At 69.7% G+C, this 85,112-nt stretch carries 70 protein-coding genes and 1 pseudogene (1 of these 71 only partly in view); 40 read left to right on the top strand and 31 right to left on the bottom strand.

Annotated elements, in window-relative coordinates; all coding sequences use genetic code 11:
- Positions 1–580 precede the first annotated feature (580 nt).
- Positions 581–1,150: an RICIN domain-containing protein gene (locus tag ABH926_RS31135; RefSeq protein ID WP_370369454.1), complete on the top strand. Its 570-nt coding sequence runs from the start codon at positions 581–583 to the stop codon at positions 1,148–1,150.
- Positions 1,151–1,300: 150 nt separating this feature from the next.
- Here ABH926_RS31135 and ABH926_RS31130 read toward each other — a convergent pair whose 3' ends face one another.
- Positions 1,301–1,900: a DUF6343 family protein gene (locus tag ABH926_RS31130; protein WP_370369453.1), complete on the bottom strand. Its 600-nt coding sequence runs from the start codon at positions 1,898–1,900 to the stop codon at positions 1,301–1,303.
- Between the two features lie 622 nt (positions 1,901–2,522).
- Here ABH926_RS31130 and ABH926_RS31125 point away from each other — a divergent pair.
- The 6 genes from ABH926_RS31125 to ABH926_RS31100 all read left to right on the top strand — a co-directional run bounded on the left by ABH926_RS31125 (position 2,523) and on the right by ABH926_RS31100 (position 7,480).
- A complete protein-coding gene (locus ABH926_RS31125) occupies positions 2,523–2,750 on the top strand; it encodes a hypothetical protein (RefSeq protein ID WP_370369452.1) in 228 nt (75 codons plus the stop codon).
- Between the two features lie 115 nt (positions 2,751–2,865).
- Positions 2,866–4,266, top strand: coding sequence for a ferric reductase-like transmembrane domain-containing protein (locus tag ABH926_RS31120; RefSeq protein WP_370369451.1), 1,401 nt, complete (start codon positions 2,866–2,868; stop codon positions 4,264–4,266).
- Between the two features lie 14 nt (positions 4,267–4,280).
- The gene (locus ABH926_RS31115; RefSeq protein WP_370369450.1) at positions 4,281–4,787 is read left to right on the top strand and encodes an FMN-binding protein; all 507 of its coding nucleotides are present in this window, start codon (positions 4,281–4,283) and stop codon (positions 4,785–4,787) included.
- Positions 4,788–4,792: 5 nt separating this feature from the next.
- On the top strand, positions 4,793–5,626 hold the full coding sequence (locus ABH926_RS31110) for an FAD:protein FMN transferase (RefSeq protein WP_370369449.1): 834 nt from the start codon (positions 4,793–4,795) through the stop codon (positions 5,624–5,626).
- 4 nt (positions 5,627–5,630) lie between these two features.
- The gene (locus tag ABH926_RS31105; RefSeq protein ID WP_370369448.1) at positions 5,631–6,290 is read left to right on the top strand and encodes a response regulator transcription factor; all 660 of its coding nucleotides are present in this window, start codon (positions 5,631–5,633) and stop codon (positions 6,288–6,290) included.
- Positions 6,291–6,334: 44 nt separating this feature from the next.
- A complete protein-coding gene (locus ABH926_RS31100; RefSeq protein WP_370369447.1) occupies positions 6,335–7,480 on the top strand; it encodes a sensor histidine kinase in 1,146 nt (381 codons plus the stop codon).
- A 392-nt stretch (positions 7,481–7,872) separates the two neighbouring features.
- Here ABH926_RS31100 and ABH926_RS31095 read toward each other — a convergent pair whose 3' ends face one another.
- The 11 genes from ABH926_RS31095 to ABH926_RS31045 all read right to left on the bottom strand — a co-directional run bounded on the left by ABH926_RS31095 (position 7,873) and on the right by ABH926_RS31045 (position 22,267).
- Positions 7,873–8,895 carry a LacI family DNA-binding transcriptional regulator gene (locus tag ABH926_RS31095; RefSeq protein ID WP_370369446.1) on the bottom strand — a complete coding sequence of 341 codons (1,023 nt, stop codon included), beginning with the start codon at positions 8,893–8,895 and terminating at the stop codon, positions 7,873–7,875.
- Positions 8,896–8,952: 57 nt separating this feature from the next.
- The gene (locus ABH926_RS31090; RefSeq protein ID WP_370369444.1) at positions 8,953–11,049 is read right to left on the bottom strand and encodes a glycoside hydrolase family 2 protein; all 2,097 of its coding nucleotides are present in this window, start codon (positions 11,047–11,049) and stop codon (positions 8,953–8,955) included.
- A 72-nt stretch (positions 11,050–11,121) separates the two neighbouring features.
- On the bottom strand, positions 11,122–12,021 hold the full coding sequence (locus tag ABH926_RS31085; RefSeq protein ID WP_370369443.1) for a carbohydrate ABC transporter permease: 900 nt from the start codon (positions 12,019–12,021) through the stop codon (positions 11,122–11,124).
- On the bottom strand, positions 12,018–13,106 hold the full coding sequence (locus tag ABH926_RS31080) for a carbohydrate ABC transporter permease (protein ID WP_370369442.1): 1,089 nt from the start codon (positions 13,104–13,106) through the stop codon (positions 12,018–12,020). The genes ABH926_RS31085 and ABH926_RS31080 overlap by 4 nt, the downstream gene beginning before the upstream one ends.
- A 29-nt stretch (positions 13,107–13,135) precedes the next feature.
- Positions 13,136–14,548: an ABC transporter substrate-binding protein gene (locus tag ABH926_RS31075; RefSeq protein WP_370369441.1), complete on the bottom strand. Its 1,413-nt coding sequence runs from the start codon at positions 14,546–14,548 to the stop codon at positions 13,136–13,138.
- 254 nt (positions 14,549–14,802) lie between these two features.
- Positions 14,803–16,779 (bottom strand): ricin-type beta-trefoil lectin domain protein, encoded by a 1,977-nt coding sequence (locus ABH926_RS31070; RefSeq protein ID WP_370369458.1) that lies wholly within the window; start codon positions 16,777–16,779, stop codon positions 14,803–14,805.
- Between the two features lie 414 nt (positions 16,780–17,193).
- Positions 17,194–17,649: a hypothetical protein gene (locus tag ABH926_RS31065; RefSeq protein ID WP_370369439.1), complete on the bottom strand. Its 456-nt coding sequence runs from the start codon at positions 17,647–17,649 to the stop codon at positions 17,194–17,196.
- Between the two features lie 281 nt (positions 17,650–17,930).
- A complete protein-coding gene (locus ABH926_RS31060; protein ID WP_370369438.1) occupies positions 17,931–19,946 on the bottom strand; it encodes a discoidin domain-containing protein in 2,016 nt (671 codons plus the stop codon).
- Positions 19,947–20,151: 205 nt separating this feature from the next.
- Entirely contained in the window at positions 20,152–21,378 is a 1,227-nt protein-coding gene (locus tag ABH926_RS31055) for a hypothetical protein (RefSeq protein ID WP_370369437.1), read from the bottom strand.
- Positions 21,375–21,773, bottom strand: a complete 399-nt coding sequence (locus ABH926_RS31050) for a hypothetical protein (protein WP_370369436.1) — start codon at positions 21,771–21,773, stop codon at positions 21,375–21,377. The genes ABH926_RS31055 and ABH926_RS31050 overlap by 4 nt, the downstream gene beginning before the upstream one ends.
- A complete protein-coding gene (locus ABH926_RS31045) occupies positions 21,773–22,267 on the bottom strand; it encodes a SigE family RNA polymerase sigma factor (protein ID WP_370369435.1) in 495 nt (164 codons plus the stop codon). Before ABH926_RS31045 ends, ABH926_RS31050 begins: the two co-directional genes overlap by 1 nt.
- A 290-nt stretch (positions 22,268–22,557) precedes the next feature.
- Here ABH926_RS31045 and ABH926_RS31040 point away from each other — a divergent pair, with 290 nt between their 5' ends.
- Positions 22,558–23,358 carry a ferritin-like domain-containing protein gene (locus ABH926_RS31040; RefSeq protein WP_370369434.1) on the top strand — a complete coding sequence of 267 codons (801 nt, stop codon included), beginning with the start codon at positions 22,558–22,560 and terminating at the stop codon, positions 23,356–23,358.
- Between the two features lie 32 nt (positions 23,359–23,390).
- Here ABH926_RS31040 and ABH926_RS31035 read toward each other — a convergent pair whose 3' ends face one another.
- Both ABH926_RS31035 and ABH926_RS31030 read right to left on the bottom strand, forming a co-directional pair.
- On the bottom strand, positions 23,391–23,549 hold the full coding sequence (locus ABH926_RS31035; protein ID WP_370369433.1) for a hypothetical protein: 159 nt from the start codon (positions 23,547–23,549) through the stop codon (positions 23,391–23,393).
- Positions 23,550–23,590: 41 nt separating this feature from the next.
- Positions 23,591–24,208: a hypothetical protein gene (locus ABH926_RS31030; protein ID WP_370369432.1), complete on the bottom strand. Its 618-nt coding sequence runs from the start codon at positions 24,206–24,208 to the stop codon at positions 23,591–23,593.
- 155 nt (positions 24,209–24,363) lie between these two features.
- On the opposite strand from ABH926_RS31030, the gene ABH926_RS31025 reads away from it, so the two are divergent.
- The 3 genes from ABH926_RS31025 (at position 24,364) to ABH926_RS31015 (ending at position 26,870) form a co-directional block, all read left to right on the top strand.
- Positions 24,364–25,092 (top strand): thioredoxin family protein, encoded by a 729-nt coding sequence (locus ABH926_RS31025; protein WP_370369431.1) that lies wholly within the window; start codon positions 24,364–24,366, stop codon positions 25,090–25,092.
- Positions 25,089–25,640 (top strand): hypothetical protein, encoded by a 552-nt coding sequence (locus ABH926_RS31020; RefSeq protein WP_370369429.1) that lies wholly within the window; start codon positions 25,089–25,091, stop codon positions 25,638–25,640. Before ABH926_RS31025 ends, ABH926_RS31020 begins: the two co-directional genes overlap by 4 nt.
- A gap of 207 nt (positions 25,641–25,847) precedes the next feature.
- Positions 25,848–26,870, top strand: coding sequence for a zinc-dependent alcohol dehydrogenase family protein (locus ABH926_RS31015; RefSeq protein WP_370369428.1), 1,023 nt, complete (start codon positions 25,848–25,850; stop codon positions 26,868–26,870).
- Positions 26,871–26,897: 27 nt separating this feature from the next.
- On the opposite strand, the gene ABH926_RS31010 is transcribed toward ABH926_RS31015, so the two are convergent.
- Together ABH926_RS31010 and zwf are read right to left on the bottom strand one after the other, a co-directional pair.
- Positions 26,898–27,578 (bottom strand): FhaA domain-containing protein, encoded by a 681-nt coding sequence (locus ABH926_RS31010; protein WP_370369427.1) that lies wholly within the window; start codon positions 27,576–27,578, stop codon positions 26,898–26,900.
- A gap of 71 nt (positions 27,579–27,649) precedes the next feature.
- Positions 27,650–29,023 (bottom strand): glucose-6-phosphate dehydrogenase, encoded by a 1,374-nt coding sequence (zwf, locus tag ABH926_RS31005; protein ID WP_370369425.1) that lies wholly within the window; start codon positions 29,021–29,023, stop codon positions 27,650–27,652.
- A 413-nt stretch (positions 29,024–29,436) separates the two neighbouring features.
- Here zwf and ABH926_RS31000 point away from each other — a divergent pair, with 413 nt between their 5' ends.
- Together ABH926_RS31000 and cydB are read left to right on the top strand one after the other, a co-directional pair.
- Positions 29,437–30,819 carry a cytochrome ubiquinol oxidase subunit I gene (locus ABH926_RS31000; RefSeq protein ID WP_370369424.1) on the top strand — a complete coding sequence of 461 codons (1,383 nt, stop codon included), beginning with the start codon at positions 29,437–29,439 and terminating at the stop codon, positions 30,817–30,819.
- A gap of 27 nt (positions 30,820–30,846) precedes the next feature.
- Positions 30,847–31,863: a cytochrome d ubiquinol oxidase subunit II gene (gene cydB, locus ABH926_RS30995; RefSeq protein ID WP_370369423.1), complete on the top strand. Its 1,017-nt coding sequence runs from the start codon at positions 30,847–30,849 to the stop codon at positions 31,861–31,863.
- 60 nt (positions 31,864–31,923) lie between these two features.
- On the opposite strand, the gene ABH926_RS30990 is transcribed toward cydB, so the two are convergent.
- The 5 genes from ABH926_RS30990 to ABH926_RS30970 form a co-directional block, all read right to left on the bottom strand.
- Entirely contained in the window at positions 31,924–33,762 is a 1,839-nt protein-coding gene (locus ABH926_RS30990) for a glycoside hydrolase family 15 protein (RefSeq protein WP_370369422.1), read from the bottom strand.
- 240 nt (positions 33,763–34,002) lie between these two features.
- A complete protein-coding gene (locus ABH926_RS30985; RefSeq protein WP_370369421.1) occupies positions 34,003–34,389 on the bottom strand; it encodes a hypothetical protein in 387 nt (128 codons plus the stop codon).
- Between the two features lie 188 nt (positions 34,390–34,577).
- Positions 34,578–34,997 carry a DUF1622 domain-containing protein gene (locus ABH926_RS30980; protein ID WP_370369420.1) on the bottom strand — a complete coding sequence of 140 codons (420 nt, stop codon included), beginning with the start codon at positions 34,995–34,997 and terminating at the stop codon, positions 34,578–34,580.
- Positions 34,998–35,046: 49 nt separating this feature from the next.
- Positions 35,047–35,733 (bottom strand): fumarylacetoacetate hydrolase family protein, encoded by a 687-nt coding sequence (locus ABH926_RS30975; protein WP_370369419.1) that lies wholly within the window; start codon positions 35,731–35,733, stop codon positions 35,047–35,049.
- A gap of 167 nt (positions 35,734–35,900) precedes the next feature.
- Positions 35,901–36,206, bottom strand: a complete 306-nt coding sequence (locus ABH926_RS30970; protein ID WP_370369418.1) for a hypothetical protein — start codon at positions 36,204–36,206, stop codon at positions 35,901–35,903.
- Positions 36,207–36,762: 556 nt separating this feature from the next.
- Between ABH926_RS30970 and ABH926_RS30965 the strand changes: the two genes are divergently transcribed.
- The 6 genes from ABH926_RS30965 (at position 36,763) to ABH926_RS30940 (ending at position 45,039) form a co-directional block, all read left to right on the top strand.
- Positions 36,763–38,370 carry a glycosyltransferase family 2 protein gene (locus ABH926_RS30965; RefSeq protein ID WP_370369417.1) on the top strand — a complete coding sequence of 536 codons (1,608 nt, stop codon included), beginning with the start codon at positions 36,763–36,765 and terminating at the stop codon, positions 38,368–38,370.
- A 5-nt stretch (positions 38,371–38,375) separates the two neighbouring features.
- Positions 38,376–39,443 carry a UDP-glucose 4-epimerase GalE gene (gene galE, locus ABH926_RS30960; protein WP_370369416.1) on the top strand — a complete coding sequence of 356 codons (1,068 nt, stop codon included), beginning with the start codon at positions 38,376–38,378 and terminating at the stop codon, positions 39,441–39,443.
- A complete protein-coding gene (locus ABH926_RS30955) occupies positions 39,440–40,894 on the top strand; it encodes a UDP-glucose/GDP-mannose dehydrogenase family protein (RefSeq protein ID WP_370369414.1) in 1,455 nt (484 codons plus the stop codon). The genes galE and ABH926_RS30955 overlap by 4 nt, the downstream gene beginning before the upstream one ends.
- Complete coding sequence (locus ABH926_RS30950) at positions 40,879–41,859, top strand: UDP-glucuronic acid decarboxylase family protein (protein WP_370369413.1); 981 nt, start codon at positions 40,879–40,881, stop codon at positions 41,857–41,859. The genes ABH926_RS30955 and ABH926_RS30950 overlap by 16 nt, the downstream gene beginning before the upstream one ends.
- A 5-nt stretch (positions 41,860–41,864) precedes the next feature.
- Positions 41,865–43,544, top strand: coding sequence for a right-handed parallel beta-helix repeat-containing protein (locus tag ABH926_RS30945; RefSeq protein WP_370369412.1), 1,680 nt, complete (start codon positions 41,865–41,867; stop codon positions 43,542–43,544).
- Between the two features lie 73 nt (positions 43,545–43,617).
- Positions 43,618–45,039 carry a DUF2252 domain-containing protein gene (locus ABH926_RS30940; protein WP_370369411.1) on the top strand — a complete coding sequence of 474 codons (1,422 nt, stop codon included), beginning with the start codon at positions 43,618–43,620 and terminating at the stop codon, positions 45,037–45,039.
- A gap of 39 nt (positions 45,040–45,078) precedes the next feature.
- On the opposite strand, the gene ABH926_RS30935 is transcribed toward ABH926_RS30940, so the two are convergent.
- Positions 45,079–46,014, bottom strand: a complete 936-nt coding sequence (locus tag ABH926_RS30935; RefSeq protein WP_370369410.1) for an alpha/beta hydrolase — start codon at positions 46,012–46,014, stop codon at positions 45,079–45,081.
- A gap of 183 nt (positions 46,015–46,197) precedes the next feature.
- Here ABH926_RS30935 and ABH926_RS30930 point away from each other — a divergent pair, with 183 nt between their 5' ends.
- Entirely contained in the window at positions 46,198–46,569 is a 372-nt protein-coding gene (locus ABH926_RS30930) for a DUF2255 family protein (protein ID WP_370369409.1), read from the top strand.
- Between the two features lie 360 nt (positions 46,570–46,929).
- On the opposite strand, the gene ABH926_RS30925 is transcribed toward ABH926_RS30930, so the two are convergent.
- The gene (locus ABH926_RS30925; protein ID WP_370369408.1) at positions 46,930–47,487 is read right to left on the bottom strand and encodes a hypothetical protein; all 558 of its coding nucleotides are present in this window, start codon (positions 47,485–47,487) and stop codon (positions 46,930–46,932) included.
- A 334-nt stretch (positions 47,488–47,821) separates the two neighbouring features.
- Between ABH926_RS30925 and ABH926_RS30920 the strand changes: the two genes are divergently transcribed.
- The 10 genes from ABH926_RS30920 (at position 47,822) to ABH926_RS30875 (ending at position 60,756) form a co-directional block, all read left to right on the top strand.
- A complete protein-coding gene (locus tag ABH926_RS30920; RefSeq protein WP_370369407.1) occupies positions 47,822–48,268 on the top strand; it encodes a hypothetical protein in 447 nt (148 codons plus the stop codon).
- A 402-nt stretch (positions 48,269–48,670) separates the two neighbouring features.
- Positions 48,671–50,293 carry an ABC transporter substrate-binding protein gene (locus tag ABH926_RS30915; RefSeq protein WP_370369406.1) on the top strand — a complete coding sequence of 541 codons (1,623 nt, stop codon included), beginning with the start codon at positions 48,671–48,673 and terminating at the stop codon, positions 50,291–50,293.
- Positions 50,293–51,459, top strand: coding sequence for an ABC transporter permease (locus ABH926_RS30910; RefSeq protein ID WP_370369405.1), 1,167 nt, complete (start codon positions 50,293–50,295; stop codon positions 51,457–51,459). Before ABH926_RS30915 ends, ABH926_RS30910 begins: the two co-directional genes overlap by 1 nt.
- The gene (locus tag ABH926_RS30905) at positions 51,459–53,516 is read left to right on the top strand and encodes a dipeptide/oligopeptide/nickel ABC transporter permease/ATP-binding protein (protein ID WP_370369404.1); all 2,058 of its coding nucleotides are present in this window, start codon (positions 51,459–51,461) and stop codon (positions 53,514–53,516) included. The genes ABH926_RS30910 and ABH926_RS30905 overlap by 1 nt, the downstream gene beginning before the upstream one ends.
- Positions 53,513–54,262, top strand: a complete 750-nt coding sequence (locus tag ABH926_RS30900) for an ABC transporter ATP-binding protein (RefSeq protein ID WP_370369403.1) — start codon at positions 53,513–53,515, stop codon at positions 54,260–54,262. Before ABH926_RS30905 ends, ABH926_RS30900 begins: the two co-directional genes overlap by 4 nt.
- A complete protein-coding gene (locus tag ABH926_RS30895) occupies positions 54,259–56,196 on the top strand; it encodes a prolyl oligopeptidase family serine peptidase (RefSeq protein WP_370369402.1) in 1,938 nt (645 codons plus the stop codon). The genes ABH926_RS30900 and ABH926_RS30895 overlap by 4 nt, the downstream gene beginning before the upstream one ends.
- 44 nt (positions 56,197–56,240) lie before the next feature.
- Entirely contained in the window at positions 56,241–57,659 is a 1,419-nt protein-coding gene (locus tag ABH926_RS30890; RefSeq protein WP_370369401.1) for a serine hydrolase domain-containing protein, read from the top strand.
- Between the two features lie 57 nt (positions 57,660–57,716).
- The gene (locus ABH926_RS30885; protein WP_370369400.1) at positions 57,717–58,688 is read left to right on the top strand and encodes a GNAT family N-acetyltransferase; all 972 of its coding nucleotides are present in this window, start codon (positions 57,717–57,719) and stop codon (positions 58,686–58,688) included.
- The gene (gene menC / locus ABH926_RS30880) at positions 58,685–59,815 is read left to right on the top strand and encodes an o-succinylbenzoate synthase (RefSeq protein ID WP_370369399.1); all 1,131 of its coding nucleotides are present in this window, start codon (positions 58,685–58,687) and stop codon (positions 59,813–59,815) included. Before ABH926_RS30885 ends, menC begins: the two co-directional genes overlap by 4 nt.
- Positions 59,812–60,756, top strand: a complete 945-nt coding sequence (locus tag ABH926_RS30875; RefSeq protein ID WP_370369398.1) for a serine hydrolase — start codon at positions 59,812–59,814, stop codon at positions 60,754–60,756. Before menC ends, ABH926_RS30875 begins: the two co-directional genes overlap by 4 nt.
- 63 nt (positions 60,757–60,819) lie before the next feature.
- Here the strand turns inward: ABH926_RS30875 and ABH926_RS30870 are convergent, their stop codons facing one another.
- The 4 genes from ABH926_RS30870 to ABH926_RS30855 all read right to left on the bottom strand — a co-directional run bounded on the left by ABH926_RS30870 (position 60,820) and on the right by ABH926_RS30855 (position 65,522).
- The gene (locus tag ABH926_RS30870; protein ID WP_370369397.1) at positions 60,820–63,114 is read right to left on the bottom strand and encodes an MMPL family transporter; all 2,295 of its coding nucleotides are present in this window, start codon (positions 63,112–63,114) and stop codon (positions 60,820–60,822) included.
- A gap of 121 nt (positions 63,115–63,235) precedes the next feature.
- Complete coding sequence (locus ABH926_RS30865) at positions 63,236–63,454, bottom strand: hypothetical protein (protein ID WP_370369396.1); 219 nt, start codon at positions 63,452–63,454, stop codon at positions 63,236–63,238.
- 188 nt (positions 63,455–63,642) lie between these two features.
- A complete protein-coding gene (locus tag ABH926_RS30860) occupies positions 63,643–64,326 on the bottom strand; it encodes a response regulator (RefSeq protein ID WP_370369394.1) in 684 nt (227 codons plus the stop codon).
- On the bottom strand, positions 64,323–65,522 hold the full coding sequence (locus tag ABH926_RS30855) for a sensor histidine kinase (protein ID WP_370369393.1): 1,200 nt from the start codon (positions 65,520–65,522) through the stop codon (positions 64,323–64,325). The genes ABH926_RS30860 and ABH926_RS30855 overlap by 4 nt, the downstream gene beginning before the upstream one ends.
- A gap of 142 nt (positions 65,523–65,664) precedes the next feature.
- On the opposite strand from ABH926_RS30855, the gene ABH926_RS30850 reads away from it, so the two are divergent.
- The 9 genes from ABH926_RS30850 to speB all read left to right on the top strand — a co-directional run bounded on the left by ABH926_RS30850 (position 65,665) and on the right by speB (position 77,469).
- Positions 65,665–66,411: an ABC transporter ATP-binding protein gene (locus ABH926_RS30850; RefSeq protein ID WP_370369392.1), complete on the top strand. Its 747-nt coding sequence runs from the start codon at positions 65,665–65,667 to the stop codon at positions 66,409–66,411.
- 82 nt (positions 66,412–66,493) lie between these two features.
- On the top strand, positions 66,494–68,905 hold the full coding sequence (locus ABH926_RS30845) for an ABC transporter permease (protein WP_370369391.1): 2,412 nt from the start codon (positions 66,494–66,496) through the stop codon (positions 68,903–68,905).
- Positions 68,906–69,148: 243 nt separating this feature from the next.
- Positions 69,149–69,760: a PadR family transcriptional regulator gene (locus ABH926_RS30840; RefSeq protein ID WP_370366727.1), complete on the top strand. Its 612-nt coding sequence runs from the start codon at positions 69,149–69,151 to the stop codon at positions 69,758–69,760.
- Positions 69,757–70,491 (top strand): ABC transporter ATP-binding protein, encoded by a 735-nt coding sequence (locus ABH926_RS30835; protein ID WP_370369390.1) that lies wholly within the window; start codon positions 69,757–69,759, stop codon positions 70,489–70,491. Before ABH926_RS30840 ends, ABH926_RS30835 begins: the two co-directional genes overlap by 4 nt.
- The gene (locus ABH926_RS30830; RefSeq protein WP_370369389.1) at positions 70,488–73,262 is read left to right on the top strand and encodes an FtsX-like permease family protein; all 2,775 of its coding nucleotides are present in this window, start codon (positions 70,488–70,490) and stop codon (positions 73,260–73,262) included. Before ABH926_RS30835 ends, ABH926_RS30830 begins: the two co-directional genes overlap by 4 nt.
- 79 nt (positions 73,263–73,341) lie before the next feature.
- Positions 73,342–74,013, top strand: a complete 672-nt coding sequence (gene cseB / locus ABH926_RS30825) for a two-component system response regulator CseB (protein ID WP_370369388.1) — start codon at positions 73,342–73,344, stop codon at positions 74,011–74,013.
- Entirely contained in the window at positions 74,010–75,230 is a 1,221-nt protein-coding gene (locus ABH926_RS30820; protein ID WP_370369387.1) for an ATP-binding protein, read from the top strand. Before cseB ends, ABH926_RS30820 begins: the two co-directional genes overlap by 4 nt.
- 69 nt (positions 75,231–75,299) lie before the next feature.
- Entirely contained in the window at positions 75,300–76,370 is a 1,071-nt protein-coding gene (locus ABH926_RS30815) for a D-alanyl-D-alanine carboxypeptidase family protein (protein ID WP_370369386.1), read from the top strand.
- Positions 76,371–76,497: 127 nt separating this feature from the next.
- The gene (speB, locus tag ABH926_RS30810; protein ID WP_370369385.1) at positions 76,498–77,469 is read left to right on the top strand and encodes an agmatinase; all 972 of its coding nucleotides are present in this window, start codon (positions 76,498–76,500) and stop codon (positions 77,467–77,469) included.
- Between the two features lie 45 nt (positions 77,470–77,514).
- Here speB and ABH926_RS30805 read toward each other — a convergent pair.
- The 3 genes and pseudogenes from ABH926_RS30805 to ABH926_RS30795 form a co-directional block, all read right to left on the bottom strand.
- Positions 77,515–78,009: pseudogene (locus ABH926_RS30805) on the bottom strand (LysR substrate-binding domain-containing protein); the annotation flags it as partial.
- Positions 77,948–78,340 carry a LysR family transcriptional regulator gene (locus ABH926_RS30800; RefSeq protein ID WP_370369384.1) on the bottom strand — a complete coding sequence of 131 codons (393 nt, stop codon included), beginning with the start codon at positions 78,338–78,340 and terminating at the stop codon, positions 77,948–77,950. The gene ABH926_RS30800 and the pseudogene ABH926_RS30805, both read right to left, overlap by 62 nt.
- Positions 78,341–78,427: 87 nt before the next feature.
- Positions 78,428–80,095 carry an APC family permease gene (locus tag ABH926_RS30795; RefSeq protein WP_370369383.1) on the bottom strand — a complete coding sequence of 556 codons (1,668 nt, stop codon included), beginning with the start codon at positions 80,093–80,095 and terminating at the stop codon, positions 78,428–78,430.
- Between the two features lie 762 nt (positions 80,096–80,857).
- Here ABH926_RS30795 and ABH926_RS30790 point away from each other — a divergent pair.
- Positions 80,858–81,670, top strand: a complete 813-nt coding sequence (locus ABH926_RS30790) for a DUF1266 domain-containing protein (RefSeq protein WP_370369382.1) — start codon at positions 80,858–80,860, stop codon at positions 81,668–81,670.
- 501 nt (positions 81,671–82,171) lie between these two features.
- Here the strand turns inward: ABH926_RS30790 and ABH926_RS30785 are convergent.
- Positions 82,172–85,112 carry the 3' portion of an NEW3 domain-containing protein gene (locus tag ABH926_RS30785; RefSeq protein WP_370369381.1) on the bottom strand. 152 nt of this gene lie beyond the right edge of the window, so the window shows 2,941 of its 3,093 coding nt (coding positions 153–3,093); its start codon lies off the right edge, out of view; it ends in the stop codon at positions 82,172–82,174.

Here is an 85,112-nt window from a genome sequence, read left to right as displayed (position 1 = left end):
AGTGCGAGCCGCCGGGTGGGCGGCGAGGGCAGGATCGGTGCCCCGGAGTGGGTGGTCCGGGAACGGGTGAAGACGGCCGTCGCCGCGAGAGTCTTCTAAAATCAGTACCCGGATGTCAATGCTCTGGCGGTAAACAAGCAGTAAGCGCGTATTACCGGCGGGTCAAGTACGGGTACGACCGTTGTTGTCGCCTTTGCTGCGCCGCTGATCGCCGCAGGACTGCAGGGTGCTGCATATCGACCATTACCGATAACTACGGATCTCGCCGTAGTAGGTTCGAGTGGCAGATGTAGCCCATTCGGGGCATCCACTATCGGGCGTCACTGTGGGATTCCCGACAGGGTCTTCAGCTGCGATCGTCGCGGGCTGATAGCTCCGCCCTTATGTGCGTCCGGTGATTTCTTTACTATTTCTGAAGGATTCGAGCGTCAGGTTGCCCCCGGCGGCCCGGACCGGTCGTGGAAAACCAGAGTATTGACATAGGGTCCGCGGCGACTAATGTCCAACCCCGTCGACCGGTGTCGGACGGGCACCGGCACGTCCGGGCGGCTTCGGTCTCCCGCGAACCAGGGGGACAGACATGCATCGGCGATCACTGGTGGCGGTCCTTGCCGCCATCGGAGCCCTGTTCGGGTCCGGGATGCCCGCGGCGTCGGCGGCCCCGATCGGCATCGGTGCCGGAGCCGCTCGGCCGGCCGCGGCGTTCTCCAGCACCATCCACTCCGCCGCCACCGGAACGTGCGTCGACGTCCCCGGCGGGACCACGGACGTCAACGCCAACGTCGTCGGCGTGGCCTGCTCTGGCGCCGCGGAGCAGGGCTTCAGCTTCCAGCCGGTCGCCGGTCAGCCCGCCGGCACCTACAACGTGGTCAACGCGGCCAGCGGGCTGTGCCTGGCCCAGTTCCGCTTCGGCATTCGCCAGAGCGACTGCCTGCACACCATCCCCGAGAGCACCGGGCAAATGTGGACGCTGCTGACCGTGGACGCCGCGGCCCACGAGTACGTTTTCGAGCCGACCAACCAGGTCGGCGACACGCCGTACCGCTGCATGGGCGCCACCTCCACCGGGCCGGGGACGGCCATCCTCGGCAAGCCGTTCTACACCGCCGGGACTCCCGGCGACGTCTTCACTGTCGTCGGGCTCAGCTGAGCGGAGACGACGGCCCTGCTCCGCAGCCGCAGCGCGACGCGGTGTCCACGAGCCCGGGCGCGAGCGCCATCTGGGCCGTGGGCCGCGGCGGCGCGTCGACCGCCCCGACCCCGCTGGGGCTGCAACACGGCTGACCCGGAAGCCGGGAACTCAGTCGCCCCCCGGGGAGTTGGCCACCACCGCGGCCACCGGCGGGAGGGCCGTCGCGATCAGCGTCATGACAGTCGCGGTGGCGAATGAGTAGAACCTGATGAACGTCCACGCGACGATCATCAGGACCAGGCATGACGACATCATGGCCAGGTAGATGTGGACGCGGGTGTTCTGCGGCAGTGGGGGCCGCCGCCGGATCGGCCCCAGGGGCGTCTCGACCGGCCGGTAGGGCGGGATGTCCTGGCCCGGCTGCCAGTTGGGGCCCTGCCGGATGTGGATGAGGATGACGCCGATGTCCGCCACCACGAGGAGCCCGAACACCGTACAGGCCAGCACGAATCCGGTGGCGTGCTCGGTGGCGAAGAACACCGCTCCGGCGATCGCGTTGGCCAGTCCGATCAGAGCCAGGACCAGGCGCATCCGCAGGGGGCTGCGGGCGTGCATCGGCTCGTCGCCGCTGCGGATGCGGCGGGACTCGAAGCAGGCGTGCCGTGCCACGACGTACACCGGCCGCACTGATCGTGCGCAGACGTCGCTTGCGATGAGCGTCTCGTTGCGGTCGTCCGACCTGGTCCGCAGTCGGCGTCGGGGGCTCATGTCCGGACCTGCGCACTGGTCGGGGGGATCGCGGCGCGGCTTTGGCACGTCGGATTGCCGGTCCCGGTCCGGTGCCTTCGGACACTTCGGGAACAGCGTGGCGAGGGATGCCGCGGTCGTGGCGGTGACGACGGTGAATGGTGCTCGGGGTGATTTCGGGGAGCCCCCGGAAGACGGCCGCGAACGCTCGGGTCCACGTGAGCCGTCAGGGGTGCGGAGTGCATGCCGGACATTGCTCTTCAGGTCCTTGTCAGTCATGACAATCCGACGTGCCTGGCTGCTGACGTCCTGGTGGCTGAGACGTCGGATCGCTCGGAGCGGTTTCGGGCGCTGACATCGCGGGGAGTCCGGGTGCGGAGCCGCGATCGGAACGTGCTGTCGTGCCGTGTCCTTGACAATTCCCGGTGACCAGGATGGCGGGACCGATTGCGCTTCAGTGTGCTGACACAGATGATTCACGTCAATAGTCCGATTGCCGGTTTTCTAGACCGAATAATCAGCTATAGGCGGTAGTACGAGCATGCATAGTTTGCCCGATATTGATGAAGCACGCCGTCGGACGGGTCGGGTCTGCCGCGCGACGCCTACTACTACGTCCTGACCTTCCCAGTGAGGTCGAAGCGTGCTGAGCCGCATCTGGCGGATATACGCGGGCTTCGCCTGGCTGACCAACGCACTCAACCTGGACCGCACCGGCCTCGCCTCGGCGTGGTCGCGCACCGGGCCGGGCTCGATCGCCGACGTCCGCGCATCGCGGCATCCTGCGGGTGGGGCCCTGAGCGTGACCAGCGCTATGGCGGTGCTGCCGGCAAAGCAGGACTCGGCAGTTGTTGCCCGGCCGGACCGATGAGTCGGCCCCGCCGCTGCGCGGGGTGGGCCTGGTCTGTTACCGGTGTGTTATGCCCTGACGGAGACGGTGGTGTGGTGAGATCCCCGCACAGTGACGGGAGCCGTCTGTGTCTACTATGAGCTCCCACTCCGCGCAGCAGTCCCGTCACCGGGCCGGACCGTCCCCGCAGCGGCCTGCCGGCCTGCCGGGCGCGGGCCGCCTGTGGTCACGGGCGTTGCTGCTGGCCATCTGGGCCGGTGTGCCGGCCGTCCTGGCGCTGTGGTGGCAGGACACCATTCCCGGTTCGCTGGGCGGAGGTGGGGACTATGTGACCGCCGCCGGGCGCCTGTCCGGTCTGCTGGCCGCCTACCTGTTGCTGGTCCTGGTCGCGTTGATGGCGCGTATTCCCTGGTTGGAGAACCGGGTCGGCTCGGATGTGGTGTCGCGGTACCACCGGGCCCTGGGCGAGTACACCGTCGCGCTGGCGGTGGCCCACGCGGTGCTGATCATCCTCGGCTACGCCTGGCAGTCCGGCACCGATCCGGTCGCCGAGACGGGCACCGTCCTTCTCCACTATCCGGATGTGCTGTTGTCCGCCTTCGGCCTGGCCCTGCTCGTGCTGGTCGGGGTCGTCTCGGCCCGCGCGGTACGCCGCAAGCTGCCGTACGAGACCTGGTATCACATCCATCTGCTCGTCTACGTCGCGATCGCGCTCGCCTTCGCGCACGAGTTCGCCGTCGGCACGGACTTCTCGGCCTCGGCGCGCAACCGGCTGTTGTGGTCTGGTGCCCACATCGCCGTGGCTTTGGCGGTGGTGGTCTTCCGGGTCTTCGTGCCGCTGCGCCGGTCCCTGCGCCACGAGGTCCGGGTGGCCCGCGTCGAGGTGCAGGGGCCGGGTGTGGTGTCGATCTACTTCACCGGACGTGCTCTGGACGAGTTGGGCGCCCAGGCCGGCCAGTTCCTGCGCTGGCGCTTCCTGGCCCGCGGCCTGTGGTGGCAGTCGCACCCCTATTCGCTGTCCGCCGACCCTGAGCTGGGCCAGTGGCGGATCACTGTGAAGAACCTCGGCGACTCCAGTGCTGCCCTCACTCGGCTGCACCCCGGTACCCGGGTCTGGTTCGAGGGTCCCTACGGCACGTTCACCGAGCGGCGCCGCAGCCGGGCCCGCAAGGTGCTGCTGATCGCCGGAGGAGCCGGTATCACCCCGATCCGCGCGCTCTATGAGAGCCTGCCCGGTGTCGGCGCCGACGTGATCCTGCTTTATCGCGCCTCGCGCCCCGAGGACCTCGTCCTCTACCCCGAGCTGGAGGACATCGCCCGGCGGCGCGGTTTCGGTCTCTACCCGGTGATCGGCCCCCGCACCGGCCCCCGCGGCGACCCGCTGTCCGCCGCCCGCCTGCGGCACAGCGTGCCCGACATCGCGCAGCGGGACGTGTACCTGTGCGGGCCGACCGGGATGGCCGAGGCCGCCGAGGTGCAGCTGCGGCGGTCGGGCGTCCCCCAGCGGCGGATCCACCGCGAAGCGTTCGAGTTCTAGGAGGAAAAGCCGTCATGCGCAAGACCACGATGGCCCTGCTCGGCACCAGCGCCGGACTCGCCCTGCTCATCGGGGTCAAGGCCGAGTCCGCCGGTGCCCCGAAGTCCGCGTTGTCCGCCTCCTCCAAGCTGCCCGGTGCTTCCTCGCAGACGGGCGGCGCCTCCACGAACTCCACCGCCCCCACCGGTGGGGCCCCGTCCGGTGGCACTGGCGGTCAATCGTCCGGCTCACCCAACACCGTCGCGGTCAGCGGGCGTTTCACCGGCAGCGTGGTCGACACCCGCTACGGTCCCATGCAGGTCCAGGCCGTGCTCAGGGCCGGCAAGCTCACGGATGTCACCGTGCTTCAGCAGACCACCGGTGGCCACAGCTCACAGATCGACTCCTACGCCCTGCCCCAGCTCAAGGCCGAGGCGCTCAAGGCGCAGAGCGCCAACATCGACGCGGTGTCGGGCGCCACCTACACCTCCGGCGGCTATGCGCAGTCCCTGCAGGCCGCGCTCGATGCGGCCCACCGGTGACCGCCATGCGGATCGCCACCGAAGCCGTCATGGGTACGGTCGTCTCCCTCACCGCCCCCGATCCCGGCGACGCCGCCGTCTTCCAGGCCGCCGCAGCGGCGGCGTTTGCCCACCTTCACCACGTCGACCGGGTCTTCTCCCCGTTTCGGCCTGACAGCCCGATCAGCCGCATCCGCGACGGCCTGATGCCCGTCGCCGCTGTCGCCGGCCACCCCCACGGCGCGGAGATCCGCGAAGTCCTCGATCTGTGCGAGCGGTTGAAGCGGGCCAGTGGTGGCGCCTTCGACGCCTGGGCGGTCGGCGACCCGCCACGCTTCGACCCGTGCGGCGCCGTGAAAGGCTGGGCCGCCGAACACGCCTGCGCACTGGCCGCCGCGCAGGGCCTGTCCCGGCACATCCTCAACGCGGGCGGCGACGTGCGTCTGCGCGGCGGAAGGGATCCGGCTCCCTGGCGGGTCGGGATCACCGACCCGCACCGTCCGGGCACCCTGCTGACCGTGCTCCACCTGCGAGAAGGCGCCGTGGCGACCTCCGGCGGCGCGGAGCGCGGCGATCACGTCTTCGACCCGCGCACCGCGCGCCCCGCCACGGAACTGGCCCAGGTCACCGTCACCGGACCCGATCTCACCCTCGCCGACGGATATGCCACCGCCGCCCTGGCCGTGGCAGGCGATTCCGGTGGCCGCGCCTCCGTCCAGGCCTGGCTGACCACCCTTGCCGACAGCACCGGCTACCAGGCGCTGACCGTCGACCAGCTCGGTGCCACCTGGTACACCGTCGGCCTGCCCGACCTGCTCACTTCACCTGCCGCCGACCGGCTCGGGTCCGCGAGAGGATGATTCCATGCGGATCCTGATCGCCGAGGACGAACAACGCCTGGCCGCGCGCATCGCCGAGGGGCTGCGGGACCAGGGCATGGCCGTGGACGTCAGCCACGACGGCGACGACGCCCTGTACAAGATCGATGTCAACGCGTCCTACGACGTCCTGGTGCTGGACCGCGACCTGCCCGGTATCCACGGCGACGAGATCTGCCGCCGCCTGTCCGGCCGTGACGACGCCCCCATGATCCTCATGCTCACCGCCCTGTCGGGCCTCGACGACCGCGTCGACGGCCTCAGCCTGGGCGCCGACGACTACCTCGGCAAACCTTTCTCCTTCCCCGAACTCATCTTGCGCATCAGGGCCCTGGCCCGTCGTGGCCGCTCGCACACCGCTGTGCTCAGCCATGGCGACCTGACCATGGACACCCTGCGCCGCACCGTCCACCGCGCCGGCCGCCCGATCCCCTTGACCGCTAAGGAGTTCGCGCTCCTGCAGGTGCTTCTCACCGCGGACGGAGCCGTTCTCAGCCAGGAGCAACTCCTGGAGCGCGCTTGGGACGAAAACGCCGACCCGTTCACCAACACCGTCCGGGTCACCGTCAACCGGCTGCGCCGCAAACTCGGGGCGCCAGAGCTGGTGGAGACCGTCGTCGGCGCCGGCTACCGGATCACCCCATGACACGCCGCCTGCCCAAGTCACCCGGATGGCTGAGGCTGCCGCCGATGACCATCCGCACCCGTCTCACCCTCGCCTACGCCACCCTGTTCACCGTCGGCGGCACCGTCCTGCTGCTCACTCTCACCTTCGCCTTCTACCACGCGATCTTCCGTCCTCTGCCCGCCAACCAGGTCCCCGGCCGTGCGGACCCCGATCACGACCACTTCATCGGCCTCAGCGACCAGATCCGTGACTCCGCCGCCTCGCACCTGCTCCGCGACGCCTTTCTGCTGCTCTTGGTGGTGGTCGCCGTCTCCGCGCTGCTCGGCTGGTGGGTCGCCGGCCGGATGCTGCGCCCCATCGCCGCGATCACCGCCGCGGCCCGCCGCGCCAGCCGGACCACTCTGCACGAACGGCTCAACCTCACCGGTCCGGCCGACGAACTCAAGGAACTGGGGGACACCTTCGACGCGATGCTGGAGCGCCTCGACGCCTCCTTCGCCGCCCAGCGCCGCTTCGTCGCCAACGCCAGCCACGAACTGCGCACCCCCCTGGCCGTCACCAGAGCCGCCACCGAGGTCACCCTCGCGAAAGCCGAACCCACCCAGGAACAGTGGCGCCTCATGGCCAACGACGTCACCCAGGCCACCGACCGCGCCCAGCGCCTGATCGAGGCCCTGCTGGTCCTGGCCCGCTCCGAACAGCGCCTGACCGACGTCGAGGAGGACGACCTCGCCGACATCACCGCCGAGGCCCTCGACCACATCGCCGCACGGGCCCGGGCCCGTGCCCTGGACGTCGTCAGCCGGCTGGAACCCGCGCCCCTGCGCGGCAACCTCGCCCTGCTCGACATCGCGGTCACCAACCTGCTGGAGAACGCCGTCAAATACAACAACGAAGCCGGCCTGCTCCAGGTGAGCACCCGTACCGTCCGCCACCCCGCCGACACCGCCCACCCCGGCACCTGGGCCGAACTGACCGTGGCCAACGACGGCCCCCGCCTGGAACCCGCCACCGTGGAGCGGTTCTTCGAACCCTTCCACCGCGGCGACCGAACCCGCCTGTCCACCGCGATGCCCACCCCCGAAGGCGCCGGCCTGGGCCTGTCCATCGTCGACGCCGTCATCCACGCCCACCAAGGCCACCTCACCGCCACCGCCCGCCCCGAGGGCGGGCTGACCATCACCGTCCTGCTCCCCGGAGCACCCTGACACCGGAGCGCGCAGAGCCCGAGTCCCGATGCCGCGGATGATCAGGGCTCTGTGCGGCCCCTCCTGGGCAGATGGCCCGCTGCGATCACGCCGGAGAACACATGGTGGCCGAGGCCGCCTTGCTCGTCGACGAATCCGCGCTCACCGGCGAATCCGTCGCCGTGGACAAGTCTCCCGCGCACGACGCCGTGCCTCGGCCGGAACCGTGGTGGTGAAAGGCCGAGGGCACGCCATAGTGAGGGCGACGGGCAAAGACAGCTCCATCGGCCGCATCGCCGCGATGCTCGGCGGAACCAAAACTCTGACACCGTCGCAGCGTCGGCTCGCCGATGTCGGCAAGCTGCCGGCCGCCGCGCGACGGCTTGCCGATCACTCGGCCTGCGGTGTCGGTGTCACGGCGTCACCGTGCTCTCCCGAACCATCAGTTCATACGGTGCCCACAGCTCCTCCGGCGCCGTGTCGTCCTGATTGTCGAGTCGGGCGATCAGCCGGTCCACGGCCAGCTCGGCGATCCTCGTCTTGTCCGGCGAGATCGTGGTCAGCGTCGGGGTGTTGTAGCGGCCGGCCTCGATGTCGTCGAAGCCGACCACGGCGATGTCGTCCGGGATCCGTACGCCGTTGGTCAGCAGTGTGCGGATGGCGCCGAGGGCGACCAGGTCGTTGTAACAGAACACGGCGTCCGGCGGGCCCTGCGGGTGCTCGAGCAGGGCCGCCATCGCCTCGGCGCCGCTGGCGCGGTGGAAGCGGCGGGTCGTGACCACCAGGGATTCGTCGACGTCGAGGCCGCGGGCGGCGTGCGCGTCGCGATAGCCGCGGGTCCGGAGCTGCGCCGTTTCGCCGCTCTCCCACGGCTGGTCGCCGATGGCCGCGATGCGCCGCCGGCCCAGGGCCAGCAGGTGCTCCGTCGCGGTGCCCGCCGCCGCGACGTTGTCGATCGCGACGTGGTCGAAGGAGCTCTCCGCGATGCGCTCGCCGAGCAGCACCAGCGGCTGGTTGGCGCCGCGCTGGGCGAGGTCGGCGTGGGTGAGCGCCAACGGGCTCAGGATCACGCCGTCGAACATCGCCGCCGCGTTCGAGTCCTGCATGACCAGCTCGCGTTCCCGGTCCGGCTCGCCGTCGGTCTGGTCGACGACGACCGTGTAGCCGTACGCGCGGGCCTTGGTGATGACCGCGCGCGCCAGCTCCGAGAAGTACGGCACGTCCAGCTCCGGCACGACGAGCGTTATCAACCCGGTGCGGCCGCGCTTGAAGTTGCGGGCCATGAGGTTCGGCCGGTAGCCGAGCTCGGCGACCGCTGCCTCGACCCGCGCGCGCACCTCGTCGGAGACGGGGGCGTAGCCGTTCACCGCGTTCGAGACGGTGCGGATCGAGACACCCGCACGTTCGGCTACGTCGCGGAGGCGGACGCCGGCCATGGATGTCCTCCTACGGAAGTGGGGCTGGTAAGCACGCTGATATCAGGGATCATGGTATTAGCGCGCCGCTGGGTTGCCGTCGATCGCCGTGCGTCCGACCGGTCGCGTCGCGGCGTCCACCGAGGTGTGGCCGACGACCTCTCCGGCACAGACGAGCACCAGGTGCAGGCGTGCGACGTCTACCCCGGAGGGTATCCGCTCGCTGATCCGAAGGGGCTCGCTGAGACGGAACGGCCGCACCTTGGCGCTCCGGCCCGAGCCGACCTCGGACCCGAACCCCTGCGCGGCGGTGTACGGCTGCAACGCCGGACCCCAGACCGGGACGACGGTGACCTCCACCGGCTCCGAACCGTGGTGGGAGATCCGCACGTCGAACTCGACCGCGCCGTCGGCCGCGACGAAGTCGCATCCCGGAGCCAGCGGCGTGACGTCGGGGATGGCCACGGTCACGGCGTTCGTCTCGCTCGGCGGGTTGCCGCCGTCGTCCTTGGCCGTGCGGTCGAAGGCGTAGATCCCGGCCGTCTCGTGTTCGATGTCGTACAGCTCGGTCCACACATAGCCGGAAAGACCATCGTATCGTCGCAGCTCCAGCGTCTGCCAGCGCAGGTTCCAGCCCCGCTCGACACTCGTCAGGCCGCCGCCGAACTCGCTGTTGAGGTTCGGGACCGCCGGGGCGGGCCGGCCGTCGGCCATCAGTACCTTCTCGACCAGGACGCCGGGTCCGATGGGGACGGGGAAGCCGGGCTTGCCGTCGGCGAGCAGTGTGCGCACCTTGGCGGCCCAGCCGTCCGGGTACTCGTCGTAGATGTGCCAGTCGACCAGGTCGGTGGCCACGTGCGACCAGCCGGAGTCGTCCACGGCCGGCCGGCTCGCGTCGAGGTCCTTGAGCATCTCGTAGGCGCGGCGGGTGGCTTCCTGCTTGGCCGGATCCCCGGGCACGTCCCAGTCCAGGCCCCACTCCTCGTTGTACAGGCCCCAGATCACGACGCTCGGGTGGTTGCCGTCACGGCGCACCATCGGCTCGATCTGCGCTTCGAAGCGGGCCACGGCCGCCGGCGTGAAGATCCCGGTGCTGGCCGGCTCGGCCCACACGAGCATGCCGAGGCGGTCGGCGTGGTACAGGAACCGCGGGTCTTCGAGCTTGAGGTGCTTGCGGACCAGGTTGAACCCGGCGGCCCGGGCTGCTTCCAGGTCTGTCACGAACGCCTGGTCGTCCGGCGCGGTGATGCCGGTACGCGGCCAGTAACCCTGGTCCAGGACGCCGCGGACGTAGAGGCGCTCGCCGTTGAGCAGGATCTGGTCACCGTCGGTCTGGACGCTGCGCAGGCCGGTCGCCGCGCCGACCCGGTCCGTTCCGTCGGTGGATTCCAGCGTCACCGTCACCTCGTACAGGTGCGGATCGGCCGGGCTCCACAGGCGCGGCGCGGTGATCGGGAGGCGGAACGAGAGCGGCCGGGTCGGGTCGGTGACCTCGACGGTGACCGGCTGCTCGCCCGCGACCGTGGCGGTGAGGCGTACCGAGCCGGGCGAGTGGGGCGACCCGGCCGAGCCGGTCGCGCCGGTCGCGCCGGTGATCGACACGGTCGCCTCGATCGCGTCGAGCTCCGCACTCGGCCGCAGAGCCACGTCGGCGAGATACGTCGCCGGACGCGCCTCCAACCACACCGACTGCCAGATCCCGCTGCTCGGCGTGAAGGCACACACGTCATACACATCGCGCGGAATGCTGCGCTGCTTGCCGTGGACGATCTCCCGCTTGTCGAGCGGCGCGTGGACCCGGACGACCAGCGTGCCACGGCCCTCCGCGTCGAGCGCGTCGGTGATGTCGAACTCGAACGGCGTGGATCCGCCTTCGTGTTCGCCGACGGGCGTCCCGTTCACCGACACCGTCGCGATGTGGTGCACCGCGCCGAAGTGCAGCACGATCCGCTGCCCGGACCAGTCGTCCGGCGCGGTGATCTCGCGCCGGTACCAACCCCACTCCAGCCAATGCGCCTGCAAGCCGGAGGCCTGCGTCTCCCAGGCGAACGGGACGACGACGTGCTCGCCCCAGCCGTCCGGGTCACGGGAGAAGTCCCAGGTGCCGTTGAGGCTGAGCCAGGCGTGCGACCGGTCGAAGTGCGGCCGGGGGTATTCAGGACGAACGGTGGACAACGGTGCTCCCAGGGATGTGCGTGAAAGGGATGTGCGTGTGCGGAGGTGGTCTTCGAGCGGAGCGGTCGGGGATCAGCCGGTGAGGCTGCCCCGCAGCGCGCCGCCACGGAAGTACCTTTCGAGGAAGAGGAACAGGACGATCAGCGGTACGACTGTGACCAGGCCTCCGGTGATGAGCACCGGGACCAGTTGGGCCTGCGTGCCGGTCTCGGCGGCCTGCGACAGCGAGGACAGGCCGACCGTCAGCGGGTACAGGTCGTTGCGGCTGAAGATGATCAGCGGCAGGAAGTAGTTGTTCCAGATCGCCACGACGCTCAGCAGCAGCACCGTGACCAGGCCCGGCATCGTCAGCGGCAGCGCGATCCGGAAGAAGATCCGCAGCTCGCCGGCCCCGTCGATGCGCGCGGCGGAGATCATGTCCTGCGGCACCGAGGCGTCGATGAACGTGCGCATCAGGTAGATGCCGACCGGCGAGACCATGCTCGGCAGGATCATGCCCCAGATCGAGTTGACCAGCCCGACCTTGGCGTAGACCAGGAACAGCGGCAGCGCCAGCGCCGTGATCGGGACCAGGAGCGTGGACATCACCAGGTAGAACAGCGAGTTCGCGCCGCGGAAGCGGAACCGGGAGAACCCGTAGCCGGCCAGCGCGGACAGCGCGGTGGCGCCGACGGCCCCGGCCACGGCGTAGACCAGCGTGTTCTGCATCCAGTGCAGGTACACGCCGGCGCCGCTGATGTCCTTGCCGAGGTCGGCCAGGTTCTGGAACAGCCGGAAGGGCCGGCTGAACCAGAACCCGGGACCGGAGTAGACGCCGGACTGCGTCTTGGTCGCGTTGATCAGCAGCCAGACCAGCGGCGCGAGGATGAACACGGCGAAGGCCGCGCAGATCAGGGTCAGGACGGTCGTCGTGCCGCGGCGCAGTCCGTACAGCCGGACCGGGACGGCGCCGTCGTCGTGGCGTTGCTTCACCTGAACTCTCCGTTCCCGCGCCGGACCGCGAAGGCGCCGAGCGAGATCAGGCCGATGATCAGCGCGAGCACCACGGCCGCGGCGGCGCCGAGGTTGTATTCGCTGCTGCCGACCGCCGTGTTGTAGACGTACAGCGTCGGGGTGAAGCCGTACGAGACGGCCTGCGGCTGGAAGGACGACAGGATCGAGGGCTCGGTGAACAGCTGGAGCGCGCCGACCATGTTGATGAACACCAGCATCACGATCGTCGGCCGGACCATCGGCAGCTTCATCCGCAGGACGATGGTCCGCAGCGGTGCGCCGTCGATGACCGCCGCCTCGGTGACGTCCCGCGGGATGGCCTTGAGCGAGGCGTACAGGATCGTCATGTTGTAGCCGGTCCACTCCCAGATCACGATCAGGACGATGGTCGGCAGGATCAGCTTCGCCGAGAAGAAGTCGACGTGGCCGAACCCGAGTGAGCGCAGAGCCCGCGAGTACGGGCCGAACCCCGGCAGCAGCAGGAACGACCACATCACGGCCGCGACCACGCCGGGGACGGCGAACGGGATGAAGAAGACGGTCCGGAAGAACTTGCCGAACCGCACCACTCCGGCGTCGAAGACCGCCGCGAAGAAGAACGCGATCGCGATGGTCAGGGGTACCTGCACGACGGCGAACAGCAGGACCCGCCACACGCCGCCCCAGAACTCCGAGGAGCTGAGCACGGTGCGGTAGTTGTCCAGTCCCGAGAAGCGCGTGCCGCCGACCAGCTTGCTGGTGAACAGGCTCTCGTAGACCGCGTAGCCGGTCGGGACGATCATGAACAGGGTCAGGATCGCCAGGTGCGGTGCGACGAACACGGCGCCGGGCCACTGCCGGCTGCGTGCGCGGCGGCGCTTGAGCCCGCGCGCCGCCGGACCGCCGACCGGATTGCCAGCCGGACCGCCGGCCGGATTGCCAGCCGCACCCTCGGCCGAGGGACCATCCGTGCCGTCCCGTCGCGCTGTCCGCTGAGCCGGCGGCGCCTGTCCGTCCGGCACCGCGGGTGCGGGGCCCGCCGGCGGCTGCGTCGCCGCCACCGTGAATCCGCTCTTCTCGCTCACGTCCTCGTACTCTCTTCCTCAGCCGTTCCTCAGCCGTTGGTGACGGTGAAGCCCTGCGCCTTGGCGTAGTCGGTCATCTGCTTCTGGAAGGTCTGGAAGGCCTGCGGAAGCGTCTCGGTGCCCTTGGTCACCCCGGCGAACGTGGAGGTCCACTGGGTCAGCGCGGCGGTCATGATCGGCGGCCACTGGGTCTGGGCCAGGTGCTGCGCGGCGTCGGCGAACACGGCGTTCGGCTTGGAGTCGGCCGAGATCGGCAGCGTCGTGCCCTGGAAGCCCGCGTCGTTCAGCAGCGGCACGTAACCGGGGAACGCGCCGGCGACCGGCCCGCTGAGGATCTTCCAGGCGTCGGCCGAGCCGCCGAACCACTGCGCGAACTCCGCGGCCTGCTTGGCGTGCTTGGAGCCCTTGACCACCGCGAGCGTGGAGCCGCCCCAGTTGCCGGCCACGTTCTGCCCGGCCTGGGTCTGCGGCATCGGTGCCGCGCGCCAGTCGCCGACCGTGTTCTTGATGCTCAGCTGCATGCCGACCGGGCCCCAGGCCGGGCTCAGGCGCGCGGCGTCCGCCCCGGAGTCGAGGTTCGACCACTGCGCCGGCGAGAAGTCGGCGGCCGTGGTGACCTCGTGCTTGTCGATCAGGCCCTGCCAGTAGTTCGCGAAGGCGGTCTGCGCCGCGCCGGTGAAGTCGATGCCCAGGCTCTCGCCGCCGCTGTAGGTGAACGGGAAGGCGCCGTACTGCTGCATCAAGGCGAGCACGTCCTGCGTGCTCTCCGGGTCGAAGTTGGTGATCGCGGCGTTGGCGTCAGCGGCGTGCAGCTTGTCGGCGGCGGCCGAGAACTGGTCCCAGGTGGTCGGGACGCTCACCCCGGCGGCCGAGAACTGCTTGGCGTTGTAGTACAGCGCGAGCGGCCCGAGGTCGACCGGCATCGCGTACAGCGCCGAGCCCTGGCTCACCTGCGACCAGGCCGCCGGCGCGATGTCGGACTTCGAGGAGCTGACGCCGTACTGGGACAGGTCCACGAGGCTGTGGGTGATCTCGAACGAGGGGACCTCGAAGTACTCCAGCTGCGCGACGTCGGGGGCTCCGTTGCCGGCCTTCAGGACGTCGTTGAGCTTCACGTACTCGGCGGTGGTCGCTCCGGCGTTCTGCAGTTTCACGCAGATGTCCGGATGGGTCTTGTTGAACTCCTTGACCACCAGGTCGTAGCCGGCCGACCAGCCCCAGAAGGTCAGCGGGGTGGCGTTGGCCGCGCAGCCGGCGCCGGCCGCCGCGCCGGAGGAGGCGGGCCCGCCAGCCGCTGCCGGGGTCGCGCCGGACCCGGAACTGCTGCACGCCGCCGCCGAGACCGCCACCAGGGCCGCGGCCGTGAGGCCGGCCAGGCGGCGGCCGCCACGGCCGGTGAGCGCGCCGCGGGCCAGTCCGCCGCCACCGTGGGAAGTACGCATCGTCGTTCCTGCTCTCTGTGTCGTCGATCGATCTGTCGAGCTCGGTGGCCCAGCCCGGTGACCAGCGGGGATGCCGCGGTCTGCTGGTTCTGCAACGTTGCAGAGAACCGTAATACGGCGCTCTGCAACGTTGCAAGAGGATGAACATCACGGTTCGGTCCCGCTCGGTGCGGCGGGCCGAACCCGGCCGCGTCGGGGCGGCTTGGGGCGCGGTCGCTGGATTCAGCGACCGCCGGGTGCGGTGGTGCCAGCCGTCAGACGGCGGTCGTCCACTGCTGCGTGGACAGCCCGTTGCAGTCGTAGATCTGCAGCTGGGTCCCATTGGCGGTGTTCGCCTGCGGATCGTCCAGGCAGCGCCCGGACTGCGGGTTCAGCAACGATCCGTTGGCCTGCGGAACCCATTTCTGGCCGCCGCTACCGCTGCAATCGTTGAGTTCGACCTTGGTGAAGTTCGCCGTGCCGTTCGCGATGATGTTCAGGCACTTGCCGAACGCACGGACCGTCCCGTCCGGCTGCATCGCCCACTGCTGCCCCTGGACCCCGTTGCAGTCCCAGAGCTGCACCGCGTTGCCGCTGGTCGGCGTATTGGTGTTCACGTCGACACACTTGTTCGTCGACCCCGGACCGGTGATCGCGGCGGTCGGCGCGCCGGGCATGTTCCACTGCTGCGTGGACAGTCCGTTGCAGTCGTAGATCTGGAGTTGGGTCCCGTTGGCGGTGTTGGCCTGCGGGTCGTCCAGGCAGCGTCCGGACTGCGGGTTCAGCAGTGATCCGTTCGCCTGTTCACGCCACTGCTGGCCGCCGGCGTTGTCGCAGTGGAAGAGCTCGACCTTGGTGAAGTTCGCCGTGCCGTTGCCGTCGATGTCCAGGCAGCTGCCGAAGGCGCGTACGGTGCCGTCGGGTTCGACCGACCACTGCTGGCCGGGCACGCCGCTGCAATCCCAGAGCTGCACGGTGTTCAGGTCTTTGGAGGTGTTGGTGTTCACGTCCATGCACTTGTTCGTGGTGCCGGGGCCCTTGACCGCACCGGTCGGGCCGGGGGCCACGTCGTAGCCGAACGTGACCTCGCACTTGCCGTTGCTCAGGTGCGTGCCGGCCAAGTACAGGACGGTCGAGCCGGAGACCGACGGCAGGATGGGGGAGCTGTAGCCGGCGCAGGCCGTCTCCCCGGTGTCGTAGCCGCCGGTGGGGTTGGTGTTCACCGGCGCTGTCGTCTCGGTCCACGTCCCCGCGCCGAGATTCGTGTTGGCCATCAACACGGTCCCGGACTCGTCCTGCACGGTGATCGCCCCGTCGTTGCCGGAGACGACCCGCTGGCCGGAGACCAGCAGCGTGCCGTTCGGGCCGCCGATCGGCGACCAGGCCAGACCCGGCGTGTGCAGGAAGTGGCGTCCGTCGGAGGTCTGCACGAGGTTGCCCAGGCCCGAGGCGGGGGTCCAGTTCTCGCCGTCCGGTGAGGTCTTGAAGTAGACCGAGCACGCGGAGTCCGGGTCGTAGCCGGCTTTGCAGTCCTCGTACGTCATACCGTACGTACCGTTGGGCAGTTTGACGACCGTGGTCATGCCGGGGCGCTGCACGTTGTCCTGCACGGCGACGTCGTAGACCTCCGAGCCCCAGGTGGCGCCGCCGTCGGTGCTCACGACGTGCGCCAGTACCTGGTTGTAGCCGTTGGCCGAGGGCCGCTCGTCGGAGAAGTAGCAGACCAGATCGCCGTTGCCGGCCACCGCGAACTCCGGCTCCCAGATGCCGTGGCCCTGGGAGTTCGCCGTCCCGGACTCCGAGGCGCAGGAGCTGCGATAGCTCCAGGTGGCGCCGTGGTCGGTGCTGGCGAACACCTCGACGGCCTGCTGCGTGTAGTCGCCGTGGTTCCACGCCGTGCCGGAGGCCAGCAGCGTTCCGGCCGGCAGCGAGCCCTCGGCCCGCGGCAGCTCGAACAGCGTCGGGCCGTCCAGGTCCCAGCCGTGCACGGTGTCGGTGACGGTGCCGATCGGCGAGGCCGACCAGGTGTGGCCGTCGTCGGACGAGCGGTAGATGGGGAAGTTCGCCTTCTGCGACCCGACCCCGGAATGAGCGAAGGTGGCGAGCAGTTCGCCGTTGGCGGAGCCGCTGTCGGCGAGGCGGATCACCCGCGGATAGCTGGCGTCCTCGTTGGGGTTGGCGGACAGGTTCGGCGCGTACAGGACACCGGTGGTCGGCATCGCGGCGGCCGCGGCGGGCGTCTCGGTGACCATCACACCCACTGTCACCGAGCCGAGCAGCAGCAATGCGGCGGCGGCCGCTGTGCCGGCTCGGCCGAGCCGCCGGCGGAAGAATCGGTGTGGTCTGCCACGGATCATGGAATGCTCCTCGATCGCAGGTCTCTGCAACGTTGCAACGGCGAGTCGTCGGACGGTCTTGCAACGTTGCAGAGTGATGTGCGCGGAACGTTAGCGGGAGATGTCCGGCGCCACAAGCCCCGGGGTTTCGCAGCTCTCGGGCCTGGGCCTGGAGGACTTCGCTGTTTCCTCGAGCTCATCCGGTGACGATGCCGGGTGCGCGAACGCGGATCAGTAGGCGAAGCCCAGCTCCGGGCCGATGTACCGGAGCTGGGCTTCGCGGCCTCGAAGGCCCATCGGTAGTCCAGGCACGCTGTGTCGCCTGGTGTGTCAGGCCTTCACGGTGCCATCGTGATCCGCGCCGTCTTCAGACTCGCCGCGTACCGGCTCCGACTCGCGGTCGCGTGTCGTGTCCGTCGTGTCCGTCGTGGACGGCAGGTCTTCGTCGCGCTCACGATCGCGGTCGTCCTCGGCGAGCGGGCTGGGGTCTCCGCCGCCGCGCACACGACGGGTGCGCCGCACGTTCCGGACGCCGTCCCGCCGGGCCTGAGCGCGGAACCGGAGTTCATGGCGCAGTCCGGCGAGCAGCAGGAACAGGCCGAACATGGCGACCGCGCCGACGACCGCTCCCCAGAAGAACAGTTGACCGGACGAACCGTGAAAATCGTGCCCGAAGGCGTGGAAGCCGCCGGGCAGCTGATGGCTCGCGCCGCGGTTGTCGAGTACGGCGACGGCGCCCACGACACCGGCGCCGATCAGGATGATGAGGCCGAGGATAAGCAGCATGCTGACTTCCTTTGTCGGCCGACCCGAAGGGCCGGATACGGACGGGACCTTGGACCGCACATCCGAGGACGAACAGGGTTCGCGAACGACGAAGTGCGGACCGGGTCCCGCGCATACCCGGCAATCCTTGTTCCACGCAATCCAGGCCCAGGCAATCAGCTACTCCGCGGCGCGACGCAGCACTGGGTCGGAGAAAGAGCTGCGGCCGGGGCCCTCGCGGGGCGCCGGCCGCAGCCTGCTAATGCGTCAGATCGCTGGATATCGTTGTTCTACCTGACGGTTCACCAACCCACTGCGACGACCGCGTACTGCGGGTTGTTCACCGAGATGTCCGAGCTCTGGCCCGCGTCGTCATCGTAGGGGAAGCCGTACTGCATCCCGTTGATGGCGTTCTGGTGCCAGAACTGCGCGTAGTAGTTCGCCGGCCCGGCCTGGTAGAAGTTCGCCGGGATCGACTGCTGCGCCGCCGGGAGTTGGGCCACGTGCCGGTTCAGGCCCGCGCACAGCTGCGGGTTTCCGGACAGGGTGCCGCCGCAGCCGAAGATCTGCGGGGTGCTGTCAGCCGTGTCGCCGTTGGCCGCCGCGTACGCCTGGAAGTAGTTCGCGTACGCGCCGCCCGTCTGGAACGCGGCGTCGTTGCCCGGCGACGGGATGCCGTAGGGGGCGTTGTCCGTGGCCAGTTCCTTGAACTCGGTCGGGACCGAGGACTGGAACCGGTTGAACGTCGCCGTGCGGCTCTCCTGGAAGGTGGCGTAGTTCTCGCCGACCTCCTGCTCGTTTCCGCTGTGGTCGTGGACCAGCAGCGCCAGCTTCAGGCCGAACCGGTCGACGCGGGTGGTGTCGACGTTGATGAAGGTGGCCCCCACGGTGAACTCGATGAAGTCGTAGTAGGGGCCGTTCGGCGTGCCGAGGTAGAAGTACATGCGGCCGGCCGAGTTCGCGGGCATGTCGATGTACCGCTGCTGCGCGATGGACTCGGTCTGGCCGTTGAAGCTCCAGTAGACCTGGCTGTCGGGGTACTGGCCGTTGGTCTGGTTCTGGATCATGAACTCCATCACGTGCGTCGCCGGCGGGATGGAGGAGACGTTGCCCCAGAACGCCGCCGGCGGGGCGCCGGTGCCGCCGCCGGCGTTGACCGTCCACCCGAAGGTGGTCGAGCCGGTGGCACCCGTGGTGTCCTTGGCGGTCACGGTCACGCTGGAGGTGGCCGCGGTGGTCGGCGTGCCGGTGATCAGGCCCGAAGAACTGATCGACAGCCCGGCCGGCAGGCCTGTCGCACTGTAGGTCAGCGTCTGGCCGGCCACCGAGTCGGTGGCGCCCATCTGCAGGCTGACGGCCGTGTTGACGACGCTGGTCTGGTTGCCCGGGTTGGTGACGGTGATCATGTCACCGCCGACGGGAGCGGCGGTCAGGACCTCGAACTCCCACAGGGAGTAGCCGTACTGGGTGTTGCGCGCGGTCCCGTACATGCGGACGTAACGGCCGGAGCCGCTGACCGTCAGGTTCTCGGTGCCGCCGGGGCCTGTGGTCGTGGAGTAGATCGACGTCCAGGTCGTGCCGTCGTTCGAGGTCTGGATCTGGTAGGCCTTGCCGGACGCCGTCTCCCACTGGAGCTGGATCCCGCAGATCTGCTGTGCCGAGCCGAGGTCGACCTGGAGCCACTGCGGGTCGCTGAACTGGCTGGACCAGCGGGTTCCGGTGTCGCCGTCGACCGCGTCCGCGGCCGGCGTGCCGGCGTTCTCGACCGACGAGGCGGTGGCCGGGTGGTTCAGGGCCGCGTTGTTGTCGCAGGTGCCGCCGCCGGTGCCGGCGGTGCCGTAGACCTGGAACTCCCAGATGCTGTAGCCGTACTGGGTGTTCCGGGCCGTGCCGTACATGCGGATGTACCGTCCAGACCCTGATATGTTCAGGGTCTCGGTGCCGCCGGGGCCTGTGGTCGTGGAGTAGATCGACGTCCAGGTCGTGCCGTCGTTCGAGGTCTGGATCTGGTACGCCTTCGCAGAGGCGGTCTCCCACTGGATCACGACCTGATTGATCGTCGAGGTCTGACCGAGGTCCACTTCCAGCCACTGCGGGTCGCTGAACTGGCTGGACCAGCGGGTTCCGGTGTTGCCGTCGACCGCGTCCGCGGCCGGCGTGCCGGCGTTCTCGATCGACGAGGCGGTGGCCGGCTTGCCCTGTGAGAGCAGGGTGCCGGCGGCGTGGGCCTTCGGCGCGGTACTGACGAGCATCACGCTTGCCACCAGGGCGATCATCATCACCAGGATGGCGTATGGTCGGCGCTTTGTTCCGGTCATGGAGCTGCCTCTCTCTGCCGGCCTGGGCCGGCACCTCAGGGACGGATCGGGGATCCGCGTGGCGGTGAGTGCGGCTCGGCCGGCAGTGTGCGCCAGGCTGCCGTTGGAGAGCGCTCTCCCATGAGATTCGGTTTACAGAGGGGCAACGGGACAGTCAAGGAAATGTGGTTCCGGAACTCAGAGGCCTCAGAAAGGGCTGGTCCCGTCAGATGGCGTAGGACCAGACTGTCAGCATGTAGGAGCCGTACCAGCACCCGAACAGCGCGGCGCAGGCTATGGCGACGGCTCTGGAGGCGGGCCGGGCGCGGGCCAGCGCGTCGGCCATCGGGATCAGGAAGACCAAGGCCGGTATGAGCAGCCGCGGTTTGGAGTGGTAGTAGTTGCTCTGCCCGAGGGTCAAGATCATGATGACGGCGCCGTAGGCGAGCAGCGGGGGCCAGGTCCGGCGACAGCAGGCCAAGATGGTGACGGCGAGGTGCGCAAGGAGCAGGAGCGCGACGCTCACCTGAACCCAGCCGTCCCCTGTGGTCAAGGACTGCGCCAGATACTTCAGGAATGAACTGCCCCAGTCCCAGCGGGTGCCCCAGGCTTGTTGGATGGTGAACCAGGCGCCGGGCGTGCCGGCCCTGTTGGCGACCCACAGCAGGTAGACAGGCATGCCGAGGCTGCCGATGACGACGCCGGCGGCCGGCCGCCACTCTGCTTTTCGTCGCCGGTACAGATACAGCGACGCGGCGACGGCCAGCGCCACGGTGGCGGCCACGCCCGCAGGACGAGTCAGACCTGTCAGACACGCCAACAGCCCGGCGGTGAGCCATGCACGGCGCTCGGCCGCGAGCAGAGTGCCGGCGGCCAGGGCGAGGAACAGCGACTCGCTGTAGGCCATGAAGAACGCCAGCGACATCGGCTGGGCCATCGCGAGCAGAACGATGCCCATCGTGGCCGTGCGGCGGTTGTACAGACGTGTCAGCAGGCGGTGCACGGCCAGCAGGGCTGTGATCATCGACAGCTGGGACACGACGATCGCGGCGCCTTCCCAGCTCAGATCCGTGACCGTGTGGACGGCGCGGATCAGAAGCGGGAACAAGGGGAAGAAGGCCAGATTGTTGCCCCAGATCTGACCGTCCGCGGTGTAGGTGAATCCGCTGGGATAACCGTGCGCCGCGATCTCCACGTAACGCTGGCCGTCCCAAGCCTGCAGGCGATCGGCGATGCCGGGGCCGCCGGCGGGGATCATGGCGGCCAGCAGTGCGATGTGCAGCACTGCCGCGGCGATGTAGACGAGCAGTACTGGTTGTCCGGCGTGCCAGGCGCGCCGGCTTGGTGTCTCGGTCGGCGGGGTAGCCGGGTTCGCAGGGGTCGCTGAGTTCGCCGAGTTCGCCGGGGTCGACTTGGTCGCGGGTCGCTGGTGGTCGAGAAGCGGCAGCGTCACGGTTGACCGCCGGAGTTCCTGGACGACCCCGTGGACGAGGACGGATCGCCGAGCGAGGGCGAGGAGACGGAGTCGGCGGAGCTGGAAAGGGGATCCGCCGGGAGGCTGGTCCCGGTCGCAGGGGGCGTCGTCGGCACCGGCGCCGGCGCGGTGGTCGACGGGTGCACACCGGGCGAGGGCTCGTCGCGTTGCGGGGAACCTGCTGCCGTGGTGACGGCCAAGACGATCGCGGCGCCCATCCCCGCGCCTCCGATCACCGCCGCGGCCACCCGGCGCCGGCGGCGGGCCTTGCCGCGACCGGTGATCCGCTCGGGTGTGGACGGCGTGGCCTGCGACGCCGCCCGGGATGCCGTGTGCCGCAGGGCCGCGGCGATGCGCTCGTCGTCGGGGGACATCACGGGGTCTCCTCACTGGGGGAGGTCTCGCCGAGGAGCGCGGCGAGAGCGGTCCGGGCCCGGGACAGGTGGGTTTTGACGGTGCCGGAGGCCAGCCCGGTCTCGGCGGCGATCTGGTCGACCGGCAGATCGCAGACGTAGAACAGCGCGGCGCAGATCCGTTGCCGGGCCGGCAGGACCCGCAGTGCCGACGTCAGGTCCACGCCGCCGGGGTCCGGTCCCGGCACCAGCTGCGCGTCGTCACGCCGCAACCAGGCCTGCGCCCCGACCCGCGCCCGCCGCCACCGGCTGACCGCCAGGCGCCAGGCGGTGCGCCGCACCCACGCCTCGGGCGCACCGTCGCGATCCAGGGCACGCCGATGCCCCCAAGCACGCTCGAAGGCCTCTTGGACGACGTCCTGGGCTTCGTGCAGATCACCGGTCATCGTGTACAGCTGGCCGACAAGCCGACGAACCGAGTAGGTGTAGAACTCGGTGAACTCCTCCTCGGTCAATGCCGACTCCTTGCTGATGGGAACACTGTCACTAGTTCTACGCACCGCGGAGCGAACTGGGTTGACAAGAAAATGGCGCGTTCGGGGCAGGGGCCCCGGCGAGGTGGTCTGGACTGCGGCTGGAGGCCAGGTGATCGACTTGCGTGCCCGCGCGACGTGTCCCGCAGGCGCATGCCAGGACCCCCGCGTCAATCGTTCGGGCTAGCGGCGCCGGTGGGGGACTGGCGGGGTGCGGCAGGGCGGCATTGACTTGGGGCAACGTACGGGCGCTATGCGGAAGGCGGTGCAGGATGCTCACGGCCGCGAGTCTGTTCGGTGAGATCCGGGACAACGACCAGTCCTACCGGCTGTTTTGCAGCATCGCCATGCAGGGCGAGAGCCAGGGCGGCTGGGAGAACGGACGCATCGCCCGGCTGGTACCCGATCCGGTCCTGGCGCCGAAGGTGGCCAGGCACGGTGCGGACGAGGACAAGCACGGGCGTATCTTTCGCGGCCTGCTGCGCAAGCGTGGACTCGAGCCGGTCGAGGTGCCGCCCGAAACCGACTACACAATGCTTCTCGAACGGCAGGGCATCGGGCTGGCCCATGAGCGGTTGCGCCGCGATGAGCCGCTGACCGAGCACGATGTGCTGGTCTATCTCGTGCACAGCAGGGTGACCGAGCAGCGCGCGGCCGAGCAGATGCGCCTGCTGCGCAAGATCTTCGGCGATGATCCGGAGATCGGGCGTGCGGTGCGGATGATCTGTTCCGACGAGAACAACCACCTCGCGTATTGCCACGAAGAGCTGCTCCGGCTGTCCGCGCAAGGGCATCGTGGCGAGATCGACGCTCTGCTGCGCACCACCGCGCTCGCGGAGATCCGCGTCTACCGCACGGTGAGCCTCGCGGTGATGAAGCGCATGGGGCGGATCTTGCAGTGGCCTCGTTGGAAACAGGCGGTGCTCGGGCTCGGAGTCAACGCCGTTTACTGCTACGAACGACTGGGCGGCCATCGCCGAATGAGTGTGCTCAAGGCCCCGCCGCCTGCCTTGCGCAACGCGATGGGCCGCACAGGGCCCTCCGAGTCTGCCCTCCACCCCGCTGGTCCGTAGCGCATCTGGGGGATCAGCTCCCGTCTGGGGGATCAGCTCCCTTCGAGCGGGGTGGTCCGGCCGCCGGCCAGAGTACGCAAGGTGACGGTCTGGTCGATGCGCAGCAGCGCGACGGTCAGCCCGGCCATGACGGCCGCCATGATCGCGTGGCCGGTCGCGGTGGTGATGGCGGCGGAGGATTGATTGGACAACAAGCACAGCCACGCCGGCGCGGCCTGGTGCAGGCGCTGCCCTAGGTACCCGAACGCGGCTCCGGCCACAGGGGGATCGCCTGTGCGGCGGCGGCGAGGAGCGTGGAGCCGTCGAGCTCGTGACGCACCTCGGTGATGTCCTGCGCGAGCCAGGACAGGACGATGGTGAGGGGCCCCTCCGGCGGCAGCGGGTGGATCCAGTAGCTCATGTCCCAGGACGTGCCGCCGCCACCGCCGTGGCCGGGCAGCATGATGATCGTTTCGGGGTCGGGCTCGCTGTCGAAGCGGAGACGGCGCGGCTGGCTGGAAGCGGCGCGGCGTCCGTCCGCGAACAGGATGCCCACACGCAGGTTCCGCTCGGGATCATCACTGTCGGCGATGCTGGAGTTGCGGTCATAGTCCCGCCGGCGCCGGTGCCCGAAGGGATCGATCAGGTTCTCCTCGTTCCGAAGCCGGATGTGGATCGAGAACTCGAAGCCGTTCGGGTAGGCCGACAGCCCGCCGATGGAAAGCGCGAGCCGCTCGTCGCGGACGATGATCGCGTTCTCGGCCATCACCACCGGCAGGGTTGCGGCCGGCTTCTTCCACTTCGGGCGCGGTGGCGTCGGCGGCGGCTCGGGGTGGGCTGGAGGGGCGGGGAAGCTCTCGAAGAAGTCCATGGGGCAACTGTGACAGAGCCCTGATGGCTGGGACGGATCAGGCCTCGGCCGACCGACTGATCCGCCAAGCCGAGAGGAAAAAACTGTGATCTGGTCGGCGGTGGCGACTCTCCTAGGTGTCAACGATCCCTTGATAGAGACAGAGGAGCGAACCGGTGCGCAAAGCATCTTCGGCCCTGGCCGTCGGAATACTCGCGGCCGCCCTCGGTGGCTGTGCCTCGTCTGCGAATCCATCGTCGAGTGTGGCAGCCGGTGGGCCTGGTTCTCCCGCAGCCGCCGGGAGTACGGCGTCCTCGAGTGCGGCGTCCTCGAGCGCGGCCGGCACCGGCACCAACCAGACGTCCGCCCAGGCCATGACGCCGGCCTCGTCCGCCCCGGACCCCACCGGCAAGACGTCGCCCACTCCGTCATCCAGCCGCTCCACGTCCGCGCCGAGCAAGCCCAAGGGCTCGTCCAGCCCGTCGGCCACGACGCCGCGGCCGGTGACGTCCGGCACGGTGCCGTCCTCCTTCGGCTACGACCCCGCCGCCGACTCCAAGGCCCAGATCGCGGCGGCGCGCGCCGCGGCCAAGGCTGACGGGCGGGAGGTGCTGCTCGACTTCGGTGCGAGCTGGTGCGGCAACTGCGTCGCGATGGACCAGGCGTTCCACACCTCCGGCGTCCAGAGTGTCCTGGCGTCGTCGTACCATTTGGTGCAAATCGACGTCGACGACAACATGAGCCTGCTGTCGCAGATCGCGCCGAGCAGTTCGGGGTCCTATGGCCTGCCGGTGATCGTCATTCTCAGCCCTTCGGGCGCCACGCGGGTGGACACCGACAGGAGCGGCAACCCGGGTTTCGACACGTCGTCGTTCCTGGCCTTCCTGAAGAAGTGGGCCGGATGAGCCGCGCTCGCGTCTGGCTTTGCGGGACGGTGGCGGCCCTCGTCATCGCGGTCGGCGTCGCCTATCTGGCTTTCGGCGACGGTGGCGGTGGCGGTGACGGCGGCGGCGGTGGCGGTGACAAAGGGCTGGCGCGTCTGGCCCAGTTCTCCGACCAAGGCGTTACCGTCGTCATCGGCCTCAAGGGCCGCACCACGACGCATGCCACGCTCGTGGCCACCCTGACGCCGGACCGGCCGGGCTTCCACCTGTACAGCATCGACCTGCCGGCCGACGGGATCCAGGGGGTCGGCCGGCCCGTCTCGCTGGTCGTGCGGGGTTCCATGTCGGCCGCCGGCCCGCTGGCCGCGCGGACCAAGGCGACCACGCTCCGGTTGACGGGGACGGACCTTTCGTTGCCGGTGTACCCCGACGGCCCGGTGACCGTCGACCTGCCCGTCACCATCGGCGGGCAGGGCGGGGCGACCGCGCTCGTCGGGTATGCCGCGTGCAGTGAGTCCGCGTGCCTGCCACCAGTGAGCGGCCACGCGGTCCAGCTGGACATCAAGTGACCCATTCGGCTAGATCATTCGTGCGATTCGGTGGCGCTCCTGGCGGCGGGCCTTCGTGCTCCCTACCAGGCGAGATGCTCACAATGCCTGCTTCTTCACCAGTTGCGACTCGCTGAGCGGGCGCAATGCCGGTTTCCTGGGTGGTGTGGCCCCCAGCCCGCCCGGCCGTGACCCGCGGCCGGCCTCATCGAGGCGAGGAGAGCGACCATGCGTGGCGTCATGAGGTACGGACCTGGCGACTTCCGGGTGGAGGAGCGGCCCGACCCGAAGATCGAGGCGGCGACGGATGCCGTCATCCGTGTGGTGGCCGCCTGCGTGTGCGGCTCGGATCTGTGGTCCTACCGCGGCACCGATGCGATCGAGGCCCCGTCTCCGATCGGGCACGAGTACGTGGGCGTCGTGGAGCAGGTCGGTGATGCGGTCACCACGGTGAAGCCCGGTGATTTCGTCGTCGGTGGGTTCTCGGTGTCGGACAACACGTGCGAGAACTGCCGGGCGGGCTACCAGACCTCGTGTGTGCAGCGCGAATGGATCAACGATCTGGGCGCTCAGGCCGAGCGGCTGCGGGTGCCTCTGGCCGACGGCACGCTGGTCGCCGCGCCGGGCACGCCGGAGGAGGACCTGATCCCGAGCCTGCTGACCACCTCTGATGTGCTGGCCACCGGCTGGTTCGCCGCGGTGGCCGCCGAGGCGGGGCCGGGTAAGACCGTCGTCGTGGTCGGGGATGGCGCGGTGGGGTTGCTCGGCGTTCTGGCCGCCAAGCAGTTCGGCGCGGAGCGGATCATCGCCATGAGCCGGCATGAGCCGCGGCAAAGACTGGCTCGCGAGTTCGGCGCCACCGACATCGTCACCGAGCGCGGCGACGAGGGCGTGGCCCGCGTCAAGGAGATGACCGGCGGATTCGGCGCGGATTCGGTCATCGAGGCGGTGGGCACTCAGCAGTCGATGCTGCAGGCGATCCGCTCCACCCGGCCCGGGGGCCACATCGGGTACGTCGGCGTCTCCCATGGCGTGACCCTGGACGGCCAGGAGCTGTTCTTCTCCCACGCTCACCTGCACGGCGGTAATGCCCCGGTGCGGCGCTTCCTTCCGGAACTGATCGACCTGGTCTGGCAGCGGCAGATCGATCCGGGCAAGGTCTTCGACCTGGTACTGCCTCTCGACCAGGCCCCCGAGGCATACCAGGCAATGGACCAGCGTCGCGCTGTCAAGGTGCTGCTTAAGCCGTGAGCTCGGCTGACGCGGCGCAGAACCTTCTCAGCCGTTGTGGAACGTCACTCGAACTCCACCGAGAACTATCACGGCCCCGTCATGCAGATCGGCTGTCCGGACGCGCCGGCCGTCCACAAAGGTTCCATTGGTGGAGCTGAGGTCTTCAATGGTCGCGGAGCGGTCGAGGCGGATCGCGGCATGCCGCGAGGAGACTCCCGGGTCGTGCAGCCGGACATCCGCCTCCGGAGCGCGCCCGATGATGGTCATCCGCGCGGACAGCGGGATCCGGGACCCGTTCATCTCCAGCCACGGAGTCGACACCGGCCGGGTAGTACTCGGACCGGGCGGCTGGTTGGCCGGCAGGACAACGCTCCGGATGTGGCAGACGCCGACGGCGAGATCCTCGGCGGCCTCGAGCCGCACCGCGAGCGGGCCGACGAGGACGTAACGCTGCTCGTGCACGTGCGCGCGGACCGCTTCGTTCAGCTGCGCCGCCAGCTCGGCCGCATACGGGGCGAGCCGGGTGAAGTCGGCAGGGGCCATCTGCACCACGTAGTCGTTCGCGGCCACCGCGCGCCCCTGCCCGCGGACCACGACGGTGTCGTCGCACTCCCGCCGCAGCTCAGCGGCGATCTCCGCGGGCACCAGTTCGGCCTTGAAGGCCCGCGCGAAGCCCCCGCTGATCAAGTTGTCCAGTCGTCGTTCGACACGGTCGAGCATTCCCATTGCGTCAGCACCCTCCTGCGTACACACCTTACGCGTGGTGCGGCGCCTTGCCGAGCACTGCTCCCGTTGCCTCAGGCCTGAGGATCGTGCCAGATGATCCCCTCGGGCAGGAGCTGGTCGGCTTCCTTCGGCCCCCAGGTGCCGCGCTCGTAGGTGTGCGGCGAACTCGCCTCGAGGATGGGCTGGACGATCTCCCACGCGGCTTCGACGGCCTCCTGCTGCGTGAACAGCCAGCGCCTGCCTTCCAGCGCCGCTCCGATCAGCCGGTCGTAGGGCCGCATGTCCGAGCCCGGCTGCTGGCTGAAGACCAGATCCTCGCGCTGGGCCTGCCAAGCGGTTCCGGGCTTCTTGCCGGCCAGCGTGAGGGCGACCGCGCTCTCGGGCCAGATGCGGAACCGCAGTGCGTTGGCTGTGGCCGAGGGCGGCAGGTCGAACAGGTCGTGCGGCGGCTTGCGGAAGTGGAAGGTGACGTCCGTCGCGGTCACCGGCATGCACTTGCCCGCGCGGATCATGACCGGCACGTCCTCCCAGCGCCAGGAGTCGACGGCCAACCGTACGGCGATGTACGTCTCCGTGGTTGATCCGGGCGCGACGCCGGCCACATCGTGGTAGCCCTCGTACTGTCCGCGGACGGCGTGGGACGGTGAGGCGGGCTTGATCGCGGTCAGCACCCGCGTCTTGTCCTGCGGCCACGAGCCCGCGCCGGGACCGTCCGGAGGCTCGGCCAGCACGCTGGCCAGGACCTGCAGCATGTGGTTCTGCAGGACGTCGCGGACGGCGCCCGTGTGATCGTAGAACGCGCCGCGGTCCGAAACGTCGAAGGCCTCGGCCATGGTGATCTGGACGCTGTCCACGTATGTGCGGTTGAGCAGCGGCTCGAGTACCGAGTTCGCGAAACGGGTGAACAGCACATTCTCCAGCGGTTCCAGGCCCAGCCAGTGGTCGACGCGGTAGATCGCGTCCTCCGGGAAGACCTGGTGCATCGTGGTGTTGAGTTCGATGGCGCTGGTCAGATCGTTTCCGAACGGCTTCTCCACCATCACCCGGGCATCGCCGGCGCGGCCGGCGGAGGCGATTCCGTGCGCGATGCGTCCGAACAGCGCCGGTGGCACCTCGAGGTAGAACAGGGCGCGGCCGCCCGAGCCCATCGCGTCGGACATCGCGGCGTACGTCGCGTCGTCGTCCAGGTCGCCGTCGACGTAGCGGAGCAGGCCGAGCATCTTCACGGCCGCGGGGCTGCCCGGGTCCATCCCGTTGAGCTTGAGCGAGGCGACGGCGTAGGCACGGAACTGCTGAAGGTCCCAGCCGCTCTTGGCCACTCCGACGATGGGCACGGCGAGCACATCGCGTTCCACCAGGCCGACCAGGGCCGGGAAGGTCTCGAGTTTCGCCAGGTCTCCGGTGGCACCGAAGATCACCAGGGCGTCGACGTCGTCTGCCTGCATCGGTCTCTCCTTGCCGCACCCGGTCTTTCCGTCCGGGGCATCACCGTGCCGGCCACTGACTGCCACCGATTGCTCGCAGCGCAGATACCGCCGCGCTCAGGCTTCCCGAGGTCGGCTGTTCGAGCCTATGGCCGGTCACCAGGGTCGGCGAGTCAGCTCGTCGGCGGTTCGTCGGCCCGCGCCGGCGCGCCGCTTCGCATTCGACGTCGGTGGACCTGTGAGGCCGCCTGAACCCGGCTTACTCCAGCCGGGTGATTTCCGATTCGGCCCGCTGCGCTCCCGGCGTGGCTGCCCGTTCCCGATGACAGTTCGCGGCAGAAAGGGTCTGCGCGAATTCGAGCAGGTCGGCGCAGTCGCCACAGGAGGGCGGTTCCGAGCGCGGGACCGTCCGAGGGGAGTCGGAGAGCGAAACGATGAGCCAACTCGACCTCGCCCGGCTTCAATTCGCCATGACGTCGATCTATCACTTCCTGTTCGTGCCCGTCACCATCGGCCTGGGGTTCTTGACCGCACTGCTGCAGACCGGCTGGCACCGCACAGGGAGTCCGGAACTGCTGCGCCTGACCAGGTTCTTCGGCACCGTGCTGGTCATCGGCGTCGCGGTCGGCGTGGTCACCGGGCTGGTGCAGGAGTTCCAGTTCGGCATGGACTGGTCGCAGTACTCCCGCACGGTGGGCGACGTGTTCGGCGCACCGCTGGCGATGGAGGGCCTGGCCGCGTTCTTCCTGGAGTCCACGTTCCTCGGTCTGTGGCTGTTCGGCTGGGACAAGCTGCCCAGGCGGGTGCACCTGGCGACGATCTGGGCCGTGGCCTTCGGCGGCGCCCTGTCCGCGCTGTTCATCATGGCCGCCAACTCCTGGATGCAGCACCCGGTCGGCTACAAGATCAACACGGCCACCGGCCGCCCGCAGCTCGACGACGTGTGGGCGCTGTTCACCAACCCGGTCTTCCTGCGCGGGTACGTCCATGTCCTGCTCGCCTCGCTGGTCACCGGATCGCTGGTGATGCTCGCCGTGGCGGCCTGGCAGCTGCGCCGGGGCACCGATCGCGAAGCCTTCCGCCCGGCCGCGAAGCTGTCCCTGGTCGTCCTGGTGCCCGCGCTGCTGCTCGCGATGCTGGTCGGCAGCGAACTGGGGGTGACCGAGGCGAAGTACCAGCCGATGAAGATCGCGGCCGCCGAGGCCCAGTGGACGACCTGCCAGCCCTGTTCGTTCTCCGTGTTCCAGGTCGGCGGCGGGAACAAGGACCAGACTCCCACGAAGATCTTCGAGATCCCGCACCTGCTCTCGCTGCTGGCCACCAACCACTGGAACGGGCAGGTCGTGGGCCTCAACGAGGTCGAGACCCAATACCAGCAGCAGTACGGGCCCGGATACTACGTGCCCAACGTGTTCATCCAGTACTGGTCGATGCGCGTGATGGCCTACCTGGCCGCCGTCGTGCTGCTGATCGGGCTGGCCGGCCTGTGGCTGCTGCGCCGCGAGCGTCTGTACACGAAGACCTGGTTCCTCCGCGTGGCCACGTGGGCGGTGATCCTGCCCTTCCTGATGAACACCGCCGGCTGGCTGCTCACCGAGAGCGGCCGGCAGCCCTGGGTCGTGCAGGGCCTGCAGCTGACCAGACACGGCGTGTCGCCGTCGGTGGACACCACGACCGTCGTGATCAGCATCGTCGTGTTCTTCCTCATCTACGCCGCGCTGGCCGTGGTCGCCGCGATCCTCATGACCCGCTACGCGCGCAGACAGCTGGCGCCGCCGCCCGAGCTCGACGAACCCGTCCCCGCCGTCGCCTACTGACCGGCCCGAGCCGCACCTGGGGTCCCCATGGCCTTCGCCACCTTCTGGTTCATCCTCATCGCGGTCCTGTGGACCGGCTTCTTCGTCCTGGAGGGCTTCGACCTCGGGGTGGGCATGCTGCACGCCGTGGTGGCCCGTGACGAGGCCGGCCGGCGGGCCGCCATCAACACCATCGGCCCGTTGTGGGACGGCAACGAAGTCTGGCTCATCGTGGCCGCCGCCGCGATGTTCGCGGCCTTCCCCGACTGGTACGCCACCATGTTCTCAGGGTTCTACCTGGCGATCGTCCTGCTCCTGGCCGGACTGATCATCCGAGGGGTCTCCTTCGAGTTCCGCGGGAAGATCGGCAGCCGGCGCTGGCGCGGCACCTGGGACTTCTTGATGACCGCGGGCAGCCTCCTGGTGCCGCTGGTGATCGGGATCGCGCTCTCCGACCTCGTGCACGGGGTGCCGATCGGGTCGGATCAGGAGTACACCGGGAACCTCGGCGACTTGTTCACCGGCTACTCGGTGTTCGGCGGCATCACCATCACCGTGCTGTGCGTGGTGCACGGCGCGACGTTCCTGGCGCTGAAGACCACGGGCGCGGTGCGCGAACGCGCCAGCCTCATCGGACGGCGGGTGGCGCCGGCCGCCGCGGTGGCCGTGCTGGGGTTCCTCGCCTGGACGCACGCCGCCTCCGGCAAGGGGGTGCTGGTCAACGTGCCGGAACTGATCGCCATCATGGCCGCGTTCGCCGCCGCGGCCCTGACCGCCACCGGCCGCGAGGGATGGTCGTTCGCCGCCACCACCGTCGCGATGGCCGCCACCATCGGCTCGCTGTTCGTGGAGCTCTACCCGGATGTCATGGTCTCCAGCACCAGCCCCGCATACAACCTCACAGTGCGGGGAGCCGCGTCGGGCGAGTACGCACTGAAGGTCATGACGGTGATCGTGGCGGTGCTTCTGCCGGTGGTCCTGCTTTATCAGGCCTGGACCTATCACGTCTTCCGCATGCGGGTGTCCGCCGAGCGCTTCCAGGGCCCGGAAGCCGCGCACGACTGATACCCGGACGGCCCGGCGCTGGTACACGGTCTCCCTGCGCTGGTACACGTCCCGGCGCTCTCACGCGTCCCGGCCCTCGTTCACCGCTTCGTCGAGTGCCTTGTCGAGCGAAGTCGCAGCCATGATCAGCGCCAGGTGCGTGAAGGCCTGCGGGAAGTTGCCCAGTTGCTCGCCGGTCGGGCCGATCTCCTCGGAGAACATGCCGACGTGGTTGGAGTAGGTGAGCATCTTCTCGAAGGCATAGCGCGCTTCGCGGATCCGGCCTGCCTGAGCGAGCGCGTCGACGTAGAGGAAGCTGCACAGGCTGAACGTGCCCTCGTTGCCGCGCAGCCCGTCCGGCGAGGCGGCCGGGTCGTACCGGTAGACCAGGCTGTCGGACACCAGCGTGCGGTCCATCGCGTCCAGCGTGGACAGCCAGGCCGGGTCGCGTGGCGTGAGCAGTCCCATGCGCGGGATGATCAGCAGGGAGGCGTCGAGCACGCTGTCGTCGCCGTAGTGCTGGACCAGGGCCTGCTCCTTGGCGTTCCAGCCGCGCGTCATGATCTGCTCGATGATGGTGTCCCGCTCCTTGGTCCACCGCTCCAGGTCCGCGGGGCGGCTGAACTCGGTGGCCAAGGCGATGCCCCGGTCGAACGCGACCCACGACATCACCCGGCTGAACGTGAAGTCCTTGCGCCCGCCGCGGGTCTCCCACACGCCCTCGTCGGGCCGGTCCCAGGAGTCGGCGAGCCAGTCCAGGGTTCGCGCCAGCCCCTTCCAGCCGTGATACCCGGTGCTGCGCTGCAACACGGCGCCCTCGGACATGGCGTACATCGCTTCGCCGTAGATGTCCAGCTGGAGTTGGTCGGCGGCGGCGTTGCCGACGCGGACCGGCGCCGAACCGCGGTAGCCCTCGAAGTGGTCCAGGATCGTCTCGGTCAGCGTCGGGTCGCCGTCGACCCGGTACATGATCTGCAGCGGGTCGCCGGTCCGGCTCTCGCGGTCGCGCAGCCGGTCCCCGAGCCAGTGGACGAACTTGTCGGCCTCCTCGACGAAACCGAGGTCCAGCAACGCGCGCACGGACAACGAACCGTCGCGCACCCACGTGTAACGGTAGTCCCAGTTGCGTTCGCCGCCTATCTGCTCCGGCAGACCCATGGTGGCCGCGGCGACCGGGGCGCCGGTGGGCTGGTATATCAGGAGTTTGAGGGTGATCGCGGAACGGTTGACCGCGCTCGGCCACCGGCCCTGATAGGTCGAGCTTCGCACCCACTTCTGCCAGAAGTGGATGGTGCCCCAGGCGGATTCGGAGGCGTCCTCGGCGGCCATCGGCGCGGGCGGGGCGCCGTCGGGAGCGCACACGGTGAGGGCGAACCCGGCCATGTCGCCCACCCGCAGGGTCGTCTCGCCGCGGACGTCGTCGCCGTCCTGGGTCATCGGGAAGTTGCCTGCCCGCAGGTATGCGGCGGCGACGGGGGAGCGGAAGGCGGCGCCCTCCCCGTCGAGCCGGAGCTCGTGGCCCGCCCGCGCATAGTCGAAACGCGGACGGCATTCCATCGCCATCGTGACCGCGCCGCGCACCACGCGGACCACGCGGAAGAGGGTGTGCCGGTCCGTCGGGGTCGTGGACAAGATCGGCGGCATCCAGTCGACGACTTCGCAAACCCCGTCCGGCGACGTGAACCGCGTGATCAGGACGGCGGAATCGGGGTAGTACAGCTGCTTGGCCTGGGCGTCCGGACGGGTCGGCGCCAGCTTGAAGAACCCGCCGCGACCATGGTCGAGCAGTGAGGCGAACACGCTGGGCGAGTCGAAGCGGGGCGAGGCGAACCAGTCCACGACACCGGCCGAGGAGACGAGCGCAGCGGTCTGCAGGTCACCCACCAGGCCGTGGTCGGCGATGAGCGGATAGCGGTCCATGGCTACTCCCGCGTCTTCGTGGAAAAGCCTCCACAGGCCACTATCCGGCGTCAGGTGCGGTTCAGCCTCCCGCCGGGAGGGCTCGTTGCTCCATGTGGAGGTGGCTGCGACCGGCCGGCCTGGTGGTTTTGAACGGTAAGCGTTCTGAAAGCCGCGCCTTCCCATCGTCCCGGTGACCTGGAAGAACCGTCCGAACCCCCGATCGGAGCAGCTGATGGAAAAACTTGGAGGACCGTGCGGTCACGGGTCACGATCGTCGCGGGTCTGGCGCTGACCGCGGTGGTGACCCTCGGGATCGTCATCATGTACCTGCTCCAGGTCGACTCGGAACGGTTCCTCGCCGAGGATCATCGAGGGCAGCTGCTTGAGCGCTGTCATCGGCAGAACCGGGCGGGGAACGAAGGGCGGGGACACCTGGCGGTTGTCGCTCGCGCGATAGACGAGCCGGTCGCCGACCACGGTCGCGGCGTACCGGCCGTCAGGTGCGTACACCTTGTTGTCGACCAGGCGGCCTACCTGCTGCCCTGACTTGTCGTACACCTTGTCGTCGCGTACCCGGATCGGGTGGCCTTCTTTGGTGTACAGACGGCCATCGTCCATTGATTGCCTTACTGCCTGCGGGGACATGTCAGGCCCCGCACAATGAGGGGCCGCCGCTGTCCACGTTACGGCTTCGAACATTGAGGCGGGGGAAGGCCGAGGACAAGATGTGCGGCTAATCGCTGAGGCCGCGCCCCGGAACAGCAAGAACAACCGCCGCATCGTCGTCCCCGCGTTGCGGACGCTGGGCCTGACCGACCTGGTCGACCGTAGCTTCACGGGCGGCCATCACGCTCATGATTCTGAGGCTTCGCCCGCGCGATCGACTGGCGGGCGACAGTCGCACCGCTCATCGTGGCGCGGCGCCAGGGGACGACGCCCTCGATCTCTATCTCCAGCGAGAAGCTGAGGAAGGTGCGGATCAGCACGATGATCGCCAGCACGCCCGCCTCCTCGAGCGTGGGCGAGACGGCGACCGTCCTGAGAAGATCCGCGGCGACCAGGATCTCCAGGCTCAGCAGCAGCGCGCCGCCGAAGAAGCCGCGCAGCAGGCGGAAGGCCTTGCCGCCGTCCGAGGTCCGACGCCATGTCACAGCGGCGAGCACCAGGGCGGTGGCGAGGCCCACGGCGAGGACGACCGCTCCCACGAACTCGAACGCCTGGGCGCAGTGCTCCATGAACGCGGTGTAGGTCACGGCACGTCCGGCTGCTGATCACCCTGCATCCACCCATCGTCGGCGCACGTCACACCCCCGGCAACCGCGCCGCCGGCCCGCCGCGTGGGGGATCGGCCTCCGCGATCACCGGGTTGGTCAACGACCCGACGCCCTCGATCCGGATCGTGACCGTGTCCCCGGCGCACAGCCGTCCGGTGCCGGCGGGTGTGCCGGTCAGGACGACGTCGCCGGGTTCCAACGTCATGGCGGCGGTGATGTGCGCGAGCAGGCCGGCGACCGGGTGGAGCAGCTCCGAGGTCCGCCCGCGCTGCCGCACTTCGCCGTTGACCAGGCACTGCACCTCCAGGTCGGCGGGGTCCACCGACGCCGCCGGGACGACCGGGCCCAGCGGGCAGAAGGTGTCGAACGACTTGGCGTAGTCCGGCAGTCCGTCGGCGTGCTGGATGTCGCGGGCGCTGACGTCGTTGGCGCAGCAGTAGCCTGCGACGCCGGCCAGCGCGTCGGCGCCGGACACCCGCCGCAGCCGGCGGCCGATGACGACGCCGAGTTCGGCTTCGTGCTCCACCCACGCCGACTGGCGCGGCAGCACGATGGCATCGCCTTCGCCGATGACCGCGCTGGGTGCTTTGAAGAAGATCTGGGGTGCGGCGGCGATGGCGCGGCCGATCTGGGCGGCGTGCGCGGCATAGTTCAGGCCGATCGCGACGATCTTCCCGGGACGGGGTGTCGCCGTGGCGACGGTCGGGCCCATCATCGGGCCTTGGTGAGGACAAGGATGTCCGCCGCGGCCGTTGCCGCCGCAGGGGTGTCGGTCATGGCGTCAGGCTAGCAGATCTACAGGGTGTACTGTACAGATAGCCCTGTACATCAGGCCAGAACGACCGGCCGTGAAGCAGACACCTGCTGAAGCCGCGAAACCGTTCAAGATCGCGTCAAGCCGCGGACCGTCGCGGCCACCAGCTCCGCCTCGGCGCGGATGCCGGCGAGTTGCCCGGCACTCGGTCTGAGACCGGCGTGCAGCGACGACTCGAGCGCGGCCAGTTTCTCGGCCAACCTCGAGGCGCCGAGCATCTTGCTGCTGATCTGGAGGTCGACTATCACGTGCTCGGCCTCGGCGGCCTCGTCGGCGCTGATCGCTCGGCCGATCCGGGCGAGCCGCACTGGTAGCAGGTCGAGGTATCCCTGTGCGTAGCGCTGCAGCGTCGCCTCACCCACCGCGTCGCGCATCCGGGAAAGGTACGCGTGGCTCACCGGTCCGTCGCCGGTTTCCGACGGTTGCACTCCGGCCATCGGCACGCCGTCCTTTCCGTCTGCCTGGCCAGAGCCTCCCGGTACTGCCCCAAGGCCATGTCTGGGCCCGCTCAAGATCTCCTCAAGAAATCGCGCGGGCCGTCTTGATGTGATGCTGAAGGACGCCTTGACGAGAAATTGACAACGTCTTAGCTCAAGCTGGACGTTCGCGGCCAAGCCTGGTCCCAAGAAACAGTGGAGAAGCTCTCCCGGAACCAGGGGACGCATGATGAAGTTCACCGCGGCAGCCGCGAGGTGGAAGCGCCGGGCCACGACCCGCCGCCAGCCCGACCCCGCCGCCTAAGCGTCGCTGGAAGCGCAGATCGTAGAGCTCTCCGGCGGCCGCGTCGCCCGGATCACGGCGCACGGCCCGCTCTTCGCGCGTCCGGCGCACAAGTTCCGGATCAACCGGTCGACCCTGATTCCCGCGCTTTCTACCCGCGACCGGGTCACCATCGCCATACTGGCGGCCGGCTGGGCGGTCTGCTTCGTCGTGTTCTGGCAGTGGTGGCTGGAGCCGGGGCACCTGGTGACCTGGGGTGGGCTGCTACTGACCAGCCTGTTGCTGCTCTACCTCACCTGTCAGGCCAGCTACTTCCTGCTCGCGGTCTCGCGGCTGCCCAAGGTCGATCCCGCGACCGGGATCCCTCGCGTGCGGCTCGCCATCGCCGTGACCCGCGCCCCCTCCGAACCGTGGTCCATGGCGCGCCACACGCTGGAGGCCATGCTCGCCCAGGACTTCCCCTATGCCTACGACGTCTGGCTCTGCGACGAGGACCCGTCCGCCGAGATCGACCAGTGGTGCGATTGGCATGGCATCCACGTGTCCACGCGGCGCGGGGTCCCTGAGTACAACCGCGCCACATGGCCCCGCCGCACCAAGTGCAAGGAAGGCAACCTCGCCTACTTCTACGACCGGTGGGGGTACCGGGACTACGACGTCGTCGTCCAGCTCGACTGTGACCACGAGCCGGGCCCCACCTACCTCGCCGAGGTGGTTCGGCCCTTCGCCGACGCGGCCATCGGCTACGTCGCCGCACCCAGCATCTGCGACGCCAACGCCGCGGACTCCTGGGCCGCCCGGGGCCGGCTGTACCGGGAGGCCCCGTTCCACGGCCCGTTCCAACTCGGGCACGTCGACCGGCTCGCCCCGGTGTGCATCGGATCCCACTACGGCGTCCGCACCCGGGCCCTGCGCGAGATCGGCGGCCTCGGGCCCGACCTGGCCGAGGACTTCACCACCACGTTCCTGCTCAACTCGGCCGGCTGGCAGGGTGCCTTCGCGATCGACGCCGAGGCCCACGGGCTGGGCCCCATGACCTTCACAGACATGGTCACCCAGGAGTACCAGTGGTCGCGCAGCCTGGTGGCCATGATGTTCGGGATGATCCCGCGGCACATGCACCGGCTGCCGCTGCGCATGCAGCTGCGGTTCGCGATCGTCCTGATCTACTACCCGCTGCTGGCGCTCGGCGCGATGGCCGGCATCGCCCTGCCCGCCGTCGCCGCGGTGACCGGCCGGGTCTGGGTGAGCGTCAACTACGCCGCGTTCCTCGGGCACATGTGGGCGATGACGATCTGGTTGCTCGCGTTGCTGCTCCTGCTGCGCAGCAGAGGGCTGTTACGGCCGCGTACCGCGCCGGTCCTGAGCTGGGAGTTGTGGCTGTTCATGCTCGCGCGCTGGCCATACGTCGCCTGGGGCGTGCTCGGGGCGATCGTGCAGGAGACGTTCCGCCGGCCCATCTACTTCAAGGTCACCCCCAAGGACCGCACCGGACACGAGACACTGCCCAAGGGCCTGGTCCTGCCGTTCGTCGCCATCGCCATCGGCCTTTCGACGGCCGCGATCATCGGGGAGCTGACCGGACCGGCCGTGGGATACGTCTTCCTGTGCATCCTCGGCTCGTGTGTGTACACGGTGGTCAGCATCCTGGTCGCCACGCTGCACGTCAGCGAGGCCGCCAAGGCAGCCGGCACCCGTCCGCGCAGCGCGTTCGCCACCGCCCGCACCCCGCTGATGATCTCTGCTTTGCCGCTGCTGCCCCTGGTCGCGTCCATCTGCCTCTACCCGGCGTACGCACTCGCCGTCCTGCACGGGTGATCACCATGACGACATCTGTCCTCATCACCGGAGGCGCGGGGTTCATCGGCAGCCACACGTGTGCCGCACTGCTCAGCCACGGCTACGACGTGCTCGTCGTCGACGACTTCTCCAACAGCACGCCGCAGGTCTTCCGGCGCGTCCAGGAACTCACCGGCCGTCGCGTCGGCGCCGTGTACGCCTCGGACATCTGCGACCGGCGGGCCCTGTCAGCCATCTTCGATCAGCACCGGGTGGACGCCGTCGTGCACCTCGCCGCCCGCAAGGCCGTCGGCGAGTCGACCCGGATGCCGGTGGAGTACTACGACACCAACGTCGGCGGCACGACGAACCTGCTGCGGACCATGCACGAGCACGGGGTGCACCGGCTGGTCTACTCCTCGTCCTGCTCGATCTACGGCGACGCCGGAGCCGGAGCCGGGCCGCTGGACGAGGCCACCCCGGCCCGGCCCACCAATCCGTACGCGGCGTCCAAGTGGGTCTGCGAGCAGATCCTGGCCGACGTGTGCCGCCGGTGCCCGGAGTTCACGGTGGTCGGCCTGCGGTACTTCAACCCGGTCGGCGCCCACCCCAGCGGACTGCTGGGGGAGGACGCCCGCGGAGTCCCCGCGAACCTGATGCCGTACCTGGCCCAGGTGGCCGTCGGCCGGCTCGCGCGCATCGACGTGTTCGGCGACGACTACGCCACCGCCGACGGCACCGCCGTACGGGACTACATCCACGTCATGGACACGGCCCAGGCGCACCGGATCGCACTGGACCGGATCGACGACGGACCGGGCATGCGCGTGTACAACCTCGGTGTCGGAAGGGGGCGCTCGGTCCTCGAGGTCATCGAGGCGTTCGGCGCCGCCTGCGGCCGGCCGATCCCCTATCGGATCGTGGCCCGCCGCCCGGGGGATGTGCCCGAACTGGTCGCCGACGCGACCGCCGTGGCGCGGGCCTGGGGCTGGCACCCCACCCGCGACCTGGCCGCCATGTGCCGGGACGCCTGGCGCTTCCAGCGGCTCAACCCCAATGGCTATGTCCGGCGCCAGCCGGCGAAGGACAGCCGGACAGGAGTAAGGATATGAAGATCACAGTCATCGGAACCGGATATGTCGGAGCCGTGCACGCCGCGTGCATGGCCGACATCGGACACGAGGTTCTCGCCGTCGACATCGACGCCGAACGGATCGCCGCCCTGGCCTCGGGCCGGGCGCCCGTCCGCGAACCGGGCCTGGACGAGATCCTCACCCGGGCTCTGGCATCCGGGCGGCTGCGGCTGTCGACCTCCCTCGCGGAGGCCGCCACCGCCGCGAGCACCCACTTCATCTGCGTCGGCACCCCGCAACGCCCGGACGGCAAGGCCGCCGACCTGCGGTACGTCGACGCCGTCGTGGACGGTCTGGCCCCGCACATGAGCCCCGGCAGTCTGGTGGTGGGCAAGTCCACCGTGCCGGTCGGCACCGCGGCCCGCCTCGGTGCCCGGCTCGCCGCGGTGTCCCCCGGCAGCGAGGTCGCCTGGAACCCCGAATTCCTGCGCGAGGGGTCAGCCGTCGAGGACACCCTGCGACCGGCCAGACTCGTCGTGGGAGTGACCTCCGCGCACGCCGAAGCGGTCCTGCGGGCCGTCTACGAGCCCATGCTGCGGGCGAAGGTCCCGTTCTTCTGCACCGACCCGGCCACCGCCGAGCTGGTGAAGGTGGCGGCGAACGCCTTCCTCGCGACCAAGATCTCCTTCATCAACGCCATGGCAGAGGTCTGCGACGCGGCCGGCGCGGACGTCGCGGTCCTGTCCGCGGCGCTCGGCGCCGACCCGCGGATCGGCCCCCGGTTCCTGCAGAGCGGACTGGGATTCGGCGGCAGCTGCTTCCCCAAGGACATCCGGGCCTTCGCGGCCCGCGCCGCGGAGATCGGAGCCGCCGAGTCGGTGCGGATCCTGCACGAGATCGACCGGATCAACCTCCGGCAGCGGCAGCGCGCCGTCGACCGCGCACGGGAGCTTCTCGGCGGGACGTTCGCCGGCCGCCGCGTGGCGGTCCTCGGCGCCTCGTTCAAGCCCGACAGCGACGACGTGCGTGACTCGCCGGCCCTGGCCGTCGCCGCCGCCGTCCAACGGGAGGGGGCCGAAGTCCGGGTCCACGACCCGCAGGCGCTCGACAACGCGCGGGCCGCCTTCCCCGAACTGACCTACGCCCCGGACATCCCCAAGGTCTGCGAAGACGCCGACCTGGTGCTGCACCTGACTCCCTGGCAGGAGTACCGCGAGCTCGATCCCGCGGCGCTCGCCGAGGTGGTGCGCACGCCCGCGCTGCTGGACGCCCGCAACAGCCTGGACCCGCGGCCCTGGTGGTCGGCCGGCTGGAGCGTGTGCGTGCCGGGCCGACCGATGTTGTCCCCGCCTGTGCCGGAGTCCACCCCGGCGTCACCGTCCACGTCACCGTCCACGTCACCGTCCACGTCACCGTCCACGTCACCGTCCACGTCACCGACCGCGTCGGTGTCACCCGATCGAGGAGGAGAACCGTGCATGTCGTCGTGACCGGAGGAAGCGGATTCCTGGGCGCCCATCTCTGCGAAGCCCTGCTGCGCAGAGGCGACACGGTCTGGTGCCTGGACAACTTCTCCACGAGCAGCCCGGAGAACATCGCCCACCTGTGCGGCCATCCCGGCTTCCGACCCGTGCGAGCCGACGTGACAGCACCCTTCGACGTGCCGGCACCCGTGCACGTCGTGGCCCATCTCGCCAGCCCCGCCTCACCGCCGGACTACGACCGGCTGCCGCTGGAAACGCTGGCCGTCGGCAGCCGGGGGACTGAGAACGCCCTGCGCTTGGCGCTGCGACACGGCGCGCGCTTCCTGCTCGCCTCAACCAGCGAGGTCTACGGAGACCCCGTGATCCACCCCCAGCCCGAGGAGTACTGGGGCAACGTCAACCCGATCGGCCCGCGCAGCGTCTACGACGAGGCCAAGCGCTATGCGGAGGCGCTGTCATCTGCCTACCGGCGCAGCCGTGCCCTGAATGTCGGTATAGTCCGGATCTTCAACACCTACGGCCCGCGGATGCGGCCGTACGACGGCCGGGTGGTGTCCACCTTCATCCGGCAGGCGCTGGAGGGCAGTCCTTTGACGATCTACGGCGACGGCAGCCAGACGCGCAGCTTCTGCTACGTCGAGGACCTCATCCGCGGCATCACGGCGATGGCCGACAGCGGCTGCGACGGCCCGGTCAACCTCGGCAACCCCCGCGAGCACACCGTCCGCGAACTGGCGGATCTCGTCCTTCAAGCCACCGGCTCACGCTCGCGGATCGAGTACCGCCCGCTGCCCGTCGACGACCCGACCCACCGACAGCCCGTGATCACCCGGGCCCGGGAGCAACTCGGCTGGTCTCCGGTGGTCTCCATCGAGGAGGGCTTGGAGCGTACTGTCGCGTGGTTCGCCGACCAGGCCCGACAGGCGGACCGGTCCGGGTATCGAGTCCGTCCCGCGTTGATGGAAGTCTGATCGCCATGCCCCGGTCGATGGTCGCCACCGGGTTCGCCCGCGTTGTGCCGTGGGCGGTTGCCACCGTGGGTCTGGCGGTCGTCGCGAGTGGTTGCACTGATCTTCCCCACTACGCGCCGGCGGTGCACACGTACTACATCAGCCCGAGCGGCCACGACGACTCCTCCGGTACCTCGGCCGGCGCGGCGTGGCAGTCCCTGGCGCGCGTCGAGAAAACGCAGCTCCGGCCCGGAGACCAGATCCTGCTTCAGGGCGGAGCCCGGTTCTCCGGCACTCTCATGGTGGCCGCCGGCGAAGCGGGCAACGCCGGACAACCTGTGGTGATCGGCTCGTACGGCACCGGAAACGCCGTCCTGGAGTCGTCCGGCGACGGCATCGACGTGCACGACACCGGGGGAGTGGACATCCGGGGCCTCACCATCACCGGGGTCGGTGGGCCCTACTCCCATGGCACCGGCATCAACCTCTACAGCGACCTGCACAGCGGCACGAAGCCCAACCACGTCACCATCTCCGACGTCGACGTCTCCAAATTCCAGACCGGTATCGCGATCGGCGCCGCCGGTGGCACGGGCTTCGCCGACGTTGCGGTCCGTCAGGCGCGGTTGCACGGCAACGAGGACTCCGGGCTGAAGACGTACGGCCCGGCCTTCGACGTGGCCCACCCCGCGTACGCGAACCAGAACATCGATATCGAAGCCGTCGAGGTGTACGACAACCCCGGCGACCCCTCGGTGCTCGTTCACAGCACCGGGAACGGCATGGCCCTGGGCAGCGTCAGCGGCGCCGTGGTGACCGGATCCAGTGCTCACGGCAACGGCTCCAATTCGGCGCGCCTTGCCCACGACGGACCCGTGGGGATCTGGACGTACAACTCCACCGGCGTGGTCATCGAGCACGACACCGCGTACGACAATCACACCGCCTCCCTCGCCGACGGCGCCGGGTTCGGCCTGGACGACAACGTCTCAGCCTCGACGATCCAGTACGACCTGGCCTACCACAACGACGGACCCGGCATGTACGCCTACACCGACCAGCCCAGCGGCCTCTACAGCGGCGACACGATCCGCTACAACATCAGCGACAACGACGGTCGCAGGCTGCCGCAGAACGGAGGCCTGACCGTCTACGGGTCGTATATCAGCGGCCTGGACGTCTACCAGAACACCGTGGTGATGTCCGGCACTGGGGGACAGGCACCGGCACTGCTGGTGAGCGGGAGCCAGAAGGGCATCACCGTACGCAACAACGTCCTCGTCACCGACGGATCGCCGGTGGCCACCGTGCTCGCACTCACCGCCTCGCACGCCACCCTGCAGGGCAACGACTACTACGCCTCGTCCGGACAGTGGTACGCGGTCTGGGGCAACACGACGTACACCAACCTGGCCGCATGGCGCGCGGCGACCGGCGAGGAGCAGTTCTCCGGCCAGCCCACGGGGCTGAGCGTCGACCCCTGCTTCAGCGGAGGCCAGCTGCCCGAAATCCAGTCGCCCGCCGGGGCTGAGGCGATCGTCCCCGCCTGCACCGCACTCGCGGGCAAGGGCCTGGATCTGGAGAAGCTGTTCCAGACGAAGGCTGGATCGACCGACTACTTCGGGCGGGTCCTGACCACGCCGCCACCTGTCGGAGCTGCCAATCCGGTGGTCACGGGTTCGAAGCCGGGCGGGAGCACCCCCTGACTGGGTGTTCTATCCCAAAAGACCATAAAATTGATCAAGGTAATAGCCCTGGCGGCGTCGGAGGTGCATTCGGATGTCCGAATCCAGAAAAGGCGTCGTCACCGGTCGCCCGTATCTGACCCCCGAAGAACGCGTGAAGCGCGGACGAGCCGCTCGGCACCACGCGCCCAGGTCGAGTCACGGCGACTGGGCACCCGCCGCCGACCGCCGACCGGTGGTCGACCAGGTGCGGGCCCAGGCCTCGACGTCGGTCGCGGATCTCGTGCCCATCCGCTACGGGCGAATGATCGAGTCCCCGTTCCGCTTCTACCGCGGAGCCGCCTCGATCATGGCCGCGGACCTGGCCGCGACCCCCAGATCCGAGATGCGGGCGCAGCTGTGCGGGGACGCGCACCTGCTCAACTTCCGCCTTCTGGGATCGCCGGAGCGCCAGCTGGTCTTCGACATCAACGACTTCGACGAAACGCTGCGCGGCCCGTGGGAGTGGGACGTCAAGCGGCTCGCCGCCAGCCTCGCCATCGCCGGACGGGAGAACGACTTCGACGACCACCAGCGGGAGATCGTGGTCAGGTCCATGGTCCGCGGCTATCGCGAGGCGATGCGCGCCTTCGCCGGGATGACCAACCTCGACGTCTGGTACGCGCACGGGAACACCGAGCTCATCGGCAGGCTCTACACCGACCAGCTCGACGCGCAACGGCGTAGGAACTTCCGGCGCATGCTGGCCAAGGCCAAAGGCCGGGACAGCCTGCAGGCGGCCGGGAAACTGACCACGATCATCGACGGGCGTCCGCGTATCGTCGCCGACCCGCCGCTCGTCGTGCCGCTGGCCGACCTGCTCCCGGACCTGGAGCGCGGGCAGCTCGAGACCTGGATCCGGGACCTGGTCCGGCGCTACAGCCGCAGCCTGAGTTCGGACCTGCGCATGCTGCTCGACCAGTACCGCGTCGTCGACATGGCCCGCAAAGTCGTCGGCGTCGGCAGCGTCGGCACCCGCTGCTGGATCGTCCTGCTGGCCGGATCCGACGAGCGGGACCCGCTGTTCCTCCAGATCAAGGAGGCCAACCGCTCCGTGCTGGCGGACCACGCCGGCGAGAGCCCCTACCTGCACCAGGGCCACCGGGTCGTGGCCGGACAGCGGCTGATGCAGGCGGTCGGGGACATCATGCTCGGTTGGAAGCGTGGCCAGGACGCCCACGGCGGGTGGCACGACTTCTATGTCAGGCAGTTGCGTGACTGGAAGGGCATCCTGGAGTCCAGGACCATGGTGCCCCACTCGATGCGCATCTTCGGGGAGCTGTGCGGAGCCACGTTGGCGCGGGCCCACGCACGCTCCTCCGACAGGATCGCCATCGCCTCCTACCTCGGGAAGAGCGATGTGTTCGATCACGCCGTCGCCTGGTTCGCCGAGGCCTATGCCGATCAGAACGAGAAGGACCACCAGGCGCTCGTCGATGCGGTCAACGATGGCCGGGTTCGTGCGCAGGCCGCGTGAGGTACTCGATGCGAGCGGTAGCCGGCTACCGGCGGCGGCTCAGGAGGCGCTCATGTTCTCGGTGAAGTACGCCGTGAGCTTGTCGACGGCAAGGCCGATGTACTCCTGCTTGTCGTACAGGTCCACATGGCTGGCGCCCTCGATCCAGTGCACCTCGGCGGGACCGGCGGCACGACGGTGCGCCTCAAGGCCCATCCAGGCGGTCACGGCGTGCTCGCCCAGGATCTGCAGCATGGGGCGGGGGCCGATCAGCGGGACTGCGTAGAAGACGTCGCTGACCGCCATCCTGTCGATGCTCTCCCACGCCAGGAACTTCGCAGAACGCTCATGGTATCCGCGGGCGCTGCAGTAGTACTCCCAACCCTCCACACCGTGAGCGCCACCGAGCGCACCGGCTTCCTCCGCCGTGGCGGGGAACATCGTCATCACCCCGGGATCGTCCCCGCGGGCGGCCGTTGAGCGAGCCTGCGCCGCAGCGTCCAACAGGGACTGGAAGACCGCCGGCGACTGCGTGCCGTCGGCGCCGTAGCGGAACTGGCGGGCCGGCTCGGCGGTGGAAACCGTCGCCACGGCACGCACCCGGTGGTCCGCAGCCGTCGCAGCCAGCGAATAGCCGCCCGACGCGCACACGCCCAGCAGCCCGATGCGGCCGGCGTCGACCTCCTCGCGGGTGGTCAGGTAGGAGACCGCCGCCTTGAAATCCTCGATGCGCTGCGCGGGGTCCTCCAGGCCGCGCGGGGTTCCGCCGGACTCGCCTTGATAGGCCGCGTCGAAGGCCAACGCCACGAAGCCGCGCTCGGCCAACTGCCCCGCATACAGACCGGAGGTCTGCTCCTTGACCCCTGTTCCCGGGTGGCCCACCACCAGCGCCGGCCACGGGCCGGTCGCCGGGCCGGCCGCCGGGCCGTCCGGCAGATAGAGGTCGGCGGCCAACGTGATGCCGGCGCTGTCAAAGGTGACCGAAGTCCTGCTCATGTGAATGCACCCTTTCTTCCTTGTCTGGGCTTCATCTTTCGCCCAGCGCGGTCGATGCGCCGCAGTCAAACGACGGCACAGTTTCGGGGTGCATGGGGCGGGACCGATGCTTAAGCAATGCCGGGGGAGCTTCCCCCATTCACCGAAATGCGGCCCGCATGGTGCCGGGTGACACTGATGGACATGACATCTACTACGACCAGTTGGACCCCGGACGAACTGGCTTTGCTCGCCGGCCGGCAGTCGCTCATCCTGACCGTCGGCGACGAAGCCTCGGACGAAGTGGAGATCGGCATGGTCGTCGTCGACGATCAGCTGTACGTCCGCGCCTACAGCGGACCCCGTTCGCGCTGGTACCAGGCATCGCGCGAGCACGGCCGCGGCCGGATCCGCATCGACGACGTCGTCCGCGACGTCACCCTGCACACCGACGACCCCGGACCGCTCGAACAGATCGACCAGGCGTTCATCGCGAAGTACGGGACCGCCGCCGCGGGGCTGGTCACGTCCACCGCCGCGCGGGAGGCCACGATACGGATCGCCTCAGCCTCCTGATGATGCGTCGGCACCCTGCGGTAGCACCGACCGCCGGACGCAGCCGACAGGGCTCGGGTAGTTCGAGTCCTGCTGAGACGCCACCTGGCTGAGCGCTCCGCTGTGCGACGCCGCCCTGGGCCGTTGGCGGACCGGCGAGCCCGACGTGGCCCTGGCCCATCTGGCAGAATCCCGCGCGATCTGGCGAACCCGCGGCGACCTGCGCAGCCTGGCTCGCGTCGAACGCACCGCGGCGCTCGTCTGCGAGGGTCTGGGCCGGCTCAGCGATGAACTCGGCCACGCCCGCGCCGCCCTGGACCTGGCCCGCCAGGCCGGCGATCGCGACGGCGAAGCCCGCGGCCACACGGCCGTGTCCACTGTTCACCGCTGTCGCAACGCGTCCGGGACTCGGGGCGACTGCTTCGGGTGGAATGGTGGTGTGAGCTCGTCCGGGATTGGCCGCGCCGGCCAGAACTGGAAGAGGTATTCCTCTCCCGGGCGGTCTTCTTCACCCTCTTCCGGAATGCCACCGCCGCCTTCCAGCTCACGCATGCGCTCGTGCCCGCGGGAGTTGACGCGGAGACGGTACACCATCGGCCCGTCGCTGAGAAGGAGCGGTGCGGTGCGGTGGTCTCTCGTTCCGTTGACCGTGGTGACGGTTCCTGAGCGGCAAACCATATCGAGCTCGGCTGTGGTCTCCCACAGGCCCCCTGGTTGCCTGGGCGGCTCTTCGGACCAGGCCTGCATGGTGACCAGGGCGGAGAAGGTGTGTCCCGGGCTCACCATGTAGACGATGCCTTGGCGCACGGTCAGATTGTCTTGTGGGAGCCAGTCATGCGATGGCGGTTCCTCGACGTTGTCGCGATCGGCGTCTTCGAGGTCGAAGCGGTGGTAGGCGATGACAACCTCATCGGTCACCGTGCGAACAGGCTGGGCCATATGAGGCTGCTCCGGCGGGATCTGTGGTGTGGGCCCCGGAAGTGGGCCCACACCAGGCTACTGTTTCAGTTCCCGTATATCTGCAGTTCGTCCGTCATGGTCCATCCCGGTCGCGCGGTCACGGTGACTTTGACATAGCGCGCGACCGTGTTCAGGTTCAGTGAAGATCCACCATCCTGAAGTGGCTGTTCAGAGTGCTGGCATGGCGTGGTTCGTGAGCGCTCGTGCTGGTCGTGTGCGCCTGTCTGTGGTCTCGATCGTTTGACGTTCCGCCGTTTCGGGGTCGCGGGGCGTGGTGCTGTTTCTACGCTCGGTCGTTATGACGGATTCCGTGATGCTGGGCCGGATCGCCGCTCGGCGTGCCGAGCTGGATCTCCTGGAAGAGGAGCTGGTCAAGCGGCTGGCCGATGTGCGCGTCGAGCGTGACGAACTCGTGGTGGCTGAGCGCGTCGTGCAGCGGATCAGCGAGCAGGGTTTCGGTGAGTACTTGTCGCTGGCGCCCGCGCCGCCGGAGGCACAGATGGGCGGCCGGTCGGTGCTGCTGATCCCGGCCCGTGTCGGCGGCCTCGACGCCGAGGCGCTGCCGCCGGACTACCAGCGGATCTTGGCTATCGTGCGCGATGCGGCCGGGCCGGTGAAGGTCAAGGAGGTCGGCGAGAAGCTCGGTCTGCCGGTGGAGGTGCGCGGCAAGTCGGAGCCGCTGCGCGGGAAGATGACCAAGCTCGCCGATCGCGGCTGGCTGCGCAAACTCGGTGACGGCCGGTTCACGATCGCCTTCTGAGCATCCCTTACCGTTATCGGGTCGGCCGTGGACAGCGAAACACACACGGACCTGGATAGATGTTCGGCCATCCATCGCGGAGCTCCCCGTGTGGCCGAAGGGCTCCACGCTCCGCGCTCCATTTTAAATCAGGGCACAGCGATAAGGAACGGTGCAGGCGCGACAGCTCGCCGACGCTGCCCAGGGGCGGCAGCAACCCGGCGGCCCGGGCGCGCTGCCCGGCCCCGCGCAGGACACCCCGGGCGCTGGTCTTGTCCAGTCTCGTGCTCCAAGTACTGGCCGTCTTCGGACGATCGCACTACTGCCGCGCTGCTTTTTCGTCCGTCACCACGAGGGCGGCCCCTCCGCCCGCTGCCTACAGTTCATCCACTCGTAGGCGTGGCGGCAGAAGGAGCAGGGCTGATGAGCAGCAGAGCGGGCTTCGGAGCGCGGAGGGTGGGGCACATTCGCCGGTCGCTGGGGGTGGCGGTTGCCGCGTCGGTGGGGGTGTCGCTGGCGGCGTGCGGTGGGTCGTCCGCCGGGGCCGGGGCCGGTGGTGGGGGCAAGGCCGATGGTGGCGCGACGGTCACCATCGGCATCGGCTCCGACCCCGGGACGCTGAGTCCGACGGCGGCGCTGGCCGGGACCGCGGTCCTGATGATCGGGTACTCGTACGACCGGCTGATCCACATCTCCAACGATGGCAAGCTCAGCCCGGGTGTGGCCGAGAAGTGGACCGCGAACTCGACCTCCGCGACGTTCACCATCCGGGCCGGTGTCACCTGCCAGGACGGCACGCCGCTGACCGCCGCCGACGTCGCGGCCGAGTACAACTACATCGCCGATCCGAAGAACGCCTCGCCGCTGCTCGGTGTCGTGGTCCCGGCGACCGCGAAGGCCACGGCCGACGACGCCGCGCGGACCGTGTCCGTCATCACGCAGGTCCCGGCGCCGTTCATCGTCGAGATGACCCAGCTGCTGCCGCTGGTGTGCCAGAAGAACCTGGCCGATCCGGCGGCACTGGCCAAGGCCACCAACGCCAGCGGCCCCTACCAGCTGACCCAGGCCGTCCCCGGCGACCACTACACGTACACCAAGCGTGCGGGGTACAACTGGGGCCCGGGCGGCGCCACTGACGCCGACATGCCGGCCACCGTGATCTTCAAGGTGGTGGCGAACCCGTCGACGGCCGCGAACATGCTGCTGTCCGGCCAGCTGAACATCGCCGAGATCAACGGCCCCGACACCCAGCGCCTGGACGGGGCCCGCGTCGGCAAGAAGAGTGCCCTGACGCCCTTCGGCTTCCTGACCTTCAACGAGGCCGCCGGGCACGACACCGCCGACCCCGCGGTGCGTAAGGCGCTGGTCGAGGCGCTGGATCTGAAGCAGATCGGCTCGGTGGCCACCGGCGGCACCGGGCAGCCGGCCACCTCGATCGGCGAAGTGGCCCCGACCCCGTGCACCGGCGACAGCGTCACCGGCAACCTTCCGGCGCACGACCCGGTCCAGGCCGCCGCCGACTTGACCGCGGCCGGCTGGACGAAGGGCAGCGGGGGCTGGAGCAAGGACGGCAAGCAGCTGACCATCACCCAGCTGCACTCCTCGCAGCTGGGCCCGGACGCGGCCGCCTCCTATGAGCTGGCCGCCAAGCAGTGGACCGACTTCGGGGTGAAAGTCCAGGACAAGGTCGTGGACGCGACCACGACGGTGACCACCCTGGCCTCCGGAGGCTACGACGTCTCCTGGATCCCGGTCAGCGTTCCGCTGCCGGACCAGCTGGCCCGGTTCTACGACGGCCCGACTCCGCCGAACGGCACCAACTTCGGCGCGATCGCGAACCCGGACTACACCAGGCTGAGCAAGCAGGCGATGGCGGTGGCGGGCAAGGACGGCTGTCCGATGTGGCAACAGGCTGACGCCGCGCTGGTCAAGCGGGTGGACGTGGTGCCGATCGACGACAGCCTGATCGGCTGGTACGGCAAGGGCGTCGGCTACGACGTCGACGGCGCCGGGCCCGTCCCGAGCAGCCTGCGAGCGGGCAGCTGATGGCCCCGGTCGAGGTCGCGAACGCCGGAGCCGGCCCCGGCGGATCGGGCGCCCCGGGCGGCGGTGCGGGCCGGTCCGTCCCGGGCGGTGCGGGCCCGAGCGGCGCGAACCTGGGCGGTGCAGTCTCGGGTGGTGCAGTCTCGGGTGGTGCGGACCCGCGTGGTGCGGCCCCGGGCAATGCGGTCCCGCCGCTCCGCCGCGCCGCCGCCGCGCTGACCGGCGACACCTGGCCCGGCTTCCTGGCCCGGCGCACCGGCCGGCTGCTGGCCTCGCTGGCCGTGGTGGTGACCGCGTCCTTCGCGATGATCCACCTGATCCCCGGCGACCCGGTCCGCGCCGCCCTCGGGATCTCCGCCGACCCGGCTCAGGTCGCGGCCCGGCGCCACGACCTGGGTCTGGACCGGCCGCTGCTCGAGCAGTACGGCGACTTCCTGACGAACCTGCTCCACGGCCGGTTCGGTGACTCGATCGTCTCCCAGATGCCGGTCTCGCAGATCATCTCCGACCGGCTCCCCTCAACGCTGCAGCTGGTGATCCCCGCTGTGGTGCTCATCCTGCTGGTCGGCATCCCGATCGGCATGCTGGCGGCCGTCCTCACCAGGGACGGCCGCCGCCGGCGGGGCGAGCTGGCCTTCGCCGCGACCACCGGGGTCCTGGCCGCGCTGCCGGAGTTCCTGCTGGCGGTCGGGCTGGTCGCGGTGTTCGCGGTGTGGTGGCAGGTGTTCCCGGTGGCCGGGCAGTCGGATCTGTCCTCGTACGTGCTGCCGGTCCTGTCGCTGACCGTGGTCCCGGCGGCATCGCTGGCCCGGGTGGTCCGGGTCGAGGCGCTCCGCGTCCTGACCGAGGACTACATGCGCACGGCGCGCGCCAAGCGTCTCCCGGCCCGGCTCGTCTACCTGCGGCACGCGCTGCCGAACCTGCTGACCTCGTCGCTGACCATCGGCGGCCTGCTGTTCACCTCACTGCTGGCCGGCACGGTGCTGGTGGAGAACGTGTTCGCCTGGCCGGGTCTGGGCTCGACGATCGTGCAGGCCATCACGACCAAGGACTATCCGCTGGTGCAGGGCGTGGTGTTGGTCTACGGAGCCGCCGCGCTGCTGATCACGTTCGCGGTGGACGTGGCGGTCGCCGCCATCGACCCGCGCTCGACGATACGGGGGACCTGATGGCTGCGACCACAGTGGCTGCGACCACAGCGCGCGACGACATCCGCGCCGACCCGCCGACGTCCTTGGCCCGCCGGCTGCGCCAGACCGTCCGCACCCCGCTCGGCGCCGCGGCGCTGGCCGCCGCGCTGCTGCTGGCCGCGCTGGCGGTGGCCGGACCGGTGGTGTTCGGCGACCAGGCCTCGAAGATCGACACCGCGGCGATGAACCAGGGCGTCAGCGGCGCGCACCTGCTCGGCACCGACAGCCTGGGCCGGGATATCGCGGCCCGGGTGATCGTCGCCACCCGGCTCACTCTCCGGCTCGGGCTGTCCGCGACGGCGATCGGCCTGTCCGGCGGGCTGCTGCTGGGCCTGGCGCCGAGCGTGCTGGGCCGACGCGCCGGCCGGGCGGTGACGGGCGTGGTCGGCGTGCTGGTCGCCTTCCCGGGACTGCTGTTCGTGCTCTTCCTCGCCACCATCTTCGGCATCGGGAGCACCGGGGCGGTCCTGGCCATCGGACTGGCGCTGGTGCCGGCGCTGGCCCGGTTGATCCAGAACCTGGCGACGTCCGTCGCCGGCTCGGACTACGTGGCGACGGCGCGGATCCTGGGCGTCGGCCGGTTCCGGATCGTCATCCGGCACGTGCTGCCGAACATCGTCGAGCCGGTCGTGCTGTTCGCGGCGCAGGCCGCCACCGGGTCGCTGATCGCCTTCGCCGGGCTGTCGTTCCTGGGCCTGGGCGTGCAGAGCCCGGACTACGACTGGGGCCGGCTGCTCAACGAGGGACTGAGCCGGATCTACGTGAACCCGGCTTCGGCGTTGGCCCCGGGGGTCGCGGTGGTGTTGGCCGGGCTGGTGTTCGGGCTGCTCGGCGAGGCGGTCGCGCAGACCGGCGGTCGGCGTACGGCGGCGCGGGCGGTTCCGGCCGAGCAGGCCGCGCAGACCTCGCAGACCGCGCAGACCGCGCAGACCGCGCAGACCGCGCAGACCTCCGTGGCCGTGGACGCCGATGGGGCGCTCCCGCAGACTCCGGCGGACGCCGACGCAGCCGCTGACGCCGACGCCGACGCCCTGATCCAGGTCAATGGTCTGCGGGTCTCCTTCCCCGGCGGGCGGACCGCCGTGCGCGACGTCTCCCTGTCCGTCGCGGCCGGGGAGGCCGTCGGTCTGGTCGGCGAGTCCGGGTCCGGCAAGAGCCTGACCGCGCTGGCACTGGCCCAGCTGGTGCCGTACCCCGGTCACGTCCAAGGCGCCGTGCGCTTCGACGGACAGGACCTGCTCGCGGACCCGCGCTCCGGCCGGCGGCTCGGGGCCGAGCTGGCCATGGTGTTCCAGGACCCGATGACCTCGCTCAACCCGGCGCTGCGGGTCGGCCGCCAGCTGGCCGAGGTCGCCGAGGTCCACCTCGGCCAGACTCGCAAGACCGCGCTGGCCCGAGCCGTGGACCGGCTGGCCGCGGTCGGCATCCCGGACCCGGACCGCCGCGCCCGGCAACGGCCGCACGAGTACTCCGGCGGCATGCGGCAGCGCGCGTTCATCGGCATGGGGCTGATGGCCGAGCCGAGGCTGATCATCGCCGACGAGCCGACCACGGCGCTGGACGTGACCGTGCAGAAGCAGGTGCTGGAGCTGCTCGGCCGGGTCGGGGCCGACACCGGCGCGGCGCTGCTGCTGATCTCGCACGATCTGGGCGTCGTGGCCGAGGTCTGCGACCGGGTCCTGGTGATGTACGCGGGCCGGGTCGTCGAGGAGCTGCCGGTCAGCCGGTTGTTCCAGGCCGCCGCGCACCCCTACACCCGGGCCCTGGTCGGCGCGATCCCGACGATGGCCACCGACCTGGACCGCGAGCTGGCCACGATCCCGGGCCGGCCGCCGGAGCCGGGGGAGGAGGTCTCGGGCTGCGCGTTCGCGGCGCGGTGTGCCTTCGCGCGGGACCGCTGCCGCGGCGAGCTGCCCGTGCTGGCGCCGGCCGGGGACGGCGCCGGGCACCGGGTGGCGTGCTGGTACCCGCGAGCAGTCGGCAGCGACACAACCCGCGATGACACAACCCGTGCCAAGACGGAGGTGGTGCAATGAGCTCCCTGGAACTGCGCGGAGTAGGGGTGCGCTACGGCCGGTTCACCGCCGTCGAGGGCGTGGACCTCGTCGTCCCCGACGGCAGTGTCACCGGCCTGGTCGGCGGCTCCGGCTCCGGCAAGTCCACGGTGGGCAAGGCCGTTGTCGGCCTCGCGCCGCTGACTGCCGGCCGGATCCTGGTCGACGGCGTGGACCAGCCCCGGCGTCCCGGGCGTACCGCAGTGCAGCTCGTGTTCCAGAACCCGTACGCCTCGCTCGACCCCCGGCTGAGCATCGGGGCGGCGGTGGCGGAGGCCTTGCCCAAGGCTCGGCGCGCCGAGCGGGTCGCCGAGGTCGCCCGCCTCCTCGACCTGGTCGGCATCGACCCGGCGCGCGCCGTCCAGCTCCCCGACGCCCTGTCCGGCGGACAGCGTCAGCGCGTCGCGCTGGCCCGCGCGCTCGCCGCCCGGCCCGGGGTGCTGATCGCGGACGAGGTCACCTCGGCGCTCGACGTCTCGGTCCAGGGCGCGGTGCTGAATCTGCTGCGCCGGCTTCAGCGGGATCTCGGCTTCGCGCTGTTGTTCATCTCGCACGACCTCGCTGTGGTCCGGTACCTCTGCGACCAGGTCGCGGTCCTGGAAACCGGCCGCCTGGTCGAGTGCGGACCGGCCGCCGAGGTGATGGCCCGCCCGGCCCACGAGACCACGAGGACGCTGCTGTCCTGTATCCCCGCCCTTCCCGCGATCACCGCACCGGAGGCGTCATGACCCGGCCGCTGAGGATTGACGACATCTACCGCTTCGAGATCCCCGGCGACCCCGACCTGTCCCCGGACGGCTCGCGCGTCGCCTATGTGCTGACCAGACAGGATGAAGAATCGGACGGCGCGGCCTCAGCGATCTATCTGGTCGACGCCACGGGCGGCACGCCGCGCAAGCTGACCAACGGCCCGGCCGACGCCGCGCCGCGCTGGTCGCCGGACGGCACCACCGTGGCGTTCCTGCGGGCCGGCCAGCTGCACCTCATCCGGGTCGACGGCGGCGAGGCCCGGCAACTGACCACCGACCAGTCCCGCCCGCCTGGCGCGGGACCGGCGGCCTGGTCGCCGGACGGCACGCGGATCGCGTTCAGCGCGCTCGACGTCGTCGGCGCCCGGTTCGCGCCGTTGGTCGTCGACGACCTGCACTGGAAGGTGGACGGCGCCGGCATGATCGGCCCGGCGCGGACCCAGATCTTCGTGGTCGACGTCGCCTCCGGCTTGATCGAGCAACTGACCGAGGGTACTGACAACTGCGCGGCGCCAGTGTGGTCGCCGGACGGTACCCGGCTGGCTTTCATCGGCGAACGTGGTCCGGGGCTGGAGCGCCTGAGCACGTCGGCGCCATACGTGATCGACGTCCCCGCGGACGTCGAGCCCGGCAGGCTCCCCGCACCGCCGCGGCGGTGCGGGACCGGCATCGCGCTGACCGGCCCGCTGAGCTGGTACCCGGACGGCTCGGCGCTGCTGGTCACCGGCCGTACCACCGTCTCCGTCGGACACCTCAACCTGCTGCGTCAACCGCTGGACGGCGCGGCCCCGGCCGTGCTGGCCGCCGACCAGGATCGCAACGTCATGCCGGGCGCGCCCGGCTACCCCGGGGCGCTCGCGCAGTTCCACGGCGAGGACATCCTGTTCGCGGTCCGCGACCACGGCTCCTCCCGGCTCTGTGTCCTGCCGGCCGGTTCCGATCGGGCGCGCTACCTCGACCTGCCGCGGCGGCTCAGCGTCACCGGCGCGAAGGTGTCGCAGGCCGCGGGGACCGTCGCGTTCGTGTATTCCGACGAGTCGACGTTCGGCGAGGTCGGCGTGGTCGACCTGGATTCCGGCAAGTTCCGCCGGCTCACCGGGCATATGGAGACGGCACTGCCCGACGTCCGGCTGCCGGTCTACCAGGACCGTGCGTTCACCGTCTCCGACGGCACGGTGGTGTCCGGCTGGGTGATCCGCGACCCGGCCGCGCCGGCCGCGCCGGCCGGCGGTCCGTTGCTGGTGGATGTGCACGGAGGCCCGCACAACGCCTGGAGTCCGCAGGCCGACGCCGTCCACCTGTACCACCACGAGCTGGTGGCACAGGGCTGGACGATCCTCGTGCTCGACATCCGCGGCAGCGACGGCTACGGCGAGGCCCACTACCGGGCGGTGGCCGGCGGCTGGGGCGAGGCCGACGAGCGGGACGTGCTGGAGCCGGTGGCGGCGCTGGTCCAGGAGGGTCTGGCGGACCCGGCCCGGATCGCCCTGACCGGCTACAGCTACGGCGGCTTCATGTCCTGCTGGCTGTCGGCGCGCAGCGAGGTCTTCGCGGCCGTGGTGCCCGGCGGCGTGGTCACGGACCTGCGGGCCCTGGCCGGCACCTCCGACGAGGGCCAGGTGATCACGGAGCTGGAGATCGGCGGCGCGGAGAAACTAGAGCGCCTGTCGCCGCTGACCCACGTGGACGCGGTCCGCGCGCCCACGCTCATCCTGCACGGCGCCGCCGACGACCGCTGCCCGCCCGGCCAAGCCGAGCAGTGGTTCCAAGCGTTGAAGGTCCGGGGCGTCCAGGTTCGAATGGTCCTGTACCCCGGCGGCTCGCACCTGTTCATCCTCAACGGCCGTCCCTCGCACCGTGTCGACTATTGCCGGCGGGTCGTCGACTGGGTCCTCACCCACACCGCGTCCTGATGCCGCTTCCGGTATCGGCGATATCTCTTGATTGGAGTAAGCAAGTGACCCAGCCCACTGAGATAACACAGCCCACTGATTCACCAGCCGCGCAGAGCACCCTGGACCCCGCGCTGACGGCCCGCTGGCAGGCCCGGCTGGCCGAGCTGGTCGCGGCCCACGGCGTCGGCGCCAGCCTGGCGATCATGCACCGCGGCGAGGTGCTGGCCGAGGCCGCCGCCGGCTGGGCCCACCAGGGCGCGGGCATCGAGGCCAGCACCGACACCGTGTTCCAGATCGGTTCGATCTCCAAGGTGTGGACCGCCACGGTGGCCATGGCCCTGGTCGACGAGGGCCTGCTGGAGCTGGACGCGCCCGTGGTGGACGTGCTGCCGGAGCTGCGGCTGCTCGACGACGCCGTGGCCGCGCAGGTCACGCTGCGGCACCTGCTGACCCACAGCAGCGGCATCGACGGCGACTTCTTCTCCGACACCGGCCGCGGCGAGGACAACCTGGAGAAGTACGTGGCACAGCTCGCCGAGGTGGCGCTCACCCACCCGCTCGGCGCGACGATGTCCTACTGCAACGCCGGGTTCACGCTGCTGGGCCGGATCCTGGAGCGGGTCACCGGCGTCCAGTGGGACGAGCTGATGCGGCAACGGCTGTTCCGGCCGCTGGGCCTGAAGCAGACCGGCACCCTGCCGGAGGAGGCGCTGCTGCACCGCGCCGCCCTCGGCCACATCGGCACGCCGCCGGCCCCGGCTCCGGTCTGGGGCCTGATGCGCAGCGCGGGACCGGCCGGCTTGATCCACTCCACGCCGCGCGAGGTGCTGGCCTTCGCCAAGCTGCACCTGGACGGAGGCCTCGCGGCGGACGGCACGCGAGTGCTGTCGCAGAAGTCGGTCGAGGCGATGCAGGAGCCGCAGATCGAGGTGCCGGACAGCTGGGTCCTGGCCACGCACTGGGGCCTGGGCTGGTTCCTGGACGAGTGGGACGGCGCCAAGGTCTACGGCCACGACGGCGGCACCATCGGCCAGTCGGCGTTCCTGCGGATCCTCCCCGAGCACGATCTGGCGATCTGCCTGCTGACCAACGGCGGCGACACGTTCGCGCTGTACCGCGCGGTGTTCGACGAGATCGCCGAAGAGTTCGCCGGGGTACGGATGCGGCCGGCGCTGGAGCCGTCCGCCGAGCCGCTGGAGTTCGACCCGGCGGACTACGTGGGCACGTACGAGCGGGCCTCGACGCGGCTGGACATCACCGAGCGCGACGGCGGTCTGGTCATGACCGTCACGCTCACCGGGATCATCGCCACCGTGGCCGGCGGCGACCCGATCGAGATGCCGCTGCGGACCTTCCTGCCCGGCGTGTTCCTCACCAAGCGCCCGGAGCTCGACGCCTGGCTCTCCGTGGTCTTCTACGAACTCGCCGACGGCACGAGGTACATCCACCACGGCGCCCGGGCCACCCCGAAGGTGGGATGAGCGTGGTGCTCCAGATGACAGACCGGCGCGTTCGCAGAGCTTGTAGAAGAGGGATAAGTGAGCGGGAGTACTAAGAGTTCCGCGGACACGGTGACCGGCGGCGCCATCGTCACGCCGCCCCGGCCTCGGCCGGTGCCGGGCGCGATCGAGCCGGAGCTGCGGGCGGGGGCCGAGGCCGTCGCCGCGGCGGCGGCCCGCGCGGCCGGTGTCACGTTCGCCGAGCTGCACACGATGTCCGAGATGACCCAGGCCGCCTCGCTCTTCGATCGCGTGTGGCGTCCGGACAACGGTGCGACCATGCTCCCGGCGACCTTCCTCAAGGTCATTTCGGGGTGCGGCGGCTACGTCGTCGCGGGGTTCCGCGGCGGCCGGATGGCCGCAGTCTGTGTCGGGCTGCTTTCCGAGCTCGGGCTGCACTCGCACATCGCCGCCGTCGAGGACCCGCTGCGCGGTGCGGGCCTCGGGCGGGCGATCAAGCTGGACCAGCGGGCCTGGGCGCTGCGCCGGGGCATCGGCACCGTCACCTGGACCTATGACCCGCTGATCAGCCGCAATGCCTACTTCAACCTCGCGAAGCTCGGTGCGGTGGCGGCCGAATACCTCACCGACTACTACGGCGCCATGACCGACGGGGTCAACGTCGGAGGCCCGAGTGACCGCATTCTCGTGCGGTGGGACCTGGCCGGCGCCCACGTCGGCCGCACCTTGGCCGGCGGCACGGCCGTCCCGGCGGTCGAGGGCGCCGTCGTCGCGCTCGGCGCGGGCCCCGACGGCCGCCCGGTCCTCGGCCCCCAGGACGCGCGGCGGTTGCTGATCGGGATCCCGCACGACGCCGAGGCGCTGCGCGTCACCGACCCCGGCCTGGCCGCCGTGTGGCGGACGGCGTTGCGCGAGGTTCTCAGCAACCTGATGGCGCAGGGCGGCCGCGTCACCGGCTTCACCCGCGAGGGCCGATACGTCGTGGAGCCCACCACGCCACGGCCGAGGACTGATCCAGCACCCGATGCCGAACCGGAGGAGCACGTATGAAGCTGACCGGAATCGAACTGCGGCGGGTCGAGATTCCGCTGGTCTCGCCGTTCCGGACGTCGTTCGGGACTCAGCACACCCGCGAACTCGGTCTGCTCCGCGTCCGCACCGAGCAGACCGACGGCTACGGCGAACTCGTCACCATGGCCGCCCCGGTGTACTCGGCCGAGTACACCGACGGCGCCCTCGCGGCCCTGCGCGACCACCTCATTCCCCTGCTCGCGCAGGCCGCCGCGAAGACACGCGGTGGCCGGACCGGGCTCGACCCGTGGGCCGTGGCACCGGCTCTCGCGCCGATCAAGGGCCACCGCATGGCCAAGGCCGCACTGGAGACGGCGGTCCTGGACGCCTGGCTCCGCGAGCGCTCCCTGTCCATGGCCGAATGGCTCGGCGCCACCCGGGACAAGGTCCCCGCCGGCGTCTCGGTCGGCATCATGGACTCGGTCCCGCAGCTCCTCGACGCCGTCGGAGGCTATCTCGATGAGGGCTACCTCCGCATCAAGCTGAAGATCGAGCCCGGCTGGGACGTGGCGCCCGTGCGTGCGGTCCGGGAACGCTTCGGTGACGACGTACTCCTGCAAGTCGATGCCAACACCGCCTATACCCTGGCCGACGCGCCACTGCTGGCCCGCCTTGATCCCTTCGACCTGCTGCTGATCGAGCAGCCCCTGGAGGAGGAGGACATCCGGGGCCATGCCGAGCTGGCCAAGCGCATCAAGACCCCGGTCTGCCTGGACGAGTCGATCGTCTCGGCCCGGGCCGCCGCCGACGCCATCGCCCTGGGCGCGTGCGCGGTGGTGAACATCAAGCCCGGCCGGGTCGGCGGTTACCTGGAATCCCGCCGCATCCACGACGTCTGCGTCGCCAACGGTGTGCCGGTCTGGTGCGGCGGCATGCTGGAGACGGGCCTGGGCCGAGCCGCCAACGTGGCACTGGCCGCGCTGCCGGGTTTCACCCTGCCCGGCGACACCTCGGCCTCGGACCGCTACTACCGCACCGACATCACCGAGCCGTTCGTGCTGAAGGACGGACACTTGGAGGTGCCGCGAGAACCGGGGCTGGGACGCACGCCCATCCCGGAGCTGCTGGACGCCGTCACCGGGACGAAGGAATGGATCGCGCTGTGAACGATGCCGAGGTTGTCGAAGCTATCGAAGATGTCGAAGTCGTCGAGGATGTCGACCAAGAGCTGTCCGCGCTGTTCGCCGAGGCCGGCGTCCGCGGATTCCTGTACGCGCGGGACGTCGACGGCCCCGCGGCCGTCGGCGTGTCCCCGGACGACCCGGTCTGCCTGGCCTCGGTCTTCAAGATCGCGGTGTGCCTGGGCTACGCGGTCGAGGCGCAGGCCGGCAGGCTCTCCCGGACCGAGCGGCTCGCGGTGGAGCAGCGGTTCCGCGACGGCGGCATCGGGACCTCCGGATTCGCCGATCCGGTGGAGCTGAGCCTGCGCGACCTGGCGCTGATGATGATGTCGATGAGCGACAACGCCGCGACCGATGTGGTGCTGGCCCGGGTCGGGCTGGACCGGGTCAACGGGCTCCTGGCCGCGCTGGGCCGGACCCGGACGCACCTGATCGGCGGCTGCCTGGAGCTGCTCGGCTCGCTGCGCGCGCAACTCGGCGCCGGCACCGACGAGGAGCTGGAGGCGGCGATGGCGGCGCGCGCAGCCGCCGGGACGCTGATGGAGCTGGACGTCTGCACGCCGCTGCGGACCACCCGCAGCACCGCCCGGGACACCGCCGAGCTGTTGGCCCAGATCTGGCGGGACGAGGCCGGCCCGGCCGAGGCCTGCCAGGAGGTCCGCACGATCATGGGCCGGCAGATCTGGCCGCACCGGCTCAGCTCGGGCTTCGACGACAGCTGGCGGGTCGGTGCCAAGACCGGCACACTGCCGGGCTGGCGGAACGAGGCCGGCGTGGTCGAGCACGCAGACGGGGGCCGCTACGCGGTGGCGGTGTTCACCCGCTGCGAGCGCCCGGACTTCCGGAACCCTGCGGCGGACCGCGTGATCGGGCAGGCCGCGGCCCTTGCGGTGGGGCACCTGCGGTCGCTCAGTGTGAGGTCATGACAGTCGGGTGACGCGAAAGGGGCCGAGTCATCGACTCGGCCCCTTTCGCGGTTTCGTTTTGTGCTACCGAGCCCTGCTGTGCGGGTGGTCGCGATAAGCGGGCTGCCACGAGATCTCCGGCTCCGGCTCCGGCAACGGCTCCGGCTCCGGCTCCCAGACCGTCGCCGCGGATTCCGGCGAACCCTCCACGGACAACCGGGGGAGCAGCCGGTCGAGGATCCGCGGCAGCCACCAGTTCCCGCGGCCGAACCCGTGCATCAGCGCCGGGACCAGGATCATCCGCAGCAACAGGACGTCGAGCAGGATCGACACCGCCAGAGCCACGCCGAACTCGGCGATCATCCGCTGTCCGCCGACGATGAAGGACCCGAAGACGCACGCCATGATGACCGCGGCGGCGCAGATCACCTGCCCGGTCTCACCGTGGCCGACCCGGACGGCACGGTGGTTGTCGCCGGTCTTCGTCCACTCCTCGTGCATGCGGCTGATCAGGAACACCTGATAATCCATCGACAGGCCGAACAGGATACCGATGACCATCACCGGTACGAAGGAGTCCACCGGCCCGGCCCCGCCGACGCCCAGTGCCTCCGAGCCCCAGCCCCACTGGAACACCGCGACCAGCGCCCCGAAGGCGGCGCCCATGGTGAGCAGGTTCATCGCCACGCCGATCAAGGGCACCAGCACGCTGCGGAAGGCGAGCATCATCAGCAGGCAGCCCAGCCCGACGATGATCCCGACGAACGCCGGCAGCTTGTGGTTCAGCGCGGAGTCGAAGTCGTCGGACATCGCGGTCTGGCCGCCGACCAGCACGTGCAGCGTCGTGCCCCGCTCGGCCGCCGGGACCACGTCGGTCCGCAGCCGGTGGATCAGATCGGACGTCCCCTGATCCTGCGGCGCCGTGGTGGGCACCACCTGGACCACCGCCACCTTCTGCCCCGGCGGCAGCGGCGCGGCTTCCGCGGCGGCCACACCCGGGGTGGTCCGCAGCTGCTGCACCAGCCGGTCGAGCGCTGGTCCGTCCGCGGCGGCCGGAACCTCGGCGACGAGCAGCAGCGGCCCGTTGAACCCGGGTCCGAAGCCCTTGGCCAGCAGGTCGTAGGCCTGCCGCGTGGTGGATGCCTTCGGGTCGTTCCCGGCGTCCGAGGAACCCATCCGCAGCGACAGCACCGGCAGGGCGATCACCGCCATCACGGCCAGCGCCAGCACCGCCTTGCCGAACGGCCGCCGCTCAACCCGCCCGGCCCACCGGGTGAACACGTTCTGCGCCTGGGCCGGCCCCGACCGCCGCGGCAGCCGCACCGAGACCCGGTCGGTGCCGGAGGCCCGCCAGGCCTTCAGCGCCTTGCGCTGCCGGCGGCTCAGAACCATGGTCTTCAGCAGGCCGAGCAGTGCGGGCAGCAGCGTGACGGCGGCGAGCACGGTCATCGCGACGGTCAGCGCGGCACCGAGAGCCATCCCGTTCAGGAAGTCCAGACCGAGGGCGAACATCCCGAGCAGCGCGATGACCACGGACCCGCCGGCGAACAGCACCGCACGGCCGGATGTGTCCAGTGCCTTGGCCATCGCCTCCTCCACCGAGAGCCCGGCCATCAGACCCTTGCGATGCCGGTTGACGATGAACAGCGCGTAGTCGATGCCGACGCCCAGGCCGACCAGCGTCGCCAGGATGGGCGTGGACGAGGGCAGCGCCATGCTGTGCGACAGCAGCCCGACGACCAGCACCCCGGTGGACACTCCGGCGACACCGGTGAGGATCGGCAGCACGGCCGCACCGACTGAACGGAACACCAGGCCCAGGACCACCAGCGCGGCGAGCACACCGACCAGTTCCTGCGAACCGCCGCCGCTGTCGGTGGCGATGGAGACCGCGGCCCCGCCGAGCTCGACCTGCAGCCCATCGGTCCGGGCCGCGTCAGCCAGGGCCGCGACGGCCTTCGCCTGGTCGACGGGGATCTTGCCGGCTTCCTGGGTGAACGTCAGCGTCGCGTAGGCGGTCGTACCGTCCGGGCTGATCTGCGATTTCCCCTGCGGGCCGTAAGGACTGGCGACGGACGCGATCCCCGGCGCCTTGGCGATACGGTCCAACGTCTTGGTCATCCGCTGCTGCACCGCGGCATCGGTGACCCGGCCCTGCGCCGTGTGCCAGACCACGCTGTCGCTGTCCCCGTCAGCGGCGGGCTGCACCGTCTTCAGCAGCTCCACGGCACGGCTCGACTCCGAGGCCGGGATCGACAGCTTGTTGTCATACTGCGGCTTTGCCGCCCCGGACAGCACTCCGAGGCCGACGATGAGCGCGAGCCAGGCGAACAAGGTCAGTAACCGATGCCGGTGGCACCAGCGGGCAAGGGTGGTCATCAAAGCTCTCCGATGTCAGATTGCGCACCAGTTCGACGCAGGTCGCACGACGCCGAGAGGGCGCTGCGAACTGCGTCTGGTGGATGCAGGGTTTTAACGGCGGCCAGGATCGTCGCGAACTTCAGCGGGGAGACACCGCGTTGGAGCGCTGCAGAACGAACCCGACCCCGGTCGCGGAAGCGCTGTCACCAGAACCGGAGGCACCGACGATCACGGTGAACACGGCGCGCCGGATGGCCCGGCTGACGGCGCGCAGGGCTGTCGCGCGGCCGTCGGCCTCGGTGACGCGGTCCAAGGTCAGCGTGGTGGTGTCGGTCGGGGTTCGGGTATCGGTGCTCACGTCGTAGACGCTAGTTTTCGATCTCCGCCGCGGACATGGGGAGCGGTCCCGTCTTCCAGGTGTAGCGCGCTACACCCCGTAGGTGGGGCAGGCCGGGTGGTCCTGCGGCGTCAGGCTCGTCGGGCACCGCACGACGCCGGCCGTTACGCGGCGAACGCGTGGTCGGCGACCGTTCTTCTCACCCTGCCCTACCGTCTACGCGGCACAAGTCCGGTCTCGAAGGCGATGATCGCCAGGTGGACACGGTCGCGAGCCTCGAGCTTGGCGAACAGACGTGCGACATGGGTCTTCGCCGTCGCCGCGCTGATCACCAACCGCTCGGCTATCTCAGTGTTCGACAGCCCCTGTCCGACCAGTGCCAGCACCTCGCGTTCCCGGTCGGTGATCGCCGCGATGGGACTCGAGTCCGCGTCCGGCTCGGCGTCCGGTTCGGGGGCCGCGGGGCCGGACGTTCCGGCGAAGTCCGCGATCAGTCGTCGGGTCACGCTCGGCGCGATCAGCGCGTCGCCGGCGGCCACCACGCGGATGGCGTCGAGGATCGCGTTCAGGGCCATGCTCTTGAGCAGGAATCCGCTGGCTCCGGCACGCAGTGCGCCGTAGACGTACTCGTCGTCGTCGAAGGTCGTCAGCACCAGCACCTTGGGCGGGTCCGGCTCGGCGGTCGCCTGCCGGGTCGCCTCGATCCCGTCCATGCCCGGCATCCGGATGTCCATCACCACGACGTCCGGCCGCAGTTCGCGCACCAGGCGCACCGCCTCGTGGCCGTCGCCGGCCTGGCCGACCACCTCCAGGTCGTCGGTGTCGCCGATCAGGATCGCGAGCCCGACCAGCATCAGGGGCTGGTCGTCGACCAGTAGCACGCGCACGCTCATGCCGGGAGGCTCGCCGTCACCCGGAATCCGCCCTCCGGACGCCGGCCCGCGCTGAACTGGCCGGACAGCAACGTCACCCGCTCGCGCATGCCGAGCAGGCCGAAGCCGCTGCCGCCGGCCCCCGGCGCGAACTTCGGACGGCCCGGCCCGCCGAGACCGTTGTCCCCGTCGTCCACCACCTCGATCCGCACTCCTGTCGGCTCGTAGCCGACCGCGACCCGGCAGGTCCGCGCCCCGGAATGCCGCACCACGTTCGTCACCGACTCCTGGATGATCCGGAATGCCGACAGTTCGATCTCCGGCGGCAGTGGACGCTGCTCGCCCTGCCAGGTCACGTGGACCCGCACCCCGGCGTCGGCCGTGCGTTCGGCGAGGAGCGGGACGTCGGCCAGGCTGCCGGCCGGCGCCAGCGGAGCGGCCTGCGGCGTGGCGTCGTCCGGCTCGGCGCGGCGGAGCGCCCCGAGCATGCGCTGCAGCTCGAGCAGCGTTTCCCGGCTGGTGGTCTCGATGCCGCACAGCGCCTGCCGCGTCTGCTCGGGTTTGGTTTCCACGACCCGTGCCGCCGCTCCCGACAGCACCGTGATGATCCCGATGCTGTGCGCGACGCTGTCGTGCAGTTCGCGGGCGATCCGCAGCCGCTCGGCCATGACGACGCGGGCCGCGGTCTGCTCCTGCAGGGCTTCGAGGTATTCACTGCGTTTGCGATACACCCCCCCGAAGACCCACGCGACCGCGAACCACAACGCGAGCCACCCGGCCCACTGGGCCTGGTCGCCGACGCCCTGCCCGGGGATGTGGATGTCGTTGACGAACCCGGCCGCGACGCCCGCGACGGAGCCGACGGCGGCAGCCTTCGGCCGCCGGACGGCGAGGTACCCGACCAGGCCGACGAGCAGGATGAACACGATCAAGGGCCGCGCGCCGAAGGCGTCGCCGAGGACTGATTCGCCCAGGATCACCGCGAGGACGGTCGCCGGCAGACGGCGCACCAGCAGAACCGGCAGGGCGAGCACGACGCACAGAACCGTCGTCTGGAAGGGCTCGAGGTGGGGGAACCGGAACAGGCCGTACGCAGGGGCCGGCATCGTCACGCGGAACATCAGCGCGTAGAAGAAGGCGATGGCCAGCACCACGGCCTGCGACGTCAGCCAGGTCACGCGCTTCGATGTCGAGAGACGCTGGAGAAGCTGTTCCATGCGGAGATCGTATTCAACGGCGCCGGCTCTGCGCGTCGCCCCGGGGATGTACGCCGGATACGCCCCCGGGGCGATGGCCTGGGAAGAGGTGACATCCGCCGGCCGACGCGGCGGATCGTGGTCCGTTCCTAGGTTCATGGTCATGACGAATGCACCGATGATCGATCTTCGCGGCACGACGAAGAAGTACGACGAAGGCCCGCCCGCACTGGCCGGCGTGACCTTGTCTGTGGCGGCTGGTGAGTGCGTGGCGATCCTCGGCCATTCCGGCAGCGGCAAGTCCACGCTGCTGAACCTGATCGCCGGTCTGGACAAGCCTTCCAGCGGCACCGTGACCGTCGACGGCACCCGCGTCGACCAGCTCGGCGAGGCCGGTTCGGCGAAGTACCGCCGGGCCTCGGTAGGCATGATCTTCCAGTTCTTCAACCTGCTCGACGACCTGACCGTCATGGACAACGTCATGGTTCCGGCGCAGCTGGCCGGGATGGGCAAGGGCGAAGCGAAGCAGCGGGCCGTCGAACTGCTCGGCTCGCTGGGCATCGACCGGCATGCCGGGGCCTATCCGCAGCGGCTGTCCGGCGGGCAACGGCAGCGCGTCGCGGTGGCCCGGGCCCTGATGAACCGGCCGGCGCTGCTGCTGGCCGACGAGCCGACCGGCGCTCTGGACTCGAGCTCGGCCGAGGACGTGCGCCGGCTGCTGCTGGAGCTGAACAGCGCGGGCCAGACCATCCTGCTGGTCACCCACGACGTGCAGCTGGCCGCGAGCACCGCGCGCCGCACGATCGAGTTGGTGGACGGCGCGGTCGAGCGGGACGTCGTCAACGACGGCAGCGGTGCCGGCCCGGCCGCCCGCACGCTGCTGGTCCGTCCGGCGGGAGAGGCCCGATGACACTGGGTAAGCCGCCGATGCCCCGGCGCGTCTTCGAGGCCGGTTTCCGGGCCGTGGCCCGCCTGCTGCTGGCGGTGAGCCGGTGAGCGCCCTGGGCAAGGTCGTACGCTCCGGCGTGGGCCGGCGCCGCGTGCAGTCTTTCGTCATGGCCCTGACGACGTTCGCCGCCGTCACCTCCTCGGTGCTGTCGCTCGGTCTGCTGGCTGTCGTGCAGGCTCCGTTCGAGCACGCTTTCAGTGCTCGGCACGGGGCGCACCTGGCGGTCCAGTTCGACAGTTCGAAGGTCTCGGCCGCGCAGGCCGCCGCCACCGCCCACGTCGCCGGCGTCACCGAGGCGTCCGGGCCGTACCCGGTCGCCGCCGCCCTGGACACGACGATCGGCATGGACTGCGCCACGAAGGACTGGGCCGGTCACGACAACGGTCCGATCACCGTCACCACCCGGCCCGACCTGGGCAGCACCTCCGGGATGGACCAGCTGGCGCTGACCCGGGGGCGCTGGCCGACGAGCCCGGGCGAGATCGCCCTGCCGTGGCAGGACTATGCCACCGACTGCTTCGGCGATTCGGTGGTGTTCTCCTCCCTGCCGGGCAAGCCGTCGTTCCGGGTCGTCGGCTTCGCCAACTCGGTGACCAGCAGCGCGACCGCCTTCGCCACCGCCGACGGTTTCGCACGGCTCACCGCCGCCGGCGCCAAGTCCGACGAGCAGATGCTCTACCGGTTCGCCAATGCCGGGACCGCCGCCGACATCGCCGCCGACAAGCAGGCGGTGGCCGCCGCCGCGCCGGCCGGCGCGATCGAGAGCGGGCAGTCGTACCTGACCGCGGAGCAGCAGGCGACCGGGAACGCCAAGGCCTACGTGCCGTTCCTGGTCGGCTTCGGGATCCTCGGGCTGTTCATGGCGGTGCTGATCATCTCGATCGTGGTCAGCGGGGCTGTGGCCTCGGGAATCCGGCGCATCGGGATTCTGAAGTCGTTGGGCTTCACCCCTTCGCAGGTGGCCCGTGCCTACGTCGCGCAGGCCATGATCCCGGCGACACTCGGCGTGGTGCTCGGCACGGTTTTCGGCAACCTCCTGGCTGTGCCGATCCTGGGCTCGGCCACCAAGCAGCTCGGCGCGGCCAGTGGCACGATTCCGTCGTGGGTCAGCGCCGTGGTGTCGCTGGGCGCCCTGCTGATCGTCGGCGTCACGGCTTTGATCCCGGCACTGCGGGCCGGCCGGATGCCGACGGTGCGGGCCCTGGTGGTCGGCCGCGCCCCCAGGGCCGGGCGCGGTCAGGCGGCGCAGCGTCTGGCCTCGCGGCTGCCGCTGCCCCGGGCCGTGTCGTTGGGGCTGGCCCAGCCGTTCGCCCGGCCGGCCCGGGCCGTGGTGGTCGGTGCGGCGGTGCTGTTCGGCGTGGTGAGTGCCACGTTCGCGGTGGGGCTGGAGACCGGGTTCAACAAGTACCTGGACGCCAGCACCGCGGGTTTCAACGTCGGGTCGGACATTGTGATACCCACGGCCGACGTGGGCGTGCCCTGGGGTCTCTACGGCCCCAACGACCCGCGCAACCCGCACCTGGACGCCGCCAAGGTGGCCGCCGTGCTCGCCGACACCCCGGGCACGAAGGTCGCGTTCGGCTGGGGCGACAGCGGCGCGACCATAGTCGGCGCCCCGCCCGGCGGCGAAACGCCGAGGGTGTTCACGGTCGCCGGCGACTTCTCCTGGACGCACATGGAGCTGCTGTCCGGCCGCTGGTACTCGGCGCGCGGCGAGGCCGTGGTCGGCGACAAGCTGGCCTCGGCGGTGGGGATCCACGTCGGTGACAACGTCACCGTGGCGCAGCAGAACAAGCACCTGTCGCTGAAGGTCGTCGGCATCAACTACGACATCAACGTGGGCAGCGACTACACGGTCATGACGGATGCGGCCACCTTCACCGCCGCCGGTCTGACCTCGCACATCGACCAGTTCAACGTCGAGCTGGCCCCGAAGGTCAGCGGACGGGACTGGTCCGCCTCGGCCGCCGCCGCGCTGACCCCGCTGAACGCCTCGGTCCAGTCGAACTCGGACGGGGGCAAGAACATCGTGGTGATCATCATGGGCACCCTGGTGGCCATCCTCACGCTGATGATGACGGCGGTCGCCGCGCTCGGGGTGCTGAGCATGGTGGTGCAGGACACCCGGGAGCGGGCCCATGATCTGGGGATCTTCAAGGCGCTCGGGATGACCCCCAAGCAGACCATCGCGATGGTTCTGACCTCGGTGACCCTCACCGGCCTGATCGCCGGGCTGATCGGGGTCCCGCTCGGGGTCGCGGTGGAGAAGTCGACGCTGACCCCGATGGGCAACGCGATCGGCCGGCACCTGCCGCCGAGCGTGACCCACACCTACACCGCCGGGCTGCTCATCCCCTTGCTGGCCGGCGGGATCGTGATCGCCCTGCTCGGGGCGCTGCTGCCGGCCGGCTGGGCGGCCCGGTCGCAGACCGCCACCGCGCTGCGGACCGAGTAGGACCGAGCAGGACCGAGTAGAGCCGAGTAGAGCCGCTGGTCGCCGCGGCAAGAACGCCAATGCCGACCTCCCCTGGTTGACACCCTCGGGAGGTCGGCATTCCGGCGTTTCCTCAACACAGTGGCGATCGCGTTCTGAGGTCGGGGGACCTTCGCGACCGCGACCGCTTGCCCTCCCCATGCATACCGGGTATCTATATAGCCGTGACCCGCAACCATACCGAGTATGTACGGACGTGATGTCGTGTCCGTCAAACACTCCCTGCTGGCCGTCCTGGCCGGCGGCGACCGCTACGGATACCAGCTGCGTGCCGAGTTCGAGGAGCGCACCGGGGCGACCTGGCCGTTGAACATCGGGCAGGTGTACACGACCTTGAACCGTCTGGAGCGCGACGGTCTGGTCGAGCCTGCCGGGCAGGACGCCGCGAACCACGTCTTCTACCGCATCACCGTGGCCGGCCGGGCCGAGCTGTTCGCCTGGTTCGCACGGCCGGTGACGCGGGCCGAGCGGCCCCGGGACGAGCTGGCGGTGAAGCTGGCGCTGGCGGTCACGGTGGCCGGGGTCGACGTGGCCGCGATCGTGCATGGCCAGCGCAAGCACGCGCTGGCGGCGTTGCAGGACTACACGCGGGTCAAGGCGCGGCTGGATGCCGGGGAACTGGCCGCCGCGCTGGTGCTGGAATCGATGATCTTCCAGTGCGAAGCCGAGATCCGGTGGCTGGACCACGTCCAGGCCCGGGTGCTGCGACACGCACAGCAGGGCCGGGCCACCGGGCCCGCAGATCAGACCGGCACCGGGGCCGGGCGCGGCGACAGCGCACCGGCTAATGCCACCAAGGAGGGGAAAACCACATGAGCGGCACAGCGATTCTGGAACTACGCAAGGTCACCCGGACCCACGGCAAAGGCACCGCCGAGGTACACGCACTACGCGGCGTGGACCTGACCGTGCAGGCCGGGGAACTGGTGGCGGTGATGGGCCCGTCCGGCTCAGGCAAGTCCACACTGCTGTCACTGGCCGGCGGCCTGGACACCCCCTCCAGCGGCGACATACTGGTCGAGCAGACACCGCTGGCCTCCCAGTCCAAAGCACAGCTCGCCGCGATCCGGCGACGCTCGGTCGGCTACGTCTTCCAGGACTACAACCTGATTCCAGCGCTGACCGCCGCCGAAAACGTGGCCCTGCCCCGGGAACTGGACGGCATCCCAGCCCGCAAAGCACGACAGGAAGCCCTTACCGCACTGGAGGAAGTGGGGCTACAGGCCGAGGCGGACCGGTTCCCCGACGAGATGTCCGGTGGCCAACAGCAGCGGGTGGCCATCGCCAGGGCACTGATCGGACAGCGGCGCCTGATCCTCACCGATGAACCCACCGGCGCGTTGGACACCGAGACCGGCGAGGCGGTACTGCGCCTACTGCGCACACGCTGCGACGAAGGCGCCGCCGGCGTCCTGGTCACCCACGAGGCCCGGCACGCCGCCTGGGCCGACCGCATCGTATTCATCCGCGACGGCCTCATCGTCGACGAATCAGCACCATCGCAGCGTCCTGATGACCTGCTGGTCGGCGGCGAGGCCCAGGCATGAGCAGCTGGGGACTGGCACTGCGGGTAGCCCGCCGGGAGGCGTGGCGGAACAAGAAACGCTCAGCCCTGGTGGTGGCGATGCTCGCACTACCGGTCGCCGGCGCCTCAGCCGCCGACACACTGTGGCACAGCTCCCAAATCACAGCCGAACAAAAGGCCGTCTGGCAGATGGGCAGCTACGACGCCCTCCTCACCGACGTCGGCACCCCGATGTATCAGACCCCTGACCTGTCCGGGGCCGGGCCGGCGAAGGACGCGGCCGGGCATTCCGTGGCACCGCTGCGGACGACACCGGCGACGGTGGCCGACCTGAGCGCGCTCCTTCCCGCCGGTTCGCACGTCGCCCGGCCTGAAGCGCAATACGCCGGCCAAGTGCAGATCGTCGACAGTGCCGGGCGGGCGTGGGGCCAGGTGATGGACACCGACCTCGCCGATCCGAAGCTGGCCGGCACCGCCGACCGGATCGCCGGCAGCCCCCCGGCCTCCGCCGACGAGGTCGCGCTGAGCAGCGCGCTGGCCGGGCAGCTGCACAAGGGCGTCGGCGACACGATCGCCTTGCGCTCGACAGACCCGGTCGTCGGCGACGCTCCTCCGCAAAGCAAGACTGTGCGCGTGACAGGGGTCTACGACAGCAAGCTGACTCCCTACGACCCGATAGTCTTCGACTACCCGGGAGCCTTCGCTCCGCAGCAGGGGCCGTCCGGCCAGGCCGTCTTCCCGATCGCGGTCCCCGGCGGGGTCGACTGGAGCCTGACGCAGCGGCTCAACGCGCAGGGCTTCACCGTGCAGTCCAAGCACCTCCTGGCCGATCCGCCGCCGGCGTCTCAGGTCCCTTACTACGGCGCGTATCCTGCCACCGGCGGCGGCAGCAGCAGCCAGAGCTCGACGTTGGCCGTGGCGGCGATCGCGTTGTCCATGGTCCTGCTGGAGGTGGTGCTGCTGGCCGGGCCGGCGTTCGCCGTGAGTGCCCGCCGCAGGCGCCGGGACTTCGGCCTGCTCGGCGCGGCCGGCGCGGACAGCCGGCGGCTGCGTCGGATCGTGCTCGCCGACGGCATCGTGCTCGGGGCCGTTGGCGGCGTCGTCGGGACGGTGGCGGGTATCGGGGGAGCGGCGGCCGTGCTGCCCTGGTTCGGACATCACACGCAGCAGGCACTGGGGGGATTCCGGCTCAGGCCGCTGGAGCTGGCGGCCGCGGCGGTGCTCGGCGTCGGCACCGGCGTGGCGGCGGCGGTGGCCCCGGCCATCGCGACCGCGCGCCAGGACGTCATGGTGGCGCTGACCGGACGGCGCGGCCAGTCGGCCATGCCGTGGAAGCTGCCGCTGATCGGGCTGGCCGGCGTCGTGCTCGGTAGTGCCCTGATCCTGGTGGGGGCTTTTCGAGGCGGCAACCCCATCCCGGTGGCCGCCGGTGTCGCATTCGCCGAGCTGGGTCTTGTGGCATGTACTCCGATTCTGGTGGCGTGGTCGGGCAAACTGGCCCGGCTGCTTCCGCTGACCGGCCGGCTGGCGCTGCGCGACGGCGCCCGCAACCGCGGCCGCACCGCACCGGCGGTGGCCGCGATCATGGCCGCCGTGGCCGGGGCGACGGGGGTGGCCATGGTCATCAACTCCGACGACGCGCAGCAGCGGCACTACTACCAGAGCCAGCTGCGTCTGGGCCAGGCCGTGGCCTCGCTCGGAGACGGCACCACCAACCTCGCCCCGGCTGCGGCGGACCGCCTGGTCCAGCAGATCGAGGCGGTGCTGCCGACGAAACAGGCCGCGGTGATGCAGGGGGTCGGCTTCGGGGACGGCCAGACTCAGCCGGTCGCACCGACGGTGCTCCGCACACCGGAGAACGCGTGCCCGCCGGAGCAGGATTCCGTGGTCCACGACGGGGATCCGCGTTGCAGTGGGATGGGCGGCGGCGTGCTCCAGTTCCTGACCGGCAGCTCGACCGTGGTGTCCGGCGGTCCCGAACTGGTGCGAGCCCTGGTCGGACGGCAGGACGCGGCCGCCGAGGCGGTCCTGAAGGCCGGCGGCGCCGTGGTCTTCGACAAGTACGACCTCGCCACCACCGGGCCGAACCCGACGGTCCAGCTCCGCGTCGGCCGCGACTGCACGCAGCAGTCGTGTCCGGGCAGCTTCGTCACGGCGACGTTGCCGGCGGCGTTCGTCGACAGCCCGCGGTGGGACGTCACCGCCGTGGTGGCCCCCGGCACGCTGGACAAGTACGGGGTGAACTTCATTCCGATGACCGTGCTGTTCGACACCTCGCGCATGCCCAGCGCCGAGCAGGAGCAGCGGGCCGACAATCTGGTCGGGGCGGCCGGGATCGAGCAGCGCTTCTACGTCGAGCGCGGCTACCAGAGCCAGACGAGGGCGGGCCTGCTCGCGCTTGCGGCGGTGGCCGGGGTGGTGATGCTTGGCGCGGCGGCGGTGGCCACCGGCCTGGCCATCACCGACGCCCAGGCCGACCTGGAGACGCTGGCCGCGATCGGCGCCAGGCCCCGGGTGCGGCGGCTGCTGGCCGGCTCGCAGGCCGCCGTCACGGCCGGCCTCGGCGCCGTGCTGGGTACGGCGTTCGGACTGCTGCCGGCCGTCGGCCTGATCGAGGCCAAAGCTCAGCACATCGCCGCCGAGCCGGGCAACACCTTGGCCGCCGAGCATGTCTTTCTCGCGCCGCCCTGGCTGTACCTCGGTGCGGTGGTCGTGGCGCTGCCGGTGCTGGCAGCCGCCGGGTCGGCCGGATTCGTCCGGTCGCGGATCGAGATGCGTCGGCGGCGCGGCTGATCCGCCCGGGTTCGTACGGCGCAGCAGGTACCTTCAAGGCACACAGTAGGCGGTTGATCTGCCATGTGATGATTACCGCGTGACGCGTGTGCTGCTTGTCGAGGACGACGAGGTGATCCGGATCACCGTGGGCCGGGCTCTGGAGCGTTACGGCTTCTCGGTGGGGACGGCGTCAGACGGTCTGGCGGGCCTGGAGCGCTTCCGCGAGGCGGCGCCGGACCTGCTTTTGCTGGACGTGATGCTGCCTGGACTCGACGGTATCGGATTGTGCCGGAGAGTCCGCGAGAGCAGCCAAGTGCCGATCCTGATGATGTCAGCGCGCGGCGATTCGCTGGACGTGGTCGGCGGGCTGGAGGCCGGAGCGGACGACTACGTGGTCAAGCCGGTGGACACCTCGGTGCTGGTGGCGCGGATCCGGGCGGTGATGCGCCGGATCGCCGTGGATCCGTGCAGCGAACCGCCCGCCGTGCTCGCCTTCGGCGACGTGCGGATCGATCCCGACGGCATGGAGGTCACCCGCGGCGGTGAGCCGGTCGCCCTGACGCCGACCGAGCTGCGCTTGCTGCTGACGTTGGCCGCCCATCCCGGTGTCGTGATGGAGCGCCACCGGTTGCTGCGTGACGTGTGGGACTACCGCTGGCAGGGGGGCGACTCCCGGGTCGTCGACCTCTGTGTCGCGCGGCTGCGGACGAAGATCGGCGCGGAGCGGATTGAGACGGTCCGCGGCTTCGGCTACAAGCTGCGCCGATGAGGAACCCGCTGCGTTCCCTGAGCCTGCGGATGGCTGTGCTGTCCGCCGTGGCGGTGACGGTCGCGTCCGGTTCGATCGGTGTGCGCATTCACCAGACCACTAAGTCAGGTCAGCTCTTCTACGGCCGGGCGAGCGCGGAATCGAACCTGGCACAGACGATCGGGGCCGGCCAGGAGCCGGTTCCGCCGGGACCGGCTCTCGACGCGCCGGCACAGCTGGTGTCCCTTGCGCAAGCCTCCGCCATACCGGTTACCTACTACGACACCAGCGGTCCTTCGCCGGTGATGTGGGCGGCCGAATCCTTCCACGGAAACATCGTGACCGCGCAGTACCCGATGGCTTCCGAGCAGCGCGACCTCGCAGCGCTGGATCGGCGCACCTTCTACGCGGCCGCCGGCACGGTCGCGGTGCTGGTTCCGCTGGCTGCCTGCGGCGCGGAGTTCGCCGGCCGGCGGCTGCGGCGCGCGGCGCGCACCGCGCACCGGATCGCGGCCGGCGATCTGGAGGCCCGCATCGGCCCGCGCGGCCGAGCCGGTGACGAGGTCCACGACATCTCAGCGGCCGTCGATTCGATGGCCGACTCGCTCCAGCGGCGGTTGCGGGCCGAACAGCGCTTCACCGCCGACGTCGCCCACGAGCTGCGCACACCGCTGGCCGGACTGGTCACGGCCACGGAGCTGCTGCCGGACGGCGAAGCGACCGAACTGGTCCGGGACCGAGTGCGGGCCCTGCGAAGCCTGACCGAGAACCTGCTGGAGGTCTCCCGCCTGGACGCGCGGGTCGAGACGGCGGACTTCGTCGCGGTGCCGCTGCGCGAGTTCATCATCGAGACCGTCGCCGACACCAGCTGGACCGTCCTGCTCAGGATCGAGGGCGATCCCGTGGTGCGAACCGATCCCCGCCGCCTGGACCGGATACTGACCAACCTGCTCGTCAACGCCCACCGGCACGGTGCCCCGCCGATCGAGCTCACCGTCGACGGCCAGACGCTGACCGTGCGGGACCACGGTCCCGGCTTCCCGCCGGACATCCTCGCCGAGGGGCCGTCCCGGTTCCGGACCGGCGCGCCCGAACGGGGACGCGGCCAGGGCCTCGGCCTGACCATCGCCCTCGGCCAGGCCCGGGTCATCGGCGCCGGCCTGGGGTTGGCCAACGCATCCGACGGCGGTGCCATCGCCAGACTCACGCTCACTCAGGCTTCGCAGATACCGGACTGATACAAAGCCCAGGCTCGATCGACACACCGTCACGGTCGTCCCGATACGAGGCCGGGGGATCGTCGGAGCGTGAACCAGTCCCGCCACCGTCGCGCTCTCCTGGCCGTCCCGGCCCTCGCCGTCGTCGGCCTGACCGCGTCCGCCGCCGCGGTCGCCTTCGCTCACGGCGGTGACGACCACTCCGCTTCCCGGAGCATGCCCGCGTCCGCATCCGGGTCCGCCGCCGCGACCGGGTCCACCTCCGTACCCGAGTCCTCGCCCGATCCCGCGTCCGGATCCACGTCCGGATATGCGCCCGCGCCGTCGCCGGTGTCGACGTCGACGTCGACGGATATCGGTTCCACCCTGCCGTGGCCGTCCCAAGGTCAGGCGGCCGTCGAGGTAGAGGGCATCGGCAGCCTCGGCGCCAAGGGCGATCAGAAGCCGGTCCCGATAGCGAGCGTCACCAAGGTGATGACCGCCCTGGTCGTCCTCAACGACCACCCGCTCGACGGCGACGATCGTGGCCCGATGATCGGTGTCGACGGCCAGGCCGCCGCCGAAGCGTCCGACCCGCAGCAGTCGACCGTGTCAGTCGCCAAAGGGCAGACCTTCAGCGAACGCGATCTGCTGGAGATGATGCTGATCCCGTCCGGCAACAACATCGCACGGCTGCTCGCCCGCTGGGACGCCGGATCCGAGGACGCATTCGTCACCAAGATGAACGCCGCCGCAGGCAGCCTCGGCATGACCGCGACCACCTACACCGGGGCCAGCGGGTACGAGGAGTCGACCCAGAGCACCGCCGTCGACCAGCTCAAGCTGGCCGAGAAGATCGTCGGCAACGACGTTTTCGACCAGATCGTCGCCATGCCCACCGCCACGGTCCCGGGCCTGCGCAACCAGCTCGTCAACACCAACACGCTCCTTGGCCAGCACGGAGTGATCGGCATGAAAACCGGCTCCAGCACCCCGGCCGGCGGCGCACTGATGTGGGCGGCCCGGCAGCCCGATGCCTCCGGCAAGACCCGGCTGGTGCTCGGCGTCGTCCTCGACCAGCATCGAGGCCCGACCTCCAACGACGACCTGCGCGCCGCGCTGGCCGCCAGCGGCACCCTGATCGGCGGCGTGGCCCGCGCGCTGGCTGCCGGCAACTCTTGACACTCAACCTGATCACCACGCCCACAAGCATTAGATCGCCTTGTGCTTCGCATCAGGAGAGGCGACTTCTCTGGGGGCTGATGATGAGCCACCCTGGTCAGGCAGCAACGAATTGGAGCACTCTCTTATGGGCGATGGCACGCCGATCGGACAGCGCGACGACCCCGAGATGCCGCGCTATGGGGGCATCGCGACCTATGCGCTGTTGCCGCGCCTCGAAGACGTTGCCCAGGCTGATGTGGCAGTCCTCGGTGTTCCCTTCGACAGTGGCACCAGCTTTCGTCCCGGGGCCCGCTTCGGGCCCGCGCATATTCGCGAAAACTCTCGGCAGTTGCATCCCTACCACCAGTTCCTGGACGTCTATCCATTCGGCTGCCAACAAGTTGTCGATGCCGGCGATGTCGCGATCGGCCCGTACGACATACACCGCGCGGTCGCGAAGACCGAGACAGTTGCGCGGGACCTAGTGCAGAGGGGAACTCGCGTCGTGGCCCTCGGCGGTGATCACACGATTGCCCTGCCGCTTTTGCGAGCAGCTGCCGCGGCCCATGGCCCCCTTGCAGTCCTTCACTTCGACGCACACCTGGACACCTGGGACACATGCCATGGCGAGAGCGTGTGGCACGGCTCGCCCTTCAGGCGCGCAGCCGAAGAAGGAATCATCGACCTGGACCACTGCCAGCACGTCGGAACCCGTGGCGGCATTTACGACCCGAGCGAATTGGTCGAAGACCGGAAAGCCGGATTCGAGCGGATCGACAGTCAAGACTTCCAGGACCGGTCGATCAGCGACATCGTCGCGCAGATCCGACGACGGCTAGGAACAAGGCCCGTCTATGTGTCCGTGGACATCGACGTATTGGATCCGGCCCATGCCCCGGCTACCGGAACTCCGGAGGTCGGCGGACTGACGACTCGGGAACTCTTCGGCACACTCAGGGGTCTGTCAGGGCTGAACATCGTCGGGTGCGACATCGTGGAGGTCACCCCCGCCTACGACCACGCCGACATCACCGGCCTCGTCGCAGCGCACACGGCTTGGGAACTGATTTCGCTGATCGCCCTCGGCAAGAATCAGGCGGCCGCGCTGAACGAGTAGCGCAGTAAGAGCTTCCACCGCTGGTGATGTATCGGCGTCGCGGGTCGTGATGTGGATGTCGTGTGTGAGGCGTGTGGGTTGGGATACCTCCAAGTAGTCCACACCTCTGCGCGGTGTTGCGGCCAGCGAGGGAACGAGTGTGACGCCGAAGTCGGCAGCCACCATCTGAAGCAGGAGCTCGTACTGATCTGAGCCGAAGGCGATATCCGGCTCGAAGCCTTCCGCGCGACAGAGGAGTTCTGTGGCTGCTTGGAATCCGGAGCTGGGCAACGCGGACAACCAGGTTGCCTCTGCATAGTCCCGCAGTCGCGCGGTCTTCTGGCCTGCCCGCTGAAGGTGTGGCGGCACGGCCAGCAGCAGTTGGTCACGGTGAAGAAGCACCTGCCGCAGGCCGCTTAGATCGGGTTTTGGCAAGCGCCCGTACTCGTGAGTGATCGCCAGGTCCAGGTCGCCGTTGGCCACAGCCGGCATCGAGATCTCAGGTTCCGCCTCTGTGAACGTCATGCGCACGCCCTTGTACCGCTGCCGGAAGACCATCAAGGCGGGGACGACAAGACCGGTGGCAACGCTGTTGAACGCTGCGACCCGGATTGCCCCCCCCACGTAGGCCGGAGACGGCCCGCACCGCAGTCTCGGCGGCATCGAGTTCGGCGAATACACGATGGGCATGCTCGACCAGAACACGGCCTGCTTCAGTCAGGCGGACGCTGCGGGAATACCGCTCCAGCAGATTGATCCCCAGCTCTTGCTCCAGTGCGGATATCTGCTGTGAAGCCGCCGACGGCGTGCAGCCCGCCAGTTGGGCAGCTCCAGCGATGGTCCCTGTGCGGTCAATATCCCGAAGCAGGCTAAGGCGACGAGTGTTGAGCATAAGAGGAGGTTATGCAGTCTTGGTGCAAGGAGACCGGGCCCTGCGATCATTCGCCGGGCCCGGTCTCGTTGCACATCTCGTGAGCTGTCAGTGGCCGCCCTCGTCGACCACTTCGACTGTGGCGACGTTCGCCTGGATCTCTTCGGCGGGCAGTGCGGTGTTGATCGCCCAGTAGTAGATGGCGAGCGAGAACGCGGCGACCAGCGCCATGTCCCACCACAGCCCGATGTGGCCCTGGGCGCCCTGGCCGAAGCCGCCCTGCCAGGAGATCAGCCCCAGACCGAGCAGGTAGACCGGCAGCCACAACGCGGACTTGAACTGCATCCGCGGCGCGTAGGGCTTGCGTGTCGCGTGCGCGTACCAGGCGTAGCCGCCGAGCAGTGCGTAACCGACCGCGGTGAAGCCCGCCAGCCAGCGCAGTGTGTCCCAGCCGGACCAGTAGATGATCAGGCCCGCGACAGCGAAGGACAGCGGCGCGATCACGTCGCCGAGGGGCAGCCGGTAGGGCCGCTCGGCCTCCGGCAGTCGCTTGCGCAGGGCCCCGAACGCCAGCGGGGCGCCGGCGTACATCAGCACGCTGGCTGAGGTGATGAAGCCGACGAGCCGCTGCCAACTGGGGAACGGCAGGAAGCAGAGCACGCCGATGCCGAGGGAGACCAGCAGGCCGAACCACGGCACGCCGCGCTTGTTGCTGCGCGCGAACAGCTGGGGCACCAGTCCGTTGCGGGCCATGCCGTAGGAGATGCGCGAGGTGGAGGCGGTGTAGATCAGTCCGGTGCCGCCGGGGGAGATGATGGCGTCGGCCCGCAGGATCAGTGCCAGCCAGCCCAGGCTGACGATCGAGGCCAGGCCGGCCCACGGACCGTCGATGCCCTTGTAGGCCAGGTTCGCCCAGCCGTGCACGAAGGTGCTGCCCGGCAAAGCGCCGATGTAGGACAGCTGCAGCAGCAGGTAGATGCCGGCACCGACGGCGACCGATCCGAGGACCGCGCGGGGGATGTCACGCTCGGGGTTGCGCGACTCGCCGGCCAGCTGGATGGCCTGCTCGAAGCCCAGCAGCGCGAAGATGATGCCCGAGGTGCTGATCGCCGCCAGCATGCCCTTGGCACCGAACGGGGCGAAGCCGTGCGAGGTGAAGTTCGAGACCTCGAAGTGCCCGGCGGAGATCACGAAGATCGCCAGCAGCGGGATGAAGATCTTCCACCAGGTCGCGGAGGTGTTGACCCGGGCGAGCGTCTTGACGCCCAGGAAGTTCACCAGGACGAACACCGCCAGCAGCGCCAGCGCGACCAGGAAGCCGGTGTGGGTCAGCGTGCCGTCGGGATTCTGCCAGCTCTTGGCCCAGCTGAAGTACCCGGCGTAGCCGATCATGGCCTCGACCTCGATCGGCGCCACAGTCGCCGCCTGCAGCCAGGAGAACCAGCCGAACGACATCCCGGCGAACCCGCCGAAGACGTAATGCGGATACCGGGCAGTACCGCCGGCCACCGGGAACATGCCGCCGAGCTCGGCGTGCACCAAGGCGAGCAGCGTGATCGCCACCGCCCCGATGATCCACGACACGATCGCGGCGGGCCCGGCGACGACGACGGCCTTCTGCGCGCCGTACAACCAGCCGGAACCGATGATCGAGCCGACGGAGGCCCAGGTCAGGCCGATGAGGCCGACTTCGCGCTTGAGAGATCGGGAGGAGCGGCCGGGGCCGCCGGACGAGCCGGAGCCGGCGTGAGGACTGAGGATTTCGACGGATGCCAAGGTGGGGCACCTTTCGGTCATGGCATGAGGGTGGGTCCGCGGGTACAGCCGTGTTCCATTTGTGAGCGGAATGTTTGCGGACGAGTCGCCCCAAAGTAGACCGAAGATCATGCGAAGGACAGGCACCGTTATTCGATTGAGACCTTCCTGTTGACCGGCCGTGGCGCCCAGGTGCGGTTTTTGCGACAAAGGATTGAACCATACGGATCAAGGGTCTGGACATGGGGCTGGTCGCGGATGTTGGTGCGCCATGCGAACGATTTCAGGCACCGCAGGAGTCTGGTGTGGTCGTTGTCGTGGTCGAACGAAGCCCACAAAGGTGATGGCCGCTGGGGTGTGTTCCCGGACCGGGCCAACTCCACGGCCCGGCGATGGAACGCCGGCGGATGAGGCTTCGGCATATCAGACTCCGTCCGGCGACCGGTGTCGCAGACTCGTGGAGTCCGGGAAAGCGATGCAAGCCCAGTCACATTTTGATCATGAGTGCCTGCCGCATTGTTGTCAGCGTGCCGCGTTAGTCGGCGGCGATCTCGTCGAGCAGGGCCGCGAGGTCGGCTGGGCGGGACCCGCCGGCGCCCTGTGTGGCGGGAATGCCACCGTAGGAGGGCACCAGCACGATGACATCGCTCAGCTCCCCGGTACGGTAAAAGCGCCGTCACTTGATCGGCTTGACGCGCGCCATCGTGGACCAAGCCGTTCGCAGGGGTGATGCGTCGGTGATCACGCAGCATTTCGAGTCGGGGGAGGCTCCTTGTGGTAACGATGTTCGGACGTGGCAAGCAGGACGACCATTACGACGACCGGCCCTGTCCGGGCGGCGGCTGCCCGCGCCCGGGCACGCTCGTCACCTCCAAACGCGGCCCGGATGTCCGCCTGGGGCTCGGACCGGCTGACGCCGAGGTGGTGCCCGGCCTGGTGTGCGGAGCGAACATGTCGATCCCCGGTGGCCGGGCCTGGAACCTACTGGTCGACCCGCACTTGTCGGTGGAGAACAGCCGTAACCTTCTGCAGAACGTCTGGGGGATCCGCAGCCGCGAGGACTGGCAGCGGAAGATTGAGCGGCTGTTCGAGGGGCGTTACGAGGACACGACCGCCGAGCGGGCTCTCGCGATACGTGTCCAGTTGTGGCGCAGCTTCGGCCGTCCACCGCTGCCGGAGGAGTGGTTGTCCGTCCTCAAGGACTCTGGTGAGGTCAAGGAGGCGCACCGCATCGTCGCGTACGAGTCCGCGTTCGCCCGGGACGGCCTGCTGCCGCCGCTCGGCCCGGTCCGCAGCCTGTATGCCTACGATCTGGGCCGTGCCGTCCACGTCGCGTTCTGGGCCCTGGCCACCGGCCTGGTGGCGGAGAGCACGGCCCGCACCGTCGTCGTCCTGGCCGGGAAGCGTGCGACTGAGCGCTACCACTCCTGGGAGGACTACTCGGCCGGCTTCAGCCTGGGCCGGGTGATCTTCTACGACAACGACACGTACGGTTCGATGTACACCAGCACCGTCCGGGCCCATCACGTCCTCGCGTCGTCACCGGACAGCCCGTGGCGGTGGCTCGGCTGGCCGTCCGGCGGGCAGCAGATATAAGAGTCTGATTGCAGGCTTTCCGGGACGGGGCGACGTGGATCATCGCGTCGTGCCCGGCGCATTCACGTGGACGGCCAAGCTTTCCAGGGGCACGAGATCGGGTCGTAGATCGCGAACGGCGGCTGCGACGGTGAACCAGAGGCCGGAGCGGTTTCGCTTCTGTCCGTCGCCGCGTCCGGCGATGGAGATGTTCTGTCGCTCCAATGTCAACCAACCCCGTCTGCCGTTGCGTGGCGGATGTGCGGCAGCTTCAGCGCTCTGGCCAGAGCGACGGCTTCGTAGAAGGCGGCGCCAGAGGTCGCGGCGGCTAGGGCTTGGAACCTGGGACGGGGCGCGGTGACGGGGTCGGGTCGGATAGGTTCCCGGCCATGCAGGGAGCGGAGGCCGTGTGGAGGAGCGAGGCGAAGAGACTTGGAGAAAAGGCCGGCGCTCGAGGCTCATGCCTGGCGGCAGGCGGCCGGGGCGTTGGTGCAACGCCCCGGCCGGCTGTGTGAGTGACGGTTAGTGGCTGTAGACCTCGATCTCCTGCAATCCGACGTTGCTGCCGGAGCCGCCGGCGACTTGGAACCTCGCCGAGGTGATGCCGGTCTTGGGTGGGAAGCCGACCGTGCGCGGACCTCCGTCGTTGGGGATGCCGTTGACGGCGACGGTGCTTCCGTCGCTGAAGGTCAGCGTTCCGCCGGGGGCCCAGTCGGTCATGTTGTTCCGGTCGGACAGGGTGACGCTGCCGATGGTCTGGGGTGTGCTCCACTTCAGTTGGATCCAGGGGTTCAGTTCGCCCTGGGATACCCATTCGGTGGTGCTGTCGCCGTCGATGGCGTTGCTGGCCGGGTAGCGGGAGTCGTACACCGATGACGCTGTGGCCGTGGCGTTCAGTGCGAGGTCTGGGTACGGCGACACGACGGACACCGAGGCCAGCACGCGGTATTCGCGTGTCGCCCCCTTGTATGTGGTTTGAGCAGTGAAGGTGCTGGAGCTTCCCGCGCTCTCGCCGGTCGGCGGACTCAGGGTCCACGTGGTGCTGACGCTTCGTCCGGGGGGTACGGCTTTGAAGGCGGCCGGAGTGGTGGCGGTCGCCTTCCAGCCGGCGGGGGCATCGAAGACCGTGGATACGTTGGTCTGCGCGCGTGCGCTGGTGTTGGTGTAGCTCGTGGTGGCCTTCACCGGCGCGCCGGTGGTGACGGTCGCGGGTGCGGCGATGGTGGCCGGCGCGGTGACCTTCTCGGGAGTGCCGAGGGTCAGGAACCTCACCTGGGACGTGCCGGTGCCGGTGCTGGCAAGGGTGATGTTCTGGGCTCCGGCGACGTAGGACGCGGAGCCACTGACCGTGGCGGTGCCGAGCTTGTGCCAGGTGCTGTCATAGATGTTGGCGGCCCCGGTCCCGTCGGCGACCAAGTAGCCGCCGGAGGGCACGTTCGCCGTGTAGGTGACAGTGGATCCGTTGAGTGCGACGGCGACCTTGCTGACCGCGCCGCCGGAGGCCTGGAGCTGGAACTGCAGCGGCTGGGCGGGGTGGGTGTTCGTGTACGACCACGTGTTCGCCGTGCCGTTGTTGCTCGCGCTCAGCGCCGCCGGGTACTGGACGTTGTACAGGTCCCAGGACTTGCCGGGCACCGTGTCGACCAGGTGCCAGTAGGAGTTGAGGTCCTTCATCTCGGCCTGCTGGGCCGGGGTGAACGCTCCGGCGTTGCGGGCCGTCTCCCACTGGTTCCAGGTGTCCATCACCTGGTTGGCGTCGCCGGTGCTGTTGAGCGTGCCGACGCTGGTCTCCAGGCCCGCTCCGGCGTTGTAGGCGGCCATCTTCGACAGCTGCCATTCCTGGTACTGCATCGTGTCCCCGGCGCCGAAGCCGAGCCAGCCGAGCATCGCCGGCATGTAGTTCCGCTGGTAGTACGGCTGCAGCGAGATGGGAAGGTTGTTCGGGTCGGTGTTCAGGCTGTGCTCGCCCCAGCTGACGCGTCCCTGGGCGTCCCAGGTGTTGGGCAGCAGGTTGCTGGCCTCGGTGACGGTGTCCGGGACCGCGTTCTCACCCTTGTAGACGCCGTTGATCAGGTTGGCGGTGCCCAGCAGGCCGTACCCGGCCAGCGACCCGTCCTCCAGCCCGTCGAACGACAGAGCCTTGATGCCGGGGATGTTGAGCACCTGGGACAGGCGTGAGGCGATTTGCGGGATCTCGTTGATTCCGCCGGTGAGCATGCCGTAGGCGTACTGCTGGATCCGGGAGGCCTGGGTCCCTGCGGAGTGCGCTGCGGCCGTGGTGCCGTAGGCGCCGCGGCTGTCGACCGTGACCTGCCATTCGGTGCTGGACACCTGCGACACCGCGCTGTAGGTGACCAGCTCGCTGCCGATCCGCAAGATGCTGCCCGCGCTGCCGGCGAACATGGCGTTGTCGCCGACGTACAGGGTCGTGTCGGTGGCGCCCGCGGGTCGGGTGAGGGCTGCCGAGCCGGTGGCGGCCAGCCCGCTGTCGGCGTTCGGCCGCACGTAGGAGTCGCTGGTGTCGATCAGGTTCGACAGAGTGTGCACACCCACGTTGATCCCGTAACGGGCCGCCGTGGCGGCCAGACCGGCAGCGCCCACGTCGGATCCGCCGAAGGACCCGTCGAACTGGTAGTGCCCGGCCGACTGCCAGGGACCGTCCACACCCGGCAGGGAATAGACGTACTTCATCCCGGCTTCGCGCGCGTACTGACTGGCCTGACCGACGTCGCCGGTATTCAGGTCGGACAGGACGAGCCAGGACTGCGAAGCGCCCTGGGACTCCTTGCCCCACTGCCCGTCGATCATCGGATGCGGGAGGTTCTCACCGGTCTCGATGCCCGACAGGGTGGGCAGGACATTGTCCGGGGTGGTGCCGAACAAGGCGATCTTCGAGCCCTGAATGCGGCCGTCCGGACCGGCCAGCGGCGGCACTGCGACGTTCGGCTCCTGCGTGTCCGCCCAGCCGACATAACGGTTACGGGTCTTGCTGTAGTCGTAGGTGTAGGCCTGCAGGAAGCTGCCCCAAGACGTCTGGTGGGCAGCGAACCACCCGAACGGCCAGTTGGAGATCTCGGGACTGACGTCCGTGAAGGTCTGGCTGTCGAACTCGTCCGGCCAGCCGCCGACGGTCTTGTCGTTGAGCTCGTGGATGCCGATGGCGACCGCGTTGTCGCGAACGACGCCGACGGTTTCGCCGACCGTCTGCGTGATGCTGGTGGTGATGGGCCCCCACAGCAGCGTTTGCACATCCACGCCGGACGGCGCGGACACGCCGGTCGCCTCGAGGGTGACATAGCCGGCCTTCGAGACCGCGTGGACGCCGACCTTCACCCCCTTGCCGCCGAAGGCGAAGGTGTAGGTGGACGAGGCAGCGTCGAACGTCAGCTTGGTAGGAGTCTGCTTCGATCCGTCGACCATGAGCTGGATCAGCGGTTCGGGGTTGGCGGGGCTGGCATAATCC

Origin of the sequence: Catenulispora sp. GP43, assembly GCF_041260665.1 — a bacterium.
In the GTDB taxonomy this organism is placed as follows: Bacteria; Actinomycetota; Actinomycetes; order Streptomycetales; family Catenulisporaceae; genus Catenulispora.
Note: the sequence above shows the minus strand (reverse complement) of the source record. Positions and strands in the feature narration are given on the sequence as shown.

Coding starts and splice junctions, on each gene's coding strand:
- ABH926_RS30910 (WP_370369405.1), top strand. CDS start 50,293: ATGGCCCCGGTCGAGGTCGCGAACGCCGGAGCCGGCCCCGGCGGATCG.
- ABH926_RS31135 (WP_370369454.1), top strand. CDS start 581: ATGCATCGGCGATCACTGGTGGCGGTCCTTGCCGCCATCGGAGCCCTG.
- menC (WP_370369399.1), top strand. CDS start 58,685: ATGAAGCTGACCGGAATCGAACTGCGGCGGGTCGAGATTCCGCTGGTC.
- ABH926_RS30940 (WP_370369411.1), top strand. CDS start 43,618: ATGTCCGAATCCAGAAAAGGCGTCGTCACCGGTCGCCCGTATCTGACC.
- galE (WP_370369416.1), top strand. CDS start 38,376: ATGACGACATCTGTCCTCATCACCGGAGGCGCGGGGTTCATCGGCAGC.
- ABH926_RS31010 (WP_370369427.1), bottom strand. CDS start 27,578: ATGGGAATGCTCGACCGTGTCGAACGACGACTGGACAACTTGATCAGC.
- ABH926_RS31110 (WP_370369449.1), top strand. CDS start 4,793: ATGCGGATCGCCACCGAAGCCGTCATGGGTACGGTCGTCTCCCTCACC.
- ABH926_RS30930 (WP_370369409.1), top strand. CDS start 46,198: ATGACATCTACTACGACCAGTTGGACCCCGGACGAACTGGCTTTGCTC.
- ABH926_RS30820 (WP_370369387.1), top strand. CDS start 74,010: ATGAGGAACCCGCTGCGTTCCCTGAGCCTGCGGATGGCTGTGCTGTCC.
- ABH926_RS31050 (WP_370369436.1), bottom strand. CDS start 21,773: ATGTCCCCCGACGACGAGCGCATCGCCGCGGCCCTGCGGCACACGGCA.
- ABH926_RS30790 (WP_370369382.1), top strand. CDS start 80,858: ATGTTCGGACGTGGCAAGCAGGACGACCATTACGACGACCGGCCCTGT.
- ABH926_RS31120 (WP_370369451.1), top strand. CDS start 2,866: ATGAGCTCCCACTCCGCGCAGCAGTCCCGTCACCGGGCCGGACCGTCC.
- ABH926_RS30800 (WP_370369384.1), bottom strand. CDS start 78,340: ATGCTCAACACTCGTCGCCTTAGCCTGCTTCGGGATATTGACCGCACA.
- ABH926_RS30990 (WP_370369422.1), bottom strand. CDS start 33,762: ATGGACCGCTATCCGCTCATCGCCGACCACGGCCTGGTGGGTGACCTG.
- ABH926_RS31020 (WP_370369429.1), top strand. CDS start 25,089: ATGAGCCGCGCTCGCGTCTGGCTTTGCGGGACGGTGGCGGCCCTCGTC.
- ABH926_RS31105 (WP_370369448.1), top strand. CDS start 5,631: ATGCGGATCCTGATCGCCGAGGACGAACAACGCCTGGCCGCGCGCATC.
- ABH926_RS30925 (WP_370369408.1), bottom strand. CDS start 47,487: ATGGCCCAGCCTGTTCGCACGGTGACCGATGAGGTTGTCATCGCCTAC.
- ABH926_RS31060 (WP_370369438.1), bottom strand. CDS start 19,946: ATGACCGGAACAAAGCGCCGACCATACGCCATCCTGGTGATGATGATC.
- ABH926_RS30915 (WP_370369406.1), top strand. CDS start 48,671: ATGAGCAGCAGAGCGGGCTTCGGAGCGCGGAGGGTGGGGCACATTCGC.
- speB (WP_370369385.1), top strand. CDS start 76,498: ATGGGCGATGGCACGCCGATCGGACAGCGCGACGACCCCGAGATGCCG.
- ABH926_RS30985 (WP_370369421.1), bottom strand. CDS start 34,389: ATGTCCCCGCAGGCAGTAAGGCAATCAATGGACGATGGCCGTCTGTAC.
- ABH926_RS30955 (WP_370369414.1), top strand. CDS start 39,440: ATGAAGATCACAGTCATCGGAACCGGATATGTCGGAGCCGTGCACGCC.
- ABH926_RS30830 (WP_370369389.1), top strand. CDS start 70,488: ATGAGCAGCTGGGGACTGGCACTGCGGGTAGCCCGCCGGGAGGCGTGG.
- ABH926_RS30920 (WP_370369407.1), top strand. CDS start 47,822: ATGCTGGGCCGGATCGCCGCTCGGCGTGCCGAGCTGGATCTCCTGGAA.
- ABH926_RS31095 (WP_370369446.1), bottom strand. CDS start 8,895: ATGGCCGGCGTCCGCCTCCGCGACGTAGCCGAACGTGCGGGTGTCTCG.
- ABH926_RS31030 (WP_370369432.1), bottom strand. CDS start 24,208: ATGGACTTCTTCGAGAGCTTCCCCGCCCCTCCAGCCCACCCCGAGCCG.
- ABH926_RS30835 (WP_370369390.1), top strand. CDS start 69,757: ATGAGCGGCACAGCGATTCTGGAACTACGCAAGGTCACCCGGACCCAC.
- ABH926_RS30905 (WP_370369404.1), top strand. CDS start 51,459: ATGGCTGCGACCACAGTGGCTGCGACCACAGCGCGCGACGACATCCGC.
- ABH926_RS30935 (WP_370369410.1), bottom strand. CDS start 46,014: ATGAGCAGGACTTCGGTCACCTTTGACAGCGCCGGCATCACGTTGGCC.
- ABH926_RS31130 (WP_370369453.1), bottom strand. CDS start 1,900: ATGAGCCCCCGACGCCGACTGCGGACCAGGTCGGACGACCGCAACGAG.
- ABH926_RS31040 (WP_370369434.1), top strand. CDS start 22,558: ATGCTCACGGCCGCGAGTCTGTTCGGTGAGATCCGGGACAACGACCAG.
- ABH926_RS31015 (WP_370369428.1), top strand. CDS start 25,848: ATGCGTGGCGTCATGAGGTACGGACCTGGCGACTTCCGGGTGGAGGAG.
- ABH926_RS31070 (WP_370369458.1), bottom strand. CDS start 16,779: ATGGTCACCGAGACGCCCGCCGCGGCCGCCGCGATGCCGACCACCGGT.
- ABH926_RS30975 (WP_370369419.1), bottom strand. CDS start 35,733: ATGATGGGCCCGACCGTCGCCACGGCGACACCCCGTCCCGGGAAGATC.
- ABH926_RS31065 (WP_370369439.1), bottom strand. CDS start 17,649: ATGCTGCTTATCCTCGGCCTCATCATCCTGATCGGCGCCGGTGTCGTG.
- ABH926_RS30860 (WP_370369394.1), bottom strand. CDS start 64,326: ATGAGCGTGCGCGTGCTACTGGTCGACGACCAGCCCCTGATGCTGGTC.
- ABH926_RS31100 (WP_370369447.1), top strand. CDS start 6,335: ATGACCATCCGCACCCGTCTCACCCTCGCCTACGCCACCCTGTTCACC.
- ABH926_RS30870 (WP_370369397.1), bottom strand. CDS start 63,114: ATGACCACCCTTGCCCGCTGGTGCCACCGGCATCGGTTACTGACCTTG.
- zwf (WP_370369425.1), bottom strand. CDS start 29,023: ATGCAGGCAGACGACGTCGACGCCCTGGTGATCTTCGGTGCCACCGGA.
- ABH926_RS31000 (WP_370369424.1), top strand. CDS start 29,437: ATGAGCCAACTCGACCTCGCCCGGCTTCAATTCGCCATGACGTCGATC.
- cydB (WP_370369423.1), top strand. CDS start 30,847: ATGGCCTTCGCCACCTTCTGGTTCATCCTCATCGCGGTCCTGTGGACC.
- ABH926_RS31115 (WP_370369450.1), top strand. CDS start 4,281: ATGCGCAAGACCACGATGGCCCTGCTCGGCACCAGCGCCGGACTCGCC.
- ABH926_RS31075 (WP_370369441.1), bottom strand. CDS start 14,548: ATGCGTACTTCCCACGGTGGCGGCGGACTGGCCCGCGGCGCGCTCACC.
- ABH926_RS30895 (WP_370369402.1), top strand. CDS start 54,259: ATGACCCGGCCGCTGAGGATTGACGACATCTACCGCTTCGAGATCCCC.
- ABH926_RS30900 (WP_370369403.1), top strand. CDS start 53,513: ATGAGCTCCCTGGAACTGCGCGGAGTAGGGGTGCGCTACGGCCGGTTC.
- ABH926_RS30945 (WP_370369412.1), top strand. CDS start 41,865: ATGCCCCGGTCGATGGTCGCCACCGGGTTCGCCCGCGTTGTGCCGTGG.
- ABH926_RS30970 (WP_370369418.1), bottom strand. CDS start 36,206: ATGCGCGACGCGGTGGGTGAGGCGACGCTGCAGCGCTACGCACAGGGA.
- ABH926_RS30850 (WP_370369392.1), top strand. CDS start 65,665: ATGACGAATGCACCGATGATCGATCTTCGCGGCACGACGAAGAAGTAC.
- ABH926_RS30855 (WP_370369393.1), bottom strand. CDS start 65,522: ATGGAACAGCTTCTCCAGCGTCTCTCGACATCGAAGCGCGTGACCTGG.